Source organism: Streptomyces sp. NPDC028331, assembly GCF_055565775.1.
This window is the reverse complement of the sequence record NZ_JBVHTR010000002.1, coordinates 277,651-392,993: the sequence shown is the minus strand read 5'-3', so window position 1 is coordinate 392,993 and position 115,343 is coordinate 277,651. Positions and strand designations below refer to the sequence as shown.

General features: G+C 71.1%; 87 protein-coding genes, 2 tRNA genes and 1 riboswitch (1 of these 90 running past the window's edge). Of the genes, 38 read left to right on the top strand and 51 right to left on the bottom strand.

From position 1 onward, the window contains the following. The first annotated feature begins 269 nt into the window (after positions 1-269). A complete protein-coding gene (locus tag ACZ4SW_RS03830) occupies positions 270-1,766 on the top strand; it encodes an oligopeptide:H+ symporter (RefSeq protein WP_468237468.1) in 1,497 nt (498 codons plus the stop codon). Positions 1,767-1,904: 138 nt separating this feature from the next. Here the strand turns inward: ACZ4SW_RS03830 and ACZ4SW_RS03825 are convergent, their stop codons facing one another. The 5 genes from ACZ4SW_RS03825 to ACZ4SW_RS03805 form a co-directional block, all read right to left on the bottom strand. After that, entirely contained in the window at positions 1,905-3,191 is a 1,287-nt protein-coding gene (locus ACZ4SW_RS03825) for a hypothetical protein (RefSeq protein WP_468237606.1), read from the bottom strand. A gap of 116 nt (positions 3,192-3,307) precedes the next feature. Next, positions 3,308-4,366 (bottom strand): hypothetical protein, encoded by a 1,059-nt coding sequence (locus ACZ4SW_RS03820; RefSeq protein ID WP_468237466.1) that lies wholly within the window; start codon positions 4,364-4,366, stop codon positions 3,308-3,310. A gap of 197 nt (positions 4,367-4,563) precedes the next feature. Further along, positions 4,564-5,256 carry an LPXTG cell wall anchor domain-containing protein gene (locus ACZ4SW_RS03815; protein ID WP_468237464.1) on the bottom strand — a complete coding sequence of 231 codons (693 nt, stop codon included), beginning with the start codon at positions 5,254-5,256 and terminating at the stop codon, positions 4,564-4,566. A gap of 543 nt (positions 5,257-5,799) precedes the next feature. Next, positions 5,800-6,342 (bottom strand): ATP-binding protein, encoded by a 543-nt coding sequence (locus ACZ4SW_RS03810; RefSeq protein WP_468237461.1) that lies wholly within the window; start codon positions 6,340-6,342, stop codon positions 5,800-5,802. A 257-nt stretch (positions 6,343-6,599) separates the two neighbouring features. Beyond that, positions 6,600-6,968, bottom strand: coding sequence for an STAS domain-containing protein (locus ACZ4SW_RS03805; RefSeq protein ID WP_389002946.1), 369 nt, complete (start codon positions 6,966-6,968; stop codon positions 6,600-6,602). 251 nt (positions 6,969-7,219) lie between these two features. On the opposite strand from ACZ4SW_RS03805, the gene ACZ4SW_RS03800 reads away from it, so the two are divergent. Continuing rightward, the gene (locus tag ACZ4SW_RS03800; protein ID WP_468237458.1) at positions 7,220-8,146 is read left to right on the top strand and encodes an RNA polymerase sigma factor SigF; all 927 of its coding nucleotides are present in this window, start codon (positions 7,220-7,222) and stop codon (positions 8,144-8,146) included. A gap of 404 nt (positions 8,147-8,550) precedes the next feature. Beyond that, the gene (locus ACZ4SW_RS03795) at positions 8,551-10,116 is read left to right on the top strand and encodes a ricin-type beta-trefoil lectin domain protein (RefSeq protein WP_468237456.1); all 1,566 of its coding nucleotides are present in this window, start codon (positions 8,551-8,553) and stop codon (positions 10,114-10,116) included. A 32-nt stretch (positions 10,117-10,148) separates the two neighbouring features. Here ACZ4SW_RS03795 and hutI read toward each other — a convergent pair whose 3' ends face one another. From hutI to hutU, 4 genes are read right to left on the bottom strand one after another with little or no spacing between them, the layout of a single operon-like run. Beyond that, a complete protein-coding gene (gene hutI / locus ACZ4SW_RS03790) occupies positions 10,149-11,321 on the bottom strand; it encodes an imidazolonepropionase (protein ID WP_468237453.1) in 1,173 nt (390 codons plus the stop codon). 50 nt (positions 11,322-11,371) lie between these two features. Next, positions 11,372-12,712: a formimidoylglutamate deiminase gene (locus ACZ4SW_RS03785; RefSeq protein WP_468237451.1), complete on the bottom strand. Its 1,341-nt coding sequence runs from the start codon at positions 12,710-12,712 to the stop codon at positions 11,372-11,374. Next, positions 12,703-13,920 carry an allantoate amidohydrolase gene (locus ACZ4SW_RS03780; RefSeq protein ID WP_468237449.1) on the bottom strand — a complete coding sequence of 406 codons (1,218 nt, stop codon included), beginning with the start codon at positions 13,918-13,920 and terminating at the stop codon, positions 12,703-12,705. The genes ACZ4SW_RS03785 and ACZ4SW_RS03780 overlap by 10 nt, the downstream gene beginning before the upstream one ends. After that, the gene (gene hutU, locus ACZ4SW_RS03775; protein WP_468237446.1) at positions 13,917-15,581 is read right to left on the bottom strand and encodes a urocanate hydratase; all 1,665 of its coding nucleotides are present in this window, start codon (positions 15,579-15,581) and stop codon (positions 13,917-13,919) included. The genes ACZ4SW_RS03780 and hutU overlap by 4 nt, the downstream gene beginning before the upstream one ends. Positions 15,582-15,727: 146 nt before the next feature. Between hutU and ACZ4SW_RS03770 the strand changes: the two genes are divergently transcribed. The 5 genes from ACZ4SW_RS03770 (at position 15,728) to ACZ4SW_RS03750 (ending at position 19,654) form a co-directional block, all read left to right on the top strand. Beyond that, on the top strand, positions 15,728-17,152 hold the full coding sequence (locus ACZ4SW_RS03770) for a type III PLP-dependent enzyme domain-containing protein (protein WP_468237444.1): 1,425 nt from the start codon (positions 15,728-15,730) through the stop codon (positions 17,150-17,152). Between the two features lie 233 nt (positions 17,153-17,385). Beyond that, a complete protein-coding gene (locus tag ACZ4SW_RS03765) occupies positions 17,386-17,784 on the top strand; it encodes a hypothetical protein (protein ID WP_468237441.1) in 399 nt (132 codons plus the stop codon). Further along, positions 17,781-18,689 (top strand): transcriptional regulator, encoded by a 909-nt coding sequence (locus ACZ4SW_RS03760; protein ID WP_468237439.1) that lies wholly within the window; start codon positions 17,781-17,783, stop codon positions 18,687-18,689. The genes ACZ4SW_RS03765 and ACZ4SW_RS03760 overlap by 4 nt, the downstream gene beginning before the upstream one ends. A gap of 43 nt (positions 18,690-18,732) precedes the next feature. Continuing rightward, positions 18,733-19,263 carry a roadblock/LC7 domain-containing protein gene (locus ACZ4SW_RS03755; protein WP_468237437.1) on the top strand — a complete coding sequence of 177 codons (531 nt, stop codon included), beginning with the start codon at positions 18,733-18,735 and terminating at the stop codon, positions 19,261-19,263. Between the two features lie 16 nt (positions 19,264-19,279). Next, a complete protein-coding gene (locus ACZ4SW_RS03750; protein ID WP_468237435.1) occupies positions 19,280-19,654 on the top strand; it encodes a roadblock/LC7 domain-containing protein in 375 nt (124 codons plus the stop codon). Positions 19,655-19,673: 19 nt separating this feature from the next. Here the strand turns inward: ACZ4SW_RS03750 and ACZ4SW_RS03745 are convergent, their stop codons facing one another. Then, complete coding sequence (locus ACZ4SW_RS03745; protein ID WP_468237433.1) at positions 19,674-20,258, bottom strand: hypothetical protein; 585 nt, start codon at positions 20,256-20,258, stop codon at positions 19,674-19,676. A gap of 103 nt (positions 20,259-20,361) precedes the next feature. Further along, positions 20,362-21,204 carry a MurR/RpiR family transcriptional regulator gene (locus tag ACZ4SW_RS03740; protein WP_468237430.1) on the bottom strand — a complete coding sequence of 281 codons (843 nt, stop codon included), beginning with the start codon at positions 21,202-21,204 and terminating at the stop codon, positions 20,362-20,364. Positions 21,205-21,419: 215 nt separating this feature from the next. Between ACZ4SW_RS03740 and ACZ4SW_RS03735 the strand changes: the two genes are divergently transcribed. Further along, positions 21,420-21,851 (top strand): hypothetical protein, encoded by a 432-nt coding sequence (locus ACZ4SW_RS03735; protein ID WP_468237427.1) that lies wholly within the window; start codon positions 21,420-21,422, stop codon positions 21,849-21,851. 456 nt (positions 21,852-22,307) lie between these two features. Here the strand turns inward: ACZ4SW_RS03735 and ACZ4SW_RS03730 are convergent, their stop codons facing one another. Further along, entirely contained in the window at positions 22,308-23,696 is a 1,389-nt protein-coding gene (locus ACZ4SW_RS03730) for a cystathionine beta-synthase (protein WP_468237424.1), read from the bottom strand. A gap of 196 nt (positions 23,697-23,892) precedes the next feature. Here ACZ4SW_RS03730 and ACZ4SW_RS03725 point away from each other — a divergent pair, with 196 nt between their 5' ends. The 3 genes from ACZ4SW_RS03725 (at position 23,893) to ACZ4SW_RS03715 (ending at position 27,529) form a co-directional block, all read left to right on the top strand. Next, complete coding sequence (locus tag ACZ4SW_RS03725) at positions 23,893-24,927, top strand: SGNH/GDSL hydrolase family protein (RefSeq protein ID WP_468237421.1); 1,035 nt, start codon at positions 23,893-23,895, stop codon at positions 24,925-24,927. A 319-nt stretch (positions 24,928-25,246) separates the two neighbouring features. Next, on the top strand, positions 25,247-26,464 hold the full coding sequence (locus ACZ4SW_RS03720; RefSeq protein WP_468237419.1) for an acetyl-CoA C-acetyltransferase: 1,218 nt from the start codon (positions 25,247-25,249) through the stop codon (positions 26,462-26,464). Positions 26,465-26,731: 267 nt separating this feature from the next. Then, positions 26,732-27,529 (top strand): hypothetical protein, encoded by a 798-nt coding sequence (locus tag ACZ4SW_RS03715; RefSeq protein ID WP_468237416.1) that lies wholly within the window; start codon positions 26,732-26,734, stop codon positions 27,527-27,529. Positions 27,530-27,685: 156 nt separating this feature from the next. On the opposite strand, the gene ACZ4SW_RS03710 is transcribed toward ACZ4SW_RS03715, so the two are convergent. Then, positions 27,686-27,997: a hypothetical protein gene (locus ACZ4SW_RS03710; protein WP_468237414.1), complete on the bottom strand. Its 312-nt coding sequence runs from the start codon at positions 27,995-27,997 to the stop codon at positions 27,686-27,688. Positions 27,998-28,098: 101 nt separating this feature from the next. On the opposite strand from ACZ4SW_RS03710, the gene ACZ4SW_RS03705 reads away from it, so the two are divergent. Then, positions 28,099-28,326, top strand: coding sequence for a DUF4287 domain-containing protein (locus tag ACZ4SW_RS03705; protein WP_200420627.1), 228 nt, complete (start codon positions 28,099-28,101; stop codon positions 28,324-28,326). 73 nt (positions 28,327-28,399) lie between these two features. On the opposite strand, the gene ACZ4SW_RS03700 is transcribed toward ACZ4SW_RS03705, so the two are convergent. Then, positions 28,400-29,302, bottom strand: coding sequence for a Bax inhibitor-1/YccA family protein (locus tag ACZ4SW_RS03700; RefSeq protein WP_468237411.1), 903 nt, complete (start codon positions 29,300-29,302; stop codon positions 28,400-28,402). 322 nt (positions 29,303-29,624) lie between these two features. Further along, the gene (locus tag ACZ4SW_RS03695; RefSeq protein WP_468237409.1) at positions 29,625-30,800 is read right to left on the bottom strand and encodes a 4-hydroxybenzoate 3-monooxygenase; all 1,176 of its coding nucleotides are present in this window, start codon (positions 30,798-30,800) and stop codon (positions 29,625-29,627) included. Between the two features lie 293 nt (positions 30,801-31,093). Between ACZ4SW_RS03695 and ACZ4SW_RS03690 the strand changes: the two genes are divergently transcribed. After that, positions 31,094-31,576 carry a hypothetical protein gene (locus ACZ4SW_RS03690; protein ID WP_468237407.1) on the top strand — a complete coding sequence of 161 codons (483 nt, stop codon included), beginning with the start codon at positions 31,094-31,096 and terminating at the stop codon, positions 31,574-31,576. Positions 31,577-31,777: 201 nt separating this feature from the next. On the opposite strand, the gene ACZ4SW_RS03685 is transcribed toward ACZ4SW_RS03690, so the two are convergent. Beyond that, entirely contained in the window at positions 31,778-32,998 is a 1,221-nt protein-coding gene (locus ACZ4SW_RS03685; RefSeq protein ID WP_468237405.1) for an FG-GAP-like repeat-containing protein, read from the bottom strand. A 188-nt stretch (positions 32,999-33,186) separates the two neighbouring features. Further along, positions 33,187-33,273, bottom strand: a tRNA-Leu gene (locus ACZ4SW_RS03680). 417 nt (positions 33,274-33,690) lie between these two features. Here ACZ4SW_RS03680 and ACZ4SW_RS03675 point away from each other — a divergent pair. Together ACZ4SW_RS03675 and ACZ4SW_RS03670 are read left to right on the top strand one after the other, a co-directional pair. Further along, a complete protein-coding gene (locus ACZ4SW_RS03675; RefSeq protein ID WP_468237402.1) occupies positions 33,691-34,509 on the top strand; it encodes an ABC transporter ATP-binding protein in 819 nt (272 codons plus the stop codon). 111 nt (positions 34,510-34,620) lie between these two features. Then, positions 34,621-37,149, top strand: coding sequence for an ABC transporter permease (locus tag ACZ4SW_RS03670; protein WP_468237400.1), 2,529 nt, complete (start codon positions 34,621-34,623; stop codon positions 37,147-37,149). A 64-nt stretch (positions 37,150-37,213) separates the two neighbouring features. Here the strand turns inward: ACZ4SW_RS03670 and ACZ4SW_RS03665 are convergent, their stop codons facing one another. From ACZ4SW_RS03665 to ACZ4SW_RS03600, 14 genes are all read right to left on the bottom strand, one after another. Next, entirely contained in the window at positions 37,214-38,509 is a 1,296-nt protein-coding gene (locus ACZ4SW_RS03665; protein WP_468237397.1) for a class I SAM-dependent methyltransferase, read from the bottom strand. A 206-nt stretch (positions 38,510-38,715) separates the two neighbouring features. Beyond that, positions 38,716-40,098 (bottom strand): NAD(P)/FAD-dependent oxidoreductase, encoded by a 1,383-nt coding sequence (locus ACZ4SW_RS03660; RefSeq protein ID WP_468237394.1) that lies wholly within the window; start codon positions 40,096-40,098, stop codon positions 38,716-38,718. 504 nt (positions 40,099-40,602) lie between these two features. After that, positions 40,603-41,544, bottom strand: a complete 942-nt coding sequence (locus ACZ4SW_RS03655) for a Ppx/GppA phosphatase family protein (protein WP_468237392.1) — start codon at positions 41,542-41,544, stop codon at positions 40,603-40,605. Beyond that, a complete protein-coding gene (locus ACZ4SW_RS03650) occupies positions 41,541-42,077 on the bottom strand; it encodes a DUF501 domain-containing protein (protein ID WP_468237389.1) in 537 nt (178 codons plus the stop codon). Before ACZ4SW_RS03650 ends, ACZ4SW_RS03655 begins: the two co-directional genes overlap by 4 nt. A 107-nt stretch (positions 42,078-42,184) precedes the next feature. Then, a complete protein-coding gene (locus tag ACZ4SW_RS03645) occupies positions 42,185-42,715 on the bottom strand; it encodes an FtsB family cell division protein (protein ID WP_468237386.1) in 531 nt (176 codons plus the stop codon). A 101-nt stretch (positions 42,716-42,816) separates the two neighbouring features. After that, a complete protein-coding gene (eno, locus tag ACZ4SW_RS03640) occupies positions 42,817-44,103 on the bottom strand; it encodes a phosphopyruvate hydratase (protein ID WP_388574223.1) in 1,287 nt (428 codons plus the stop codon). Positions 44,104-44,493: 390 nt separating this feature from the next. Next, a complete protein-coding gene (locus ACZ4SW_RS03635) occupies positions 44,494-45,186 on the bottom strand; it encodes a transglycosylase family protein (protein WP_468237383.1) in 693 nt (230 codons plus the stop codon). A 4-nt stretch (positions 45,187-45,190) separates the two neighbouring features. Next, positions 45,191-45,357, bottom strand: a riboswitch (cyclic di-AMP (ydaO/yuaA leader). A 199-nt stretch (positions 45,358-45,556) separates the two neighbouring features. Further along, on the bottom strand, positions 45,557-46,582 hold the full coding sequence (locus ACZ4SW_RS03630; RefSeq protein WP_468237381.1) for a LysM peptidoglycan-binding domain-containing protein: 1,026 nt from the start codon (positions 46,580-46,582) through the stop codon (positions 45,557-45,559). Positions 46,583-46,764: 182 nt separating this feature from the next. After that, a complete protein-coding gene (locus ACZ4SW_RS03625; RefSeq protein ID WP_468237379.1) occupies positions 46,765-48,066 on the bottom strand; it encodes a cytochrome P450 family protein in 1,302 nt (433 codons plus the stop codon). Then, positions 48,063-49,070, bottom strand: coding sequence for a nucleoside triphosphate pyrophosphohydrolase (locus ACZ4SW_RS03620; protein ID WP_468237376.1), 1,008 nt, complete (start codon positions 49,068-49,070; stop codon positions 48,063-48,065). Before ACZ4SW_RS03620 ends, ACZ4SW_RS03625 begins: the two co-directional genes overlap by 4 nt. 215 nt (positions 49,071-49,285) lie before the next feature. Further along, positions 49,286-49,939 carry a SurA N-terminal domain-containing protein gene (locus ACZ4SW_RS03615; protein ID WP_468237374.1) on the bottom strand — a complete coding sequence of 218 codons (654 nt, stop codon included), beginning with the start codon at positions 49,937-49,939 and terminating at the stop codon, positions 49,286-49,288. Positions 49,940-50,089: 150 nt separating this feature from the next. Next, positions 50,090-50,725: a hypothetical protein gene (locus tag ACZ4SW_RS03610; RefSeq protein ID WP_468237371.1), complete on the bottom strand. Its 636-nt coding sequence runs from the start codon at positions 50,723-50,725 to the stop codon at positions 50,090-50,092. Between the two features lie 55 nt (positions 50,726-50,780). Further along, entirely contained in the window at positions 50,781-51,098 is a 318-nt protein-coding gene (locus ACZ4SW_RS03605; protein WP_468237368.1) for a hypothetical protein, read from the bottom strand. Between the two features lie 35 nt (positions 51,099-51,133). Next, entirely contained in the window at positions 51,134-51,961 is an 828-nt protein-coding gene (locus ACZ4SW_RS03600; RefSeq protein ID WP_468237366.1) for a glycoside hydrolase domain-containing protein, read from the bottom strand. Between the two features lie 427 nt (positions 51,962-52,388). On the opposite strand from ACZ4SW_RS03600, the gene ACZ4SW_RS03595 reads away from it, so the two are divergent. Further along, a complete protein-coding gene (locus tag ACZ4SW_RS03595) occupies positions 52,389-52,757 on the top strand; it encodes a hypothetical protein (protein ID WP_468237364.1) in 369 nt (122 codons plus the stop codon). Positions 52,758-52,817: 60 nt separating this feature from the next. Here the strand turns inward: ACZ4SW_RS03595 and ACZ4SW_RS03590 are convergent, their stop codons facing one another. Further along, the gene (locus ACZ4SW_RS03590) at positions 52,818-54,551 is read right to left on the bottom strand and encodes a peptidase M16 family protein (protein WP_468237362.1); all 1,734 of its coding nucleotides are present in this window, start codon (positions 54,549-54,551) and stop codon (positions 52,818-52,820) included. A 58-nt stretch (positions 54,552-54,609) separates the two neighbouring features. After that, positions 54,610-55,566, bottom strand: coding sequence for a hypothetical protein (locus ACZ4SW_RS03585; protein WP_468237360.1), 957 nt, complete (start codon positions 55,564-55,566; stop codon positions 54,610-54,612). A gap of 259 nt (positions 55,567-55,825) precedes the next feature. Between ACZ4SW_RS03585 and ACZ4SW_RS03580 the strand changes: the two genes are divergently transcribed. Beyond that, positions 55,826-56,269, top strand: coding sequence for a hypothetical protein (locus ACZ4SW_RS03580; RefSeq protein ID WP_468237357.1), 444 nt, complete (start codon positions 55,826-55,828; stop codon positions 56,267-56,269). A 96-nt stretch (positions 56,270-56,365) separates the two neighbouring features. Here ACZ4SW_RS03580 and ACZ4SW_RS03575 read toward each other — a convergent pair whose 3' ends face one another. From ACZ4SW_RS03575 to ACZ4SW_RS03560, 4 genes are all read right to left on the bottom strand, one after another. Further along, positions 56,366-57,106: a hypothetical protein gene (locus ACZ4SW_RS03575; RefSeq protein ID WP_468237354.1), complete on the bottom strand. Its 741-nt coding sequence runs from the start codon at positions 57,104-57,106 to the stop codon at positions 56,366-56,368. 361 nt (positions 57,107-57,467) lie between these two features. Then, on the bottom strand, positions 57,468-58,163 hold the full coding sequence (locus ACZ4SW_RS03570; RefSeq protein ID WP_468237352.1) for a hypothetical protein: 696 nt from the start codon (positions 58,161-58,163) through the stop codon (positions 57,468-57,470). Between the two features lie 389 nt (positions 58,164-58,552). Beyond that, on the bottom strand, positions 58,553-69,667 hold the full coding sequence (locus ACZ4SW_RS03565) for a LamG-like jellyroll fold domain-containing protein (protein WP_468237349.1): 11,115 nt from the start codon (positions 69,665-69,667) through the stop codon (positions 58,553-58,555). A 441-nt stretch (positions 69,668-70,108) separates the two neighbouring features. Further along, positions 70,109-70,879 (bottom strand): HNH endonuclease family protein, encoded by a 771-nt coding sequence (locus ACZ4SW_RS03560; protein WP_468237603.1) that lies wholly within the window; start codon positions 70,877-70,879, stop codon positions 70,109-70,111. A gap of 233 nt (positions 70,880-71,112) precedes the next feature. Between ACZ4SW_RS03560 and ACZ4SW_RS03555 the strand changes: the two genes are divergently transcribed. Further along, positions 71,113-72,621, top strand: coding sequence for an alpha/beta hydrolase (locus ACZ4SW_RS03555; protein ID WP_468237346.1), 1,509 nt, complete (start codon positions 71,113-71,115; stop codon positions 72,619-72,621). Between the two features lie 105 nt (positions 72,622-72,726). Here the strand turns inward: ACZ4SW_RS03555 and mfd are convergent, their stop codons facing one another. Next, entirely contained in the window at positions 72,727-76,263 is a 3,537-nt protein-coding gene (gene mfd, locus ACZ4SW_RS03550) for a transcription-repair coupling factor (protein WP_468237344.1), read from the bottom strand. Positions 76,264-76,460: 197 nt separating this feature from the next. On the opposite strand from mfd, the gene ACZ4SW_RS03545 reads away from it, so the two are divergent. Further along, a complete protein-coding gene (locus ACZ4SW_RS03545; protein ID WP_468237342.1) occupies positions 76,461-76,757 on the top strand; it encodes a type II toxin-antitoxin system Phd/YefM family antitoxin in 297 nt (98 codons plus the stop codon). Beyond that, positions 76,754-77,005, top strand: coding sequence for a type II toxin-antitoxin system RelE family toxin (locus ACZ4SW_RS03540; RefSeq protein ID WP_468237339.1), 252 nt, complete (start codon positions 76,754-76,756; stop codon positions 77,003-77,005). The genes ACZ4SW_RS03545 and ACZ4SW_RS03540 overlap by 4 nt, the downstream gene beginning before the upstream one ends. A gap of 71 nt (positions 77,006-77,076) precedes the next feature. On the opposite strand, the gene ACZ4SW_RS03535 is transcribed toward ACZ4SW_RS03540, so the two are convergent. Both ACZ4SW_RS03535 and ACZ4SW_RS03530 read right to left on the bottom strand, forming a co-directional pair. Then, on the bottom strand, positions 77,077-79,647 hold the full coding sequence (locus tag ACZ4SW_RS03535; protein WP_468237337.1) for an ABC transporter permease: 2,571 nt from the start codon (positions 79,645-79,647) through the stop codon (positions 77,077-77,079). Then, on the bottom strand, positions 79,644-80,432 hold the full coding sequence (locus ACZ4SW_RS03530; protein WP_468237334.1) for an ABC transporter ATP-binding protein: 789 nt from the start codon (positions 80,430-80,432) through the stop codon (positions 79,644-79,646). The genes ACZ4SW_RS03535 and ACZ4SW_RS03530 overlap by 4 nt, the downstream gene beginning before the upstream one ends. A gap of 568 nt (positions 80,433-81,000) precedes the next feature. Here ACZ4SW_RS03530 and ACZ4SW_RS03525 point away from each other — a divergent pair. Next, a complete protein-coding gene (locus ACZ4SW_RS03525; RefSeq protein ID WP_468237332.1) occupies positions 81,001-82,503 on the top strand; it encodes an MFS transporter in 1,503 nt (500 codons plus the stop codon). Positions 82,504-82,825: 322 nt separating this feature from the next. Continuing rightward, positions 82,826-84,805 (top strand): RICIN domain-containing protein, encoded by a 1,980-nt coding sequence (locus ACZ4SW_RS03520; RefSeq protein ID WP_468237330.1) that lies wholly within the window; start codon positions 82,826-82,828, stop codon positions 84,803-84,805. A gap of 422 nt (positions 84,806-85,227) precedes the next feature. Here ACZ4SW_RS03520 and ACZ4SW_RS03515 read toward each other — a convergent pair whose 3' ends face one another. Beyond that, positions 85,228-85,527, bottom strand: coding sequence for a YciI family protein (locus ACZ4SW_RS03515; protein WP_468237328.1), 300 nt, complete (start codon positions 85,525-85,527; stop codon positions 85,228-85,230). 228 nt (positions 85,528-85,755) lie between these two features. Here ACZ4SW_RS03515 and ACZ4SW_RS03510 point away from each other — a divergent pair, with 228 nt between their 5' ends. Together ACZ4SW_RS03510 and ACZ4SW_RS03505 are read left to right on the top strand one after the other, a co-directional pair. Further along, a complete protein-coding gene (locus ACZ4SW_RS03510; RefSeq protein WP_468237325.1) occupies positions 85,756-86,202 on the top strand; it encodes a DUF485 domain-containing protein in 447 nt (148 codons plus the stop codon). Then, complete coding sequence (locus ACZ4SW_RS03505; RefSeq protein WP_468237323.1) at positions 86,199-87,836, top strand: sodium/solute symporter; 1,638 nt, start codon at positions 86,199-86,201, stop codon at positions 87,834-87,836. The genes ACZ4SW_RS03510 and ACZ4SW_RS03505 overlap by 4 nt, the downstream gene beginning before the upstream one ends. Before the next feature lie 28 nt (positions 87,837-87,864). On the opposite strand, the gene ACZ4SW_RS03500 is transcribed toward ACZ4SW_RS03505, so the two are convergent. The 3 genes from ACZ4SW_RS03500 to ACZ4SW_RS03490 all read right to left on the bottom strand — a co-directional run bounded on the left by ACZ4SW_RS03500 (position 87,865) and on the right by ACZ4SW_RS03490 (position 92,687). Then, positions 87,865-88,749, bottom strand: a complete 885-nt coding sequence (locus ACZ4SW_RS03500) for a cellulose-binding protein (RefSeq protein WP_468237321.1) — start codon at positions 88,747-88,749, stop codon at positions 87,865-87,867. 192 nt (positions 88,750-88,941) lie between these two features. Continuing rightward, positions 88,942-91,632, bottom strand: coding sequence for an SUKH-4 family immunity protein (locus ACZ4SW_RS03495; protein WP_468237600.1), 2,691 nt, complete (start codon positions 91,630-91,632; stop codon positions 88,942-88,944). An 8-nt stretch (positions 91,633-91,640) separates the two neighbouring features. Further along, positions 91,641-92,687: an SMI1/KNR4 family protein gene (locus ACZ4SW_RS03490; protein WP_468237319.1), complete on the bottom strand. Its 1,047-nt coding sequence runs from the start codon at positions 92,685-92,687 to the stop codon at positions 91,641-91,643. A gap of 262 nt (positions 92,688-92,949) precedes the next feature. Between ACZ4SW_RS03490 and ACZ4SW_RS03485 the strand changes: the two genes are divergently transcribed. Both ACZ4SW_RS03485 and ACZ4SW_RS03480 read left to right on the top strand, forming a co-directional pair. Beyond that, on the top strand, positions 92,950-93,450 hold the full coding sequence (locus ACZ4SW_RS03485) for a YwqJ-related putative deaminase (RefSeq protein WP_468237317.1): 501 nt from the start codon (positions 92,950-92,952) through the stop codon (positions 93,448-93,450). A 24-nt stretch (positions 93,451-93,474) separates the two neighbouring features. Next, positions 93,475-93,969, top strand: coding sequence for an SUKH-3 domain-containing protein (locus ACZ4SW_RS03480; RefSeq protein WP_468237315.1), 495 nt, complete (start codon positions 93,475-93,477; stop codon positions 93,967-93,969). A 1-nt stretch (position 93,970) separates the two neighbouring features. Here ACZ4SW_RS03480 and ACZ4SW_RS03475 read toward each other — a convergent pair whose 3' ends face one another. After that, complete coding sequence (locus ACZ4SW_RS03475) at positions 93,971-95,290, bottom strand: sensor histidine kinase (protein ID WP_468237313.1); 1,320 nt, start codon at positions 95,288-95,290, stop codon at positions 93,971-93,973. 167 nt (positions 95,291-95,457) lie between these two features. Between ACZ4SW_RS03475 and ACZ4SW_RS03470 the strand changes: the two genes are divergently transcribed. The 6 genes from ACZ4SW_RS03470 (at position 95,458) to pth (ending at position 100,571) form a co-directional block, all read left to right on the top strand. Continuing rightward, the gene (locus ACZ4SW_RS03470; RefSeq protein ID WP_468237311.1) at positions 95,458-96,315 is read left to right on the top strand and encodes a helix-turn-helix domain-containing protein; all 858 of its coding nucleotides are present in this window, start codon (positions 95,458-95,460) and stop codon (positions 96,313-96,315) included. 29 nt (positions 96,316-96,344) lie between these two features. Then, positions 96,345-96,416, top strand: a tRNA-Gln gene (locus ACZ4SW_RS03465). Between the two features lie 113 nt (positions 96,417-96,529). Next, entirely contained in the window at positions 96,530-97,975 is a 1,446-nt protein-coding gene (glmU, locus tag ACZ4SW_RS03460; protein ID WP_468237597.1) for a bifunctional UDP-N-acetylglucosamine diphosphorylase/glucosamine-1-phosphate N-acetyltransferase GlmU, read from the top strand. Between the two features lie 136 nt (positions 97,976-98,111). After that, positions 98,112-99,092, top strand: a complete 981-nt coding sequence (locus ACZ4SW_RS03455) for a ribose-phosphate diphosphokinase (protein ID WP_468237309.1) — start codon at positions 98,112-98,114, stop codon at positions 99,090-99,092. A gap of 215 nt (positions 99,093-99,307) precedes the next feature. Further along, positions 99,308-99,898: a 50S ribosomal protein L25/general stress protein Ctc gene (locus tag ACZ4SW_RS03450; RefSeq protein WP_468237307.1), complete on the top strand. Its 591-nt coding sequence runs from the start codon at positions 99,308-99,310 to the stop codon at positions 99,896-99,898. A gap of 70 nt (positions 99,899-99,968) precedes the next feature. After that, positions 99,969-100,571 (top strand): aminoacyl-tRNA hydrolase, encoded by a 603-nt coding sequence (pth, locus tag ACZ4SW_RS03445; protein ID WP_468237304.1) that lies wholly within the window; start codon positions 99,969-99,971, stop codon positions 100,569-100,571. On the opposite strand, the gene ACZ4SW_RS03440 is transcribed toward pth, so the two are convergent. Further along, positions 100,528-104,982, bottom strand: coding sequence for a hypothetical protein (locus ACZ4SW_RS03440; protein WP_468237301.1), 4,455 nt, complete (start codon positions 104,980-104,982; stop codon positions 100,528-100,530). The two genes, pth and ACZ4SW_RS03440, sit on opposite strands and share 44 nt — an antisense overlap. Further along, positions 104,979-106,214, bottom strand: a complete 1,236-nt coding sequence (locus ACZ4SW_RS03435) for a lipase family protein (RefSeq protein ID WP_468237298.1) — start codon at positions 106,212-106,214, stop codon at positions 104,979-104,981. Before ACZ4SW_RS03435 ends, ACZ4SW_RS03440 begins: the two co-directional genes overlap by 4 nt. 132 nt (positions 106,215-106,346) lie before the next feature. Here ACZ4SW_RS03435 and ACZ4SW_RS03430 point away from each other — a divergent pair, with 132 nt between their 5' ends. Then, positions 106,347-106,850 (top strand): hypothetical protein, encoded by a 504-nt coding sequence (locus ACZ4SW_RS03430; RefSeq protein WP_468237295.1) that lies wholly within the window; start codon positions 106,347-106,349, stop codon positions 106,848-106,850. Between the two features lie 285 nt (positions 106,851-107,135). Further along, complete coding sequence (locus ACZ4SW_RS03425; protein WP_468237292.1) at positions 107,136-107,852, top strand: LPXTG cell wall anchor domain-containing protein; 717 nt, start codon at positions 107,136-107,138, stop codon at positions 107,850-107,852. 70 nt (positions 107,853-107,922) lie between these two features. Here ACZ4SW_RS03425 and ppc read toward each other — a convergent pair whose 3' ends face one another. Continuing rightward, positions 107,923-110,655, bottom strand: a complete 2,733-nt coding sequence (ppc, locus tag ACZ4SW_RS03420) for a phosphoenolpyruvate carboxylase (RefSeq protein WP_468237290.1) — start codon at positions 110,653-110,655, stop codon at positions 107,923-107,925. A gap of 306 nt (positions 110,656-110,961) precedes the next feature. On the opposite strand from ppc, the gene ACZ4SW_RS03415 reads away from it, so the two are divergent. Both ACZ4SW_RS03415 and ACZ4SW_RS03410 read left to right on the top strand, forming a co-directional pair. Beyond that, complete coding sequence (locus ACZ4SW_RS03415) at positions 110,962-111,972, top strand: acyl-CoA desaturase (protein WP_468237288.1); 1,011 nt, start codon at positions 110,962-110,964, stop codon at positions 111,970-111,972. A gap of 67 nt (positions 111,973-112,039) precedes the next feature. After that, positions 112,040-112,642 carry a TetR/AcrR family transcriptional regulator gene (locus tag ACZ4SW_RS03410; protein ID WP_236041747.1) on the top strand — a complete coding sequence of 201 codons (603 nt, stop codon included), beginning with the start codon at positions 112,040-112,042 and terminating at the stop codon, positions 112,640-112,642. 200 nt (positions 112,643-112,842) lie between these two features. Here ACZ4SW_RS03410 and ACZ4SW_RS03405 read toward each other — a convergent pair whose 3' ends face one another. Both ACZ4SW_RS03405 and ACZ4SW_RS03400 read right to left on the bottom strand, forming a co-directional pair. Next, positions 112,843-113,229, bottom strand: coding sequence for a VOC family protein (locus ACZ4SW_RS03405; RefSeq protein WP_468237285.1), 387 nt, complete (start codon positions 113,227-113,229; stop codon positions 112,843-112,845). Positions 113,230-113,233: 4 nt separating this feature from the next. Further along, positions 113,234-114,034: a trans-aconitate 2-methyltransferase gene (locus tag ACZ4SW_RS03400; RefSeq protein WP_468237282.1), complete on the bottom strand. Its 801-nt coding sequence runs from the start codon at positions 114,032-114,034 to the stop codon at positions 113,234-113,236. 89 nt (positions 114,035-114,123) lie between these two features. Between ACZ4SW_RS03400 and tamR the strand changes: the two genes are divergently transcribed. Next, positions 114,124-114,621 carry a MarR family transcriptional regulator TamR gene (gene tamR, locus ACZ4SW_RS03395; RefSeq protein WP_468237280.1) on the top strand — a complete coding sequence of 166 codons (498 nt, stop codon included), beginning with the start codon at positions 114,124-114,126 and terminating at the stop codon, positions 114,619-114,621. Here tamR and ACZ4SW_RS03390 read toward each other — a convergent pair. Next, on the bottom strand, positions 114,580-115,343 hold the 3' portion of the coding sequence (locus ACZ4SW_RS03390) for a LuxR C-terminal-related transcriptional regulator (protein ID WP_468237278.1). Its footprint extends 1 nt past the window's final position; only the last 764 of its 765 coding nucleotides appear in the window; only part of the start codon is in view: it crosses the right edge, with 2 bases visible at positions 115,342-115,343; its stop codon occupies positions 114,580-114,582. The two genes, tamR and ACZ4SW_RS03390, sit on opposite strands and share 42 nt — an antisense overlap.

Sequence of the window (115,343 nt, the reverse complement as noted above, 5' to 3'; positions counted from 1 at the left end):
CAGGGACCTTTGGCGGTAGCTCGACGCTGAAGGTCTCTTTTATGTGCGGGCTGGCCTCCTCCCAGCCTCGAAGGAATGACCTGTGGCCGGGCCTCGAGCGCTCAACGCGCGTAGAGGCGTGGATCCCGGTGGTCGCCGTCCACCGCTCCGTGATCCGGGGCGGACACCCCCGTGGGCGTGGGGGCGGACGTCCGATCCCGCCGGTGCCGGCCGTCCCCCCACGGGCGCGTGACGCTCGTGCAGCGCGTCCCGACCAGCAAGGAACGACCATGGCGTCCAGCCTGACGAAGGACTCGGTCCGCCCGGGCACCCCCGGGTCCGAGAAGACCTTCTTCGGCCACCCCCGCGGACTGGCCACACTCTTCATGACGGAGATGTGGGAGCGGTTCTCCTACTACGGCATGAGGGCCCTCCTCCCGCTCTACCTGGTGGCACCGGGCGGCCTGCACCTGAGCGCGGCCACCGCGACCGCGATCTACTCGGTGTACGTGTCGCTGGTGTACCTGCTCGCCCTGCCGGGCGGCTGGTTCGCCGACCGGGTCCTCGGTCCGCGCAAGACGGTCGCCGTGGCGGGCTTCGTCATCATGCTGGGCCACCTCACGCTGGCCCTGCCGACCGCCGGCACCTTCTTCGCCGGCCTCGGCCTCGTCGCGATCGGCTCGGGCCTGCTGAAGGCGAACATCTCGACGATGGTCGGCCACCTCTACGACGGCCCGGACGACCCGCGCCGCGACGGTGGCTTCACCCTCTTCTACATCGGCATCAACCTGGGCGCCTTCGCCGCGCCGCTGGTCATCGGCACGGTCGGCGAGAGCGTCAACTGGCACCTGGGCTTCGCGCTCGCCGCGCTCGGCATGGCGCTCGGCCTCGGCCAGTACCTGCTCGGCGGCCGTCACCTGAGCTCCCAGTCCGAGGTCGTCCCGACCCCGCTGTCCGCCGAGGAGAAGAAGGCCACCCTGACCAAGGCCGCCCTGTGGGCGGGCCTCGCGGTCGTCTTCTACGCGATCGTCGGGTTCTCCGGCGTCTACACGCTGAACTGGCTGCTGGTCCCGATCACCCTCGCCGGCCTGATCATCCCGGTCCTGGTCATCGCCCGCATCAAGCGGGACAAGGAACTGGACCGCACCGACCAGTCGAAGATGACGGCGTACATCTGGTTCTTCGTCGCCGCGGCCGTGTTCTGGATGATCTACGACCAGGGCGGCTCGACCGTGTCGCTGTTCGCCGACTCCTCGGCCAAGAACACGATCTTCGGGTGGAACTTCCCGGTCTCCTGGTACCAGTCGGTCAACCCGGTCATGATCATGGCGCTGGCCCCGGTCTTCGCCTGGGCGTGGCTGGCGCTGGCCCGGCGCGGCAAGGAGCCGAGCACCGCGGTGAAGTTCGCCATGGGCCTGGTCCTGATCGGCGCGTCCTTCTTCCTCTTCCTCGCCCCGATGGCGATCGCCGACGGCGGTCACAAGGCGGCCGCGCTGTGGCTGGTGGCGATCTACTTCGTGCAGACGGTCGGTGAGCTGACGCTGTCGCCGGTGGGCCTGTCGGTGACGACCAAGATGGCGCCCGCGAAGTACGCCTCCCAGATGATGGGCGTCTGGTTCCTGGCCGTCACCGCCGGTGACGCCACGACCGGTCTGCTGTCCATCGCGGGCGTCGACCTGAACAAGACGGGCATCGTGACGCTGGAGGCCGCGCTCGCCGCGCTCGCCGGTCTGGCGGTGTGGATGTACCGCGGCAAGGTCAAGGAACTCATGGGCGACGTCCACTGAGGCCTGGCCGGCCCGGCTGAACCATCGCAAGGGGCGCCGCACCACAGGGTGCGGCGCCCCTTCGGTTCACCGCCCTCGCGCCACGCCCGCCCGGTACCCGGGGGCGGCCCGCGCGGAAGGCGCCCCCGGGCTCCGCGCCTACCGCGGTGGCCGGCGCGGCAGGAACGTGAAGACCGCCCCGCCCAGCAGGATCGCCGTTCCCGCCACCAGGCCGAGGGCCTTGAGGGTGCCGTGGTCGTCCGAACCCGTCTGGGCCAGACCGCCGGCGGCCGCACCGCCCGCCGCCGCGCCACCCGACGACGCGCCACCCGACGACGCACCGCCCGCCGCCGCACCCCCCGACGACGTGCCTCCGGACGCCCCGCCCGGCTGCTGGGAGGTGTCCAGGGTCAGGGACACCTGTGTCTTCGTCGGTGTGCACGTCGTGGTGGTGCCGAGGGCACTGATGGTCAGCACGCCCGGCGACAAGGTGGAACGCCCGCTCGCGCCCGGCCTGTAGGTGCCCGTCAGGTCGGGGATCGTGATCGGGTCGCCGGCCTTGATGTCCCGCGCGTTCGCCGGCCCCTCGACGGGGACGGTGCCCTTGTCGGCGCCGCCCAGCACGACCTGCATCGACGGCTTCACCGAGCCCTTCGGGATGTTCGCCGGGCTGTCCATCACGGACTTCGCGAACCGCACGGTCAGGGCGAAGTCACCGCCGTTCCTCCGCGCGTCGATCCGCACGGGCGAGGTGGCGCTCTTGTCGCCGATGGGCGTCCTGCAGGCGTACGGGACCTGGACCTCCGTGCCCGTGAAATCCGTCTGCCCGCCCTCACCGCCGGTGCCGCCCGCGCTCGTGGCCGGGGACGTGGCGGATGCGGACGAGGTCGGTCCGCCCGGCGTCGGTGTCCCGCTCGTGCCACCGGCTCCCCCGCCCGCGTCGGTCACCTTGATGGTCGCGGCCGGCCCCACCGTCTCCTTCGGAGTGCACTTGGTGTCCGTGGAGATCGGCTTGCTGACGTTGATGGTGTACGCGTCCGGTGTCAGCGTCACCTCGCCCGGCGCCGTCAGCTTCAGGGTGCCCGTCATGTCGGACAGTCTCATGTCGCTGTTCTTGGGGATCGGCGGGTTCGACCGCGGCCCCTCCATGGCGATGGCGGCGGTCTGCGCGCCGCCCGCCTTCAGCGTGCCGGTCGGCTTGACCGTGTCCTTGTCCAGGTCGAGCACATCGGGGTTCTTGGACGCGGCCTGCACGAACTTCCAGGTGACCGTCACCTCGTCGCCGACCTTGGCCTGCGCCGGTGCCGTGATCTCCACCTTGGTGGTGCCCTCGACCGGGGGCAGCCCGGAGACCGAGGGCGGCACGCACTCGGTGGCGTACGACACGTCGGCCGCCCGGGCGGGCGCCGCGGCCATACCGAGCAGGATGCCCGCGCCGCCCAGCATCAGTGCCGCTCCGGCCGCGCTCGCCCTTCTGCCGCCGCTCCGAACCGCTCTCCTGCCGCCGCCGCTCCCGACCGCTCTCCTGCCGCCCGCCGCCTTGGACGCGCTCCGTTGCGTTCTCACGTGTTTCCCTTCGTCGGGGTCGCCGGACTGTCCTCGTGCGGTGCGGAGAGCCGGCCGCTCGCCGCGGTCCCCGGATCCGTGTCCGGGGTGAACCACGGCAGGGCCGGCGTCGTGCCGGTCTGCGCGGGAGCGGGCGGCTTCGGCAGGTGCAGGGCGAGGTCGGGCCGCCCCGGCCCCCGGCGGCGCACCACCACGCCGCGCGGCCGCACCCGGTCCACGACCGCCATGCCGACGCGGAACACGGCCGCCGGTACCACCAGGCAGACCAGGGCCCAGAAGACGGTCACGCCCCAGGGCCGGCCCACCCCCCACGGCTGCTCCGCGACGACCTTGCCGGCGTACTCCAGGGAGACCGTGTAGTCGCCGTGGGCGCCCGCCGTGAGCTCCACCGGCAGCCTGATCTCCGCCTTCCGGCCGGGCGCGACCGTGCCGTGCCACTGCTGCTCGTCCCACTGCGGTGCGAACACGCCGTGCGAGGTGCCGACGCGGAAGACGGGGTCCTTCACCGGCGAGGAGCCGGCGTTGCCGACGGTGAACACGAGCGTGCGCCGGGGCGGCGCCCCGAACCAGGTCAGCAGCCCGCTGGAGCCGTCGAGACGGGTGTCCGTCAGCACCGAGAGCCGCCCGGCGGCGGACTCGGCGGGCAGCGGCCGCACGGGGTGCCCCGCGACCTGGAAGACCGCGTCGGCGCTCGCCCCGGCCCCGGTGACGGTGGCGACGTGCACCACGCAGGGGCAGGGCACGGGCGGCTCGGTCACCGGCAGCTTCCTGGCGAAGTGCCCGCCCGCGTCGGTCGTGACGGCCCGTCCGTCCGCGTTGGCGCAGGAGTTGGTGCCGCCGATCACTCCCCGGGACGGCGTGGCCTGCCCGCAGACCAGGATCATCAGCAGCGCACCCGGCCGCCAGCGGCTGCCGGTCACGGTGATCGAACCGCCCGTCCCCGCCTGCGCGGCGGACAGCTTCACGGCCGGTTCGCCGGCACCCCAGGCGGGGACCGCCAGGGGTGCCAGGACCAGCGCGAGCACCGCCGCAAACGCCGAGATACTCCCCTTCACGTCGCCGCTCCCGTCAACTCGGCTCGCGCGTCCGGCCGTTCGCCCCGCCCGCCGCGGCCACCGTGACCAGGACGTCCACCGCTTGAAGCGCCGGGTGGGCCGGCGGACGCGGGCGCGGCGGCCTGCGGGCCCGCACAGGCGAGGGCGAGGTCGTGGCGGACGTACGGCATGGCGGCTCCTGTGGGCACGGGGTCGGCTCAGTGGCGTACCGCCTGGTTGCGGCGCGTCAGCCACAGCACCCCGGCCGCGCCCGCCAGCAGGACGGTGCCGCCGAGGGTGCCGAGGGCGACCACGGAGTCCTCGGGTCCGGTCTGCGGCAGTTGCCCGCCGGAGGACGTGCCGCCCGGGGCGGAGCCGGAGGTGCCGCCGGTGCCGCCGCCGGCCGCCGTGACGTCGAGGGTCAGGGACGGGCCCGGGTGGTTGGCGGGCGTGCACGTGGTCGTCGTACCGAGCGCCTTGATGGTGAGCACGCCCGCGGTGAAGGTGACCCTGCCGGTCTTCCCGGGCGTGTACGTGCCGCTCAGGTCGCTGATCTTGATGGGGGTGTCGGCGGGGATCGCCGCCTGGTTGGCCGGGCCCGTGACCGTCAGGGTGCCGCTGTCGGCGCCGCCCACCACGATCGTGGCGCTCGGGCTCATCGCGCCCTTGCCCAGTTCGACCGGGCTGGAGGAGACGCCCTTCTGCCAGGACATGGTGATCCGGTAGGCGCTGCCGCTCCGGACACCCCTGATGTCGATGGGCGAGACGGCGCTCTTGTCGCCGATCGGCGTCCTGCACTGGTAGTTGACGTCGACGACCTCGGCCCGGGCCGCGGGAGCGGCCATCAGGACCGCCGAGCCGGCCAGGGCGGCGGCGGACGCGAGCGCGGCGCTTCGTTTCCGGTACGACACGGTCCCCTCATTCCTGACGGCACATCAGATCGGCCGTCAAGGTACGCCCGGGGCCGTGGGGAGGGAAGACACAGGGGCGCGCGGGATCCGTGGGGATCCGGCGCGCGAGGCGTGTCGCACGAAGAAGGGTTCGAACCGCGGGTAACCGGAGGTCAGACGTCCGCGGGGTGACGGGGGGGGGAGTCCCGAGGCGGCGTGGGGCGGAAGTCCGCGAGGCGAACAAGGGCGGAAGTCCGCGAGGTTCGGCGGGGGCGGAAGTCCGCGACAGCGGCGGGAGGCCAGAAGTCCGCAGGCGGCCGGGGGGGGGCGGGCGCCGGCAAGGGGACCCTACGTCAGATGCCCGAGGGGGACCGAGGACGGAGGTCAGACGCCTGCAAGGCGACCGGAGGTCAGGCATCTGCAAGGCGACCGGAGGTCAGGCGCCTGCAAGGCGACCGAAGGTCGGACATCCGCAAGGCGACCGGAGGTCAGGCGCCTGCAAGGCGACCGAAGGTCGGAGACCCGCAAGGCGACCGAAGGCAGGACGCTAGGTGGCCGAGCCCGTCAGGCGGGCGCGCCGAGCTCCGCCCACACCGTCTTGCCGGCGACGCCGGGAGTCCTGACGACGCCCCAGTCCAGGCAGAGCCGCTGCACGATGAACATCCCGTGACCACCGGGGCGTCCCGCGCGGTGCGGGGTGCGCGGGGCGGGCTGGCCCGCGCCCCGGTCGGAGACCTCGATGCGCAGCACCTTGTTGTCGCAGGCGATCCACAGTTCTTCCGGGCCCTCGGCGTGCAGGCAGGCGTTGGTGACCAGTTCGGAGACGACGAGCAGCACGTCCTCGGCCGCGGCCCGCTGGTCGGCGGTGGCGGCGGGCAGCCAGCCCCACGCGTGCAGAGCCTGGCGGGTGAAGTCACGAGCGAGCGGCACGACCCCGCTCTCGCCCGCGAAGCTCAGCCTGCGGGCCTGCCGGGCAGCGGAGGGTGCCGCCTCCCCGGGGCCCCCGGAGGAGGCGCCCTCGCCCGGCATGCCCTGCGCGGACGTTCCGGAAGCGCCGCTGGGCTCGGGGCCGCGGTCGCCCGGCGAGTAGGGCCGGGTGGTGCTCATCAGCGCTTCACCTCACCGATTCACCAGTTCACATTCAACACTCGGTCAGTACGGGGGTCGGCGTCGTATCCGCCGGTTGGTGCTCGTGCCGTGCGTCCCAGGCGCTCTTCTTGCGGCCTTCGCCCTCGCTGCCGACATAGTCAGCATGTCTCCTGCCCGACCGGATCGCTGGAACACCCACGGATTCGGCCCGGGTCTGTGACGCGCGTAACGCGCCGATAACGCGGAGACATCCGGGACGCGAACCATCGGCCGTGTCATTCGGCCAGCGCCGCGTCCAGCGTGTCGTGGACGGTGAAGACGGCGTCCGCCCCGGTGATCTCGAAGACCCGGGCCACCACCGGCTGCATCCCCACGAGGTGGACCCCGCCCCCCGCGGACTCGGCCTTCAGCCGGGCGGAGAGCAGGACGTTCAGCCCGGTGGAGTCGCAGAACTCCAGCCCCGAGCAGTCGACGACCAGGCGCGAGAACCCCTTCTCGAGGCAGTCCTCGAGCGGTTCGCGCAGCAGATCGGCGGTGTGGTGGTCCAGCTCACCCGCCGGGGTCACGACGGCACTCGTGCCTTCTTGTCGCACCTCGACCAGAAGCCGGCCCGACTGTGCGCTGCCGACCGTCCCGCGGTCCATGCCGTCTCTCTCCCGACCGTCGTGGTTGATGATGGACGCCCTCGAACATTACGCCCTCTGCGCGCCTCTCGGCACCCGAACAACCCCACCAATTCGGACATTTCGGCACAGTACGCACTTGCGAACGGTCGGCGAAAGCGGGTAGGGCTAGTACAGACACCTATTCAACACGGCCGGCTTTGGAGGGCGCCGCACACCGCAGTGCACATATGGGCATCGGCGGCCATATGCCGACAACGATGGAGGACATCATGTCACCCCGGCTCGACGCATCGCAGACCCAGAAGGCGACGTCGACAATTCCCCTGGATCGACCGGACCACGACCACGGCGACGTCCTGGCCGACCACGAAGGCCTCACCGGGCCCGACGGCCTGGCCGACCTACCGGAGATCCCCCCGTACCACGAAGTGGGACCGGTCGACGCCCGGGCTCTGTCCAAGACGCTCTTCGAGAGGCTCGAGTCACTCGAAGAGGGCACGCACGAATACTCGTACGTGCGCAACACACTCGTCGAACTGAACCTGGCCCTGGTGAAGTTCGCCGCCTCCCGCTTCCGCTCGCGCAGCGAGCCGATGGAGGACATCATCCAGGTGGGCACGATCGGCCTGATCAAGGCCATCGACCGGTTCGAACTCAGCAGAGGCGTCGAGTTCCCCACCTTCGCGATGCCGACGATCGTCGGCGAGATCAAGCGTTTCTTCCGCGACACCTCGTGGTCGGTCCGCGTCCCGCGTCGGCTGCAGGAGCTACGACTCGACCTGGCGAAGGCCGGTGACGAACTGGCCCAGAAGCTCGACCGCGCACCCACCGTGGCCGAACTGGCCGAACGCCTCGGCATCTCCAACGAGGAGGTCGTCGAGGGCATGGCCGCGTCGAACGCCTACACGGCCAGCTCCCTGGACGCCCAGCCCGAGGAGGACGACTCCGAGGGCGCCCTCGCGGACCGCATCGGCTACGAGGACCACGGGCTCGAGGGCATCGAGTACGTCGAGTCGCTCAAGCCGCTGATCGCCGAACTTCCGCCGCGTGACCGGAAGATCCTCTCACTGCGCTTCGTGGCCAACATGACGCAGTCGGAGATAGGCGACGAGCTGGGCATCTCGCAGATGCACGTGTCACGGCTGCTGTCCCGCACCCTGGGACGCCTGCGCAAGGGGCTCACTGTCGAGGAGTGAGATCCGGCGCCGCTCCGCGGCGCGTGACATCCGCCACGGCTACGCGGTGACACGGAACCGCCGCGGGTACGCGGTGACACGGCATCCGCCGCGGGTACGCGGTGCGTGACACTCCGCGCGACACCCATCGAGCCTCGAGTGGCACCAGCCGAGTGGCACCAGCCGCCCGGTGTCCGGCCGAATCCCGGAATTCGGCCGGACACCGGGCGACTTGCGTTCGGACACACCACTCACAGGTTGTTCCCCGACCGTTCATCACCTGCTTACAACGTGTTCCCCGGTTACCCACGGGAACCCCTTTTCCCGCAGAGTGACTTCCCTCACTATGGTCAACCCATACCGGCCAGTACGTCTGGAACCCAGGCGTGCCCGTCGGCGGACACGGGCTGCGAGGAGGCAGCGGGATGACCCGGGCGGAACGGGACGACGACGATGACGACGACGCCGGGGCCGGCGGCGGCATGCACGGTACGGTGCCCGACGCCCGCCTCACCGATCTGCTGAGGAAGGACACCCCGACCGCGTATCCAGCGCTGCGCGAACTACGCATGCGCCACCGCCCCGCGGTCCACGCCTACGCGCGGCTGTGCGCGGTCGACGAGACGGCGGCCCGGCAGCTGACCGCTCAGGCATTCGCCCTCGCGGCCCGCGACACCGCCCGCGGCACCGACCCGCGCGGCCCCTGGCGGCATCGGCTCCTGCTCCTCGTGGGACGGGTGGCCGCCTCCTGGGCGACGGACGAACGCGCGGCCCGGCTCGATCCGGGGCTGCTCACGTATCTGCGGGCGGCCGGACCCGAGGGCGTGACTCCGGCGATGCTGGCGGCGTTCCAGGCGCTCCCGGTCCGGGTGCAGGGCCTGGTCTGGTACGGCGTCGTCGACCAGGAACCGCCGGAGCGCGCGGCCGTTCTGCTCGGCCTGTCCCCGCAGGATGTGACGTACGACATCGAACCGGCGTTCAAGGCGCTGCGCGAGTCCGTCCTGAAGACCCGGCTCGCCGGCTCCGGCAACCCGCGCTGCCAGGACTTCCGGCGGCTCATCGAGGAGTCGGTGCGCCCGGACAAGCCGCGCTACAGCGCCGATCTGCACGCCCACATGGCGTACTGCGTGCACTGCGCCACCGCGTACGAGGAGCTGTCGCACCTGCGGGACGCCCCGCGCGCGGCGCTGGCGGAGGGGCTGCTGCCGTGGGGCGGCACGGCGTACACACGGGGCGAAGCGGAGGAGCAGTGCGCGGCCGCCGCGGCGCGGCTCGCCGACTGGTGGCCGTCGCGGCGGTTCACGCTGGCGGCGACGGCCGCGGGTGTGGCGCTGGTTCCGCTGCTGGTCTATCTGGCGGCCTCGGGCGGTTCGGAGCCGGCGCGGGTCGCGAACGACATCCGCCGGCCGACGCCGCCGCCCGCGGTGACGGTGACGGCGACGGCGACGGTCTCGGTGACGCCGTCGTCCTCGCCCTCTCCTTCCCGGACTCCTGCGACGACGTCGCCGAGCCCCACACCGACGCCCTCACGAACGGCGACCGCACACCCGGCGCCCCCGAAGCCGAAACCTCCCGTCGCGCACCCGCCGAACGGCACGTTCGCCCAGGTGGTGAACATCGCCTCGGGTCTGTGCCTGGACATCCGCGACGGGGACATGGACCTGGGTACCGACGTCATCACGGCCCCGTGCACGTCGTCCCCGACCCAGCGCTGGCGCGTCGACGCCGCGCGCGGCGTCCTGCAGTCGGAGGCCGACCCCGGCTTCTGTCTGGACAGCCGCGGCTCCACCTACCGGGGCGTCGGAATCTGGGAGTGCTCCTCGGTCGACGGCCCCAACGGGGAGAACCTGCGCTTCACGGTCGACTCCCGCGGCGTGATCCGCCCGGCGATCGCTCCCGACCACGCGGTGACGCCCTACGACGACGGCACGGTGTTCCTGAGACGGGACCGGGGCGGGGACGACCAGCGCTGGAAGGCGGGGGCGTCCTGAGGGCCACCTGACGGCCAGTGCCGCGGCAGGCACTAGGCGACCCTCCGGCCCCGCCGCCACACCTCGTCGACCAGCGGTACGCCCGGACGGTAGGCCAGGTGGACGTGGCTGGGGGCGTCGAGGATCGCCAGGTCCGCGTAGGCGCCCGGGGAGAGGCGGCCGATGTCCGTGCGGCGCAGGGCGCGGGCGCCGCCCGCCGTGGCCGACCAGAGCGCCTCGTCCGGGGTCATCCGCATGTCCCGGACGGCGAGCGCGATGCAGAACGGCACGGAGGACGTGTAGGACGAGCCGGGGTTGCAGTCGGTGGACAGGGCGACCGTGACCCCTGCGTCGAGGAGGCGGCGGGCGTCGGGCCACTCGGCGCGGGTGGAGAACTCGGCGCCCGGCAGCAGGGTGGCGACCGTGTCGCCGTTCGCCAGGGCGTCCACGTCGGCGTCCGTCAGGTGCGTGCAGTGGTCGGCGCTGGCCGCGCCGAGCTCGACGGCGAGCTGCACGCCCGGGCCGTACGACAGTTGGTTGGCGTGGACCCGTGGGTGCAGGCCCTTCTCCCGGCCCGCGGTGAGGATCGCCCGGGCCTGGTCGCCGTCGAAGGCGCCCTTCTCGCAGAAGACGTCGATCCACCGGGCGTGCGGGGCGCAGGCGTCGAGCATCTCGCCGGTGACGAGGGCCACGTAGGCGGCCGGGTCGTCGGCGTAGTCGGGGGAGACGATGTGGGCGCCGAGGTAGGTGACCTCGTCCGTGTGCGCGGAGGCGATGCGCAGGGCGCGTTCCTCGTCGTGGACCGTGAGGCCATAGCCGGACTTGGTCTCCAGGGTGGTGGTGCCCTGGCGGAGGGCCTCGGTGAGGTGGCGGACGAGGTTGGCCTCCAGTTCCGCGTCCGTCGCGGCCCGGGTCGCCGCCACGGTGGTGCGGATGCCGCCCGCCGAGTAGCCGCGGCCCGACATGCGGGCGTTGAACTCCTCGGTGCGGTCGCCCGCGAAGACCAGGTGCGAGTGGGAGTCCACGAAGCCCGGGATCACCGCGCGGCCGCCGGCGTCGACCCGGTTGTCAGTGGCGGGTGCTTTGCTTGACTCACCGATCCAGGAGACGCGGTCGCCGTCGATGACGAGGGCCGCGTCCCGGATCAGTCCGAGGGAGGAGGCGTCACCGAGGGAGGGGTCGTTGGTGACCAGGCTGGCGATGTTGGTGATGACCGTGCTGCTCATGGTTTCCTCGTGGGTGGCCGGGCCGGGGGTGGCCGAACTGGCTGCGGGCGTCAGGCGCGCAGGGCTTCGACGGCGTCCGCCAGCGCCCGCGGCACGTCCGGTACGAGCGTGTGGGCGCCGTCGCGGACGACGTGCCGGCCGCCCACGACCGTATGGCGGACGTCCGCTGCCGTCGCCGCGAATACGGCCGTCTCGGCGCCCAGCCGCGGCAGGGGCCCCGCGGTCCTGACCGAGTCGAGCGCGATCGTCGTGAAGTCGGCGGGCGCGCCGGCCTCCAGGACGCCCGCGCCCTCCCAGCCGAGCGCCGCATGCCCGTCGGCGGAGGCGGCGCGCAGCAGGGCGGCCGCCGTCCAGTGGCCGCGGGTGCGGGTGCGCAGCCGCTCGTTCAGCTCCATGGCCCGGGCCTCCTCGAACAGGTCGATGACGGCGTGGCTGTCGGAGCCGAGACTGAGCGGCGAGCCGGCGGCCTGCAGGGCCGGGGCCGGGCCGATGCCGTCGGCGAGGTCCCGCTCGGTGGTCGGGCACATGCAGGTGCCGGTGGCGGTGGAGCCGATCAGCCGGATGTCCTCGTCCGTGAGGTGCGTGTTGTGCACCCCGGTGGTGCGCGGCCCGAGGACGCCGTGGTCGGCGAGGAGCCGGGTGGGGGTGCGGCCGTGCGCCTGCCGGCAGGCGTCGTTCTCGGCCGTCTGCTCGGACAGGTGCACATGCAGCGGGGCCCGCCGCTCCTGCGCCCAGCGCGCCACCGTCGCCAACTGGTCGGCGGGCACGGCCCGTACGGAGTGGATCGCCGCACCGATCCGTGCGTGCTCACGTTCCTTGAGAACTGAACAGCGTTCGGCCCATGCCTCGGCCGTGCCGTCGGAGAAGCGCCTCTGGTGGGTGTTGGGCGGCTGTCCGAAGCCGGAGGAGAGGTAGGCGGCGTCGAGGAGGGTGATCCGGATGCCGGCCTCGGCGGCGGCCGCGATGAGCGCCTCCCCCATCGCGTTGGGGTCGGCGTAGGGGGTGCCGCCGGGGGCGTGGTGCACGTAGTGGAACTCGCCGACGGCGGTGACCCCGGCCAGCGCCATCTCCGCGTACACGGCCCGGGCGAGGGCGTGGTAGGTGTCCGGGGTCAGTCGGTCCGCGAACGAGTACATGACCTCCCGCCAGGTCCAGAAGGTGCCGGAGCCGACCTGGACGGTGCCGCGCAGGGCGCGGTGGAAGGCGTGGCTGTGGGCGTTGGCGAGGCCGGGGAGGGTGAGCCCGCGCAGGACCTCGGCGCCGGGCTCGGGCGCGTCGACGCCGGTGCGGACCGCGGTGATACGACCGTCGGCCACCTCCAGGGCGACACCCGGCTCGACGACGGGGTCGAGCCAGGCGTGCTCCAGCCAGTAGGTCCGTGTCACCTGCACACCAGCCCTTCCAGTACGTCGGCGAGTGCGGCCACCCCGGCCAGGCAGTCGTCCTCGGCGGCGTACTCGGCCGGGGAGTGCGAGACGCCCGTGGGGTTGCGCACGAACAGCATGGCGGTCGGGATGCTCCCGGAGAGGATCCCGGCGTCGTGTCCCGCCCCGGTGCCCAGGACGGGCACCGTCAGGCCGGTGTCCCGGCCCAGGATGCGGACCAGTTCCTCCCGCAGGGCGTGGTCGAACTCGACGACGGGCGTGAACGACTCCCGCACCACGTCGAGATCGACACCGTGGGCGTCGGCGTACTCCCGGGCCGCCTTCTCGATGCCGCCGACCACGGTGTCCAGGCTCGCCCGGTCGGCGGCACGGGAGTCGAGCCAGCCACGGACGAGGGACGGGACGGCGTTGACCCCGTTGGGCTCGACGGCGATCTTCCCGAAGGTGGCGACGGCACCGGCGAGTTCGGCCTCGCGACGGGCGGCGAGCACGGTCTCGGCGTAGGACAGCATGGGGTCGCGCCGGTCGGCGAGCCGGGTGGTCCCGGCGTGGTTGGCCTCGCCCCGGAAGTCGAACCGCCACCGCCCGTGGGGCCAGATGGCACTGGCGACCCCCACGGCGTCCCCACTGAGGTCCAACGCCCGCCCCTGCTCGACATGCAGCTCGACGAACGCGCCGATACGGCCGAGCCGCTCGGGATCGGGTCCGATGGCGTCGGCGTCGTACCCGGCGGCCTCCATGGCCTGCCGCAGCGTGATCCCGTCACCGTCGGTCAGCCGGTGCGCCTGCTCGCGGGTGAGCTGCCCGGCGGTGAGCCGCGACCCGACGCAGGCGAGCCCGAACCGGGCGCCTTCCTCGTCGCCGAAGTTGACGACGGCGAAGGGCTTGGCGAACGGGACTTTCCTGCTCCGCAGCTCGTCCAGCGCGGCGAAGGCGGAGACCACTCCGAGGGGTCCGTCGAAGGCGCCGCCGTCGGGCACGGAGTCGAGGTGGGACCCGGTGACGACGGCGTCCCCGTCAGCGGGGTCGCCGAGCCAGGCCCACTGGTTGCCGTTCCGGTCGACCTCGTAGGCCAGCCCCCGGGCTTCGGCCTGCTCCTTGAACCAGGCCCGGCACTCGGCGTCGGCACCGGTCCAGGCGAAGCGGCGGTAGCCGCCGGAGGCGGAGCTGCGGCCGACCGGCAGCAGCTCCGCCCACATGCTGTGGAAGGTCACGCGCCGTCACCCTCGCGCATCGGCACCCGCACGCCCCGCTCCGAGGCGACGGACTCCGCGATGTCGTACCCGGCGTCGACGTGACGGATCACACCCATCCCGGGGTCGTTGGTGAGCACCCGGCGGATCTTCTCGCCGCCGAGCTTCGTACCGTCCGCCACCGTCACCTGCCCGGCGTGGATGGACCGTCCCATCCCCACGCCGCCCCCGTGGTGGATGGACACCCAGGACGCCCCGGACGCCACGTTCACCATGGCGTTCAGCAGCGGCCAGTCCGCGATCGCGTCCGACCCGTCGAGCATCGCCTCGGTCTCGCGGTACGGCGAGGCGACGGACCCGCAGTCGAGGTGGTCGCGGCCGATGACGATCGGCGCGCTCAGCTCCCCGCTCGCCACCATGTCGTTGAACCGCTCACCGGCCTTGTCCCGCTCCCCGTACCCGAGCCAGCAGATACGCGCCGGCAGCCCCTGGAAGTGCACCCGTTCACCGGCCATCTTGATCCAGCGCGCGAGGGACTCGTTCTCGGGGAAGAGCTCGAGGATGGCCTTGTCGGTCTTCGCGATGTCCGCCGGGTCGCCCGACAGCGCCGCCCACCGGAACGGGCCCTTCCCCTCGCAGAACAGCGGCCGGATGTAGGCGGGGACGAACCCGGGGAAGGCGAAGGCCCGTTCGTAGCCCGCGAGCTGCGCCTCGCCGCGGATCGAGTTGCCGTAGTCGAAGACCTCCGCGCCGGCGTCCATGAAGCCGACCATGGCCTCGACGTGCCGGGCCATCGACTCACGCGCGCGGGTGGTGAAGCCGGCCGGGTCCTTGGCGGCGTAGGCGGCCATGTCCTCGAAGGCGACGCCCACCGGGAGATACGACAGCGGGTCGTGGGCCGAGGTCTGGTCGGTGACGACGTCGATGGGGGCGCCCATGGCGAGGAGCTGCGGCACCAGCTCGGCGGCGTTGCCGAGGACGCCGATGGACAGCGGACGGCGGGCGTCGCGCGCCTCGACGGCCAGCCGCAGGGCGTGCTCCAGGGAGTCGGCCTTCACGTCCAGGTACCGGTGCTCGATGCGGCGCTCGATGGCACGGGGGTCGCAGTCGACGCAGATCGCGACGCCGTCGTTCATGGTGACGGCGAGCGGCTGGGCGCCGCCCATGCCGCCGAGGCCGGCGGTCAGGGTGATGGTTCCGGCCAGGGAGCCGCCGAACTTCTTGGCGGCGACGGCGGCGAAGGTCTCGTAGGTGCCCTGAAGGATGCCCTGGGTGCCGATGTAGATCCAGGAGCCGGCGGTCATCTGCCCGTACATCGTGAGGCCGAGGGCCTCCAGGCGGCGGAACTCCTCCCAGTTGGCCCAGTCGCCGACGAGGTTGGAGTTGGCGATCAGGACGCGCGGCGCCCACTCGTGGGTCTGCATGACGCCGACGGGGCGGCCGGACTGGACGAGCATCGTCTCGTCCTGCTTGAGGGTCTTCAGCGTGCGGACCATGGCGTCGAAGGAGCGCCAGTCACGCGCGGCCTTGCCTGTGCCGCCGTAGACGACGAGCTTGTCGGGGTGCTCGGCGACCTCGGGGTCGAGGTTGTTCTGCAGCATCCGCAGGGCGGCCTCCTGCTGCCATCCCTGGGCGCTCAGTGCCGTGCCGCGGGGCGCTCGGACGGGCCGGGGTCCTGACATGGTCTGCCTCCTGAGGGACGGCGCACGCGGCCGGGGGGCGCGCGGGACTGTGTTGCAGTGGTTATTCACATCCTGACCATCTGAATAGAACTAGTCAATACGTCCTTGCGCCAGCGGGGCGGGGACCGGAGTGTTTGGCTGGAGGCATGACCGCACACGGTGACACGGGGACGGGGGACGCGGTGGACACGAGGAGCATCGGGGCGGCGGGACACGGCACCGGGGACGGGCGCCCCGGTGACGCCGAGCGGGTGGCGCGGCGGGACGAGGCCGTACGGGCCGCCGTCGAGCGGGGGCTGCCGGGGCCGGACACGCCCCTCGTCGGCCTGCTGGACGTCGTGGGCATCCGGGACTCGGCAGCGGCGCTGCGGGCCGCCTTCGACGCGGTGGTGGCGCCGGGCACGCCGGTGCTGCACGCGTTCGCGGTGAAGGCGACACCGCTGGTGCCGGTGGTGCGGCTGCTGCGGGAGGCCGGCCTCGGCGCCGAGGTGGCGAGCCCCGGCGAGATGGCGCTGGCCCGGGCGGCCGGGGTGGCGCCGGAGCGGATCGTGCTGGACTCGCCCGCCAAGACGGCGGCCGAGCTGCGCCAGGCGCTGGAGCTGGGCGCCGCGGTGAACGTGGACAGCCCGCAGGAGCTGGCGCGGCTCGACGAACTGGTCCGCACGGTCAGGACGGACTCCCCGCTGGGGATCCGGGTCAATCCGCAGACCGGGGCCGGTTCGATCCAGGCGCTGTCGACGGCGACGGCCACCTCCAAGTTCGGGGTGGGACTGCGGGACGAGGGGGCGCGTGAGTGGGTGGTGCGCGCCTATGCCGAGCGCCCCTGGCTGACGCGGCTGCACGCGCACTCCGGTTCGCAGGGCGTGCCGCTGTCGCTGATGGCGCGGGGCATCGCGGAGACGTATGCGCTGGCCGAGGAGATCAACCGGCACGTCGGGCGCCGGCAGATCGACACGATCGACATCGGCGGCGGGCTGCACGTGAACTTCGGCTCCGATGCGACGACGCCGACGTACGCGCAGTACGCGCGGCTGCTGGCGGAGGCGGTGCCGGGGCTGTTCGACGGGCGGTACGGACTGGTCACGGAGTTCGGGCGGTCGCTGCTGGCCAAGCAGGGGACGCTGGTGGCGCGGGTGGAGTACACCAAGAGCGCGGGCGGCCGGGCCGTCGCGGTCACGCACGCGGGGGTGCAGGTCGCGGTGCGGACGGTGTACGCGCCGACGTCCTGGCCGCTGCGGATCGCCGCCTATGACGCGAAGGGACGCCCCAAGGAGGGCCCCGAGGTGGTGCAGGACGTGGCGGGACCGGCCTGCTTCGCGGGCGACCTGCTGGCCGAGGCGCGGGCGCTGCCCCTGCTGGAACCGGGCGACCACGTGGCGGTGCTCGACACCGGCGCGTACTACTTCGCGCACCACTACGCCTACAACTCCCTCGCCCGGCCAGGGGTGTACGGCTATGCGCCGGACGGGAACGGAGGGATCCGGTTCGCCGTCGTGCGGGAGCCGCAAACGGTCGAGGAGATCGTGGCGGAGTCGGGCGGGGGGCGCTCGGGAGCACTGACGGAGCTCTGAGAGAACCACGCGCCCTCCGGGGCGCCCCCTTCCGATGCACGCGACCCGCATCGTCGCACGTCAGCGAGGAGGAGCCGCACCCACGCCCAACACCGCTGAAATCGGGGTCAGTTGACCCACCTTAGTGGCCCCGCGCATGTTCCACTGGAAAATGCCAGATCCCTCACCCGTCGCGCATACGTTGCGTAGCGTCTGTGTCACTCAGCCGTACCCGAGGCGGGAGGGGAGCCGCTGTGCCCGGAATCGACGAGTGTCTGCTGGAAGCCATGCGCCTGCCCGGGGCCCGGGGTGCCGCGGTGGTCGACTGGACGAGCGGGCTCGCCCTGGGCACGGTCGGCGACGCGCCCGGCGGTGACCACGAGACGACCGCGGCGGAGGCGGCGGAAGTGGCCCGGCTGGCGGCCGAGCACCGTGCGTTCGCCCCGGAGGGGGAGGTCGACTGGTCCGAGGACGCCTGCCCGGTCGAGGACCTGATCATCGCCAACCGGGACAGCTACCACCTGCTCCGCTTCGTCCCGACGACCTTCGACAGCAGCGTGTTCCTGCATCTGTGGCTGGCGCGCGAGGACGGCAACCTCGCCCTCGCCCGCATCCGGCTCGGCGAGATGGCCGGACGGCTGGTGCTGGGATGACGGCCGTCAGAATCCCCTCGCCGCCACCGCTGCCGGTGCGGCAGGGGACACGGATCCCGGGCGGCGGCCTGTCCCCCATGCTCAGCCGGCTCGCCGCCGAGCGGGCCACCGGAGTGCTGATGCGCGAGGGCGGCATGCTCCACCTGCACGAGGGCCGGGTGGTGTACGCGGAGAGCCCCGCGACCCCGGGCCTCGACGCCCTTCTCATCGCGCACGGTGTGCTCGACGAGGCGGGCTGGCGGGAGGCGCTCGCACAGGCGGGCCCGCAGGGGCTGGTGGGCCGGTTCCTGGTCGACAGCGGCCGGATCGGCCAGGGAGCGCTGGAGCTGTGCCATCTGGGGGCGCTGTTCGACGCGGCGTACTTCGTGCTCGGCCCGAGCAGCGCCCCCGCCCGCTTCCGCTACGGCGAGGCCCACTGGCTGGGGCCGGTGCACCCGGTTCCGGTGACCGCGCTCGAACGCGAGACGCTGCGCCGCCGCGCACTGCTCCAGACCATCTGGCCCGACCCGGCCATCGACGAGGCCCCGCTGGTCCGCGCCGGCCGCCCGACGCTCCCTGCGGTCACGCCCCGCCAGGAAGCCGTCCTGGACCGCGTCGACGGCACACGAACGGCGTCGGACATCTCCCGGGCGCTGGGCCGCCCGGCCTTCCACACGCTCGTGGACATAAGGCGTCTGGCAGCGGCGGGCGTCGTATCGGCCACCGTCGCCGCACCCGTGCCCGGACCCGCGCGCACCTCCGCACCGGCACGGGCAGTGGCATCGGCACCCGCACCCGGACTCGCACCCGCACCCTCACCCGCCCCGGGGGACGCACCACCCCCCGCCACCGACCAACTGCTGTTCCACCAAGACCCCCACATCACCTTGCTGAAAAGGCTGAGAGATGCGCTGGAGGCCCTTTGACCGCCCCGCGCGGCAGCGACCTCGCGCCGAGAGGAGACAGCTGATGACAGCCGAGGCGGACGTCCTGGACGAACTCCGCCGACTGAGATCCCGCATCCCCCAGCTCACCGGCTCCCTCGCCGCCAGCGTCGACGGACTCGTGCTCGCCCAGGACGCCCCCGGCGTCGAACCGGAAGGCGTCGCCGCACTCACCGCGGCCGCGCTGGGCGTCGCGGTACGGCTGGCGCAGGCGACGGGACAGGGCGACTTCCGGGAGGTGCTCGTCCGCGGTGTCGACGGCTATGTGGCCACGTACGCCGCGGGCCGCAACGCCGTCCTGACGGTTCTCGCGCAGGACCGCGTCAACGTCGGCCGGCTGCACCTGGAGGGCCGCCGCGCGAGCGCCCGGATCGGCGAACTGGTCGACGAGGCCGCCGCACGCCCCGAGCCTCCGCCGCACCCGCCGCAACCGCCCGCCCCATGGACCCCCACCCAGCCCCCACCCACCAGGCCCGCACCCACGCGGACCCGTACCGCGCGCACCCCCGCGAGCCCACGTCCGGCCGCGAACGCGCGCACCGCCACCGAAAGTTGAAAGGACACACCCCGAAATGGCCAACACCGAAACCGCACTGAAAGAGGCGCTCGCCTCCATCGAGGGTGCGACCGGAGCCGCCCTGGTCGACTACACCAGCGGCATGGCGCTGGGCACGATGGGCGGCAGCAAGAGCTTCGACCTCACCGTCGCGGCCGCCGGCAACACCGACGTGGTACGGGCCAAGCTGCGCACCATGGAGCACCTCGGGCTCAAGGGCCAGATCGAGGACATCCTGATCACGCTGTCCGACCAGTACCACCTGATCCGGCTGCTCACCGGCCGCGGCGGCAACGGCCTGTTCCTCTACCTCGTGCTCGACGCCAAGCGGGCCAACCTGGCGATGGCCCGCCACCAGCTCAAGAAGATCGAGGAGGATCTGGAGGTCTGACCTCCGCCGGGCGGGGCCCCTAAACCAGCTCGGCGGTACGGCGGCGCGCCCCGCCCGGGGCCGCGTCGCCGGCCGCGATGCCGGTGCTGCGGTAGCCCTTGACCGGCTTGCCCGCGGGGCCGCCGCCCCGGCGGCCGAGCCAGTCGACGCGCACCCACAGCAGTACGTCGTCGGCCTTCTCCCGCCGCCCCAGCCAGGCGGCCTTCAGGCGCAGTCCGGCGCCGGCTCCGGCGAGCAGCATGCCCCCGGCGGCGGGCACCGCGAACGCGCTGCCGAGCGCGGCGGCGAAGGCGGCGAGCAGCCACCAGCGGTGCCCGCGCCGCCAGGTGCGGACGGTGACCGAGCGGTCCTGGAGGACGTCGTACTTCCCGGCGCGGGCGGCACCGCGGGCCAGGGCGGTGTACCGCCTGCGGCGGGACCAGGCGACGACGGCGGTCGCGACGATGAACAGCGCGGCCCCGGCCAGGACGCCGATCCGGCGCCCGGTCACACCCGGCGGCAGCACCCCGATGCCGGCCGCGAACACCCCGAGCCACCACAGCGGTGCGGCCCCCGCCCGCACGACGACGGCCACCCGAGCCAGTCCCTGTCCTCCGCGCGCCACGTCCAGCCTCCCGTCTCCTGTTGTGAAGCGCCTCAGTGCAGGAAGGCTAGCGAGGGAACCTGAGACGAGTCTGAAAAAACCGCGCCGCGGCGGGCGGGCCGGGCTACTCGACGAACAGCCCCCGGGCCGCCGCCCGCGCGTCGAACTCCTCCAGGCGTGCCTGGGCGTCCGGCAGGTCGTCGCACATCGCCTCGAGGAGGACCCGGCCGAGGAGCATCGGCGCGCAGGCGGTGTCGAAGGCGAGCCCGGTGCCGACGGCGGCCGGCAGCAGCAGGTCGGACACCTTGGCCACGGGCGCGAACGCCGAGTCGGCGACCGTGACCACCGTCAGGCCCGCTTCCCTGGCGTGCGCCAGCGCGTCCACGACCTCGCGCGGATGACGAGGCAGCGCGAAGCACAGCAACGCGCCGGCGCCCGCCCGTACGGCCGCGTCGATGCGGTCCTGGAGCATCGTGCCGCCCTCGTCGAGCAGCCGTACGTCCGGGTGCACCTTCGCCGCGAAGTACGCGAAGCCGTACGCCTGGGAGGCCGCGGCGCGCAGGCCGAGGACGGGCAGGGGGCGAGAGGCGGCGAGGATCCGGCCGGCCTTGTGCACCGGCTGCGGGTCGGCCAGCGCCTCCGCCAGATGCTTCAGGTTCTCGATCTCGGCCTCGACGGCCTGCTGGTACTCGTTGTACGCCCCGGCCTCCGCCGCCTGTTCCGGGGGCGCGACCTCGCGCAGGTGGCGGCGCAGCGCCGGGTAGCCGTCGAAGCCGAGGGCGACCGCGAAGCGGGTGACGGACGGCTGGCTGACGCCGGCGAGTTCGGCCAGCTCCACGCTCGACAGGAACGGCACGTCGGCGGCCCGTCGCACCATGCTGTGCGCGATGCGCCGCTGGGTCGGCGTGAGCCGGTGTCCCTCGAAGAGCGCCTGCAGCCGCGCCGCAGGGCTGTCGGCCACGCTCATGACGTGCTCCCCCTCCCAGGTCCGTGATCACCGCCCGACTATTCAAGCACCGAGAACCCTGCATGGCGATATGCAAGCCGGTCGTCCGCCGCCGCACCGCGCACGCTCCGGGGCAACCCCTGCGACGGGAACCGCGCCTGCTGCCGGCAGACCCCCGCCGGATCGGGGGGTTGTCCCCAGTGCGCCGGGGCTCCCGCCTCCCTACCGTTGTGCGCATGACCGGAATGGACGCGCGGGACGCCGACCTGAAGAAGGAACTCGACGCCACCTTGCAGGCGCGCAGGGAACTGGGCGAGGAGTACGAGTCGGCGCTGCTCGACTCGTTCCTGGAGAAGGTCGACCAGCGCATCGACGGCGCGATCGACCGCCGGGTGCGGCGGGAGCTGGCCGAGCAGCGGATGGTGGCGGCCCGCGGCGCCCGGTCCCCCCGCGCGACGGACTCCTGGGGCGAGCGCTTCGGCTTCGGCATCGTGTCGCTGGTGGTGGCGATCCCGCTCTCGGCGATCGGCGGCTCCTTCGGAGGCATGTCCGGCCTCCTGGCCGCCTGGCTCGGCATCGTGGGCGTCAACGTGGTCCAGGCCGCCCGCGTCAACCCCGACCTCTTCCGCCGCCGCACGTCGCGGCAGGACGGCGAGTGGGAGGCCTGACCCGCTCAGGCCCGGCGGTACCGCCGGCCTAAGGAGAGAAACAAGCGACGACCACCGCGACCATCGGTCGAGGAACCGCGACGGCGGGCGACCGGGTCGGCGAGAGCGACGCCGGTTCAGGCGCGAGAAGCTTGTGCGCGGGGACCGCCGCACCCCCGTTGCCGGGGGGCGGGACGACGGCGGTCCCCGCGGGGGACGCGGGCCGGGTCAGGGCCGGGCTTGCGCGTCCGTGGCGTCCATGGAGGTCCGGGAGCCGCTCCGGAGGTCCTTGGCGCCGTTCGCTGCCGGCCCGGGCGGGGAGCCGCTCCCGCCGCCTGCCGACATCCCCTAATGTGCCGGACCCGTGTTAAGCGGGTGCTGCGCGGACGTGACGTGCTCGTACCACTTACGAGAAGCCGCTCTGCCCGCGCGTCACCGCAAGTTCCCCGGCGACACGCCCGGTTCACCGGACGTTCGCTACTGCTTTCCCCCCTTGGCCAGGAACGCCAGCAGGTCCTGCCGGCTGACCACTCCGGTCGGCTTGCCCTCGACCAGGACGATCGCCGCGTCGGCCGCGCCCAGCACGGACATCAGGTCCGCGACCGGCTCACCGGAGCCGACCTGCGGCAGCGGCGGAGACATGTGCTTCTCCAGCGGGTCGTCGAGGGAGGCGTGCTTGGTGAACAGGGCGGCCAGCAGCTCACGCTCGACGACCGACCCCACGACCTCGGCGGCCATGACGTCCGGGTGGCCCGCACCCGGCTTGACGATCGGCATCTGCGAGACGCCGTACTCGCGGAGCACCTCGATGGCCTGGCCGACGGTTTCGTCGGGGTGCATGTGGACGAGGGAGGGGATGCCGCCCTCCTTGTCCCTGAGCACGTCGCCGACGCGCGCACTCGGGCCCGTGTCCTCGAGGAAGCCGTAGTCGGCCATCCACTCGTCGTTGAAGATCTTGCTGAGGTAGCCGCGCCCGCTGTCGGGCAGGAGCACCACCACGACGTCGTCCGGCCCGAGCCGCTCGGCGACCCGCAGGGCGGCGACGACGGCCATGCCGCAGGAGCCGCCCACCAACAGGCCCTCCTCCCGGGCCAGCCGCCGGGTCATCTGGAAGGAGTCCTTGTCGGAGACGGCGATGATCTCGTCGGCGACGGTGGGGTCGTACGCGGTCGGCCAGAAGTCCTCGCCGACACCCTCGACCAGGTACGGGCGCCCGGAACCGCCGGAGTAGACGGAACCCTCCGGGTCGGCGCCGACGACCTTGACCCGGCCGTCGCTGACGTCCTTCAGATAGCGGCCGGTGCCGGAGATGGTGCCGCCGGTGCCGACGCCGGCGACGAAGTGGGTGATCTTCCCCTCCGTCTGCTCCCACAGCTCGGGGCCCGTGGAGTGGTAGTGCGACAGGGGGTTGTTGGGGTTGGAGTACTGGTCGGGCTTCCAGGCGCCGGGGGTCTCACGCACCAGCCGGTCGGAGACGTTGTAGTACGAGTCGGGGTGCTCGGGGGCGACTGCGGTCGGGCACACGACCACTTCGGCGCCGTACGCGCGCAGCACGTTGATCTTGTCGGTGGAGACCTTGTCCGGGCAGACGAAGATGCACTTGTAGCCCTTCTGCTGGGCCACGATCGCGAGGCCCACGCCCGTGTTGCCGCTGGTCGGCTCGACGATCGTGCCCCCCGGCTTCAGCTCGCCGCTCTGCTCGGCCGCCTCGATCATGCGCAGGGCGATGCGGTCCTTGACGGAACCGCCGGGGTTGAAGTACTCGACCTTCGCGAGAACGGTCGCCTTGATGCCGGCGGTCACGCGGTTGAGCCTGACCAGCGGGGTGTTGCCGACCAGGCTGATCATCGAGTCGTGGAATTGCACCGTTGTCTCCGGTTGCTGCACAGAAGTGGTCGTGATGGTTCCGCCAGCGTAAGCGCTCGTGGCGCCGCGACGGGTGCTTAAGGGAACGAGCCCTCGGGCCGGGGCCGTCCCGGGCGTTCACATGCCGTTGAGATTGGGCGACGGGGCGTACGGGGCAAGCAGTGGATGTACGGCTACGAGGAGGTGGCGGCGACGCATGTCGAGCATGTCCAGAGCGAGGGTGGCCCGGCGCATCGCGGCGGGTGCGGCGTACGGCGGCGGCGGTATCGGCCTGGTAGGGGCGGCCGCCGTCGGGCTGCTGGTCGCCGAGGTGCAGCTGGCCAAGCGGCATGTGGGCAACGGCCACAGCCCGCATCCGCCGAGCGCGGACGGGCTGTACGGACGCGGTTACAGCGCTCTGGGCGAACCACCGCTGAGGCTGGTCATGCTCGGCGACTCCACCGCCGCGGGGCAGGGCGTGCACCGCTCCCGCCAGACGCCGGGGGCGCTGCTGGCGTCGGGGCTGGCCGCGGTGGCGGAGCGGCCGGTGGAACTGCGCGTCGTCGCCCTTCCGGGGGCGCAGTCGGACGACCTGGACCGTCAGGTGGCGCTGACGCTCGAGGACCAGGAGCGTATCCCGGACGTCTGCGTGATCATGATCGGCGCGAACGACGTGACGAACCGGATGCCGCCGACGCGGTCGGTGCGCTATCTGTCGGCGGCGGTGCGGCGCCTGCGCACGGCCGGCGCGGAGGTCGTCGTCGGCACCTGTCCCGACCTGGGCACGATCGAGCCGGTGCAGCAGCCGCTGCGGTGGCTGGCCCGCCGGGCGTCCCGGCAACTGGCCGCGGCGCAGACGATCGGCGTCGTCGAGCAGGGCGGGCGCACCGTGTCCCTGGGCGACCTGCTGGGCCCGGAGTTCGAGGCGAACCCGCGGGAGCTGTTCGGCCCCGACAACTACCACCCCTCGGCGGAGGGGTACGCCACGGCGGCGATGGCGGTCCTGCCGACGGTGTGCGCCGCGCTCGGCCTGTGGCCGGCGGAGGAGGAGCGCCCGGACGCCTCCCGCCGCGAGGGCTTCCTGCCGGTGGCCCGGGCCGCGGCGGAGGCCGCGGACGAGGCGGGCACGGAGGTCGCGGCCGCGATGCCGACGGGTCCGCGGGGACCGTGGGCCCTGCTCAAGCGCCGCCGTCGCCGCCGCCTGCCCACCCCGGAGGTCACGCCGTCCACGGCCCCGGAACCGTCCGTGTGACGCCGGGGTGCGCCCCGCGCCCCGGCGTCAGGGGGGCGGGGCCGTGTCGAGATGCGGCTCCGCCGCGTGGGCGGGACCGCCCGCGAACGGCCCGCGGCCGCCGACCCCGCCGACGCTTCCCGCCTGCCCGCGCATACGCCAGGGGCGGCACCGGCGCGGCACCCCCGCCCACCCGCGCCGTTCCGAGCGGAACCGCCGAGGAACCAAGCAAGCGCTTAGAAAATTGCGGCCGGAGTCACACGCCCATGCCCGTGACCTCCACCATACGTACGGGTAACTTCGCCCACAGCCCTGCTCACCCTCGCGCAATGGAGCCGTGATGCCCGAAGCCGTCATCGTCTCGACCGCCCGTTCCCCGATCGGCCGTGCCTTCAAGGGCTCCCTGAAGGATCTCCGCCCGGACGACCTCACCGCCACGATCATCCAGGCCGCCCTCGACAAGGTCCCCGCCCTGGACCCGAAGGACATCGACGACCTGATGCTCGGCTGCGGCCTCCCCGGCGGCGAGCAGGGCCACAACCTCGGCCGTGTCGTGGCCGTGCAGATGGGGATGGACCACCTCCCCGGCTGCACCATCACCCGGTACTGCTCCTCCTCCCTCCAGACCTCCCGCATGGCTCTGCACGCCATCAAGGCCGGCGAGGGCGACGTCTTCATCTCCGCGGGCGTCGAGATGGTCAGCCGCAGCGTCAACGGCACGTCCGACACCCCCGAGACCCACAACCCCCTCTTCGCCGAGGCCGAGGCCCGTACCGCGGCCGTCGCCGAGTCCGAGGGCGCCGACTGGCACGACCCGCGCGAGGACGGCCTGCTCCCCGACCCGTACATCGCGATGGGCCAGACCGCCGAGAACCTCGCCCGCCTGAAGGGCGTCACCCGCGAGGAGATGGACGAGTTCGGCGTCCGCTCGCAGAACCTCGCCGAGCAGGCCATCGCCAAGGGCTTCTGGGAGCGCGAGATCACCCCGGTGACCCTCCCGGACGGCACCGTCGTCAGCAAGGACGACGGGCCGCGTCCCGGGGTGACCCTGGAGGGCGTCGCCGGCCTCAAGCCCGTCTTCCGCCCCGACGGCCGTGTCACCGCGGGCAACTGCTGCCCCCTCAACGACGGCGCCGCGGCCCTGGTCATCATGAGCGACACCAAGGCCCGGGAGCTGGGGCTCACGCCGCTCGCCCGGATCGTCTCCACGGGCGTGTCCGGCCTGTCCCCCGAGATCATGGGCTACGGGCCCGTCGAGGCCAGCAAGCAGGCCCTGCAGCGCGCCGGTCTCACCATCGACGACATCGACCTCGTCGAGATCAACGAGGCCTTCGCCGCCCAGGTGATCCCGTCCTACCGCGACCTGGGCATCCCGCTGGAGAAGCTGAACGTCAACGGCGGCGCCATCGCCGTCGGCCACCCCTTCGGCATGACCGGCGCCCGCATCACCGGCACCCTGATCAACTCGCTCCAGTGGCACGACAAGCAGTTCGGCCTGGAGACGATGTGCGTGGGCGGCGGCCAGGGCATGGCCATGGTCATCGAGCGCCTGAGCTGACCTAGCCCGCGCCGCCCGGCGCAACGGCCCGGAACCCTGTCGTCCGCAAGATCCGTCAGGGTTTCGGGCCGATTTGTGATCGAATCTCCCCCAGGATGTGACCTATCTCCCTCGGAAAGGGATTTATGCAGGTCAGGGTGGCCGGGCCGGTAAACACCGGGGGCGGTTCCATGTCCGTTTCGTGACGTTACGCACTGACAGCAGGTTAGTCCGCCCTTCAAGCTGATGTAGGAAGTCGGGGGCCGACCTTGAACCAGGAGTACGTCAGTGAGCGCCATGCCGATTGCTCTGCTGCTCACCACCGCCGCGACCGCGGGCGTGGGCGTCGCCGTCCTGTGCAGCGTGCGGGCGCTGCGCCGGCAGGTCGCGGCGCTGCACACCGAGCTCGCCGAGAGCCGGGCCGCGCAGGCGCGCGGGCTGGTGCCCGCCGCCCGCACCCCCGCCGACGCGGAGGAGATACGCGCCGCTGTGGCCGAGGCGCTGGCGGAGGAGCGGGAGCGTGAGCTGGCCGAGGCGCGTGCCTTCTGGGCCGCCCAGGAGGCACGCGACATTGCGGACGCGCCCAGCCTGTTCGGTCTGCCCGACGGTGAGCTGTTCCTGCCCCGTCCCGCGGACTTCGCGGGCCTCGAGCACGACAGCCTGGAGCCGGTGACCGAGGCCGGCGCCGACGAGGCGGAGTTCCCCGGGGACTCCCCCGAGCTGGCCGCCGCCCGCCGCCGCCACCCCTCGCACCCCGACTTCGTCCCGGGCCCGTCCCCCGTCGCGGGCGACCACGAGCGCACGGTCGCCTGCCTGGAGAGGCTGGCCGACGCCGGCATCGAACTCGCCGACGTCCGCCCGGGCCCGCTGGGCACCCTGGACGTGTACGTCTTCGCGGACGGTACGACGCTGTGCATGACCCCGGGCCACCGGGAGACCGCGGAGCGCCTGGCCGCGGCCCTGACCGCGGGCCACGCGCCGGTCCTGCTCGGCGGCTCGGCCCTCTCGGGCGCGTACGCACTCACGTTCGCGTGCGGCGAGGAGACCGTCTACGTCCTCGCGGACCGCGTCATCGCGTCCCTGTAGCCGCGGCATCGCGTTCCTGTAGTCCCGGCATCGCGTCCCTGTAGTCGCGGCGTCACGCCAGCGCGGCGTCGCGACATCACGGCGTCACGGTGGCATCGCGCCCTCGCGCCCTCGCGCCCTCAGGACGGAATCGCCCGGGGCAGCGGGCATCGGCCCTCACACCCCGGCGCGTTTCTGTGCCTCCTCCACCAGCGCCACCGCCTCGGCGAGTTCCCTCTCGTCACGCAGGACCAGGGCGAGATCGTGTCCGGCGACCGTGATCTGGTCGGCGGCCGCGAACATGCCCGCGTCCGGCATCTCCCGCGGCTCCGCCGAGGGGTCCTCCAGAAGCTGGGCACGACGCGCCAACTCCCTGGCGAGCGCGAGCGCTTCGGCCGCCGCGCCCCGTTGCAGCCGGCTCTGTGGAGCGGCCCGCAACCGGTCGGCGAAGTGATCCACGGCCCGGGTCAAAGGCGTCGTATCAAGCACGCGGCGAGCGTACGCGTCGCGGCAGCACTGTTGCCAACAGGCGAACGCTCAGGCACGGTGACCTGAAGGACCGGCTTCATCGAGTGCGTCCGGAGGCGCCGATGTCCCAAGTCTTCTCCGAGGAGACCCATCGCAATCTGCTCGCCCGCATCCCCCACTGCACCGGTCGTGAAGTCTCCGACTGGTTGCGAACCGTCGACGAAGGCCCCGCCCTCTGCTTCGAGGAGAAGGTCAGCTGGCTTCGGCACGAGCACAATCTCGCGTACGGCCACGCCAAGGCGATCATCCACGAGTACGACCTGAGGAGGGCCGCGCGCAAACTCATGTGAGCCGCGCACAGTGAAAGGGCCCGTGAACATCCGTTCACGGGCCCTTCAAGGTGCCGGGAGCGCCCGGCGGCGACTAGTCGTTGCTACTGAAGATCGCGACGAGCCGCAGCATCTCCACGTAGATCCACACGAGGGTCATGGTCAGGCCGAACGCCGCCAGCCAGGCCTCCTCGCGCGGCGCCCCGTACGCGATCCCGTCCTCGATCTGCTTGAAGTCGAGGGTCAGGAAGAACGCGCCGAGCAGGATCGCGATGACGCCGACCAGCGCGCCCAGCGGGCCCATGCTGCGCAGACCGCCGTCCGGCGCGACGCCGAACGCGACCAGCAGCAGGTTGACCGCCATCGTCAGGACGAAGGCGATGGCGATGGCCATGCCGATCCGGGCGTACCGGGCGGTGACGCGGATCCAGCCCGCCCTGTAGACGAGCAGGGTGGCGCCGGAGACCGCCATCGTGCCGAGCACGGCCTGGAACGGTGCGCCGTGCCACTGCGCGTTGTACATCTCGCTGATGACGCCGAGGAAGACACCCTCGAAGGCGGCGTACCCCAGGATCAGCGCGGGCGACGGCGTGCGCTTGAAGGACTGCACCATCGCCAGGACGAACGCGACCAGCGCGGAACCGAACGCGAGGCCGAAGCTGGTGGATGAGACCGGCAGCAGCGCCCAGGCGAGGATCGCGCCGACGGCGACCGTGCCCAGCGTCATCGCCGAGCGCATGACGACGTCGTCCATCGTCATCCGGCCGGGGGTGGCCGGGGCCTGCGGCGGGGCACCGTACTGCGTCTGCTGTCCGTACGGGTTCTGGGCGTAAGGGTTCTGCGCGTAGGGGTTGCCGCCCGCGTAAGGGTTCTGCGCGTACGGGTTGCCCTGCGTGCCGACGGCGGCTCCCCCGGCCTGCGGCGCGGTGTTGAAGCCCGCGTAGCCGTTGTCGCGGCTGAACCCCCGTCGCGAGAAGACCGGGTTGCTGCTCCTCATTTCACTCCTCCATGACCACCCTGCGTGGCCTTGGCTCAAGAGTAATGGACTGGCAAAGAATTGGCCCTACTGCTTGAGGAGGATCTTTCCCTCCTCCTCGCGCGCAACACGCTACGCGCTGGTGTGATTCCCGGCGAGGAACCGTCTCATCCATGACCGAGCCGGTACAGAGTCGAGACCGGTCACTGACCACCCGGGCGGCCGCCGCGCCTTCTGCGCCCGGACGGGTGACGCCCCCGGACGCCGTCGCCGGATTTCGATTTCACCCCGGACTCCACCCCGGCCCTCACGCCGGTCCTCACGGCGGCCCTCACGCCGGCCCTCACCCCAGCGGAAAGCCCGTGTACCCGTCGGCGAGGTCGGTCTCGGCGGCGCGCGAGGTGGTGAGCCGTTCCAGCCGGGCCAGTTGGATGCGGTCGTCGAACGGCGTGGCGTCCGGGGCGCGGTGCAGCAGCGTGGTCATCTCGTACGAGAACCGCTCGGCCTGCCAGACGCGGCGCAGGCAGGTCTCGGAGTACGCGTCGAGCAGCTCGCCGGAGCCCGTCTCCTGCCGGTGCGTCAGGGCCCGCGCGAAGGTGACGACGTCCCCGACGGCGAGGTTGAGCCCCTTGGCGCCGGTGGGCGGCACGATGTGGGCGGCGTCCCCGGCGAGGAAGAGCCGGCCGTGGCGCATCGGCTCGTGGACGTAACTGCGCATCGGGGTCACCGACTTGGAGGTGATGGGACCCCGGGCGAGTGTCCAGGCGTCGGCGGTCTCGAAGCGGCGCTCCAGCTCGTCCCAGATCTCCTCGTCGGCCCAGTCCTCGGCGTCCGTGCCGGCCGGCACCTGGAGGTAGAGGCGGGAGACGGACGGGGAGCGCATGCTCAGCAGGGCGAAGCCGCGGTCGTGGCGGGCGTAGACGAGTTCGTCGTGCGAGGGCGCGACGTCGGCGAGGATGCCGAGCCAGCCGAACGGGTACGTACGTTCGAAAATACGGGACACCCCGGCGGGGATCGCCTTGCGGGAGACGCCCCAGAAGCCGTCGCACCCCACGACGTACTCGCACTCCAAGACGTCCTCGCGCCCTTCGCGCCGGAAGCGCACCCGCGGGCTGTCACCGTCGGCGCCCTCGACGGCGAGCGCCTCGGCCTCGAACAGCAGCGGCCCGCCCTCCTTGAGCTGGAGCGCGATGAGGTCCTTGCAGACCTCGGTCTGGGCGTACACCATCACGGAGCGGCCGCCGGTCAGGGCGGGGAAGTCGACGCGGTGGCGGCGGCGCGCGAACCGCAGCTCGATCCCGTCGTGCCGCAGCCCCTCGCGGTCCATGCGGTCGCCCGCCCCGGCGGCCCGCAGCACGTCGACGGACCCCTGCTCCAGGATCCCGGCGCGCTGCCGCCGCTCGACGTAGGCCCGGTCGCGGGCCTCCAGCACGACCGAGTCGATGCCCGCGTTGTGCAGCAGCCGCGCGAGCAGCAGCCCGGCGGGTCCCGCTCCGATGATGCCGACGGTGGTACGCATCCCGACGCCCCTTCGCGCTCGTACGATCCCCGGTCGCCGCCGAGTCCGGTCTCCGTGCGGCTGTTCGTGTAGTGAAACTTCCTTCACCACATGGTGGTGAGAGTTTCCGGCCGCGCGGCTCTCCTGTCAACGACACGATGGCCCGCGCCGGGCATCCGCCCCCTGCCGAGGGTGCCGCCTCCGAAGCGCGCCGGAGCCACCGTTCGGCTCATCAGCGGTGGTGGGCCGCGTCGGCCGTGACCAAGGTGGAGCTGGCGGGGCGTGGGCAGAAAGCGAAGGCCGGGAGGACGCGCGTGGTACTCGATGAGGTCCAGCTGCTCAAGGCTGGGGAGCAGCGGCTCGAGGACATCTTCCGGACGAGTCCGCCCGGCGAGATCCCGAGGGGTCCGCTGGAGGGCACGGCGATCCTGCCGTGGGCCGGATCGGCGGGAGCCCGGTTGCTCGCCGTGTTCGTGAGCCTCGGTGTGTGGCGGGGCAAGGTCTTCAGCCCGGACGGCCATCTGAGCAACCGGCTCACGCCGCTCGACGTGCTCGCCGTCGTCGCGAAGGTCGGAGTGGGGCCGAGCCTGCTGGACGCCGGGGACTGCATCGTCATCGACTACTCGCGGACGTCCCTGCTGGCCATGGGCGTACGGGACGAGGTGCGCCAGGTGGCCCCGAACCTGTACCTGGGCATCGTCTGGCTGTTCGGCCACAAGGTCGGCTGGTTCTCGCTGCGGTTGCCGGCAGCCGAGTCCCCGAAGCCCGAGACCCCCCTCGACGAAACGTATCTCTGACCACCGGCCCCTGACGCCGCCCGGGTATCGGGCGCAGGCGGACCGGCCGGTGTGCCGTGCTCGGTGGAGCCGTGGCGCGCGGCCGCGTCCGCCTCAGCGCCTCACCGCCGCAGCGGCCGTCGTCCCACTGCGCTCGTGCGCGAGAACCCGACGGTGCTGCGGCGGCTCCGGTCAGGCGTCAGCCGCCTGTCGTGGTGCGGTCTAGCAGAAGCCGTTGAGGCCCCACCACTCGCCGTCGGTCCGCTCGCTGCCCGACAGCAGGCCGTTGCCCAGTCCGCGGTAGGCGACCAGCCAGCCCGGGTTGCCCTGGTAGCCGTCGATCTTGTACTTCTCGTTGGTCACGGCGACGAGGTCGGGACGTCCGTCGCCGGAGAAGTCACCGTTCGCGATGAGGTTCGCCATGGCGTTCCAGCCGCCGTTGCCGACCAGGACGCGCCCGCCGAGGGCGGCGGAGCGGCCCGGGTAGAGCCACAGCCTGCCGGTGGACGCCTCGCGGGCGTAGAGGTCGGGGCGACCGTCGCCGTTCATGTCGCCCACGCCCACGAGGGCGTTCATGGCGTTCCAGCCACCCGCTCCGACGAGCTTGCGGGAGCCGAGCGTTCCGGTGGAGGTGCCGGGATACAGGTACAGCTTGCCCGTGCCCTTCTCGACGGCGATCAGGTCGGAGCGGCCGTCACCGGTCAGGTCGCCGAGGGCGGTGATGTTGCTCATGCCGTTCCAGCCGCCGTTGCCGATCAGCTTGCGCGTGCCGAGGGAACCGTCGCCGGTGCCCGGGTAGAGCCACAGCCTGCCGGTGGACGCCTCGCGGGCGATGACGTCCTCGCGGCCGTCACGGCTGAAGTCGCCGTGCCGGGTGAGGACGTTCATGCCGTTCCAGCCGCCGTTGCCGACGAGCCGGCCCGTGGCGTCGCCCGGAGTGAACCACAGCCGCCCGGCCTTGTCGCGGACGATCACGTCGGCCTTGCGGTCACCGTTCATGTCGCCGAACCCCAGGGCCTTGGCGGAGGTCTCGGAGACCCAGCGCGGGTAAGCGGGCTGGCTGCACTCGCGTTCGGTGCGGACGAACTTGATCGAACTGGTGGTCGCGACCGGCTCCCCGTTGAGCTCGCCGGGCGTGTTCGGCTCCTGGGGCCAGTAACCGCCCGACGGTACGTAGTTCTTGTCCTCGTAGACGCAGGCGATCGAGGTCGTGCGGTTGACGTACGAGCGGATCCTGTCGTCCCAGCTGCCCAGGTCCGCGACGTTCTTGTTGGTCTTGTACATCTGCCCGGTCGCGTTGTCGCCCGACCAGCCGCAGAAGTAGCCCGCCGGGCAGTCGTACGAGTCGGCGGCCGCCGGAGCGGCGTTCACGGCGGCCAGGCCACTACCGGCGAGCACGACCCCGGCAAACGTCGCCACGCCCCGGTTGAAGCGGTTCCCCATCTGTTGTTTTTCCCTCCCCTTGACCTTCGCCGGCAGCCTACCCACCGACTCCGACAAGGAGCTACCGGTGGTGGCGTCGACGAGGTCGGCCGGCAGAGGAGCGCAGGTGACCGTGGGCCCGCCGGCGTGTATGGGGGAGGGTTGCCGCGCGGCGGCGTTGGGGGGCGAGGAGGTCGCGGTGTACGCGGTGGTGCCCGGAGCCGGACTCGAACCGGCACGCCCGCGAAGGGGCAGCGAGGTTTAAGCTCGCCGTGTCTGCATTCCACCATCCGGGCAGGCCATGGGCCCCGCATCGAGCGCCCCGAGCCTATCGGGACGCATCGCCCGAACAGCGGGTGGGCGATGCGATGTTGTCTTATTTTATTGATGTCTGAGGGTGCATCAGCACTCGGTACAGGCCATCCGCACTTGCCAATAGCCTTTCGGGCAAGCGGGACCCGCGTATGCGAAATGACGGAATTTCACCGCCCTGAAGGACGGGTGTGGGAGCGATTCCGTACAGGGTGAACAACCGCTTTCCCTGTCCAGCGGCTCAGGGGCCGGTCATCCACCAGTGATCAGCGGTCCGTGCCGTCCCGGGTATCAGGGATCGGCGTCATCCCCAGGTATGACACCGGCGGCGGCGATCCGACCGAAGGCTGTCCCGGGAACGGGAACAGCGGGTGACTCCACGGCGGCGTCGGGCCGCGAGGATGAGACACGTCCTCTTCACCGTCGCCGTCCCGACAGGAGCACCTCCCGTGACCAGCACCTCCCTCGCCGACCGGACCACCGCCGTGGCCGCCCGCGCCACGGATCTGTCGAAGGTCTACGGACAGGGCGAGACCCAGGTGGTGGCCCTGGACCGGGTCACCGTCGACTTCCAGCAGGCCCAGTTCACGGCGATCATGGGGCCCTCGGGCTCCGGCAAGTCGACGCTGATGCACTGCGTCGCCGGGCTCGACTCCTTCTCCTCCGGTTCCGTCCGCATCGGGGACGTCGAGCTGGGGGCGCTGAAGGACAAGCAGCTCACCCGGTTGCGACGGGACAAGATCGGGTTCATCTTCCAGGCGTTCAACCTGCTGCCGACGCTGACCGCACTGGAGAACATCACCCTCCCGATGGACATCGCGGGCCGCAAGCCGGACAAGCAGTGGCTGGACACGGTGATCCAGATGGTCGGTCTGTCGGGGCGGCTGAGCCACCGGCCCGCGCAGCTCTCCGGTGGCCAGCAGCAGCGCGTGGCGGTGGCGCGGGCGCTCGCCTCCAAGCCGGACATCATCTTCGGCGACGAGCCCACCGGGAACCTGGACTCCCGGTCGGGCGCGGAGGTACTGGGCTTCCTGCGCAACTCGGTACGCGAGTTGGGGCAGACGGTGGTGATGGTCACCCACGACCCGGTGGCGGCGGCGTACGCGGACCGGGTGATCTTCCTGGCGGACGGGCGGATCGTGGACGAGCTGCACGGGCCGAGTGCGGAGGGGGTGCTGGACCGCATGAAGCGGTTCGACGCGAAGGGCCGCACCAGCTGACCCTGCCGCGCCCCCTCCGGGCCTCCGCCCCGGACCCCCCTACCGGCCCGCGGCCTCGTCCCCATCGCCGGACGGGCCGAAACCCAGCAACCATCAGCCCTGGACACACACATGTTCCGTACCGCCCTGCGCAACGTGCTCGCGCACAAGGCCAGGCTGCTCATGACCGTGCTCGCCGTGATGCTCGGCGTTGCGTTCGTGTCGGGCACCCTGGTGTTCACCAACACCCTCTCGGACGCCTACCAGAAGAGCTCGGCCAAGGGCTTCGACCACGTGGACGTGGCCATCCAGCCCGACGGCGGCGGCGGCGGGCACGATGTCTCCGGACAGGATCCCGAGCTGACGGCTGCCCTGCTCGGCAAGGTCGCACGGGTCCGCGGCGCCGACAGCGCGATCGGGGTCGTCAACGGGTTCACCGCCATCGCCGACAAGAACGGCAAGCTCATCGGCAACGGCTTCCAGTCCGAGGGCGCGAACTACTGGGGGACCGAGGACCCCCGGTACCCGATCGTCAGCGGGCACGCGCCGAAGGGGCAGGACCAGGTCCTCCTCGACTCCGAGACCGCGAGGCGCGCCGGGTACAAGATCGGCGACACCGTGCGCATGTCCGTCGACGGCCCCGTCCTGACGCCGAAGGTGACCGGCATCTTCACCACCGACGACGGCAACGTCGCCGCCGGCGGCAGCCTCGCCCTGTTCGACACGGCCACCGCCCAGCGCCTGTTCCACAAGGTGGGCTCCTACGACGAGATCGACGTCAAGGCCGCCCCCGGCACCAGCCAGACCGCCCTGCGCGCCGCCGTCGACGCGATCGTGCCGAAGGGCGTCGCCTCCACCACCACCGGCAAGCAGCTCGCCGACGACCAGGCCCGCCAGATCGCCGACGCGACCAGCAGCATGCGCACCGGCCTGCTGGTCTTCGCGGGCATCGCGCTGTTCGTCGGCACGTTCATCATCGCCAACACCTTCACCATGCTGGTCGCCCAGCGCACCAAGGAGCTGGCGCTGCTGCGTGCCGTCGGCGCGTCCCGCCGGCAGGTCACCCGGTCCGTGCTCATCGAGGCGTTCGTGGTCGGCGCGGTCGCGGCCGTCACCGGTCTGCTGGCCGGCATCGGCATCGGGGCGGGGCTGCGGTCCCTGGTGAGCTCCCTCGGCGGAAGCGTCCCGGACGGACCGCTCGTCATCACGCCGGGCACGGTCGTCGCCGCCCTCGCCGTCGGCATCCTGATCACGATGCTGGCCGCCTGGCTGCCGGGCCGCCGCGCCGCGAAGATCCCGCCCGTCGCCGCGATGAGCAGCGTCCACGCCAAGGCCACCACCAAGTCCCTGGTCGTACGGAACACGATCGGCGCCCTGCTCGCCGCGGCGGGCGTCACCACGGTCGTGTACGCCACCACGATGAGCGGCACGGACGGCCAGAAGCCGATGGGCGTCGGCGCCGTGCTCCTCGTCATCGGTGTCTTCGTGCTCACCCCGCTGCTGTCCCGCCCGCTGATCGCGGCCGCCGCGCCCGTCCTGCGCGGCTTCGGGGTCGCCGGGAAACTGGCCCGGCAGAACTCGGTGCGCAACCCGCGCCGTACGGCGGCCACCGCCTCCGCCCTGATGATCGGCCTGACCCTGATCACCGGCCTGACGGTGATGGCGAACAGCGTGCAGCACGGCATCGACAAGATGGCGGCCTCCTCCATCAGGGCGGACTACGTCGTGTCCATGGCGACCGGCAACCTGCTCTCGCCCGAGGTCGAGAAGACGCTGAAGTCCACCGAGGGCGTCACCGCGACCAGCCCCCTGCGCAGTGGGCGTGCCCACATCGACGGCCGGGACGAGTACCTGACCGGCGTCGACGGCGCGACGATCGGCGAACTGGCCGAGCCTACGGTCGACGCGGGCGCCTTCAAGGTGGGCGGCACGCAGGTCGCCGTCGACGACGACACCGCCAAGGCCTACCACTGGACGACCGGTTCACGCTTCACCGTCTCCTACGAGGACGGCGGGAAGCAGCAGTTGACGGTCTCCGGGATCTACCAGGGGACCCGGCTCCTGCGCGGCATCGTCGTGGACACCACGGTGCTCGCCCCGCACCAGCGCCACCCGTCCGACGTGCAGGTCATGGTCAAGACGTCCGGCGGCGCGACGGCCTCCACCAAGGACAGGCTTCAGAAGGCGCTCGGCGACAACCCGGCCATCAAGATCGAGGACCGGAAGGACATCTCCAACGGCATCTCGCAGGTCTTCACACTGCTGCTGAACATGCTCTACGGCCTGCTGGCCATGGCCGTGATCGTCGCCGTCCTCGGCGTCATCAACACCCTCGCCATGTCGGTCTTCGAGCGCTCGCAGGAGATCGGGATGCTCCGCGCCATCGGCCTGGACCGCCGGGGCATCAAGCGGATGGTCCGCCTGGAGTCCCTGGTCATCTCGCTGTTCGGCGGGGTGCTCGGGATCGGGCTCGGGGTGTTCTTCGGCTGGGCGGCCGGTGAGCTGATCGGCTCCTCGATGGCGACGTACCAACTGGTCCTGCCCTGGACCCGGATGGCCGTCTTCCTCCTGCTGGCGGCGGTGGTCGGCGTGCTGGCCGCCCTGTGGCCGGCCCGCCGTGCGGCCCGTCTGAACATGCTGACGGCGATCAAGTCGGAGTAGCGGTCCGCGCGCAAGGGGCCCCGTTCCGCACCGGAACGGGGCCCCTGCGTCGTACGGGTGATGCTCAGGCGCCCCAGGTACGCGCCCGCAGCGGGAGCCCGGACGCGCCCGACTCCGGCGTCCGCACCGCGAGGACCTGGTTGACGCCGATGCGGTTGTGTTCGAAGGCGAGGGCGGAGGCGGCCATGTAGAGGCGCCAGACGCGGGCCCGGCCCGGACCGGTGAGCGCTTGTGCCCGCACCCACTCGGCCTCCAGGTTGGCGACCCACCGGCGCAGGGTGAGGGCGTAGTGCTCGCGCAGGGACTCCACGTCGCGGACCTCGAACCCGGCGCGCTCCAACTGGGTCACCGTGGTGCCGATGGGGGCCAGTTCGCCGTCGGGGAAGACGTAGGCGTCGATGAACGCGTCGACGGAGTACGCGGACTCGTCCTGCTGGGGGCGCCGCGCGATCTGGTGGTTGAGCAGCCGCCCGCCGGGCTTGAGCAGGGCGTACAGGGTGCGGGCGTACTCGAGGTATCTCTCGGCGCCGACGTGCTCGGCCATGCCGATGGAGGAGATGGCGTCGTAGGGGCCGTCGACCACGTCACGGTAGTCCTGCACCCGGATCTCGACGCGGTCGGTGAGGCCCTCGTCGGCGACCCGCTTGCGGGCGTAGGCGGCCTGCTCGTGGGAGAGGGTGACGCCGACGACGCTCACTCCGTGCTCACGGGCGGCGTGGACGGCCATGGAGCCCCAGCCGCAGCCGACGTCGAGGAGGCGCTGACCGGGCTTCAGGCCGAGCTTGCGGCAGACGAGTTCCAGCTTGTCGCGCTGGGCGTCCTCGAGGGTGCCGTCCGGCGACTCCCAGTAGGCGCAGGAGTACACCATGGACGGGCCGAGGACGATCTCGTAGAAGTCGTTGCCGACGTCGTAGTGGTGGCTGATGGCGCGTTTGTCGGTGCGCCGGGTGTGCAGGTGGCCACGGACCCGGCGGACCTCCTCGCGGGGCGGCGGGGGCGGCGGGAAGGGCCCGGCCAGCTTCACGAGCCCGCGGACGGCGGCGCGGACCTCCGGGTCGCGGAGGGCCTGGGTGAGGGTGCGGGCGTCCTCCCCGCGCTCCCAGACCAGGCCGGCCATGAGGTCCAGGGCGGTGTACAGGTCGCCGTCGATGCCCAGTTCCCCGGCGACCCAGGCGCGGACGAGGCCCAGCTCGCCCGGTTTCCACAGCAGACGGCGCAGGGCGCGGCGGTTGCGCACGACGAGGGCGGGAGCTTCCGGAGGCCCTGCCTCGGAACCGTCCCAGGCGCGGATGCGCACCGGGAGCGGGGCTCCCAGGATCTGTTCGACGAGGCTCTTCAGCCGCGGCGCGGCGTCTGCCATGGTGCACACCTCCGTGACGGGGGATCCCGGAATGTCCGACACCACGTAAACATCTGCGGGGCCGGGCCGCAGTCCCCCGTTGGCGTTACGGCTGTGCAAAATGCCTGCGCACATCGCGAAAGGCGGGCGGGGCCCGGCTACGCCGAAGGGGCCGCCCGCACCACGGATGGCGGGCGGCCCCTTCGGGCGCTGTGGCTGACCGGGGGTCAGGAGGCCTTGGCCTTCTCCTCCGGCTTCGACGCGGCGGCGACCGGGGCCGGCTTGGCGGCCTCGTAGAACTCCTCGCGCGGGGACTCGATCGCGCCGAGCGAGACGACCTCGCGCTTGAGGAACATGCCCAGCGTCCAGTCCGCGAAGATACGGATCTTCCGGTTCCAGGTCGGCATGGCCAGACCGTGGTAGCCGCGGTGCATGTACCAGGCGAGACGCCCCTTGAGCTTGATCTTCATCTTGCCCATGACGATCATCGCGACGCCCTTGTGCAGGCCGAGGCCCGCGACCGCGCCCTTGTTGGCGTGGCTGTACTCCTTCTGCGGGAAGCCCCGCATCCCGGAGACCACGTTGTCGCCGAGGACCTTGGCCTGGCGCAGCGCGTGCTGGGCGTTCGGCGGGCACCAGGCGTTCTCCACGCCGGCCTTGCGGGCGGCGAGGTCGGGCACCTGGGCGTTGTCGCCGGCGGCCCAGATGTAGTCCGTGCCCTTGACCTGGAGCGTGGGCTCGCAGTCCACGTGACCGCGCGGGCCGAGCGGCAGGCCGTAGCGGGCGAGCGCCGGGTTCGGCTTGACGCCGGCGGTCCACACGATCGTGTTGGAGTCGACCTCGAGGCCGTTCTTGAGCACCACGTGGCCGTCGACGCAGGACTCCATGGAGGTGGAGAGGTAGACCTCGACGCCGCGGCTCTCGAGGTGCTCCTTGCCGTACTTGCCGAGCTTGGGGCCGACCTCGGGGAGGATCTTGTCGGCGGCGTCGACGAGGATGAAGCGCATGTCCTCACGGGACACGTTCTTGTAGTACTTGGCCGCGTCCCGGGCCATGTCCTCGACCTCGCCGATCGTCTCGGCACCGGCGAAGCCGCCGCCGATGAAGACGAAGGTGAGCGCCTTGCGGCGGATCTCCTCGTCGGTCGTGGAGTCGGCCTTGTCGAGCTGCTCGAGGACGTGGTTGCGCAGGCCGATGGACTCCTCGATGCCCTTCATGCCGATGCCCTGCTCTGCGAGGCCGGGGATCGGGAAGGTGCGGGAGACCGCGCCGAGCGCGATGACCAGGTAGTCGAAGGGCAGCTCGTACGCCTCGCCGACCAGCGGGGCGACGGTTGCGACCTTGCGGTCCTGGTCGATGGTGGTGACCCGGCCGGTGAGGACCTCCGCCTTCGGCAGCACGCGTCGCAGCGGGACGACGACGTGCCGGGGGGAGATGCTGCCGGCGGCGGCTTCGGGGAGGAAGGGCTGGTAGGTCATGTACGAGCGCGGGTCGACGACCGTGACGGTCGCCTCGCCGTAGCGCATCTTCTTCAGAATGCGACGAGCTGCGTACAGGCCTACGTACCCACCGCCTACTACGAGGATCCTGGGACGCTCCGTGGTGCTCATGCCATCGAGTATCCACCCGCCCCCAGGGGGTCGCTCGTGCGCCCCTTCACAAGCATGGGTGGGGTATCTGCTACACTCCGCCGCTCGCGTGACGGAGGTCATGGTGCCGGCCGGCACGGTCCAGGGGGAACTGTCCGTTGTCAAGGCCGCGTGAGCTGCCCTTCCGGGTGCCGGGGCGCGGCGCCGGGGTGCCGTACGGGGCCTGCGCGAGCCCCGCGGGACGCCCTCCGGCACGCTCGCGTGAGCGGCCTCGGGGACCCCATGAGCCACACGGACGGCCCAATGTCCGCGAAACGTCGCCCAGCAGGGGCGTTTCTCTTGTGAAGAACTTCACGAACTTTTCCGGCGGAGCGTCGGCCAGGGGTTCGGAAGGACCCCCGGGCCGCGCTCATACGTTACCCAACCTGCTCAGGAGAGGCTACTGGCGGGTAGAAAAATCTCGGAACCCGGACGCGTGAGGGTCCGTCAGGGCGGCGGTGAGGCGCAGGAGTCCGGCCCGTCCGGTTACGCGATCGACCAGGCGATGCCGTCCAGGATGTCGTGTTCGCTGACCACGACCTCCGGCGCGTCGATCCGTTCCATGATCGCCAGCAGAACGAGGGCACCCGCGCCGATGACGTCCACGCGCCCGGGGTGCATCGAGGGGATCGCCGCGCGCTCGGCATGCGTGGAGCGCAGCAACGCACCGGTGATCTCCGCCACCCGGTCGCGGGAGATCCGGGAGTGGTGGATCCGCGTCGAGTCGTACTCCGGGAGGTCCTGGGCGATCGCCGAGACCGTGGTGACCGAGCCCGCGAGACCCACCAGCGTGTGCGCCTCCCGCAGCGGCACCGTCTGCTCCGCCAGGTCCAGCGCCGCCTCGATGTCGGACCGTATGGCCGCGATCTGCTCCTCCGTCGGCGGGTCGGCCACCACCCCGTCCCGCACCAGGTGCCGCTCGGTCATGCGGACGCAGCCGATGTCCACGGACCGCGCGCCGCGCACATGGCCGTCGCCGACGACGAACTCCGTGGAGCCGCCGCCGATGTCCACCACCAGGAACGGCGTGGCCAGATCCGTGCGGCCCATCAGCTCCCTGGTCGCGCCGGTGAAGGAGAACTCCGCCTCCTGGTCGCCGGAGATGACCTCGGGTTCGACGCCGAGAATGTCCACCACCCCGCGGACGAACTCGTCCCGGTTCTCCGCGTCCCGGGAGGCGGACGTGGCGACGAAGCGGATCCGCTCCGCGCCGTGCTCCTTGATGACCTCGGCGTACTCCCGGCAGGCGGCGAACGTCCGTTCCAGCGCCTCGGGGGCGAGGCGCCCGGTGCGGTCCACGCCCTGCCCCAGGCGGACGATGGTCATCCGCCGGTCCAGGTCGACCAGTTCGCCCGTACCGGGGTCGGCGTCCGCGACCAGGAGCCGGATGGAGTTCGTACCGCAGTCGATGGCGGCGACCCGTGTCACTTGTTCTCCTCCTCGCGAACCTCGGCACTCACGCACGACCCCTTGCGCCACCACTCCGGCAGCATCGCGATCGCCTCGTCGCCGAGCGGGTTGACGCCCGGGCCGGCGGCCAGGGAGTGCGCCACCAGGACGTGCAGGCACTTCACCCGGTCCGGCATGCCGCCCGCGCTGGGGAAGCCCTCCAGGACCTCGATGGCGTCGCGGCGGGCGATGTAGTCCTCGTGCGCGGCGCGGTAGGCGGCGGCCAGTTCCGGGTCCGTGGCCAGGCGGTCGGTCATCTCCTTCATGACGCCGTCGGCCTCCAGCGTGCCGATCGCGGAGGCGGCCTTCGGGCACGTCAGGTAGTACGTCGTCGGGAACGGGGTGCCGTCGGGGAGCCGCGGCGCCGTCTCCACGACGTCCGGCTGCCCGCACGGGCACCGGTGCGCGATCGCGCGCAGCCCGCGCGGGGGGCGCCCGAGCTGCTGCCGGACGGCCTCGATGTCCGCGTCCGTCGGCTCGGTGCGCGGGGTGGGCGGCGGAGGGGTTTCCATGGCTCTCTTTCAGGCTGTCTTTCTCATGGACGGTGCGTCATGGGCGGTGCGTCGGGGGCGCCGCCCTGGGCGTGTCACGGTGCGTCATGGGTGCCGCTCCCGGTGCGTCACGGGCGCGTCAGCGGCGCGGAGCGATCAGCGGCCGGGCCGTCGGCCCGGTCCGCGCTGCCCGCCCTGTCGGCCTTGTCGACGGCGTCCCAGAGGTCGGCGTACCAGGGGCGTACGGCCGTCGTGCGGTCGGCGCGCGACTGCTTGACCGCGTCCGGGTCGATCACGATGTAGCCGGTCTCCCCCGGCATCACGTAGTGCAGCCGCTGCCGGATCTGCTGCTCGGCGTACGCGTCGTCCTGCCAGCGCGCCTTCAGGTCACGCAACTGTTCGACCCGCTTGCGGGCCTGCTCCTGCTGCCGCTGGAGGTCGGAGATCTCCGTCCGCTGGGAGACGTACTCCCGCATCGGATAGGCGAGCGCGACGATCAGCGAGCACAGCACCAGCGCGAGCAGTGCCGCCCGGCCGGTGAGCCGGGAGCGGCGGGCCTGCCGTCTGGTCTGGGAGCGGTAGACCCGGGCCGCGGTCTGCTCGCCGAGCAGCCGGAGCCTGGTCGCGGTGGAGAACCGGTCGCGGTCCTTGCCGGCCATGTCTCCCGCCTCCCCTTCATACGTGCGTACGTCCCCGCACACGGTACGGGACCGAGTACGGGGACGTACGTACGACCGGCTGAACGCCGGCCCTGTGCCACTCAGCCCTTGAAGCGCGGGAACGCCGAGCGGCCGGCGTACACGGCGGCGTCGTCGAGGATCTCCTCGATGCGCAGGAGCTGGTTGTACTTGGCGACGCGCTCGGAGCGGGCCGGGGCGCCGGTCTTGATCTGGCCGCAGTTGGTGGCGACGGCCAGGTCGGCGATGGTGACGTCCTCGGTCTCGCCGGAGCGGTGGGACATCATGCACTTGAACCCGTTGCGCTGGGCCAGCTCGACGGCGTCCAGGGTCTCGGTCAGCGAACCGATCTGGTTCACCTTGACCAGCAGGGCGTTGGCCGCGCCCTCCTCGATGCCGCGGGCCAGGCGCTCGGGGTTGGTGACGAACAGGTCGTCGCCGACGAGCTGGACCTTGTCGCCGAGCTTGTCGGTGATGACCTTCCAGCCGGCCCAGTCGTCCTCGAACAGCGGGTCCTCGATGGAGACGAGCGGGTAGGCCGCGACGAGCTCCTCGTAGTACTCCGTCATCTCGGCGGCGGAGCGCTCCTTGCCCTCGAAGAGGTACTTGCCGTCCTTGTAGAACTCGGAGGCGGCCACGTCGAGCGCGAGGGCGATCTGCTGGCCGGGGGCGTAACCGGCCTCCTTGATGGCCTCGAGGATGAGGTCGAGGGCCTCACGGTTCGAGCCGAGGTTCGGGGCGAAGCCGCCCTCGTCGCCGAGGCCGGTGGACAGGCCCTTGCTCTTCAGGACCTTCTTCAGCGTGTGGTAGACCTCGGTGCCCCAGCGCAGCGCCTCGGAGAAGGACTCCGCGCCGATCGGGGCGATCATGAACTCCTGGATGTCCACGTTGGAGTCGGCGTGCGAGCCGCCGTTCAGGATGTTCATCATCGGCACCGGCAGCAGGTGCGCGTTCGGGCCGCCCAGGTAGCGGAACAGAGGCAGGTCGCTGGCCTCGGAGGCGGCGTGGGCGACGGCGAGGGAGACGCCGAGGATCGCGTTGGCGCCGAGGGAGCCCTTGTTGTCGGTGGCGTCCAGGTCCATCATCGCCTGGTCGATCAGACGCTGCTCGGTGGCGTCGTAGCCGACCAGCTCCGGGCCGATCTGCTCGATCACGGCGAGGACGGCCTTCTCGACACCCTTGCCCTGGTAACGGTTGGGGTCACCGTCACGCAGCTCGATGGCCTCGAAGGCGCCGGTGGAGGCGCCGGACGGGACGGCGGCACGACCCGTGCTGCCGTCGTCGAGGCCGACCTCGACCTCGACCGTGGGGTTGCCTCGGGAGTCCAGGATTTCCCGGGCTACGACGACGTCGATGGACGGCACGAGCATCTCCTTCTTGGATGTGACGCTGGAAGTGCGGGGCTGTGTGCCTTACGGCTGTGCCTTGCGACTAGAGCCTAACCGCCCCGGGCTGCCGGTCGGCCTACCGACCGTCCCGTGGACAGGGTGACGGTACACATTGTTCCCCCGCGGAACAAAGGGCGGGGGAAAGCATCGGTGAAATCCACGCGGCCGGACGGCGAAGAGGACGGGCGGCAACGGGCGCGGGTGGCAACGGGGGGGCGGGGCGGCAGGCAACGGGCGGGCTGGACGGCGAAGGGGGCCGGACGGCGAAGGGGGGCCGGACAGCAAAAGCCCCGCTCCGGGTGCGTACGGGGGGAACACGCACCGGAGCGGGGAGCCCGTGGGGACGGGGGTGACCCGGCTACCGGGTGGCCGTCACTTCAGGTGGAGCTGCTGGCCGGGGTAGATCAGGTCGGCGTTCTGGACGATGTCCTTGTTCAGCTCGAACAGCTTCTTCCAGCCGCCCTGGACGTGGTGGCTCGTGGCGATCGAGCTGAGGGTGTCGCCCTTGACCACCTTGTACTCGCCGTCGCCCTTCTTGACCTTCTGGCCGGTCGGGGTGGTGACGGTCTTCTTCGGGGCCGTGCGGTGCGCGGAGCGGTTGGCCGCCTGCTGCTCGGTCGAGCGAGTGGTGGTGCTCTTCGGGGCGCTCTTGGCACCGCTCGACGAGCCGGTGGCCGCGGCGCCGTTGTACGTGGCGTTGGTCAGGCCCTTGCCGCACACCGGCCAGGCGCCCTTGCCCTGGCCCGCGAGGACCTTCTCCGCGACGGCTATCTGCTGGCCCTTGGTGGCCAGGTCGGCGCGGGAGGCGTAGGAGGTGCCGCCGTACGCGGCCCAGGTGGAGTTCGTGAACTGCAGACCACCGTAGAAGCCGTTGCCGGTGTTGATGTGCCAGTTGCCACCGGACTCGCACTGCGCGACCGCGTCCCACTGGGAGGCGGTGGCGGCGGAGGCGTTCCCGGCCGCGAGGAGCGGGCCGGCGATCGCGGCGCCGGCGACGCCGGCGAGCGCGACGGCACGGGTGGCCTTGGACGGGCGGCGGTGCTTGCCGTTGCCGGAACACAGCATGGTTCGTTCCCCTCACCGACGCCTGCGAGGTGAGCTGTCGGGTTCGGGCCGGTTGAGTTGCCCGGCCGCATCCCTTGCGGGACGCGGCTTCACCCCGAGCCGCTTCCGGTCAACTCCCGGACGCGGCGCCTACCTTGGGTCCCCCGCTCCTGCCTACGGCGCTTGACGCGACGACTGTTCCCGTACGGCCGCTGGCAGGATTCGGCGTTGCGACCGCAGGGGCTCGCTGTGGCGAGCGATCACGACCGTAAGCAGTCGATCCCCGGAATTTCAAAGACGATCAGGGCTTATGAGACCCATATCTCACTTTCACCAAACAGGACATTCCGGATCGAAGTGGGTCGCGAACTTCCGCCTCACAAGGGGCAGTTCAGGACGACCCGCCACTCGCGCCGGCGTCGAGAGCAAGGCTCTGACCGGGGAGAATGAGGTTCGGGTCGGCACCGACCGTCTGCTTGTTGGCCTCGTAGAGCATCGCCCATCCCCCGCCGATGGCAAGGGAGTCGGCGATGGACGACAGACTGTCGCCGGGGCGGACGAGGTACGAGCCGTCGACGGTGTCGCGCGCTCCGGCCGCGTCGCGTGAGGCATGCCGACCGGATGCGTCCCCGGTACGGCCGTCCGCGGCCCCCTCGTCGGCACTGTCGCCCCGATGACGGCCGGCGCCCGAAGCCTCGGTCGAACTCGCGCCGGACGGTGCGTCGTTCTGCTCCGACTTGTCCGACTCGCCGCTCTTCGTCGTGGCCGTCGGCGTACCGCCGGACCCCTGCGCACTCTGAGTGGGGTCGGCGCTCGACTTCCCGGACGAGGACGAGGGCGACGACGAGGCGGAGGAGGGCGAGGAGGGCGAAGCGGAGGAGGCGGACGAAGAGGCCGACGGAGTGGCCGCCGCCGATGACCCGGACGAGTCGGACAGCCCCAGGCCGGAGTCCAGCCCGGAATCCAGCCCGGAGCCGGAGGACGATCCGCTGCTGGACGACGGGTCACCGGCGACACCCGTGTCGACGTCGGCGGGACCGGAGTCCTTGCTCAGGCCGTTCAGCAGACCGCAGGTGCCCCAGACCGACACGCCCCGGGCCGCGAGGACCTTCTCGGCGACGGCGATCTGCTGCGAGCGGCTCGCCTGGTCGGGACTCGGCGCGTAGTCGAGACCGCCGTACTTGTCCCACTCGTCCTGCGTCAACTGCAGCCCGCCGTAGCGGCCGTTACCGGTGTCCGCGCTCCACGAGCCGCCGCTGACGCAGTCCGCGACCTGGTCCCAGGTGGTGCCGGTGGCCGCGCTCGCGCCGGTGGCGCCGAGCAGCGGGATCGCGATCGCTGATCCGGTCACCCCCGCCGCGACGAGGAGAGCCGGAGCCTGACGGGGGCGACGGTGACGACCGTTCCCGGAGAGCATGCGGTTGCCTTTCACACGACAGCATCGACCGACGCGGCGGCCGTGACGTGCGGACCGCCGCGTTGCTGCGTGAACGTATCGGCACCAGATCGCTTGTCACAAGTTAATGCAGCGTAGATCACGTGAAGATCACAGAGGTGAGATCCTGTCACCTTCTTGTGACCATCGGCGTGTTCGCCGTGTCATGTGCGGACGGCCGCGGGAGGTTCGTGACCTTTCTCCGGAACCGGTGTGAACGTCACGGGCAGCGTGCGCAGGCCCCGCATGATGAGTCCGCCGCGCCATCGCAGTTCGGCCGGGTCCACCGCGAGGCGCAGGTCCGGCAGGCGGGTCAGGAGCGTGGCGAGCGCCGTCTGTCCCTCCAGGCGGGCCAGGGGGGCGCCCAGGCAGTAGTGGATGCCGTGCCCGTACCCGAGGTGCTGGTTGTCGCGGCGGGCCAGGTCGAGGACGTCCGGGTCGGCGAACCGCGCCGGGTCCCGGTCCGCGGCGGCCAGGACGACGAGGACGGGGTCGCCGGGGGCGATGTGCTGCCCGCCGATGGTGAGCGGCCGCGTGGCGAACCGCCAGGTGGCCAGCTCCACAGGGCCGTCGTAGCGCAGCAGCTCCTCGACGCCGGTCTCCAGCAGGTCGCGTTCCCCGGTGGCGAGGGACCGCTGCAGACGGGCCCGCTGCCCGGGGTGCCCGAGGAGCGCGTACGTGCCGTTGCCGATGAGGTTGACGGTGGTCTCGAACCCGGCGAAGAGCAGGATGAAGGCCATCGCGGCGGCCTCGTTCTCGGTGAGGTGCTCGCCGTGGTCGGAGGCGCGGATGAGCCCGGATATGAGGTCCTCGCCGGGCCCGGGTTCGGCGGGCAGCGCCTCCCGCTTGCGGTGGATGAGGTCGGCGAGGTAGCCGCGCATCTTCTTCACCGACCGGGCGACGCCGCCCCGGGGCCCTCCCCCGTGCCGGATCATCATCCCGGCCCAGTCCCGGAAGTCGTCCTGGTCCTCGCGCGGGACGCCGAGCATGTCGCAGATGGCGTAGATGGGGAGCGGGAAGGCGAACTCGTGGATGAGGTCGGCCTCGCCCCGGGCCGCGAACCGGTCGATGAGGTGGTCGGTGAGTTCCTGGACCCGCGGCGCGAACTCGGCGACACGCCGCGGTGTGAAGGCCTTGGAGACGAGCCGGCGCAGCCGGGTGTGGTCCGGCGGGTCGATGTTGAGCAGATGCGTCATCAGCTCGGCCTTGCGCTCGCCGGGGATGCCGGTCTTGCCCTTGGCGTGCGCGGGCTCGTCGTGATGCGCCGGGTTCTTGCTCAGCCGGGGGTCGGCCAGCGCCTGCCTGGCGTCGGCGTACCGGGTGACCAGCCAGGCCTCCACCCCGCTCGGCAGCCTCGTCCGGTGCACGGGGGCGTGCTCGCGGAGCCAGGCGTAGGCGGGGTAGGGGTCGGCGGCGAACTCCCAGGTGAACAGCTCGGGTGCGGGGGATGCGGTCTGGCCGGTCACTGCTTCGGGCCCCCGCTCTCCACCTCCCGGATCGCGTCCCGGTACGCGCGTGCCGCCGCGCGCAGGGCCGCCTCCGGGTCCACTCCCTCCGCCTCCGCGCGTGCGGCCAGGGCCAGCAGTTCGTAGCCGATCCCCTCGCCCTGCGGGAGCGGGACGTCGAGGCCCGCCGTGCGGACGCGGGAGTGCAGCTTCGCGGCGAGGGCGAGGCCCGGCTGGCCCAGGGGGACGCCCTCCGTGACCGACGTGCGCCGCTTCTCGGCCGCCTTCGTCCGCAGCCAGTGCTCCTTGACCTCTTCCGGTGTCGTCGCGGTCTCGTCGCCGAAGACGTGCGGGTGGCGGTGGATCAGCTTGGCCACGATGCCGCCCGCCACGTCGTCGATGGAGAAGGGCGCCTCAGGGTGCTCCTCGGCTATCCGGGCGTGGAAGACGACCTGGAGCAGGACGTCGCCCAGCTCCTCCCGCAGCTCCTCGCGGTCGCCCGCCTCGATGGCCTCGACCAGTTCGTACGCCTCTTCGATGCCGTACTTGGCCAGGCCCAGGTGGGTCTGCCGGGACGACCAGGGGCACTCGGCGCGGATGCGGTCCATGACCTGCACCAGGTCCAGCAGGCGGGCGCCCGGGAGGTCGTACGAGGCGGGAAGCAGCTCCAGCTCCGGCATGCGGACGCGGCCCGATCCGGCCAGGCGTGCGAGGCCGTCGGTCAGGGCGGGCTCTCCCTCGCCCGTGGCGACGACGACCACCGTACGGCCGCCGGCGCAGGCGTCGACCAGGTCCTGCGCGCCCGGCGCGGCCTCCTCGACCGTTATGCCCGCCTCGCGCAGATAGGGAAGCTGCGGGTGCGCGCCGTCCGCGCACAGGACCCGGTCGGCGGCGTGCAGCGCCTGCCAGGCGGGCCAGGACAGGAGCCCTGGGGCGACCCGGTGGCTGGTGGTGAGTAGGACGATCCGGCCGGGCTCGCCGGTCGCCTCCGGTCCCGGGGCCGCTTCGAAGCTGGTTGCGTTCACCCTCCGAACGTAACGCACGCCACGGACGGCCCCCGGGGTTGTCCACAGGCCCGGAGGCACCGCCCCGGGAGTCGTCCACGGGCCCGGCGCACCGCCCCCGGAGTCGTCCACAGGCCCAGCGCACCACCCCCGGAGTCGTCCACAGGCCCGGAGCACCACCCCCGGAGTCGTCCACAGGCCCGGAGTACCGCCCGCCCCGGCCCCGGACCACCCGTCTACGCCGTCTGCTGTTCAGCCGACGCCGTGACCTCCTTGACCCACGGTGTCTTCGCGTCCACCCGGCTGCTCTTCTGCACGTCCCAGGTGCCGTAGCGGGGGTTCAGGTCGACGTGCAGTTCCTTGGACGCCTGCGACAGGGCCTTCCAGAACGCGTTCTTGCCCTGGGTCGTGCTCATGTCGGCGCCGAGCGCGGCGGCCAGCTTCTGCGCCTCGACCTCCGTGCGGAGGCTGTCGTCGAGGCGCCCGGGGGCCACCCCGTACTGCTGCAGCCACACGCTCTGCAGCTCCTTCGCGCCGCCCGCCTGCGCCTGGAGGTTCGCCCGCATCTGTTCGACGTCCCTGGCGCTGACGCTCACGCCCGCGTTCTCGGCGGCGCGGTCCAGGACCCGGTCCAGAACCATGGTGTGCAGCGTGTCCCGGGTGAGGGTGCTGGTCTGGGCGACCGCCTGCTCGTACTGGGCGTCGTCCGTGGCGGCGGCGCGCTGGGCCGCGCGCACCTCGTCCACCCGGCTCTCGAGCTGCGCGACCGTGATCCGCTCACCTCCGACGACGGCCGCGGCACCCGGGTGCGCGGTGCCGCCGCACGCGGTGAGGAGAGGTGCCGCGACCAGGGCGGCGGTGAGGGCGATCGCGGGGCGACGGCGGTGCAAAGTGACCTCCCGAGGGGGTTTGTGCGACGGTGCACAAGGTCTTGCGGTGATCGATGGTAAGGAGCGGACCGGCTCCGGCCAACCCATTCGACCAACGATTCACCGGCACTTCGGGCACCGCCCGGCCGTGGGCGGGAATCCCCGGGTGGCTCAGGCCCGCCCGCCCACCGCTCGCTCGACCGCCCCGGCGACGTCGGCGCGCAGCTTGTCGCCGGTGTCGAGCCTGGTCACATTGGCACCGGCCGTCTCGCCGCCCCCGGTGCCGACGAGCACGAAGCCGACCTTCCGGTACCGCGGTGCCGTCTGCGCGGCGGCCGAGATCTCCGGCCGGCCCACGGCGAGCACCACGTCGCAGGAGCGCTGCAGCAGACCGTTGAGGTACGGGCGGGCGTTGGCGGCGCTCTGCTCGCCGGTCACCGGCGCGTAGCTCACGCGCGCGTGCGTCTTGAGGGAGGCGTCCTGCATGCCCTGCCAGACCTCGGCGGCCGTGGTCCCCGCCGTGATGCCCTTGGCGTCGGTGAGCAGGCAGGCGTCGACGTCGTCGTAGTGCCTTGCCCTGGTGTCCGGGATCGGCGGCCGGTCGTCGTGCCGGAAGAGCAACGCGCCGGTCACGACCACCGCGGCGACGACGGCGAGCGAGCCCGCCGTCAGCGCGATGGTGCGTCCGCGGAGCGAGCGCAGCCAGGTGACGACGGCGCGCCCCACCGCGGTGAGCCGCCCCGCGGGGCCGCCCTGTCCCGCGTTCGCCGGGCGTGCCTGCGTCACCTGCCTGACCTGCTTGGCCACGACTTTCCCGCTCTCCTGTCGTACGTGTGTGTCTGTTCTCCGCCGGGTGTCCGTGTCAGCGGCCGCCGGCCCGTCGCGGCCAGACCTTCCAGGCGTGGAGCGAGGCCCCGCCCATCGAGAGCAGGATCAGCACGACGTCGAGTGCGAACAGCGCCCCGTGCGTCGTGTCCGGCGTCAGCTCCAGTTCGGCGACCCAGGCCACGAGGACGGCGCTGAACGCCGCGAAGGCCCACCAGTCGCTCGCCCTGCGCCGGCGCAGGGCGAGCACGAGGGACGGCACGGGACACAACAGCCCCAGGCTGACGACGGGCAGCGCGGCGAATCCCGCCCGTACGGCGAACAGCCGCACTGCCGGTACGGCGACGACCTTCATGTACCGCCCCCTCGGGTGGTGGCTGGGCCGGCGGTTCAGCCGGTGATGGCGACCGGCGCGTCCCAGGCGTCACGGTCCACGGTGATGGTGTAGCCGCCCCGCGTCTCCTTGCTGTTCACCATGTACTGGTGGGCGCGGCTGTGGTCGGTGTACTGCGTGGAGCCCCACGGCCAGTCCGTGGTCGTCGTGTACTGCTTGTCCCACAGCGCGTACCAGAGGTTGCCCGGCAGGTCGGTCTTGTTGGTCGCGGTGGCGACGGCCTTGGCGCTGGAGCTGCTGAAGCCGTAGTACCCGGCGCGGTAGATCTTGGTGCGCAGCTGCTTGTCGAAGGCCCGGACGTACGTCAGCACGGCGTTGTTGCACGACGTGTTCGTGATGTCGTACGGCTCCATGTCGAGGTAGATGGGGCTGCCGGCCTTCATGCCCAGTGCGGACGCCTTGGCGACCGCGTCGTTCGCGTCGCTCGTCCCCAGGGTGGCGGCGGTGGTGGCGGTGAGCTTCTCCGGGTTGGAGCCGGTCTGGCAGGGCGGCTGGGCGCCGACGTAGATCGGGATGAGCTTCCAGCCCATCGAGCTGACGGACTTCACCCAGGACGCGGTGAGGTTGGGCTGGCTGCACCCGCGGTTCTTGCCGCCGACGTAGACGGCGGCCGCCCCGTAGAAGCCGGTGTTCCAGGCCTTCATCGCGGCCGTCGAGGGCGCGGTGCAGGTGTCGAAGGCGTGTCCGGTGTACGTCTTCTGGGCGGGCCAGGTCGTGGCCGCCATCGACGTCTGCGCCGCGATCCCGGCACCGGCGACGACGGCGGCGCCGGCCACCGACCACGTGATGTACCTGAACTTCTTGGACTGCCGATGCCCGGCCATCCCCACCCCAATTCACGCCGGGCGGACGCGTGCGGCGTCCGCCGGAAAATCTGCTGAGCCCCTGAAGCGACGCGGTCCGGCACGGCGACGTCCGTACGGATCTGTCGTGAATCCGCAGGGAAACGTGCGCAGGCACACGGGACTTGAGCGTCCGAAGCGGATCGCACCGTAACCGACGGCGCCCTTGCGCTGGGGAAACGGGTCCCCTTGGGCGTCACAAGATTCTCTCACGTAACGGCAAAACCACCGGTCCCCGGGGAACGACGGACCGGACCGGCGCGTCAGGAGACGCACATACGCCGTCAAACGCCGTTCGTCCCCCGCGGTCCCGGCGCCGGGCCCACTGCTCTAGCCTTGCCCCCTGCGCTCTCCCCGTCCGCGGCGGCGGAGGGCCGGGGGGTTTCGGGCGTGGGGCTTGGGGGTTCACATGGAGAGACGGCTGGAGGCCGGCGGGTTCCAGCGGATGGCCTGGTCGGTCCTGGTGTGGGGATCGCTGGGCTTGCTGGTGTGGGTGCCGTTCCTGTACGTGGCGGTCCGCCGCAGGCGGCCGTCGGACTGGGGCGCCTTCGGGTCGTTCGCGTTCTACGAGTGCGTGACCCTGCCGTGGGCGGCGCACCAGGGCGATGGCGCGGGTGATCCCATCCTCGGCGTGGTCGTGATCGTGAGCCTGCTGACGGCGACGGGCCTGCTGCTGTTCGCCCTGTTCGACAGGCCGACGCCGAAGCCGGTGGCGATGTACGGAGCGATGCCGCAACCGCAACCGCAACCGATGCAGCGGAACCCGTACATGCGGTAGCCCGGCGCCGTACGCCCGTACGGGTACCGCGCCAGGTCCGCCCCTGTACGGCGATACGCCTCACACCCTCCGCGTCCCCCGCAGGATCCGTACGGCGGGCCAGGCCAGCAGGGCGGTGACGCCCCACATGAAGCCCGCGATGCCGAGCCACTCCCCGGTGCTGGTCTGCGGATCGCGGCCGAAGACCGTGACCGCGAGGGCCAGGAAGGCGAACAGGCTGGCCAGGAGGCCGAACACGACCACCGCCGCCGTCTGCCGCCCGGTGCGCCGGGCGGGGGCCGGCTGCTTCTCGCCCGGCGTTGCCCCGCTCCCCTGGGCCGCCGCGGCCGGTCGCGGCCTCGGCTGCTGCTGCCGGGCCGGCAGCCACACCACCGCGGACTGCGGCACGGCGGCATCGAGGGCCGCCATGGTGTGCGGGTCCACGCCGTACAGCCCCGGCTCCACCTCCAGGGCCAGACCGTCGGTCCCGATGAGCTGACGGCCGCCGTCGGGCCAGCTCAGCACCGCGGCGCAGGCGCGGTAGGCCACGGTCACCGCGTTCTCCGTCCCGTCCTTCGCACGCACGGTCATGCTGACGCCCTCGTCCCCGAACACCAGCGCGGAACCGTCACCGCCCACCGAGGCGAACCGCCGCCCGGTCACCGCGTACGACGAACGCGTGGGCGCCGCCGTGTAACCCGCCCAGTTCGCGCTGTGCCCCGCGGGCACCTGCATCAGCGCGGTCCCAGCCGCCTCCAGCGCCACCGCGTGCAGATGCTCCGGTGTCACACTCCACAGTTCGGAACGCAGTTCGTCGAGACTGCGCACCGGCCGCCCGGCGAGCAGGTCCTCCGCCGCCCCCGGCAGCCTCCGTGCGGCCGCGTCCTGCACGGTCAGCGCTCCGTCGGCCCGGGAGCGCACCGCCTCGAGGTCGCCCTGCGCGATCCGGCCCACCTGAAGCCCGGCGAGGACGTCGACGAAGCCGCCGAGCACCGCGTCCTGCTTGGCGGGCAGGGCGTCCGCGAAGGCGGTCACCAGGGCGTAGCCGTCGCGGCGCGAGGCGTAGTCGGCGGCCGCCGTGTAGGAATAGCCGCCCTCCTGCCGCAGGGCGCGGGAGAGTTCGCGCTCCAGGACACCCGCGTACACCCGGGCCGCGGTGGTGTCGGTGACGACGGCGTCCAGCAGGACGCCGCCCTTGCCGTCGGAGAAGTAGGCGGGAGCGGTGGGCAGCGCCGAGGTGACGGCGGGCAGGGGGCGACGCGGGCCGGCAGGCAGTTTCAGGGTGAGCCCGGCCGGCATCCGCTCACCGGCGATCCACAGCGCGGCGTTGCCCTGTGTGAACCAGGTGTCCACCCACTCCCGTACGTCGTCCGGGCGCATTCCCCGCACGCCCCACTCCGGATAGCTGACCAGGCCGTACCCCTGGGCGCCGTAGCGCCACAACGGGAGCTGGCCGACATCGCGCCGGGACTCCTCGGTGCGCAGGATCTCCTTCTCGGTCTCCAGGCGCTCCATGGGCAGGTCGGAGAGCGAGGCGCAGACCCCGTGGAGGTAGGCGACGACCTCGTGCTCGGCGCCCTCCACGTGGAAGTGGGTGAAGGCCGCCTTGGTCGCGCCGTTGAAGTGGTAGTCGGCCAGGCCCTGGCGGTGCAGGGCGAGGTGCTCGACCAGGTGCGTGACACCGGTGCGGGCGAGCGTCTCGTCGGCGACACCGACCCGGAAGACGAGTCCGGCGCGCATCGGCCCGGTGGCGTACGCGAAGAGGGCGGGTATGCCGTCGACCTCGGTGGGGTGGATGGCGGCCTGGGGGTTCATCTGGGGCCTCTGTTCGGCGTGTTCATAGGGGTCGTCCGGCTCGTGCGGCTCATCCGGGTCATCCTCTGGCGAGTGCGGCGTCGCGGTGCTTGACGTAGACCGCGGTGGCGTCGCGGCCCAGGTAGGCCCAGGGGGACTCCGAGGCCAGGTTGCCCAGGACGCGGAAGCAGGCGGCGGCCCGGGGCAGGTCACCCGCGAGGGAGAACAGGGCGGCGAAGTAGCCCGCGACGGTGACCCAGCCGTAGCCGCGGTGGAAGTGCGGGTGGAGCACGGACCGCTCGGCGGCCTCGACGAGTTCGGTGCGTACAGCGTCCTGGCGCAGGTAGTCCTCGCGCTCCTTGCCCTTCAGGTCGAGCCAGTGCTCCATGTGCACCTCGGCCACCATGCCGCCGTTCATGGCCCCGACGGGGGCGTTGACGAGGCATTCCCGCGCGAAGCCGTGGGCCGCCTCCCAGCTCCCGCTCCACTTGGGGCAGAGCTGCTGGAGCAGCCGGCCCTGTGCGGTGAGGTGGTGCGGGTGGTGTGCGGTCAGCCGGTCGTACCGGCGCCGCGCCTCGTTCTGCCCGAGCTCCAGCCCCCTGGCGGTGTTGAGGCGTGCGGCCCAGGCCGCGTCGAAGGCCGGGTCGAGCGCGGTGGCCCGGATCAGATGCTGCTCGGCCTGTCGCAGGTGCGCGTGCAGCCCGGCGAACTGCTCGCGGCTGACCTGCTTGGCGGGAGCGGCGGTGCGGATCTCCCAGCCGATGTGCACCTCGCGGTTGCCGAGGACGGTGAGCGCGAGCACGTCGTCGGGGGTTGCGGCGAGGATGTCGCGCATCCAGTCCTCGACCCCCTTCACATCGGACAGCACCCCCACGGCGAAGCTGCGGTCCGTGCCCTGCGGCAGCCCGTACACGTACTGCCGTATGGACGCCCAGTCCCACGCGGCGGCCGCCTGCCGCAGCCAGGCGGCCTCGGGGAAGGCGGAGGCCACCTCGAAGTCGGGGGGCGGCAGGGAGGGGGCGGAGGGGTGCGACATGTCGCGGATACTAAGCGAGAGCGGTGACAACGGGATTCGCCGGGGATGTCCGGCCCGGGCAGGCGGACGGATGACCACACCTTGATCGCTTCCCTGCCCTCCGGTCATCTCCCGTTCACCGGACCCCCGTATAATCCGCCCGTCTGATCATCCGCCGTGACCCGCGCGTCGCTCTCGCCACCCCCGGTCGCCCGGATCCCCCCCCGGACGCTCTCGTGCGCACACCTGCGCTTCCCGCTCTCCCCTTTCTGGAGCCCCCATGGCCCTCAACGCCCGCCGCACCAGGCAACTGCTGGAAACCACCGCACCCTTGCTCCTGGAGGGCGAGCAGGTGGAGATGACGACCCTGGCGGGCGTCGGCTCGGTGTCGGTCCGCAAGCAGGCGCTCACCGCGGCCGTGGTGGGCGTCCTGAGTGCGGGCACGGTGATGGCGACGGTCACGCCGCGCCCGATGTACATAGTCCTGACCGACCAGCGCCTGCTGTTCTTCGACGGCAACCGCGGCGGCAAGCCGGGCAAGCTGCTGCTGAACCTGCCGCGGCCGTACGTGTCGGCGGGCGGCTCGAAGAAGGCGTTCCTGGGTCTGCAGTACGTCACCCACCTGACGCTGGCCGGCCAGGACAAGGGCCTGAAGGTCACGTTCCCGGTGCAGCACAAGGCGGACGGGCCGCGGTTCGTGGCGGGGTTGCCGGTGACGCGCTGAGGACGCGGGGCAGGCCGACGCGGCTTGGTGGAGCTTCATCTCCGACCTCAGCGTCCTGCGTTGTGCGCTGCGCGCTGCGCGCTCGAGGGAGAAGGCTCACCCGGACGGCATCACGTTCGCGACCACTCGTTCCGCCACCGAGAACACCGTTTCACAGTCAGTACACGCCGCTTGCCCGAACAGATACGGCACCCTTTCGGCAAACTCCGACTGTCCATCAGCGACGGCTTGGTCATGGAGCCGCTTGGCCAAGCCCTCCAGTTCGGTCGGAGCAGTCGGCCGTAGTGGTGTCGTCCCGACATCCCCCAGCGCGTAGTCGTCGCTGCAGGAAAAGAAGCCGTCATCACCCATGACGATGAACAGGTTCACTCCGCAGTAAGGGCAGTCGACCTCGTATTCGCCTTGCGCCAGCTCGTCCAGGCGCTCGTCCCAGACCTCTACGCCCTCGAAGGCCAAGGCTGCCTGAACGAGTCCGACATAGTCCTCGATCTCGAGCGGCAGACGGAGGCACTCCTCAGTCAGCCGGGAAAGCTCCGCGATCTGCGATGAGTGGACCTCCCGCGCGGAAACACCCTCAGCCGACCGACGCGCACAGGTCACGATCGGGCCCGCCGCGAGCAGAACCCAGCGCCGCTCATCCGGCTCCTGGTCGGCTGCGATCCGGGCCAAGCGGGGAAGCGCCGCAAAGCTCGCCGAGAAGGCGGTGTCGAGCGTCGGACACAGCCGGTCCATGAACTCGGACCAGACCCCAGGCGGATCCGCCTCGAACCGGTCGAGAAGAGCCGGGACACCTTCCGCGGAGCCATGCGCCTCATGGAGCTTGGACCAATCCGTCATGCCCGGATCCAAGCAGACGGTCGGCGACCACAAGCGAGCGGGTCCTGACATGGCTGGGCTCCGGGCTGCCGATCGATGCCCTCATGGCGATACCCGCCCGGTGTCGTGCGGCATCCCATCCCGTAGCCGTGCGCGATCATCTGCGCCGGTCAGCGGCATGGGCCAACCGCCGCTCGATCACCGTGGCGAATCAGCACGTGAGGTGCGGGCCAGCCATCCCTGCGTCTTCATCGGAGTAGCTCAACCCGATCACGCGCGCGTACAGCTCGGCGAACTCCTCGCTACGTTCCAAGGCCATGCAAGGCCATCGCGCTCTCACTGGCACAAGCGCCTCGCCGCCCATCGGCCGGTAGGACCCCGACTATTGCTCGCTGATCCTGTGGGGGTGCGAGGCGTCCACGGTGCAGACGAAAACACGCAGGGCTCCAGCCCTTCCCACGACAATGCGCGTCGGGGTACTGAGGCCGTACGCGGAAAGCTCCGCGTCTTCAACAGGCCTCCAGCTCAGGCTCCCGTTGTCCCACTCCTTGCTGTCAATAGTTATCAGCAGTCGCATCGGTGCACCGCAGTCGCATACCATCATCTGAGGGCCTGTCAAATGCCATGAGGCAAAGCCACCTGCCTTCCAGCCCGGCGCGATCGACAGGTCGTATTGATAGTGCGGCGCTTCTTCGCTCTCCCAGTCCTCCCATTCCTCCAGAGATTCCTGGAGCGCTTCAGGAAGGAGCTCGAAGCTCTGGTGCTCGACAACCTGCTCAGGATGCAGAAGGCAGGCATCGGGAACGTAGCCGGCGCGCCCCACAACCTTTATCTCAGGTGCCTGCACCAGCGGAGCGGAGACCAGCGCCGCCTCTCGCCACACCAGTCGGATGTCAATCGCCCTGTCCTCTCCATGAGCATCGAACGGGCACCAGAGAACCTGCAGCAGGTCTTTTCCGTCCGGAAACTCCAGCACCGGAGCATCCCGCCGGAACAACTGGAGCACCGGCAGCATGGGAATGGGAGCATCATCCGACAGATCCGGAGCGTAGTTGCCGCGCTTGTTCAGAGCGTTCAACTGCTCACGCTCCTCATCAGTGGGGCCGGTCGGCTGACCGGTCGCACCCACCCGACTCCAAGCCAGGTCAAGGATGCGGCGTCGCTCTCTCACGTTACGCAGCAGCTCACCTCGCGACTTCCGGTGAGGGACAGTGCAGACCGGCCATGGCTCGTCATCCGGCCAGAGCAGCATTCCTCCCACGGAGCTGTCCATCGGACCGGGGCGCCCGGGACGCGGGTGGAGCCGCGTAGCGAGCGAGGTGTGTTCACGAAGCTCTGGAAAGACAGCTTCGATATCGAGAGGGCGCGCGGGCGTCGTCCGGGACATACAGACCTCCGTGATGACAAGCCCTGCCAGTGTACCGGTAAGCACTGAGGCTCACGGTCACCCCGTGAGCCTCAGTGCGGTCAGAAGCTGAATTTTCCGGAGATCACTCTAGCCGCCGGATTTTCCAAGAAACCGGAGAGACTGAATCCCTTATTACCCACCGCCGAAAACTCCAGCCGGATCGGAATTCTGTTCGCTCCTTCGTAAATCGGCTTCACGGAGTACTGCACGACCTCACCCGCGTCCACCGCGTCGTAGACCTGCTGCTCGATGAGGTCTCGCATCCACGGCGAGTTAACCGGATTCTGCGTCAGCGTGACCAGGTTGTAGCGTGCAAGCGGGCCCTTGCCTGCTCCTCCCAGACGATTGGCGAGAAGATGGCCCCTCGCCTCGTTGTAGTCAGTCCCGTTGCCGCGCCAGCCTGGCGGCCTCGTGCCTCCCGCCTCGGTGCCGCTGTCCAGCATCGACTTGTCAATCGACGCGTGTACGCCCTGCGGCCGTCCGAGTTCGTCCAAACCCTCGTACCGGACGCTCCCGCCGTGGCTGTAACGGTCGCAGTTGTGGACGAGGACCGGGGTGCTGCCTGCCTCCACATAGTACGTGTGGAGGGTGCCGATGGTGAGGTCGTACGTCGTGGTGTGCGCGTGGTAAAGGCGGACACCGGTGACCTTGGCCGTGCCGGTCGGGGTCTGGAGGACGTCGCCGGCCTTCAGGTCCTTGGCCTCGACGAACGCCGACTGGGTCTCGTCGTAGAACGGGTGGTGGAAGGTCGTCGTCAGGTGCGCGCCTTGGGCATCCTTCTCACCCGCGTCGGCCTTGGTGTGCTGGACCGTCGTGACCGGACTGACCGCTGCCACCGGCGCCGTCGCCGACTGGTCGGCGTGGCTGTGGCTCGCCGCCAGGGCGCCCAGTACCGCAGCGGAGGCCGCCAGGCCGAACGCCGCCTTGCGGGCCGCCTTCTTGGCCAGAGACTTCGCCCCGGCCTTCAGGCCGGACTTCGATCCGTCCTTCACCGCCTGCTTGGTGCCGGACTCGGCCGCCGCCTTGACGGTCAGGTCGACGAAGTCGTGGTCGGTGTGGGTGACGATCACCGCGGTGACCTTGTGGGCCTCCGTGCCCGCAACACCCGGCACCGAGTTGGCGATCGTGTCACCGACCTTGACCTGGTTGATGGCCTCGGTCGTGCCGTCCGCCATCAGGACCCTTGTGCCCGCGGTGAAGCTGTGACAGGCGGTAGGTCCTTCGCTCGACTCGTTCGAGTGCGACTGCGCCTTGGTCCCCGCCCCCTCCGACTCCGCCGCCGAAGCCGCCTGATCGGTGGCGTCCGACGCCGCTGAATCAGCCGCCTCCGTCGCCCCCTTGCCGAACAGGCCGCCCACGACGCTCATCGCCTTCGGGGCCACCTTGGCCAGCAGCTTGCCGCCCAGCTCGCCCATCGCGCCGCCCAGCGCACCCGTGGCCGCGCCCTCCAGGGCCGAACCCGCGAACGCGCCCACGCTGCAGTCGCCGCCGCCGTTCTGCGCGCACTTGAAGCCCTGCTCCACCAGGGAGCCGGCCGCACCCGCCAGCGCAGCACAGCCGATCGTGCCCACGCCCCACGTGGCCGCCTCGCAGCCCGCGAACACCGCCGTGGAGACCACGAAGGACGTGATCGCCGCCGCGTGGTGCTTGACGTACGTCGCCGCCGTCTTCGCCGCCGACACCGTCGCGTGGTACGCCGTCCGGGCCACCGAGGCGACCTTGTGCGCCGCCTTCTTCACCACGCTCACGGCTTCGTGCGCGTAGTGCTTCGTCGCACGCCAGGCCCGGTGCACCACACTCGAGACCCGGTGATAGGCCGAGTGCATGGCGTGCACCACATGGCGGTACCAGCGTCTGACATGCCGTGCCGCGTAGTGATAGATCCGCCGCGTGTAGCGCACCGTCGCCCGGTACACATCCCGCACGTGGCTCACGAAGCGGTGCGCCGCGTGCTTGACCGCGCTCACCGCGTGGTGCACCACCTGACGCGCCCGGTGGTAGAGGTGCGTCGCCTCCTTCTTCACCGCGTGCCAGGCGCTCTTGGCCTTGCTCACCGTGTGCTTGACGGCCTGCACCTCGCACGACCCGGTCCACCAGGAGCAGTGACCGGACGGGTCCGTGCCCTCCATCGGGTTGTCCGCGACGTACGCGAACGGGTTCGCCGCCGCCGAGTTCGGCACCGGGTTCGGCGAGAAGCTGTCCTTGTTCCGGAACTCGCCCGTACCCGGGTCGTACCAGCGCGAGGCCGTGCCCACGTCACCCGTGCCGGGTTCCGTCCAGCCCGACTCGAAGCCCAGATGGCCCGCGATCGTGTCCGTCGGCGAGACGACCTTGCCCAGCGGGTCGTACGACACCGAACCCGCCAGCCCCGTCGCACCCGACGTGAAGGTGCCCACCACGTCGTTGTGCTGGTCCGTCAGGGCCAGGACTCCGGTGCCGCCGGCCGGCTTGATGCCGATCAGGCCGCCCGCGGGGTCGTAGGTGTAGGTGTTGTCGCCGTCCGAGGCGATCGTGTTGTCCGCGCCCGAGTACTGGAAGGTGCGCGACGACCCCTGCGTCGTGTCGGTGTCGGTGATGTTCCGGCCGGTCGCGTCGAGCGTGTAGGACTGCGTGCCCGCCACGATCTGGTCGCCGAACGCGTCCGTCCTGAACGCCATCGTGCCGCTCGCCGACGACTGCTGCGTCATCGTGCCGCGCGCCGAGTAGTCGTAGGAGTTCACTCCGTCCGACGTCAGCTCGTCACGCTCGTCGTACGTGTACACGTTCGAGCCGTTGCGGATGCGGTTGCCCGACGCGTCGTACGCGTACTGCGTGGTCGTCGTGCCGTTGTTCCACGACGTCAGGCGGTCCGCCCAGTCGTAGGTGTAGGTGTTCGACGACGCACCCGAGACACCCGTCGTCGTCTTCGACGTCAGGTTGCCGTTCTTGTCGTAGCCGTAGGAGAAGCTCGCCAGCGTCGAGGCGCCCTGGACCAGGGTGTCGCCCGTCAGCTCGTGCGCGCTGTTGTAGCTGAACGTGCGGGTCTGGCCCGTCGATCCGTACTTGATCGACTTCAGCTCGTTCAGCACCCCGTACGTGTACGTCAGGTGCGTGCCCGTGGCCGCGTCGTCCAGCGAGGCCAGACGGCCCGCCGAGTCGTAGCCGTAGTTCGTGGTGCCCGCCGCGTCCGTGCGGGAGAGCATCTGCCCGTCGTCGTTGTACGAGAAGTTCGACGAGCCCGCCGAGCCGGAGGTCGTGAGCAGGTCGCCCCGGTCGTCGTAGGTGAACGCGTCGTGCGTCGCCGCCTGGTGGTCCGCCGCGCCGGTGTTGCCGGCTTCGGTGGTGTCCGCGGTCAGCACCCGGCCGTCCGCGTCGTAGGTGAAGCTGCGGGTCGCCGTCGCGGCGTCCGCACCCGTGCCGGACATCTGCTTGAGCTGGCCCAGCGAGTCGTACGTCATCGACGTCGTCACGCCGCCCGGCTGCGTCACGTTCGTGAGCTGCCCGTTCGCGTCGTACGCGTACGTCGTGGTCGAGTCCGCCGCCGAGGTGTACTTCGCCGTCGTCGGCTCGATCACCTTCTCCTGCTGGCCCCACGGTGTGTACGTGTAGCGCCAGGAGTTGCCGCGGCCGTCGGTGAACCGGGTCCGCTGACCCGCCGCGTCGTAGCCGAACGTCGTCGTGATCGACGTGGACGCGTCGACCGGCTGGATCTCCTGCGTGAGGGTGCCCGCCGCGTCGTACGTGAAGTGGCTGGTGTGGCCGTTCGCGTCGGTCGCCGAGACCACGTTGCCGTTGCCGTCGTAGGTCTGCGACGTCTGCGCCAGCACGTTGTTGTTCGCGTCGTACTGGGTGCTCTGCACCGGGGCGCCGGAGGCGTTGTAGTCCGTCTCCGAGGAGGTGCCGTCCGGCAGGATCGTCTTCTGCCGGTTGCCCTCGAAGTCGTACGTGTACCGGGTGGTGTTGCCCGCCCCGTCCGTCACCGAGGTGATGTCACCGGCCCGGTTGTAGCCGTACGACGTCGTCACCCCGCCGGGTGTGGTGGTCGAGGCCAGGTGCGCGCCGTAGGGGTTGCCGGACGTGACCGCGTAGGAGTTCGTGGTCGTCAGCGTCTTCGTCGACGGATAGCGCTCCAGCGTCGTCTGGGTGAGCTGGCGGCCCAGGAAGTCGTACGTCGCCTGGGTCTGCGCGCCGGTGCCGTCGGTCGCGGACAGCTCGTCGCCGTTGGTGTCGTAGGTGGCGTGGGTCTTGGTGCCGTCCGGTTCGGTGATCTGGGCGACGTTGCCCATCTGGTCGTACAGGTACGACGTGGTCCGGCCGCCCGGCGTCGTCACCGACGTCTGGTTGCCCTCGCTGTCGTACGTCCACACCGTGGTGCCCGCGTTCGGCGTCGAGGCGCCGGCGGGGGTGTACGGCGGCAGCGTCTCGGAGACCTTGTTGCCGACCGCGTCGTACGCCGTCGTCGTGGTCAGGCCGTTGGGGTCCTGCTCCTCGACGGCCTCACCGAAGGTGTTGAAACCGGAGGTGGTGACCGGGTGGACGGTCACCGGGCCGGTGCCGTCCGCCTCCGCCTGCACGGCCGGCGCGGTCGTCACCGCCAGGTTGCCGGACTCGTCGTACTGGTAGGTGGTGGTGTTCTGCTCGGCGTCCGTCATGGACGTCGGCAGGCCGCGCTTGTCGTACGTCCACTTCGTCGTCTGCTCGTCGGACGAGCCGACCGTGCCGCCGGTGCGGCCCTTGCCGTACAGCGAGGAGATCTCGGAGGCGGACAGGGCCCGCTGGTAGGTCTGCACGTCGGACACGGCACCGGGCAGCAGGTCGGTGGCGTTGCCCGCGTACTTGGCCTGGCCGATGGTCAGCGGGCCGGTGGCGCCCCACGGGGTGGTGTTGCTGCCGCTGCCGGCCAGGGCGCCGTTGACGTAGAGCTGGATGGTGCCGGTGGTGGAGTCGTAGACACCCACCAGGTGCGTCCAGTCACCGCTGGTCGCCGCGGCGGTGGAGTACGCCGCCGGGAACGTGGGGCCCGAGGCGTCCTTGCTCGTCTGCTCCATGCTCCACAGCGGGGCGCTGGTGTGCGCGTAGTTGTACTGGAGCATGAACGCGCTGTTGGTGGTGCCGGACTGCGCCACGACCGTCGCGTTGTGGGTCGGCAGCGAGCTCATCTTCACCCACGCCGAGACGGTGTACGACGTGGTGGTGTCGAGCACCGGACCGTTGGTGGCGATCTGCTGACCGGTGCTCCCCGCGAAGTTCGCGGCGTCGTCGCTCCAGGTGACGCCGGTGGCCTGCGCGGTGTTGCCGCTGCCGGAGGCGTCGGTGACGTTGGTGCCGGAGGTCTGGTTCAGCTTCCACCAGCCCGCGGGGTGACCGGAGGCGTCCCCGTACAGCGTCTCGCTGAGCAGGTTGCCCATGTCGTCGTAGGTGCTGGTGACGGTGCGGTCGTAGCCCGAGGAGTCGTGGTCGTTCTGGCTGGCGACCTGGTCGTCCGGCGTGTACGAGACCGTGGTGACGCGGTCCACGCCGGTCGGGTCGATGGTGGTGGAGGTGGTGCGGGAGGCCGCGTCGACGGTGTAGTCGGTGACGTTCTCGCCGTTGTCCGTCGTCTTGGAGATCAGGTTGCCGGCGGCGTCGTAGGTGTTCGACTCGAGGACGTAGCTGCTGGAGCCGTCGGCGCTCTTCTTGGTCGCCGTCGCGAGCAGCCCGTCGTCGGTGTAGGTGTACGACGTGGTGCTGCCCATCGCGTCGGTCACCGAGGCGAGGCGTCCGGAGGGGTCGTAGGCGCGCGAGGACTCGGTGAGGAGCGTCGGGGTCTGCGGGTTGACGGGGTCGCCCTTGTACATCAGCCCCTGGGTGAGCAGGTTGCCCTCGGCGTCGTACGTGTAGTCGATCTCGTTGCCGGCGCTCGAGACCTCCTTGGTCTTGTTGCCGGAGGTGTCGTACGAGTAGGTCGTGGTGTTGCCGTAGGACGCGCCCGCCGCGACGTTGGCGTCCGACTCGGTCGCCACGTGGTCGTAGTCGTCGTACGTCCAGGTCTTGGTGCGGGACTGGTCGCCGCCGCTGCCGTCGGAGACGGTCTGCGAGGTGACGTTGCCGTCATCGTCGAAGACGGTGGTGGTGACGGCGGAGTGGGTGGCGCCGGTGACGCGGTCGGTGAGCTGCGGGTCGTGCTCCTCGGTGACCTGGCCGGCCGCGTCGTACTTGTAGGTGGTGGTCAGGCCGTTCGGGTAGGTGTCGGAGACGACCTTCTGGCTGGTGACCTGGCCGAGCCCGTCATAGGTGTACTGGGTGACCAGGCCGATGGCGTCGGTGGTGGAGGCCACGTCGCCGTTCGCGAAGTAGGAGACCTGGTTGACCGCACCGCCGGGGCTGATCGTCTTCACCGGCAGGCCCTTGGGCACCACGCCGCCGTCGGCGGACGGGTAGGCGCTGGTGCCGTCGCTGTAGACGGTCGTCGTGGTGCGGCCGTTCGGGAAGCCCGGGACGGCGGGGCCGGTGATGGCGGTCTGGTTGCCCGCCGAGTCGTACGTGTACGACGTGAGGTAGGTGGTGTCGGTGGCGGACGAGGAGCGGCCGTCACGCGCGGTCAGCACCTGGTCGTTGCGCGGGTCCGCGGTGGTCAGCTGGGCCGTGGTGTCGTCGGGGTAGTACGTGTAGTACTCGGTGTTGCACTTGTTCGCGGCCTGGTCCTGGCAGGTCGTCGAGGAGACGATGTTGCCGCGCACGTCATGGCCGGTGACGGTCATGGCGCCGTTGGGATCGACGACCGTGTGCTCGAAGCCGGCGGTGTCGTAGCCGAAGCTGGTCCTGTTGCCGAGGGCGTCGGTCTCGGTCAGGGCGCGGTTGCCGTGGGTGACGTCGTAGGTGTAGGTGAGCGTGGCGTTGGTCGGCGTGGTGACCTTGACGGTCTCGACCGGCAACAGGCCGGTGGAGTTCTTCGCCGCGTGGAACTGCTCGTCCACGTCCCCCGCGGACAGCTCGGAGCGGTAGACGGCCACCTCGGCCACCGAGCCGTTGAAGTAGGTGACGTATCCGGTGTTGGACGTGGTGCTGGCGTGCGCCTCGTCGGGCCAGGAGCCGCCGATGTAGCCCGAGCCGACGGAGAGGTACGGCTGGTTGCTCATGGCGGCGGTGCCGCTCTGGGTGCCGACCAGCGCGTCGTCGAGGTACAGCGACTGGCTGGTGGCCGACGACGACAGCACCGCGTGGTGCCACTTGCCGTCGGTGACGGCGGCGGAGGAGGCGAGCGGCTTGCCGGCGCCGCTGGAGAACCAGAACTCGCCGTACAGCTTTCCGCTGCTGCCCACGTAGAGCACCGGCGTGTAGTTGCCGGGCGTCGTCCCCGAGCTCAGCGGGTCGCGGGAGGTGCCGAGCAGCACGCCGCCCGCGGTGGAGGTCTTGAACCACAGGCTGACCGACTCGGCGCCGGAGCCGGGCACGGCGCCGCTGGGCAGGCTCGCGTACGAGGTGCTGCCGTTGAAGGACGCCGTGGTGTGGTCGCTGAACGGTCCCGCCGCGCCGAGCGTCACCGCGTTGTAGGTGCCGGTGCCGCCGCGGACCTCGTTCAGCGCCTGCGAGGCGCCGGCGGCCTCACCGAAGCGGAAGTACTGGTTCGGGGCGCCGCCCAGCACCGCGCCGCGGTAGGTGTTGCTGGAGCCGGTGACCGTGGGCGCGCCCGGCTTCCACACGCCGCCGTTCTCGTCGGTGAGCTGGGTCAGGGTGGTGGTGGCGGGGTCGTACGTCATCGCCGCGAACGTCTTGCCGGACGGGCGCGTGATGGAGGTCAGGAGGCTGGTGCTGTGCGTGCCGTACTTGTACAGCTCGCTGACGTCGGCGGCCTGCAGCGGGCGGCTGTACCAGGCGGCGTCCGCGATGGAGCCGTTGAAGTAGGTGGGGTAGCCGTCGCCGGAGGAGGTGGAGTAGTGCGGCTCGTCGGGCCAGGACCCGCCGAGGAAGCCGGTGCCGAGGTAGTTGAACGACTGGTTCTTGCCGAAGGCGGTCGCGCTCTTGATGGAGACGGAACCGGTGCGCGAGCCGACCTTGGTGTTGTCCAGGTACAGGGCCTGGGAGTTGCCCGCCGCGGACAGCACCACGTGGTGCCACTTGCCGTCGGCGACCGAGGCGGAGGAGACGATCGGGTTGACGCCGCCGCTGTACCAGAACTCGGCGTTCAGCTTGCCGTCGGTGCCCACGTAGATGGACGGCGTGTAGAAGCCCGCGGCCTGGCCGGAGCCGATGGGCTGGGAGGCGTAGGAGTAGATGACGCCGGGACCCTGGGAGGTCTTGAACCACAGGGACAGCGCGCCGGAGTCGGTGTCGTTGCCCAGGTTCTTCGGCAGGGAGATGTCCGAGGAGGTGCCGTTGAAGCCGGCCGCTGTCGCCGAGGAGCCGGTCAGCGGACCGGGCTGCCCCAGGGTGACGTTCTCGTAGGTGGCGTTGGTGGTGCCCTCGTTGGCCAGGACGCTGTCCTTGGCGGTGGTGCCCGAGGATTCCGACAGTGGCCAGAAGGTGTGCGGGTCCAGGTCGAGGGCGGCGTTGCGGTAGCCGGATCCGCTGGTGTAGCCGTACGTGGTGCACTTGGTGGTGGACACCGGCGTACAGACCTTGGTGAGCTGGTCGCCGGTGTAACCGTAGGTCCACGTCTGGGCGGTGGAGGCGTCGCCGGGGGTGACCGGGTCGGTGACCACGGTCGCCACGTGGGCGGCCTGGGCGCCGGTGGGCGTGGACCAGGTCAGGTTGAGCGAGCGGCCCGAGACGGCGGACGTCATCTTGGTGATCTGGCCGCTGGTCCAGGTGAAGTTCACCGATCGCCCGTTGGCGTCCGTCACGGAGGTCAGGCCGTAGGCACCGGAACCCAGGGACTGGGTGAAGGTGTAGACGGTGTCGTCCTTGTCGGTCAGCGTGTAACCGCCGGTGACCGACTTGAACGTGGCGAAACGGCCGTTGCCGGGTGCGAAGGTGCCGTCGCTGTTCTTGCCGTAGCCGACCTCGGACCCGTCGGGGTAGGTGACGTAGACGCTGGTGACCGCGCCTGAGGCGTTGTACTGCTCGGTGGCCCGGGCGTCGAAGATGCTCGACCAGCCGGCGCCGAACGCGCCCGCCCAGCGCGGGTCGCGGGAGTTGTAGTCGCGCTCCACGTCCAGGGACGGGCCGACGGTGGAGATCGAGGCGTCGGTGTCGGACGTGGTGTAGTTGCCGATCGACGCGTCGAAGCCGTGGTCGCTGCTGTTCTGCGAAAGACCCGAGGTGATGACCCGCTGCGGCACCTCGATGGACATCGCGTACGGGGTGGCGGTGGAGTACAGGTTGGTGGCGGAGTCGTACGCCTGGACGGCCCAGGTGTAGGTCTTGCCCCAGGCCAGCTTGCCGGCGGGGACGGTCCAGTCACCGGTGGAGACCAGGCCCGAGTCGGCGACCTTGGCGCCGGTGGAGTCGAAGACCTGGAAGAGGTACTGGCCGGCGCTGCCGCTGGAGTTGGCGCCGCCCGCCCATGCGGTCAGCTCCGGCGTGGTGGTGTACTCGACCGCGTTGTCGTTCGGGAACTGCTCGTAGAGCTGGGGCGCCGTGTTGCCGGTGTAGGTGACCGTCAGGACCGGGCCCTTGCCGGGGTCGTTGAAGGAGCCGAACTGCTTCCAGTGCAGCGCGTCGGACGTCGACGCGTACACCGCCAGGCCGTTGTCCGCGGTGGTGCCGTTGAACCAGCCCTGGATGGCGGAGGTGGACAGCGAGACGGTCACGAAGTCGCCGACCGTGCGGTCGGCGGCGGTGTTGGCGCAGGCGTTGGGCACGCTCGGGGTGGCGTTGCCGATCGAGGAGCCCTTGGACGGGCCCGGGTAGCTGGTGACGGACTCGGGCGTCCAGGAGCTGGTGACGAGCGCGACGTCGAAACGTTCCGCCGTGCAGGTGGAGGCCCAGGTGTCGAACAGCTTCAGGCTGGCGGCGGTGACGGTGTTCTTGCTGCCGTCCCAGGCCGTGTCCCAGTGGTTGACGAAGCTGATCGCCGAGTGGGTGCCGGAGTCGTAGGAGCCGACCTTGATGGTCTGCTCGTAGGAGTGGTCGACGTTGTTGCCGGATCCGGACTCGGCGTAGGTGGTGGTCCAGCCGTCGGTGACGGTCGGGTCGACCGTGACCGGGAAGACGCGGTGCGCGTCGTGCAGCCAGTGGCTGTCCAGGGTGACCCGCAGCGCGTAGCCGTCCTTGTCGTGGACCAGCTCGGTGGTGACGTCGTGGGTGGTGGCCGGGTCGCCGGAGCGGCGGTCCACCTTCGAGTCGTACGCGTACGCCGGAGGGATGCGCTCGACGGTCTTGCCGGTGGAGTCCTCGAGGTCGATCCAGCCGTTGTCGCGCTGGACGGGGGTGAGGCCCTTCAGGGTGAGCGGGAAGGTCCAGGTGCCGGGGGCGTCCGCGGAGCGCAGGACGACCGACTCCTTCACGCCGGTTGCGGTGGGCGCGACCTGCAGGTCGGTGGCGTCGAGGACGTCCGGGTAGGTGACGGTGGAGCCGTGGGCGGTGCCCTTGACGGGGGCGGCGCCCTTAAGGGCGTAGGCGACGCGGTGCGCGGAGTCGACCGCGAGGGAGGCGAGGGCGGGATCGGTGGCCTTGGCGCCGAAGTCGACGGCGAGGGAGTTGGCCTTCTCGTGCCAGCGGCCGTCCGGACCGGCTCGGACGTCGACGTCGATAGGCGCCCATCTGCCCTTGCTCACCTGGTAATTGACCGGTGACAGGTGCATCTGACGGGTGGTGGAGCCGTCGGCGTTGTCGTAGACCGTCGCGGTGCGCGAGGACTTGGCCGCGTCGCGCTTGCTGGTCCGGGCGTTGAAGCTGCCGCCGCGGCTGCGGCCCTGCTTGATGGCCGGCTGGTGCGGGTGGTACGCGGCCAGTTCCCCGCGGCCCTTGCCGGGGGCGTGGCCCGCACCGCGTCCGGCCTCGGTGGCCTTCGCCGGCACGTGGTGGGCGTGGCCCGCGGCCGTTCCGGACTGCTGGTGGGGCAGGTCACCCCAGTGCGGGTCGGTGAACCAGCGCGCCATGGAGCTGAGGGTGAGCTCTGGCATCTGGACCGAGCCCAGCTCCATGCCCTCGGCCATGGCCTGATTCGTCGTCAACGACAGGGCGAGCGCCGTGAGAAGGAGCACGGCGATGCGGCGGCGCACTCGGTGGGCACGGCGAGCAGGGCGGACGCGGCGGAAGGGCCGAACGCGCACGGCAACGACTCCAACAGTTAAGAACGGCACAAGAAGCCCGCCGATCTTGCCCGTTGTGTAGTTGCCGTGAACAGGTCAGATAAGCGATCTTACCCTGGTCTTGACCAGCTCTGGATGAACCTGTCCGGCTCACGCTCGCTCGTCCGTTTGAGTCTTGATAACTCTTTTACAAGTCAGGGACGTTCTTGACCCGGGGATGTGACGGTTCGGCGGTCGGCCGGGGGGATTCAGCGGTCGGCCGGGGGTGGGGCCGGCCGACGCGCGGCCGGGCCATCCCCCACCGGGGTACTCCGGCTCCCGTTCGTCGCCTGTGCCTGCCCCGCCCGAGTCCATGAGCGCGGCCGGGCCGTCCGCCACCGACGTGTCCCGAACGCCGCACGCCCGGGCGGACTGTGTCCGGGCGACGGCGCGGCATTCGGAGGCGGCCGTCTCACGGCCGACTCAGCCGCCGCACTGCTTCAGCATCATCTGCTTGTCGGCGACCGTCACGGGAAGGTCGTACTTGAGCGACACCTGGGCGAAGCGCACCGCGTAGGAGCAGCGGATCTGCTTGTTCGGGGGCAGCCAGGTCGCCGGTCCCGAGTCGCTCTTGGCGCCGTTGGCGGGGCCGTCCACGGGAATCAGGTTGAGCGGGTCGTTGGCGATGTCCTCCCGCTTGCCCTTGGGCCAGTGGGAGGCGCCCATCTGCCAGTCGTAGGAGAGCGGCATCACGTGGTCTATCTGCACCGTCGTGGCGTGGGACTTGGACCACTCGATGGTCTTGCCGGTGTACGGGTCGTGCAGCGTCATGGAGGTGACGATGCAGTTCGAGCCGGCCCGGAAGCGGACCTTCTCACCATCGCGTTTCAGGAGATCGTTTCGCGAGTCGCAGCCGTTGTGGGAGAAGGGGATCCCACCCGGGGCCGAGTCCATCCAGGCATAGCCGAACTCGTCCCTGGCGTACCCCGTCTTGGGGCCTCGTCCCTTCGTCGTCACCTTCTCGATCAGCGACCGCGCCTTCGCCCTGTCCGTGGTCGAAGTGATGGCGGCCAGCCCCGGCTTCGTGCCGTCCGGATTGTCGAGCGGGCTCACGGCCCGGCCGTTGCCGACGGTCGAGCCGGAGGAGCCGGAGGGTCCACCGTCCACGGGCGCGGTGCCGCCCTTGCAGCCGGAGAGCATGAGTCCGGCGGCCAGCACCACGGCGACGGCGGCGCCCCCACCCCTCAGACGCATCACGTGACGCCCCTTCCTTGTCCGTGCCGCACACGTCGGGCACGTTCTGCCGGGTCTCACGGTAGCCGCGGATCAGTCATGTCCATACCACCGACAGGTGGGCAACTGGTGTACGCCGGGCGTGTCACCGGTGGTGAGACGCCTTCGGACGGAGTCGGCGAGGGGTCAACCCCCGTACGACTGGGGGGTGTTCCCGATGGCCCGGGGCCGCCCGGCCGACCAGCCTTGCCCGTATGACAAACCGCCTTCGCAACGGGCTCCTCACGGCCCTGTCGCTCACCGCTGTCACCACACTCGCCGGGGTCGCCCCGGCCGACGCCGTGGTTCCGCCGGCCTCCGCCCTCGCCTGGACGTCCTGCGCGCAGCCGGGCGGTCCGGCCGGGCAGGAGTGCGCGGACCTCTCCGTGCCCCTCGACTACCGCGACCCCGACGGCCCGCACGTCGCTCTCGCCGTGTCGAGGCTGCGCAGTGACCGGCCCGAGGCCCGGCGGGGCGTCCTGTTCGTCATCCCCGGGGGCCCGGGCAGCGGGGGCGTCGCACGGCTCACGGCCAAGGGCGAGGCGCTGCGGAAGGCGACGCAGGGGGCGTACGACCTGGTGGCGCTCGATCCCCGGGGACTGGGCGGGAGCACCACGACGGGATGCGGCCTGAGCGACGCCGACCGCGACCTCGTCAACCTCCGGCCGTGGCCCTCACCGGACGGCGGCATCTCGGAGAACGTCCGCAGGGCGCGCCGCGTCGCCGAGGCCTGCGCGCGCAACGGCGGCCCCCTGCTGCGCAGCATGTCCACGGCCAACGAGGTACGCGACCTCGACCGCTTCCGGCAGGCCCTGGGCGAGGAGAAGATCTCCGCCTGGGGCGTGTCGTACGGCTCCTACGTGGCGGCGCGGTACGCCCAGACGTACCCCGGGCACACCGACCGCTGGGTGCTCGACAGCACCGGCGACCCGGACCCGCGGCGGCTGGAACGCGGCTGGTCCGTCAACATGTCCCCCGCCCTTGAGGAACGGTTCCCCGACTTCGCGCGGTGGGCGGCCGACGGCGAGCGGGAGAAGGAGGGCCCCGAGGGCGGCACCGGGCTGCGCCTCGCCCGGCGGCCCGAGGACGTACGGCCGCTGGTGCTCGCGCTCGCCGCACGGCTGGACCGGCAGCCGAAGCCGACCACCGAGGACGGTGTTCCGCTGACCGGCAACCGGCTGCGCCAGGCGGTGCAGATGGCGCTGTACGGCGACGGTTCCTTCCCGCAACTGGCCCGGCTCGTCAAGGCGGCCGAGGACCCGCGGCAGACCCCGGTGCTGCCGCCCGCCCTCGCCGCACCGCTCCCGGAGTCCGACGCGGCCGTCACGATCGCCACCATCTGCAACGACGTCCGCTTCCCGCGCTCCCTGCCGGCCTACGCCCGCGACGTCGCCGCGGACCGCGCCCGGTACCCGCTGACCGCCGGGATGCCGGCGGGCGTCTTCCCGTGCGCCTTCTGGAAGGACGCCCCCACCGAGAAACCCCTCCCCATCACCTCGGACGGCCCCGCGAACGTCCTGATGGTCCAGAACCTCCGCGATCCGGCGACCCCGTACTTCGGCGCGCTCAGGATGCGCGAGGCGCTGGGCCGGCGGGCCCGCCTGGTGACGGTCGACCACGGCGGACACGGCGCCTATCTGGCCAACGGGAACACCTGCGGCGACGCGACCGTCAGCGCGTACCTCGTCACCGGACGCCTCCCGGACGGGGACGTGTCCTGCTAGTGCCGCGACAGGCGACGTTCGCCTCGTCGCAACGCCCGGTGCGTGACGGGCAAACGTTGCCTGCGGCGGCACTAGGCGGTCGTCCGGCGCAGGACCCCCCGGGCCCTACGATCCCAGGATCGTCGTCAGGAACTCCCCGACCCAGCCCAGCAGCTCCCGGCCGACCAGCGGCTTGCCGCCCACCTTGGCGGTCTTCGGGCGGGGGACCAGGACCTGGTGGACGGCCGGCTTGACGATGCTGCCCGGGTACAGGCGCTTGAGCCGCAGTTCCTGGGACTCCCTCAGCTCCACCGGGGCGAAGCGGATGTTGGTGCCCTGCAGGACGATCTCACCGACACCGCAGGCGCGGGCGAGCATGCGCAGGCCCGCCACCAGCAGGAGGTTCTCGACCGGCTCGGGCAGCTTGCCGTAGCGGTCGACGAGTTCCTCGCGGACGGACTTGATGTCCTCCTCCGAGTTCACGGAGGCGATCGCGCGATAGGCCTGCAGGCGCAGCCGCTCGCCGGGCGCGTAGTCGTGCGGGACGTGGGCGTCGACGGGCAGTTCGATCTTGACCTCGAGCGGTGCCTCCTCCTCGACCTCGCCGGTCTCCAACTGGCGCCGGTAGTCCGCGACCGCCTCGCCGACCATCCGGACGTACAGGTCGAAGCCGACACCCGCGATGTGGCCGGACTGCTCGCCGCCCAGGAGGTTTCCGGCTCCCCGGATCTCCAGGTCCTTCATCGCCACGTACATGCCCGCGCCCATCTCCGTGTGCTGGGCGATGGTCGCCAGCCGCTCGTGGGCGGTCTCCGTCAGCGGCTTCTCCGGCGGGTAGAGGAAGTAGGCGTAGCCGCGCTCGCGGCCACGGCCGACCCGGCCGCGCAACTGGTGGAGCTGGGAGAGGCCGAAGGTGTCGCCGCGCTCCACGATCAGCGTGTTCGCGTTGGAGATGTCGATGCCCGACTCGACGATCGTCGTGGAGACCAGCACGTCGAACTTCTTCTCCCAGAAGTCGACGACGACCTGCTCCAGCGCCTGCTCCGACATCTGGCCGTGCGCGGTGGCGATGCGCGCCTCCGGGACGATCTCGCGCAGCCGCGCCGCCGCCCGGTCGATGGACTCCACCCGGTTGTGGATGTAGAAGACCTGGCCCTCGCGCAGCAGCTCACGGCGGATCGCGGCGCCGATCTGCTTCTCCTCGTACGGCCCGACGAAGGTCAGCACCGGGTGCCGCTCCTCCGGCGGGGTGGTGATCGTGGACATCTCGCGGATGCCCGTCACCGCCATCTCCAGGGTCCGGGGGATCGGCGTCGCGGACATCGTCAGCACGTCGACGTTGGCGCGCAGCTTCTTCAGCTGCTCCTTGTGCTCGACGCCGAAGCGCTGCTCCTCGTCGACGATGACCAGACCCAGGTCCTTGAACTTCGTCTCCGAGGAGAACAGGCGGTGGGTGCCGATGACGACGTCCACCGAGCCCTCGCGCAGGCCCTCCAGGACCGCCTTGGCCTCCGTGTCCGTCTGGAAGCGGGACAGCGCCTTCACGCTCACCGGGAACTGTGCGTAGCGCTCGGAGAACGTTCCGAAGTGCTGCTGCACCAGCAGGGTCGTCGGTACGAGGACGGCGACCTGCTTGCCGTCCTGCACCGCCTTGAACGCGGCCCGCACCGCGATCTCCGTCTTGCCGTAGCCCACGTCGCCGCAGATCAGGCGGTCCATCGGGACCGACTTCTCCATGTCGTCCTTGACCTCGGCGATCGTGGTGAGCTGGTCCGGGGTCTCCGCGTAGGGGAACGCGTCCTCCAGCTCCCGCTGCCAGGGGGTGTCCGCGCCGAAGGCGTGGCCGGGGGCCGCCATGCGGGCGGAGTACAGCTTGATGAGGTCGGCGGCGATCTCCTTGACCGCCTTCTTCGCGCGGGCCTTCGTCTTCGTCCAGTCGGCGCCGCCCAGGCGGTGCAGGGTGGGGGCCTCGCCGCCGACGTACTTGGTGATCTGCTCGAGCTGGTCGGTCGGGATGTACAGGCGGTCGCCGGGCTGGCCGCGCTTGGCCGGGGCGTACTCCACCACCAGGTACTCGCGGGTGGCTCCCTGCACCGTGCGCTGCACCATCTCGATGTAGCGGCCCACGCCGTGCTGCTCGTGGACGATGTAGTCGCCGGACTCCAGCGTGAGCGGGTCGATGGTCTTGCGGCGGCGGGCCGGCATCCGGGCGCCGTCGCGGCCGGCGGCCCGCTGGCCGGTCAGGTCGGTCTCCGTGAGCACGGCGAGCTTGAGGGCCGGGGCCACGAAGCCGTACTCGATCGAGCCGCACGCCACCTGCACGACCGACGGGGACAGCGCCCCCAGGTCGACGTCGAGGCGGGCCGGGACGCCCTCGTTGCCCAGCACCTCGACCGTGCGGGACGCCGGACCGTGGCCCTCCGTGACGAACACGGTGCGCCAGCCGTCGGCGAGCCAGCCCTTGGTGTCGGCGAGCGCCTTCGCGGTGTCGCCGCGGTAGGTCTCGGGCGCGTGCATGCCGAGCGTGAGGGTGTCCCCCGCCGCGTCCTCGGCGTCCGCGGCGAACGGGGACACCGACCACCACATCATGCCCAGCTCGCGGGCCCGGTCGCGGACGTCCGCGAGGGACCACAGGGAGGCGGCGCCGACGTCGATGGGCGCCTCGCCGCCTCCGGCGGTCGCGGCCCAGGACGCCTGGAGGAACTCCTGGCTGGTCGCCACCAGGTCCGCGGAGCGGGTGCGCACCCGCTCCGGGTCGCACACGACGGCCATGGCGCCGGCGGGCAGCACGTCGAGCAGCAGCTCCATGTCGTCGACGAGGACGGGCGCGAGGGACTCCATGCCCTCCACGGCGATGCCCTCGGCGATCTTGCCGAGCAGTTCGCCGAGCTCGGGGTGCTCCTCGGCGAGGGCGGCGGCGCGCCGGCGTACGTCGTCGGTGAGCAGCAGCTCGCGGCAGGGCGGCGCCCACAGGCCGTGCTCGGCGACCTCCAGGGAGCGCTGGTCGGCGACCTTGAAGTAGCGGATCTCCTCGACGTCGTCGCCCCAGAACTCGATGCGCAGGGGGTGTTCCTCCGTGGGCGGGAAGACGTCGAGGATGCCGCCGCGCACGGCGAACTCGCCGCGCTTCTCCACCAGCTCCACGCGGGAGTACGCGGCGGCGGCGAGGGCGTCCACGACGTCGTTCAGGTCGGCGCTCTGCCCGGTCTTCAGGGACACCGGCTCAAGATCCCCGAGGCCCTTGACCTGCGGCTGGAGGACGGAGCGCACGGGCGCGACGACGACGGAGACCGGGCCGGTCTCGGGGTCGTCGGGGCTCGGGTGGGCGAGGCGTCTGAGGACGGCGAGGCGGCGGCCGACGGTGTCGCTGCGGGGGCTGAGGCGCTCGTGCGGGAGGGTCTCCCAGGACGGGTACTCCACGACGGCGTCGGGCGGCAGCAGGGAGCGGAGCGCGGCGGCGAGGTCCTCGGCCTCGCGGCCGGTCGCGGTCACGGCGAGGACGGGCCTGCCCGCGTCGCGGGCCAGCGCGGCCACGGTGAAGGGGCGTGCCGCCGGGGGGCCGACGAGGTCGATGTGCGGACGGTTGCCGTCGGTCGCGGCCTTGACCGCTTCCGCGAGTGCGGCGTCCTTGACTACGGCGTCGAGCAGACCGTGCAGGCTCATGGAGGGGCATCCGTCCCTGGGTGGGCAACACGAACACCCGGCCGCGAGGATTTCTGGGGCCGGGCTGTCCAGCGTACGACGCCGGGCTCGTGGTCGTGGGGGCTGTGGACAACGCCCGCCGCTGAGAGGCAAGCGGCTCTGGACTCACCCTCCTGAGCGATCGACCGGGAGCCTCCCCTCTCCGTACAGTTCTGTACATGAGTGCCACTTTCCCGACCACCGGTGCCCGCTTCCCCATCACCGAGGCCCGAGCCCAGTTCGGATCACTGGTGCGCCGGACTGCGCACGATCGCGAGCGGATCACCATCACAGATCATGGCCAGCCGGCAGCCGTCTTCATAAACCCCAGGGAGCTTGCCGAGCTCGAGGAGCGGGTGCTGGAACTGGAGGAACAGCTGGCTCTGGCCCGCTACCGTGCGGAGAAGGCCAACGGCACGTTCGTCGGCGTTCCTCACGAAGAGGTCCGCAGGTTGCTCGGCCTGGAGGACGAGTGACCTACCAGATCATCTGGCACGAGCAGGCGACGAGCAACGCCGTCCGCTACCTCAAGGACGACCCGGACGGGCTGCTTCGGGTCTACGCGGCCGCCGATCTGCTTGCCGACAACCCGCGCCCTGCGGGGTCCACCGCCCTCGGCTCACCCGACCTTCGCCGTATGCACGTCGGCTTATACCGGCTCATGTATGAGATCGACGAGGACTCCATCACCATCGTCGTGCTGCACATCGGCCGCGTTTCCTGACCCGGAGAAGCAGGGGGCCGGGTTCGATGGCGCGCCCACCGAATCCGGCCCCCGTACCCCCCGTCTCCCGGCTACTCCGTCGCGATCGCGTTCAGTACGTTCATCCGGCCCGCCCGGAACGCCGGGATCAGCGCGGCGAACAGGCCCACGAAGGCCGAGCCGACGAAGACGCCGGTGATCGTTCCCCAGGGGATCTGGAGGACGTTCAGGCCCTCCAGGGCGAGGAGCTTCTGGGCGGTGGCGCCCCAGCCCATGCCCAGGCCGAGCCCCAGCAGGGCGCCGAAGAGGGCGATCACCACGGACTCCATGCGGATCATGCGGCGAAGCTGGCGGCGGGAGAGGCCGATGGCCCTCAGCAGGCCGATCTCCCGCGTCCGCTCCACCACCGACAGGGCCAGCGTGTTCACCACGCCCAGGACCGCGACGATGATCGCCAGGGCGAGCAGGCCGTAGACCATGTTCAGCAGCTGGCCGACCTGGTCCTTCAGCTCCTTCTTGTAGTCGGTCTGGTCGCGCACCTGGTACTGCGGGTACGGCTCCATCGCCTTCTTCAGGGCCGCGTACGCCTGCGCTTCCTGGCCGGCCTCGGCCTTGGCGAACATGATCTGGTTCGGCGGGACCTTGTCCTTGGGGACGTACTTCTCCATGGTCGCCAGGCTCATGTAGCGCGCGCCCTGGTCGATGGCGGTGTCGTCGCTGGTGATGGCGGCGACCTTGAGCTTCGCCGTCCGCCCGCCCTTGAACGCGACGGTGATGGTGTCGCCGACGTGGACGCCGTGCTTCTTGGCGTAGTCGGAGCCGACCGACATGGCGTCGTCGCCGTAGGCGGCGGACAGGGTGCCCTCCGTGGTCGTACGGCGCAGGTCGTCGGCGTACGACGGGTCCGCGGCCGTGATCCCGCTGTCGTCGGCCTTGCCGTCCGGCGAGGTCAGGGTCGCGTCGAGCACCTTGTAGCGGGTGACGTGGTCCAGGCCCGGTGCGTGCTCCATGGCCTGCTCGGCCTGCGGCACGATCCGCTGGTTGCCCTGGACGATGAAGTCCGCGCCGACCGACTTGTCCAGCTCGCTGGTCGCCGAGGCCACCATCGAGGAGCCGACCACCGACAGGCAGGCGACCAGTGCGAGGCCGATCATCAGGGCCGCGCCGGTGGCGCCGGTGCGCCGCGGGTTGCGCAGGGCGTTGCGCTCGGCCATGCGGCCCACCGGACCGAAGGCCCGCAGCAGCACCGCGCTGATCACCCGGACCACCCCGCCCGCCAGCAGCGGGCCGATCACGACGAAGCCGATCAGGGTCAGCACCACGCCGAGGCCGAGGACCGACGAGCCGTCGCTCGCCTTCTTCGCGGTCGCCGCCGCGTACAGGCAGGCGGTACCGGCGCCGGTGAGGACGAGGCCGATCAGGCCGCGCACCCGGCCCGCCCTGCCGTCGGCCGGCGTACCGGCGTCGCGCAGCGCCGCCATCGGGGAGACCTTTCCGGCGCGGCGGGCCGGCAGGTAGGCGGCCAGCACGGTGACGACGACACCGAGCACCAGGCCGGCGATCGGGGTGGTCGCCTTGATCGTCAGGTCCTGGGTGGACAGGTCCATGCCCAGGGAGCCCATGAGCTTCATCAGCACGACGGCGATGCCGACCCCGGCCCCGACGCCCAGGACCGAGCCGACGAGGCCGAGCAGCAGCGCCTCGACCAGCACGGACCGGTTGACCTGCCGGCGCGAGGAGCCGATGGCCCGCATCAGGCCGATCTCGCGGGTGCGCTGGGCGACCAGCATGCTGAAGGTGTTGATGATCAGGAAGATGCCCACCAGGAACGCGATCCCGGCGAAGCCGAGCATGGCGTACTTGATGACGTTCATGAACGACCCGACGCTCTTGCGGTTCTCGTCGGCGTTCTCCTTCGCCGTCTGGATCTTGTACGACCCGGCCCCGGCGAGCGTCCGCGCCACGTTCTGCTTGAGCTGCTCGTCCGAGACGCCGGACGCGGCGGTGATGTTCAGGTGCGTGAACCTGCCGGTGGCGCCGAGCAGTTCGCGCTGGGCGGTGGCGGTGTCGAACCAGACGATCGCAGCACCGGGGTTGGTCACCTTGAAGGTGGCGATGCCGACGATCCGCGCCTTGAAGTCACCGGTCTGCGCGATGGTGCGCAGCTCGTCGCCGATCTTGAGGTGGTGCTTGTCCGCGGTGTCGGCGTCGACGAGCATCTCGGCCGGCCCGCGCGGGGCGTGACCGGAGGTGAGGTCCATCGACTTCAGGTCGTTGCGCGTCCAGTTGGCGGCGATCGTCGGGGCGCCGGTCGAGGAGCCCATGTTCTCGTTGTCGTCGCCCACGACGGTCACGTTCGACGAACTGACGCCGCCCTCGGCCGACTTGACGCCCTGCGCCGTGCGGGCCCGGTCCAGCACGGAGGCCGGCAGCGACTCGGGCACGCCGTTCTGCGGGGTCTCGTCGTTCTTGGCGGCCTTCGGCGAGACGGTCACGTCGGACGCCGTCACCGCGAACAGCTTGTCGAACGTCGTGTTCATGGTGTCCGTGAACACGAGCGTGCCGCACACGAACGCCACCGACAGCAGGACCGCGACGGCCGACAGCGCCATGCGCCCCTTGTGCGCGAAGAAGTTGCGCAGGGAGGTCTTCAGGACGGTCATGACGTGCGCCCCCGGGCGTCGAAGTCCTTCATGCGGTCCAGGACGGTGTCCGCGGTCGGCTTGAGCATCTCGTCGACGATCCGGCCGTCGGCCAGGTACAGCACACGGTCCGCGTACGAGGCGGCGACCGGGTCGTGGGTGACCATCACGATGGTCTGGCCCAGCTCGTCCACGGAGCGGCGCAGGAAGCCCAGCACCTCGGCGCCCGCGCGGGAGTCGAGGTTTCCGGTCGGCTCGTCACCGAAGATGATCTCGGGGCGGGCGGCCAGGGCCCGGGCCACGGCGACGCGCTGCTGCTGGCCGCCGGAGAGCTGGCTGGGCCGGTGCTTGAGCCGCCCGGCGAGCCCCACGGTCTCCACGACCCGGTCCAGCCACGCCTTGTCCGGCTTGCGGCCGGCGATGTCCATGGGCAGCGTGATGTTCTCGAGCGCGTTCAGTGTGGGCAGCAGGTTGAACGCCTGGAAGATGAATCCGATGCGGTCCCGGCGAAGCCGGGTGAGCTTCTTGTCCTTCAGGCCGGTGATCTCGGTCTCGTCCAGGTAGATCTGACCGCTGGTCACGGTGTCCAGCCCCGCCAGGCAGTGCATCAGCGTGGACTTGCCGGACCCCGAGGGGCCCATGATGGCGGTGAACTGGCCGCGGGCGATGTCCACGTCGACGTGGTCGAGGGCGACGACCCGGGTCTCCCCGGCCCCGTACGCCTTCACGACCTGCCGAGCCCGCGCGGCAACGGCCGTACGCCCTCCAGTACCCCCGTGCCTGGGAATGGTCACGGCCGATGTCATGGTGAATCCCCTTTTGCGTGTGAATGAATGACGTGCGCCTTGATGCGCTGATCGGGTACCGACCGGCGTGGACCGGTGACGACCGGCGTGGACCGGTGTCGGTCGACGTGGACCGGTGTCCGTCGGTGTCGACCGGCGCAGGTCGTGTCGACCGGCGTAGGTCGGTGGTGTGATGAGTACGCCGGTCAGTCTGGTGCCGGCGCGCGGCCCGGCGCGCTGGTGCCCGGCCCCGTCTTCCGCTGGGGAAAACCCCACCCCCTCCGGTGCGGCCGGCGCGACCCCCGTGCGCCCCGGCCGCTCCCCAGCGGCGTAAAGCCAGGCTAAGGAACGGGCCCGGCCTCTCTCGTCCTCCGGTGGGACGAGCCCTCCCCGAGCCCTGGTGCGGAGGAACCCCTAGGGGTCGTCCACCTGGAGGTGGAGCGACCTCGGGGTCCGGCTCCACCCGTCGGCCCACCCACCATCCACCCTGACGTCGCGTGAGGGTCAACTCTCCCCAGGGACGGGGCGCGAGTGAGAGGGTGTCGTACGGCAGATACGTGCACAGGGAAACGATCAGGGAAGGATTCCTGTGGACCAGGGGGACACGGAGATACGCACCGCGGCGGCGGGCCGCACCCAGGACGCGGCGCGGCGCCGCGGAGCCGTCGTCGCCGCGCTGATGCTCGCGATGGCGCTGGCCGCGCTGGACTCGACGATCGTGTCGACGGCCGTACCGCAGATCGTCGGCGACCTCGGCGGCTTCTCGGTCTTCTCGTGGCTGTTCTCCGGCTATCTGCTGGCGGTCACGGTGACGCTGCCCGTCTACGGCAAGCTGTCGGACACCTTCGGCCGCAAGCCGGTGCTCGTCGCGGGCGCGTCGGTCTTCCTGCTGGGCTCGCTGTCGTGCGCGCTGGCCTGGAACATGGCGGCGCTGATCGCGTTCCGCATCGTGCAGGGCCTGGGCGGCGGCGCGCTCCAGGGCACGGTGCAGACGCTCGCCGCCGATCTGTATCCGCTCAAGGAGCGCCCCAAGATCCAGGCGAAGCTCTCCACGGTGTGGGCGGTGTCCGCGATCGCGGGCCCGGCGCTCGGCGGGGTCCTCGCCGCGTACGCGGACTGGCGGTGGATCTTCCTGGTCAACCTGCCGATCGGGGCGGTCGCGCTGTGGCTGATCGTCCGCCATCTGCACGAGCCGCGCCGGCAGACGGGCCCGCGCCCCCGTGTCGACTGGGCGGGCGCCCTCGCGGTGTTCGCGTGCGGGGGTGTGCTGCTGACGGCGCTGGTGCAGGGCGGGGTGGCCTGGCCGTGGCTGTCGGCGCCCTCGCTGGCGCTGTTCGGGACGGGGCTCGCGCTGGTCGCGGTGGTGGTGGCGGTGGAGCGCCGGGCGGCGGAGCCGATCATCCCGGGGTGGGTGTGGCGGCGCCGTACGATCGCCGCGGTCAATCTGGCGCTGGGTGCGCTGGGGCTGCTGATGGTGGCCCCGACGGTGTTCCTGCCGACGTACGCGCAGTCGGTCCTCGGGCTGGCGCCCGTCGCCGCCGGGTTCGTGCTCTCCGTCTGGACGGTGAGCTGGCCGGTGTCGGCGGCGCTCAGCCAGCACGTGTACCGGCGCATCGGCTTCCGCGACACGGCGGTGCTCGGCATCGGCCTGGCGGCGCTGCTCCTGCTGGCGTTCCCGTTCCTGCCGTATCCGGGCGCCGCCTGGCAGCCGGCCCTGCTGATGCTGCTGCTCGGCGGCGCACTGGGCCTCTTCCAGCTCCCCCTCATCGTCGGAGTGCAGTCGACGGTCGGCTGGGCGGAGCGCGGCACGACGACGGCGTCCGTCCTGTTCTGCCGCCAGACGGGCCAGACGATCGGGGCGTCGGTGTTCGGTGCGGTCGCCAACGGGGTGCTGGCGTCGCGGCTGGGCGGCGCGGGCGATCTGGACACGGTGACGCGGGGCCTGAGCACGGGCACCACATCCGAGGCGACGCGCCGGGCGATCGCGGACGCGGTGCACGCGGTGTACCTGGGCGCGTCGTGCGCGGCGGCGCTGGCGTTCCTGGTGCTGCTGTGCGTGGCACCGCGCAGATTCCCCGTGCTCACCGAGTGAGCCGCCCCATCCCGTCGGCCCGTGGTGGAGCCGGAGCGGCCGCGGGCCGACCACGCTGACGTCCTGCGGCCGACCACATTGACGTCCTGCGGCCGACCACGCGGATGCCCTGCGGCCGACCACGCTGACACCCTGCCGGCCTTCGAGCGGGAGAACCGCGCCTGCCTCGCGCGCACCATGCCGGGCCGGGCCGCGGGGACGCGTACCAACACCCGCTCGTGTCACACCCGTTGACTTCCCCCTCCCCCGGCTCTACGTTCGGCGCGCCATCATGTTCGGTTCGCCGATCCTTGTTCGATATACCGACACAACAAGGAGCCGCATGCTTCCCCCACCACGGCACCTCCCCCACCGCCCCAGATCCCTCGCCGTACGCCTCCTCACCCTCGCCCTGACCGCGACCGCCGCACTCCTGTTCGCCCAGCCCACCTCCGCGACGGCGGCCGCCACGGCCACGACGCTCCGCCAGGTCTCCGTGCCCACCGCCCCCATGGGCTGGGCCTCCTGGAACAGCTTCGCCGCGAAGATCGACTACAGCGTCATCAAGCAGCAGGTCGACGCGTTCGTCGCGGCGGGCCTGCCCGCGGCCGGGTACAAGTACGTCAACATCGACGAGGGCTGGTGGCAGGGCACCCGCGACAGCGCCGGGAACATCACGGTCGACGAGACCGAGTGGCCCGGCGGCATGAGCGCCATCGCCGACTACATCCACAGCAAGGGCCTGAAAGCCGGCATCTACACCGACGCCGGCAAGGACGGCTGTGGCTACTACTACCCGACCGGCCGCCCCGCAGCGCCCGGCTCCGGCAGCGAGGGCCACTACGACCAGGACATGCTGCAGTTCTCGAAGTGGGGCTTCGACTTCGTGAAGGTCGACTGGTGCGGCGGTGACGCGGAAGGCCTGAACGCCGCCACCACGTACAAGGCGATTAGTGACGCCGTCGCCAAGGCGTCCGCCACCACCGGCCGCCCGCTGACCCTCTCCGTCTGCAACTGGGGCAAGCAGAACCCGTGGAACTGGGCGCCGGGCCTCGCGCCCATGTGGCGGACCAGCACCGACATCATCTACTACGGCAACCAGCCGTCGATGACGAACCTGCTGTCCAACTTCGACCAGACCCTGCACCCCTCGGCCCAGCACACCGGCTACTACAACGACCCGGACATGCTGATGGTCGGCATGCCCGGCTTCACCGCCGCGCAGAACCGCACCCACATGGCCCTGTGGGCGATCTCCGGAGCCCCGCTGCTCGCCGGCAACGACCTGACGACGATGACGTCCGAGACCGCCTCCATCCTCACCGACCCCGAGGTCGTCGCCGTCGACCAGGATCCGCGCGGCCTCCAGGGCGTCAAGGTCGCCGAGGACACCACCGGTCTCCAGGTGTACGCCAAGGTGCTGTCCGGCACCGGCGACCGCGCGGTCGTGCTGCTCAACCGCACCTCCTCCGCGCAGAACATCACCGTCCGCTGGTCCGACCTGGGCCTGACGAACGCCTCGGCCACCGTCCGTGACCTGTGGGCCCGCAAGGACCTGGGCACCTACGGCACGAGCTACACCGCGAGCGTCCCGGCGGGCGGGACGGCGATGCTCAAGGTCAGCGGCGGCACGGAGGCGGCGGGCGGCACGTACGGCGCCACCACCACCGGGCGCTACACCGGCGTGGGCGCGGCGAGCACCGGTGTGAACGTCGTCGACATCGCCTACACCAACACCTCCTCCACCGCCCGCACGGCGACCCTGCAGGTCAACGGGCAGACGCCGACGACGGTCTCGTTCCCGCCGACCGGCTCCGCGCAGGGCACGGTCTCCGTGGAGGCCGGTCTCGCCAAGGGATCGTCCAACTCGCTGACCCTGTCGGGTGGGTCACTGCCGGCACTGGGCACGATCACCGTCCACCCGATACCGGGCGCGAGCGGGGCGCTGATCACCGGCAAACAGTCCGGCCGCTGCGCCGACGTCTTCGACAACACGATCACCAACGGCACCCAGGCGGAGCTCTGGGACTGCAACGCCGGCCAGAACCAGTCCTGGACCTACACCTCCCGCAAGGAACTGGTGGTGTACGGCAACAAGTGCCTGGACGCCTACAACCGCGGCACCACCGACGGCACCAAGGTCGTCATCTGGGACTGCAACGGCCAGACCAACCAGAAGTGGAACGTCAACTCCGACGGCACGATCACCAACGTCGACGCGGGCCTGTGCCTGGACGCCTACAACGCGGCCACGTCCAACGGCACGAACCTCGTCCTGTGGTCCTGCAACGGCGGCGACGACCAGAAGTGGACGCTGACGTAAGCGACCTGACGGCCGTGCCGGAACGACGAAGCCCCACCCCGCGCACCGCGGGGTGGGGCTTCGAGCCAGAGCGCCGGGCAGGCCTTGCACCTGCATCTCCCCGCAGGAAGCGGGGCGTCTTTCCTTGGACCACCAACGCACCACTGGACACCGGGTTTCCGGCGACCAGCAACATGATCAATCGTAGCGCACTCACAGCGTCTCGGGCGATGTCGAACAGGACCTCACCGGCCTCGGCCGTGGCGGCCGGGAAGGACGCGTACACCGCTCGCCGGTCGTCCCTCCCGCGCTGCTCGGTCTCCCGCCGCCGGCGCTGCCGGTCCGCGACGGACGACGCGCCCAGGGCGATCAGCAACGCCCAGGGCCGTGTTCACGAGCCCGCCTCACTCCACTCCCACGCCCCCCTGGTACGACCGCCCGTGTCAGGACGGCACCTGCTGCCGGTACGCGTCGAGTGCGGGCGCCGTCTTCGTCGCCAGGAACTCGGTGAACCGGTAGGCGCACACGCCCGCCGCCACGAACGGGTCGCTCGCCGTGAGCCGCTCGATCTGCTCGCGGTCCTCACCGGCGGCGAGGATGATGCCGCCGTCGCGCGGGACCTTGCGGCCGGAGGCGAGGAAGACACCTGCCGCGTACTGCTCGTCCAGCCAGGCCACATGCGCCGGAAGGACTGCGTCGACGGCTTCGAGCGGGGCGGTGTAGGTCAGTTCCAGTATGAACACGCGCGCCAGCCTATCCGCCTCCAGTCCGTCGGGCCGGGCGGCCCTTCACCGCGAAGCCACCTCAAGTAACCGCGGGTAACATCACAGGTCGGTGTAGTAAGCGCATACCGACCGGCCAGTTTGCCGAAAAGCCCACACGGCCCGGAACCCCACGAGTAGCGTGCGTCGCTCACCCCCCGCTCCCTGCGGTCCGCCGCACCGGACCCGAGCCACGCAAGGAGAACCGGGATGTCCGACGCGTTCATACCGCGGCACTCGTCCCCCGAGTACTCATCACCGCACCACTCACCACCGCCGTACCCGACCTACCCCTGGCAGCAGCCGCCCGCCCCGCCGGCCCGGCCGCGGATGCCGGCGGCCCACCCACCGCTCGGACACCACAGCGACCTGCGCCTCCTGCGCACCGCCTACCGATGGCAGCGGCGCGTGGCCACCCTGACCGCCCTCGGCTACTTCGTGCTGTTCCTCCTGCTGTCCGCGTTCGCGCCCTCCTTCATGACGGCCACCGTCTCCGGCGGCCTCACCATGGGCCTGCTGCTCGGACTGCTCCAGCTCCCCGTCACCTGCGTCGCGATCGCCGTGTACGAGTACACGGCACGCCACGGCGTCGACCCGATCGCCGACCGCATCCGCAGGCAGGCCGAACCGGACACCGGGCGGGGGGCGGCACGATGATCACGACGAGCGCGCCGGGAGCCCTCACCGGGTTCAGCAGCTCCGCACAGGCCATGTCCCTCGTGGCGTTCACCACGGTCGCCACGATCACGCTCCTGCTGTGCGTGATGACCGGACCGGACCGCGACGACCTCGTCGAGTTCTACACCGGCTACAACTCCCTGTCCCCGATGCGCAACGGCCTGGCCATCGCAGGCGACTACATCTCCGCCGCCACCGTGCTCAGCACGGGCGGGATCATCGCCCTCACCGGATACGACGGTGTCGTCCTCGCACTGAGCACGGCACTGTCGCTGATGCTGCTGATGTTCCTGCTGGCCGAACCCCTGCGCAACGCCGGCCGGTTCACCATGGGCGACGTGCTGGCACGGCGGATGCCCGGGCGGGCGGTGCGCGGGACGGCATGCGCCGTCACCATCGCCGCACTGCTGCCGCTGATGCTCGTCCAGCTCGCCGGAACCGGCGACCTGCTGGCCTTCATCCTCGGCTTCTCCAGCGACGCCTTGAAGACGGGCTGCATCATCGGACTCGGCGCACTGATGATCAGTTACGCGGCGATCGGCGGCATGAAAGGCACGGCCCTCATCCAGATCCTGAAGATCGTGATGCTGCTCGGCTCCGGCCTGGCCGTCGCCGCGCTGATCCTGCACCGCTTCGACTGGGACCCGGGCGCGCTGTTCGCGGCCGCCGCGAAGAACAGCGGCGTCGGCCCCGCCTTCCTCCACTCCGGCCTGGAGTTCGCGGGCGGCCCGGCCCCCCGCCTCGACATGATCAGCTCCGAGCTGACGGTGGTGCTCGGCGGCGCCTGTCTACCGCACATCACCATGCGCATGTACACGGCGAACAGCGCCCCGCAGGTGCGCCGCTCGATGTCCTGGGCGGTGCCGTCGGTGGCCCTGTTCGTGCCCGTCATCACGGTCGTCGGCTTCGGCGCGACCGCCCTGATCGGGCGCGAGACCATCGCGGCGGCCGACCCCCAGGGCCGTTCGGCCTACCTGCTGGGCTCCCGGGCCGCGCTCGGGACGGACGTGTCGACCGGCGCGACACTGCTGTTCACCGCAGTCACAGCGGCGATCTTCCTGACCCTCCTCGCCTCCGTGGCCGGAATGATCCTGTCCTGCGCCAACTCCCTCGCACACGACGTCTTCGCGGCCCGGAAGCACGAGATGCCCCCGCGACGCGAGATGACCACGGCACGCCTGTCGGCGATGGCGGTGGGCGCCGTGGCGATCCTGCTCGCCACCCTCGTCCAGCACCGCAGCCTGCAGCCGCTGGCCACGCTCTCCTTCTGCATCGGCGCGTCCTCGATCGCACCGGCCCTGGTGTACAGCCTCTTCTGGCGCCGCTACACCCGCACCGGCCTGCTGTGCACGCTGATCGGGGGCACGGTGACGGTGGTGGTCCTGATGACCGGCACCAACCTGGTCTCGGGCTCACCCGCCGCGGCCTTCCCCGAAGCCGACTTCAACTGGTTCCCCTTCACCACCACCGGCCTCGTCTCCATCCCGCTGGGCTTCGTCTACGGCTGGCTGGGCACGCTCGCCTCCGGCCGCGACAAGGCCGCCGAGCAGCGCAGGCAGTACGAGGCGGTGGAAGGCTGGATCCTGGCGGGGGCCGGCCGCAGGGGCGACTGACGAACGGCCGGGCCCGCGCGGAGGCCGCCTACTCCGCGGGCGCCCGGCCCGTCAGCATCGCCAGGCTGTTGCGCACATGATCCATCTGGGCCTGCACACAGTCCCAGATCTCGCCGTGCTCCCGCAGCACCCGCTCCGTCTCCCGCGCGATCCGGTCCTCCCGCACCCTCGCCTCCGCGACCAGCTCGGCGGCGCGCGCATGGGCATCCCGCTGCACCTGCCGGGCCGACTCCTCGGCCCCGGCCAGCTCCCGCTCCGCCTCCGCCAGCGCGGCCTCGGCACGCGCCACCCGCTCCGCCTCCCACGCCTCCACCTCGGCGACCCGTTCAGCCGCCACGCGCTCCTCCTCCGCCCGGCGCTCGCCGTGCTCCCGCTCCTGCTCGGCCAGGAGCGCCTCGGTGCGCTGCCGCACCTCACGCAGCGCGGCCAGCGCCTCCCCGCGCTCCTCCTTCACCTCACGCCGCGCCGCGATCCGCACCTCGTCGGCCTCGGCGCGGGCCGCCAGCAGCCGCGTGCGGACCCGCTCCTCCGCCTCACCGCGCACCTCGTCGGCGTACGCCTGCGCCTCGTCCCGCACCCGCCGCGCCTCCTCCTGCGCCTGCGCGAGCACACGCCCGGCCTCCTGCCGCGCCTCCTCCCGCAGGGCCTCGGCCTCCTCCCGCGCCAGGTCGAACAGCCGGCCGGCCCCTGCACCCAGCCCCTCGTACGTCTGCGCGGGAAGCTGCGCCACCGTCTCGCGCAGCCGCAGCAGATCGGCCTCCATCTCCTTGGCCAGCACCGTCAGCCGGGCGGCCCGCTCCCAGGCGGCGTCGCGGTCCCGCGAGAGGGCCGAGGTGTAGGCGTCGACCTGGTCGGGACGGTAGCCGCGCCGCACGGACGCGAAGTCGTGCGGCGGCTGCGATGCGCTGCTCAACGAGGAACCCCTCTCCACCTGACCCACACGAGCCGATGACTGTGCGCACATCTTGATGGATCAGTCGGAAACGTTCATAACGCGACACTCCACATGCAAGCAACGGATACCGCCGGAGATCACTCGAAAAAGGGTCTGGGCCCGGTCGTCCGTACGACCGGGCCCAGACCCTGACGAGACGTCAGCGACGCCTCACAACAAACCGTCCCACATCTGCTCCAGCAGCACCGACCACCAACTCTCCGGCGAACTCAGCGCCGCCGGGTCGAGGGACGCGAGCTGGGCCTGGAAGTCGACCGTCCAACGGCCCGCCTGCTCCTGGCTGAGCCCGTACCGCAGCCGCCACATCCGGCCCAGCAGAGCCAGGGCGCGCACGAACTCGGGCAGGCCCGTGTTCACGAACTGCGGCGGCACGGAAGCACCGCCCGGCCCCGCCTCCACGGGCACCGCGACGATGTTCGCCGTCCCGTACTGCACACAGATCGCCTTGCCGAAGTCGCTGCCCACGACCAGGTACGAACCCGCGTCCGGGGCCGGCTGCATCCCGCGCTCCTGCGCCAGCTCCGCCAGCGTCGGCACCGGACGGCCCGGCTGCGCCTGCGCCCAGAAGAACGGGCCCATGTCGAACGGCAGTCCCGCCACCACGAGGGTGTGCGCCACGATCGGCGGCACGCCCTGCCGGGACACCGCCGCCTGCTCGAACCGGAAGATCCCCGGACCGAAGGAACCGGCCAGCTCCTGCGCGATGCCCTCCGGCGGGACCGGCGGCGCGGGCTGCACCGGGGGCAACGGCGCACGCACCGGCCCCGGACGCGCCGGACCGTCCGCCACCTGGTGCAACTCACCCTGGTGCGCGAGCAGTTGCCGCATGCCCTGCTGGCGGGAAGCGTGGTCGGTGCCGTACGGGGCGATGCTGGTGATCCGCGCCTGCGGCCAGTTCTCCCGGATCATCCGCGCACAGTACGCACCCGGCAGCTCGCACGACTCCAGCTCCGTGTGCAGCTCCAGCACCTGGTCCGGCGGCACGTTCATGGCACGCAGCTCATGGAAGATCTGCCACTCCGGGTGCGGCGTGCCCGGCGCCGAACGCCGGATCAACTGCTGCTCCGAACCGTCCTGCGCGCGGTAGCGCAGCACGGCCTGGTAGCCCGGTCCGACCGTCGGCGGGCCCTGCGGCGGATAACCGTACGACGGCTGGGCGCCGGGCACGGGCTGCCCGGGCACCGGCTGCCCCGGGACGGGCGGTCCGGGGACGGGCGGTCCGGGGACGGGCGGTCCCGGCGGCTGCGGGGCGCCCGGAGGCACTCCGGGGACGCCCGGAGGGGGCGGCGGGGGTGCACCGGGACCTGCGGCCGGCGGCCCGGCCAGCATGGTCTCGGCGTGGTGTACGGCACCGGGGGCGCCCTGCGGCTGCGCGGAACCCTGCGGGTTCGGCACGGCAGGAGCACCGGGCTGCCCGGGAGCACCGGGCTGCCCGGGAGCCGCGGGCAGGGACGCAGAGCCCGGCGGGGCCGGGGGGTTGGGGGCGCCCGGAGCGCCCGGGCCGGGCCGGTTGGGGTCCGCGAGCACGGTGGCCGCATGGTGGACGCCGCCCCCGGGCACACCACCCGGAGGGTTCGGCGCGCCGGGAGCACTCGGCGCACCCGGAGCCTGCGGCGCACCTGGAGGCGTCGGCGCACCCGGCGGCCGGGGGCCGCCCGGCGGCGGTGCCTCCGGCTGCGGAGGCGTGTGGGCACCCGCGGCACCCGCGGGCCCGTCGGGGCCGAGCTGCGAGACGAGCTGGGTCGGCACGTACCCGCCCCCCGGAGCGCCCGGTGCGGGCGGCGGCGGAGGAGGCGGAGGCGGCAGCGCACCCGGCCGCGCCCCCGGAACCCCGGGCGCACCCGGCGGATGGGGCGGACCACCGGCACGCGCACCCCGCGGAGGCGCCGCCTTGCTGGTCGCGGCGTCCGCGATGTCCGCGGCGTTCGGCGCGGGAGCCTGCGGCACGCCGGGCGCGGGCGCAGGCATGCCGGGCGCAGACGCACCGGGCGCAGGCATGCCGGGCGCAGGCGCACCCGGAACCTGTGGATAGCCGTACGACGGAGTCCCAGGCGCCCCCGGACCACCCGGCACCCCCGGGGTCTGCGCAGGACCCGGCGGAGGCGGAGTACCCGGCACACCACCCGAAGGCTGCGGGTAGCCGTACGCCGGCGCCCCAGGGGCCCGAAGGTCACCCGGAGCACCCGCAGCACCCGGCGCGCCCGACGCCGCGGCACTCGGGGCCGCACCCTCGGCCGCGTCGCTCAGCGGCGGCGCGAACACCGTCCGAGGCAGCGGCACCGAACCGTCCTCGCCCGCCTCCGCGCTCGTGTCGGTCCCCGCCCACGGCGTATCCCCCGCGGACGTCTCCGGCACCTCCTCGCCACCCCCGGCCGCAGGCCACGCCGTACCCGACCCACCCGGAGAAGCCGCCGCGGCCGGACGCGCACCCGCACCCTCCGCCACACCGTCACCGGAGGTCCCGCGATCCGCAGTCCCCCTCCTGTCCGCCGCCTCCTGGAGCCACTCCGGCGGCGTCAACAGGAACGACGTCTGGTTCAGATCCACCCGGGCCGCAGGCGCAGGCGCCGCTTCCGCGTCCCGCGTCCCGTACCGCTCCTCGTACCGGCGGATCACCTCACCCACCGGAAGCCCCGGCCACAGCGTCGCCTCACCACTGTCCCGGGCGATCACCAGCCGCTGCGCACCCCCGTCCGACCGCGGCCCCCCTTCCCGGTCCTCCGCCCACACCACGAACCCGAGGTCGAACTCCCGCACCCGCACCTCACGGTGCAGATACGCCGGCACATCCCCGTTGATCCACTCTTCCGCGCGCTCCTGCGCCTGCGCGAACGTCACCACAGCCGAACTCACTCCCCCACCGAAGACGCCGCAGACTCCGAAGACGCCGACCCCACTGGCACCGCACGCGCGAACCCGCCGTCCACCATCAGATTCGCCACCGTCTCCAACTCCGGCGGATCACCCGCAAGCCGCCCGAGGAACTCGTCGAAGTCGTCACCGCACGGCAGCAACAACCGCTCCACCCGCTCCGCCGGCGTCCACGACGCATCCACATCCCGCGCATCGTCATACGCGCAGAACCACACCGAACCGATCCGGTCACCCTTCACCTTCACGGCCAGCAACCCGCCCTGCACGAACCCGACGCCCAGATAGTCCTTCGTCAGATGGTCACGCAGACACTTGTTCACATACACCAGGTCATTGACCGCCGCCTCGTCCCGCACCGTGAAGAACGGCTGGTCCACCAGCAGACCCAACTCCGCGTCCAGCGCCGCACCCACCGGCGCACAACCACCCGCCGCCTTCAGGAACGACCGGTACGCACCCGGCAGCCGATACCCCAGATCCTCCTCGACCCCCTGCACCTGCGACTCCGTCACCGCCACCGACGACTTCGGCAACCCGAAATGCACCGGCCGCGTCTCCTGCAACGGCCGCGTCCCCCGCTTCCCCTGGTCCACCTTCGCCGTCGCGATCCCCCCGTGATGCCGCAACAACGCCTTCACCTCGACCGGAACCAACTCCAGCCGCCGCGCCCCCCGCACGTGATGCCACGTCCAGCCGTGCGGCGTCGCCACCGACGCGACCGTGTCCCACAACTCGTGCCCCGACGCCGCCAACGCCGCGTTCGCCGACACGTAGTCCGTCAACCGCAACTCATCCACACCGAAACCCTCCGGCGGCTCCGCGATCTCCGCCGCCGCACGGGCATACGGCGAGAAATCCGGATACCCGTACTCGTCGACCCGCACCCCCCGCGGATGACGAGCCGCCCTCACCGGGTCCGGAAAATGCACGACCTGCCCGGCGTACGCCGCGTTCGGCGGCGCGACCTGTCCCCCAGCCTGGCGGCTGGACGGTGCCCCCAGCCCGAGCCGACCTGTCGTCACGGTTGCCCCCTGCGGCTTTCTGTCTGGCCTGAACGGCGATCACGGATCACGGACGCCGACAGCCTATGCGGTACGACGACACCGGTCACCGGCCCACCACTCCCCCACCCACCAGCCCGCCACCCCACATGACCAGCCGTCACCCCACCGTCACCGAACGACCCGACACGGGCGTGTCGCACCGCCCCAGCTTCCGCACCCGCCACGGCATTTGGCAGTCTGTGTCCCCACCGGGGGGATGCAAGGGAGGGGAAAGACAACCATGAACACCGCACCAACAGACACCACCGGCGACCCGCGCATCGGCTGGAGCACCACCGACACACCCCCCGCCCCCACCCTCCGCCACCGCCGCGACGGCATACTCCCCACCATCGCCGCCGCCCTCTCCGTCCGCGGCACCACCCTCACCGGCACCGCCGCCCGCGGCGACCAACCCCCCGCCCTGCACCCCCTCGTCCAGGACTTCCTCGACACCCTCACCAGCAGCCAACGCGACCGCTACACCGGACGCTGCGCCGAAACCATCCTCATCTCCCGCCACATCACCGCCGCCGACGCCACCCGCAGCAAACGCGCCGCCCGCAAACCCATGACCAACGGCGAAGCCCGCAAAGCCCTCAAACACGCCAAACTCACCACCCGCCGCATCCGCGAAGACGGCGACCCCCTCCACGGCAGCTTCGCCCCACCCTGCCGCGCCTGCACCGCACTCAGCGCCCACTTCGGCGTCCGCATCATCGACCCCACACCGCAGGACTGACACCCCACCGACGAACGAAGACAGATGCACGCCGACCGCACCTCGACCACCCGCTTCCCCGCCCCCGTCGACGCCGCCCTGCGCACCGCAGGCTGGCAACCCGGCCGCTGGGACATAAAACAAGCGGAAATCTGGGCCGACACCCTCCGCGGCCACACCTCACCCGCAGGCCACCGGCACGCCGTCTTCCCCGCCGCCGTCGAAGCCTGGGCCGAATTCGGCGGCCTGACCATCACCCCCCAGGGCCCCGGCCGCCAACTCGCCCCCGCCACCCTCCACCTCGACCCGCTGCACGGCCTCCACATGGCCCGCACCCTCGGCGACCTCGGCCGCGCCCTCGACACCGAAGTCAGCCCCCTCGGCGCGGAGACCGACCACCACACCCTCCTCGCCATCGACACCGAAGGCCGCGTCTACGCCCTCGACCACACCGGCGACTGGTACCTCGGCCCCGACATCGACCACGGACTCACCACCCTGCTCACAGGAATCGAACCCGCACGACTCACCGCAGGCTGACTCAGGCCACCCGCGCCGGAATCACCGCCGACACCCGGAACCCACCCGCCTCCGTCGGCCCCGACACGAACACCCCACCCAACGCACCGACCCGCTCCTTCATCCCCAGCAGGCCATTGCCCCCACTCGGCAACCCCGCCGCCCGAGCCGACCCCGGCTCCGGCGGCGGCTCGTTCTCCACCTGCATCGCGATCTCCGCACTGCGATGCGCCAACCTCACATGCGTCTTCGCCCCCGCCGCATGCTTGTGGACGTTCGTCAACGCCTCCTGCACCACCCGGTACGCCGTCTGCTCCACCTCCGGCGCATACGACCGCACCTCCCCCTCCACCGACAGATCCACCACCATCCCCGCCGCGGCGGACTGCCCGACCAACTCCTCCAACTCCGCAAGACAAGGCCCCTCGGACCCATCCGGCCCCACAGCCCGCGACGCGGCAGCCGCAGCCGCCACCCCCACCGCCGCAAGAGGCACAGCCGGCCGAGCCGACCGCACCACACCCCCCTCCCCGCTCCTCAACACACCCAGCATCTCCCGCAACTCGGTCAGCGCCTGCCGCCCCATGTCCCCCACCAGCGCGGCATTCCTCACCGCCTTCTCGGGATCCTTCCGCGCCACAGCCTGAAGCGCCGCGGCATGCACCACCATCAGACTCACCCGATGCGCGACGACGTCATGCATCTCCCGCGCGATCCGCGTCCGCTCCTCGCTCCGCGCCCACTCCGCACGCTCCTCCGCACGCTCCGCAAGCAGCATCAGCTCCCGCTCCAGCGAATCCGCCCGCTCCCGCAAGCTCTCCATCAACCGCCGCCGGGCCCCCACGTACAACCCCAGCAACACCGGAGGAGCGGTCATCCCCAAAGCGGTCGTCACCGACAGAAACGGAATGAACCCACCGGCGATCGACAGATCCCCCCGCACCATCCCCTGATGCGCCCGCACATACGTGACGACGAACATCCCCACGAACGACATCCCGGCCAGCGCACCGATGATCCGCCGAGGCAACTCCGACGCAGCCAGCGTGTACAACCCGACAAGGCCCATCAGGAACCCCATCTGGGCCGGCGTGATCGCGATGCTCACCAGCACGACCGCAATCGGCCACCGCCGCCGCAACAGCAACGTCAGCCCCGCGAACAGCCCGAACACCATCCCCACCGGAACCGGCAGACCGGCATCCCGCGAGAACTGAAGCCCCTCCACCGAACACTCCACGGCCGACACCGCCGCGAGCCCGATGTCCAGCACGGCACTACGCCACCGCACCCACCACCACGGCCCCCCGGCCGCGGCGTGCACTTCCCCCGACGTGGTCATGACCCCAGCCTACGGTCGCCGGGCGCGGCTTTTCCGGCGAGTTTCCACGACTGCGCCACACCACACTCCGTAACCGAACAGAAGCGAAACGCCCCGGAATCCCTCGAACTGCTGAATCGCACACCGTTCGACCCCGGAAGGACGGATTCCGCCCAGAGGTTATGCCCATGGCACACGCACACGGCAAGTACGCGGACTTCGAGGGACTACGGGAGCGGGCGGTGGCGCTACGGCGCGCGGGCCTCAGCCGCCGGCAGATCCGTGACCGGCTGCACGTCGACAACAACGACATCCTCAACCGGCTTCTGGAGGGAGAGCCGCCACCGGAATGGACGAAGCGCCCGAACGCGAAGGACGACCTACGGGCGCGAGCCCGGGAGCTACGACTCCAGGGCTGGACGTACGACCAGATCCAGGTGGAGCTCGGGTGCTCCCGGGGCTCGGTGTCGCTTTGGGTGCGGGACCTGCCGAAACCAGAGCGCCGCGATCGTACCGAGCAGGCGAAGCTGGCAGCCAGGAAGCGCTGGGAGCATGAACTGGCGGTCCGGGACGAGCAGCGACAGCAGACTAAGGCGGCCGCCGCCCTGGAAATCGGCGAACTCTCCGATCGGGAACTGTTCATCGCGGGCGTGGCCTTGTACTGGGCCGAGGGCACCAAAGACAAGCCCCACGCGCGTCGCGAGCGGGTCACGTTCGTCAACAGCGACCCTGACATGATCCGGCTGTTCCTGGCCTGGCTGGACCTTCTGGGAATCGAGCGGGAGCGCCTCAGCTATCGCCTGATGATTCACGAGACAGCCGACGTGGAAGCAGCCGAGCGGTACTGGGCGGACCTCGTCGAGGGAGACCGGAGCGCCTTCGGCAAGACCACCTTGAAACGTCACAACCCCAAGACGGTGCGCAAGAACACCGGCGATTCCTACCGCGGCTGTCTCGTAATCACCGTGCGACAGAGCGCCGAGCTGTACCGTCGCGTCGAAGGCTGGTGGTGCGGCATAGTAGGTGCCGCGACCTCAACGGACTAGCAGAATGTCCGTTTAGGACGCCTATGCACTCCCCTGTGGTGTAATTGGCAACACGGGTCACTTTGGATGATTTGTTCCAGGTTCGAGTCCTGGCAGGGGAGCCCAATACACCCGGGCCCTGACAGCACCGTCAGGGCCCGCTCGCATGTCCCCCGGGAAACACCCCGGTATCCTGCGGATGTCCACCCCACCCACGAAGCCGAAGGGCATCCCCGTGAGCGCCAACCGCCCGGCCGCCGTCGTTGTTCTCGCAGCGGGTGAGGGCACCCGTATGAAGTCGGCCACACCCAAGGTTCTGCACGAGCTCTGTGGCCGTTCCCTCGTCGGGCATGTGCTCGCCTCCGCGCGCGAGTTGAAGCCCGAGAATCTCGTCGTCGTCGTGGGCCACGCCCGGGAGCAGGTCACCGCGCACCTGGCCGAGATCGACCCGGGTGTCCGTACGGCCGTGCAGGCCGAGCAGAACGGTACGGGGCATGCCGTGCGGATGGCTCTGGAGGAGCTCGGCGGGTTCGTCGAGGGGACGGTCGTGGTGGTGTGCGGTGACACTCCGCTGCTGACCGGTGAGACGCTGCAGCGGCTCTCCGCCGCGCACGCCGCCGACGGCAACGCGGTCACGGTGCTGACCGCGGAGGTTCCGGACGCCACCGGTTACGGCCGGATCGTGCGGGACGACTCGGGTGCCGTCACGGCGATCGTCGAGCACAAGGACGCGGACGACGCCCAGCGGGCGATTCGTGAGATCAACTCGGGTGTGTTCGCTTTCGACGGCCGGCTGCTGGCGCAGGCGCTGAAGCAGGTCCGGACGGACAACAGTCAGGGTGAGGAGTACCTGACGGATGTGCTGGGGATTCTGCGGGAGGCCGGGCACCGGGTGGGGGCGTCGGTTGCCGTGGATCATCGGGAGATCGCCGGCATCAACAACCGGGTGCAGCTCGCTCAGGCGCGTCGGATTCTGAACGACCGGCTGCTGACGTCCGCCATGCTGGCCGGTGTGACGGTCGTGGATCCGGCGACGACGTGGGTCGATGTGACCGTGACCTTCGGGCAGGACGCGGTGGTTCATCCCGGTACCCAGTTGCTGGGGTCGACGCATGTGGGTGAGGGTGCCGAGGTGGGTCCGAACTCGCGGTTGAAGGACACCGAGGTGGGTGCCGGGGCGCGGGTGGACAACACGGTGTCGGATGGTGCCGTGGTGGGGCCGCAGGCTTCGGTGGGTCCTTACGCGTATCTGCGTCCGGGTACCCGGCTGGGGCTGAAGTCCAAGATCGGTACGTATGTGGAGACGAAGAACGCGTCGATCGGTGAGGGTACGAAGGTGCCGCATCTGTCGTATGTCGGTGATGCGACGATCGGCGAGTACACGAACATCGGTGCCGCGAGTGTCTTCGTGAACTACGACGGGGAGAACAAGCACCACACGACCGTCGGGTCTCACTGCAAGACGGGGTCGGACAACATGTTTGTGGCGCCTGTCACGGTGGGGGACGGTGCGTACACCGCTGCCGGGTCGGTGATCACGAAGGACGTGCCGCCCGGTTCGCTGGCCGTGGCCCGCGGTCAGCAGCGGAATATCGAGGGTTGGGTGGCTCGTAAGCGTCCCGGGAGCGCGGCGGCGAAGGCGGCCGAGGCGGCGTCCCGGGAGGTGGAGGGCGAGTCCTGACCGGAATCGGGTGCGTCTGGGACGGCGTACCGTGATAAGTGCACACCCGCACCCCATCAGCTTGAGGCGGTTCCTCGTCCGTGGTGGCGAGGTCGTCTCGACATTCAGCTGCGAACACCTCTGAGGAGACAGTGCTGTGACCGGGATCAAGACGACCGGCCAGAAGAAGTTGATGTTCTTCTCCGGCCGCGCCCACCCCGAGCTTGCCGAGGAGGTCGCCCACGAGCTGGGTGTCGGGGTCGTCCCGACGAAGGCCTTCGATTTCGCGAACGGTGAGATCTATGTTCGTTATCAGGAGTCGGCGCGGGGTGCCGACTGCTTCCTGATCCAGAGCCATACGGCTCCGATCAACAAGTGGATCATGGAGCAGTTGATCATGATCGACGCGCTGAAGCGTGCGTCGGCGCGTTCGATCACTGTGATCGTGCCGTTCTACGGTTACGCGCGGCAGGACAAGAAGCACCGTGGGCGTGAACCGATTTCGGCGCGTCTGATCGCTGATCTGATGAAGACGGCGGGTGCGGACCGGATTCTGACGGTGGACCTGCACACGGATCAGATTCAGGGTTTCTTCGACGGTCCGGTGGATCATCTGTTCGCGCTGCCGCTGCTGGCGGACTATGTGGGCACGAAGGTGGACCGGGACAAGCTGACGGTGGTGTCGCCGGACGCGGGTCGGGTGCGGGTCGCGGACCGTTGGTGTGACCGGTTGGGTGCGCCGCTGGCGATCGTGCACAAGCGGCGTGACAAGGACGTCGCGAACCAGGTGACGGTGCACGAGGTCGTGGGTGAGGTCGAGGGCCGGGTGTGTGTGCTGGTCGACGACATGATCGACACGGGTGGCACGATCTGTGCGGCGGCGGACGCGTTGTTCGCGCACGGTGCGGAGGACGTGATCGTGACGGCGACGCACGGTGTGCTGTCGGGTCCGGCGGCGGACCGGCTGAAGAATTCGCGGGTGAGTGAGTTCGTGTTCACGGACACGCTGCCGACGCCGGGTGAGCTGGGCCGGGATCTGGACAAGATCACGGTGTTGTCGATCGCGCCGACGATCGCGAGTGCGGTGCGTGAGGTGTTCGAAGACGGTTCGGTGACGAGTCTGTTCGACGAGCAGTGAGTCCGGTTCCGTAGGGCCCCGGGTCTCGGGGCCGGCGGAGATCGTTTTGGGTGCGGCCTTCTTGTGCGGGTAAACTGCTGCAGTTGCTCGGCGAGGGAGGCCGCACTCGTTTTTCGGGATGCGGCGGTCCGTTATCGACGCGCTCTTCGTAGCAGGCCGTTCGTGGCCGGGTGACCCCGACCGTTTGTCCTACGTACTACTACGAGGAGTGAGAGATGTCCGAGGTGAAGATCGCCGCCGAGACGCGCACCGAGTTCGGCAAGGGTGCCGCGCGTCGTATCCGCCGCGACAACAAGGTTCCGGGCGTGCTGTACGGGCACGGCTCGGAGCCGCTGCACCTGACGTTCCCGGGTCACGACCTGCTGCTGGCGCTGCGTACGCCGAACGTCCTGATCGCGCTGGACATCGACGGCAAGTCCAACGAGCTGGCGATCCCGAAGTCCGTGCAGCGTGACCCGATCAAGGGGTTCCTGGAGCACGTGGACCTGCTGCTGGTGAAGCGCGGCGAGAAGGTCACGGTCGAGATCCCGGTGCACGCCGAGGGTGAGCTGGCCCCGGGCGGCAACCTGCTGGAGCACGTCCTGAACGCGCTGCCGGTGGAGGCCGAGGCCACGCACATCCCCGAGGCGCTGACGGTCTCGGTCGAGGGTCTGGAGGCCGGCGCGTCCGTGCTCGCCAAGGACGTCGCTCTGCCGAGCGGTGTGACGCTGGCTGTGGACGAGGACGCGGTGGTTCTGCAGGTGCTGGCCGCGCAGGCCGAGGAGGCCGTCGAGGGCGAGGGCGAAGAGGCCGCTGCGGAGGCCTGATCCCTCATCGACACCGTTTCGTCAGCCGCTGCTCCCTGGGGAGTGGCGGCTGGCGCGTATTCGAGGAGACGTGGACGTGACGACCGACGCAGGGGCGCCCTGGCTCATCGTGGGGCTGGGTAATCCGGGGTCCGAGTACGCGATGAACCGGCACAATGTGGGGTTCATGGTGGCTGATCTGCTGGTGGGGCGGATCGGGGGGAAGTTCAAGCGGGCGGGCAAGGCGCAGGCGCAGGTCGTGGAGGGGCGGATCGGGCCGCCGGGTCCGGGGAGCCGTCGGGTGGTCGTGGCGAAGCCGATGTCGTTCATGAATCTGTCGGGTGGCCCGGTGAACGCTCTGCGGGATTTCTACAAGGTGCCGGTGGGGAACGTCGTCGCGGTGCACGATGAGCTGGACATCGATTACGGAACGTTGCGGCTGAAGCTGGGTGGTGGCGACAACGGTCACAACGGGCTGAAGTCGATCTCGAAGGCGATGGGGCGGGAGTATCACCGGGTGCGGTTCGGGATCGGGCGTCCGCCGGGCCGTATGCAGGTGGCGGACTTCGTGTTGAAGGACTTCTCCTCGGTGGAGCGCAAGGAGCTGGACTACTTCGTGGAGCGGGCGGCGGACGCGGTGGAGTGTCTGGTCACAGAGGGTCTGGAGCGGGCGCAGAGCGCGTACAACTCGTGACCGGTGTCGCGAAGCAGCGTTCCAGGTGGTGGAGGTGCTCGGTGGTGGCGTCCGGGTGGGCGGCGATCCAGGCCTGTGCGTAGTCCTGTAGGGCGGCGCGGTGGGGGGCGGATCCGGTGTACTCGGCGAGGCGGCTGAGGACGCGCCAGGCGTGTTCGCTGTCCCGGTGGGCGACGAGCCAGTCGAGGGCCTGCTGGACTGTTCCGGGGTCGGGCAGTCCGGCTTGCTGCATTCTCAGCAGGGTGGGGGCCAGCACGTAGGACGCGGCCTCCAGGAGTCTGTGCCGTTCGAGCCATGCGGCCGCGTGGTGGAGGGCGCGTTCTTCCGTCTCCGGGGGGAGTGCCTGGATTTTGAGGAGCTGGCGCAGGACGAAGCTGGCTTCTTCGGTGGTGCCGAAGCGGTCGAGCCAGGCGAGTCCCGCGCGCAGGGCGGGGGCGTCGGGGATCTCGGCTTCTTCGAGCCGGTGCAGCAGTGGGCTGAGGACGAAGGAGTCGTCGAAGGTCAGGTCCTCGGGCCGGTGGCCGAGCCATTTCTTCGCGCGGCGGATGACGCTCTTTTCCGTGTCGGGGGGCAGGGGTGGGAGTTTCAGGAGCTGTTCCAGCAGGGGGTTGGTGTCGGTCGTCCTGTTGTTGCGGTGCTGGTCGCGGAGTCGGGCGAGTGTCTCTCGTACGGCGCGTTCGGTCTGGTCGGGGGTGAGTTCGGGACTGCGTGCGAGGAGGTGTTGCAGGAGGGACTGCGCCTGTTCCTGGGTCTCGGGTTCCTGTGGGGTGCCGTGTTCCTCGAGCCAGGCGAGGGTGTGTTCGAAGGCCTGGTCCGCGACGGTGGCGGCGTCGAGGTGGTCGGTGGCGACGTCCTTGCACGTCAGCAGTGCCCGTAGGACATGGCCGGCTCTCTCGTCGGTGCGGAATTGATCGAGCCAGTTCAGGGTGCGGTCGACGGCGAAGGAGAGGACGTCCTGCGCTTCGCGGTGGCGTGCCCGGTGCAGGAGCGGGGCGAGCACGAAGGAGGCGTCGAGGATGTCGTTGTGGACGTCGAGCCAGGTCATGGCGGCTGTGAAGACGGGTTCCTGGTGCTGTGGGGGGAGTTCCCGGATCCTGAGGAGTTCGCGCAGCGGGTGGCTGTCCTTGGGCTGGGGGGCGGGGGGTGGTTTCAGTCGGTGCAGTGCGACGGTCACGGCGCGGGTCTTCTGTTCGGGGGTCAGTTCGGTGCCGCGGGCGAGCAGGTAGCTGAGTGTCTGGGTGTCGTCGGATGCCGGGCCGTGCTTCTCCAGCCAGGTGAGTGCGTGGTCGAAGGACTGGTGGGCGACGGCGGTGGCGTCGTGGGTGTCGGTGGCGGCGTCGGGGAGCCTGAGCAGGAGTCTGAGGATGTAGTCGGCGGCCGTGGTGTCGGCGTGTGCGTCGAGCCAGGTGAGGGCGCGGGCGACGGTCGTGGCGGAGTCGCCGTGGGAGGGCCGGCTCCGGTGGCTCTGGAGCAGTTGGGCGAGGACGAAGGAGGCGCGGACCTCGGTGCCGTGGATGGCGACCCACGCGTGGCCGTGGTCGTTCACCTGCCGGAGGATCCTGTCGGGCAGGCCGGGCCGGTCGATGAGGTCGGTCAGGAGGAATCCGGCTCCCACGTCGCGGCCGTGGATGGCGAGCCACTTGAGGGCCAGTTTGGCGAAGTGTTCGGCCTTGGAGTCGGGCAGTGCGCGTCGGCGGAGTGCGGCGGTGAAGACGAATTCGGCGCGTTCGCGGGTGGCGTGCTGCTTCAGCCATTCGTGGGCGGCTTCGAGCAGGGTGGGCCAGTCGTCCGATTCGGTGTCGGTGGAGCGGAGCAGGTCGGTGAGCAGTCTGTCGCTGCCGAGTTCGGTGCGGAGGTGGTGGGCCAGTGCGATGGCGTGGCGGCGGGCGGCCGCCACGACGGCCGGGCTGTGGCCGGCGTGGTGCAGCAGGCTCTGGAGCCGGGGGCCGGCGCCGGGGTCGGTGCCGTGCTTGTCCAGCCAGCTCAGGGTGAGGCTTTCGAGGTGGTCGCGGTAGGGGTCGGGCAGGTCGGCCGCCTGGAGCAGGGTGTTGATCAGGGCGATCGCGTCGGGGTCGGTGTCGGTGTGGTGGTCCAGCCAGGTCCGTGTGCGTTCCAGGAGGATGTCGGGGACGGGCTGGGCGCAGTTGCGGACGGCGTCGGCGAGGAAGGTCCGCACGAGGGACGGCTCTTCGATGCGTTCCGTCCAGGGGGTGACGATGCTGTCCCAGGCGTCGGTGATGGCCTGACGCCATGGGGTGGTGGAGATCATCGCGACGAGGGTGCGCATGCCGTCGCGGGGCTGCCCGAGGAGCATGTCGACGACGGCTGTCGAGTTGTTCTTGATCCAGTTGCGGAACGTTCGTTCCAGTTCTGTCTGCTGCCGGGCGGACAGTTCGAGGGACCAGCGGCCGATGTGTCCGATGGCCCGCTGGAAGGACGGGGGGTCGCCGAGGAAGGCGTCGAGGAGCTGCTTGAGGGAGGCCGGGTGGACGGCTTCCCCTTCCTGCAGGCAGGTCTGCTGGAGGAAGGCGTCGGCGACGATGTCGTGGATCGCTTCCACGGTGTCCGGGCCGTCGGTGGTGGGCAGCAGGAGCCAGCCGAGCGCCACGAGCCGGTTGACGATGCCCTCGCCGTCCTCGGTGCCGGGGCCGTCGGCGAGGCAGCGGTCGACGGCCCGTTCGACGGCGTCGCGCGGCTGGGGGCAGGCGAGGGCGGCGGCGGTCGCGGCGAGCAGGAGGGCGCGGTCCGGTGCGGCGCCGGGGGGTGCGCCGTGCGGGGCGAGTCCTTCGGGGGTGCGCAGGTTGAGCCAGCGCAGGAGCGTCTTGGAACGGGCCACGGGCCATTGGAGCTGGCGGGCCGCCGGGATCGGCTGTCCGGTGTCGAGCAGCCCTCGGAGGTGTCGTTCGACGGCGAGGGCGTGCAGCAGGGCGAGTACGGGGCGGGTGCCGCATATCTTCGCCATGTCGGTGAAGTCCCAGGCGTCGAAGGCGGTGGGGGCCACTCTTTCGAAGATCTGGGCGGCGACGGCGCGTTCGTAGGTTTCGTCGTCGAGGAGCTCGACTTCCTCGAAGAGTTCCTCGGAGCCGCGCTTGCGCAGCAGGCGGAGGGCGCCGGGGCGGGCGGAGGCCAGGCAGGCGATCCGGCTGCCGTCGGGGTCCTCGGTGGTCAGGCTGGCGGCGAGGCCGTGCAGGTCGAGGGATTCCTGGGTGTCGAGGTAGTCGAACACGAGGAGGATCCGCCGGTCCGGCTGGGCCCTGAGGTCCTCCCGGATCTCTTCCAGGAGGTCGTTCGCGGTCAGCCGGGCGTCCTTGGCCGCGTGCAGGACCTGCCAACCCTTGTCTTGGGCGCGTTTGGCCACTTCCAGGCAGGTACGGGTCTTGCCGACGCCGCCGGGCGCGGTGAGGAGGACCCCTCGGAGGGGTTCGCCGAACTCGTCGGCCGGCGGGTCGGCCAGGCGGGCCAGCAGGTTGTCGGGGGTGGCGGGGTGCTGCGGGTCCTGGGGGGCGACGTAGGGCAGATGGTCGTCGCTGAGGTAGGTGCCCTTGCGTTGCAGCAGGTGCAGGGCGTCGCGGTGGGTGAGCAGCCCGGCGTTGCGCGGGGTCAGGCGTCCCCAGTTGTCGAGGTCGCCGCTCCAGTAGCGGGCGTCGAGGTACGGGATCTGTCGGCTGTTGTCGGCGGCCATCCGGGTGCGGACGGCGTCGATGAGGCTCTGGGGGTCGGCGGGCCAGACGGGCGCGGCGGTCAGTTCCGCGATCAGTGCCTCGGTGAACGCGCCGCCCCGGCCTTCCCTGCCGTCGGACGCGGTGGCGCCGTCCTGGGTGGCGTACAGGCTCATCAGGCGGGAGGAGGCGCTGCGCGGGGGCGGGCTGGGGAAGCGCATGCCTCCGGCGCCCTCGATCGCCGGCTGGTACTGCCGGCAGGCGTCGACGAGGAGGACCTTGCGGGCGATGCCGGCGTAGCGGGGGCTGTGCAGGAGGGTTTCCTGGAAGTTCTCCGTGGAGAGGGTCAGCTCGCGGTGGCGTGCGGCGTCGGCGTAGAAGAGTTTCTGCTGCCTGGCGCCCGGGGCCAGGGCGCCGTGACCGCTCCAGGCGAACCACAGCAGGTGTCCCCGCCAGGTGGGCAGTTCCTCGTCGAGGACCTTCCAGATCTCGTTCTGGGTGGCGCCGAGGAGGGGTACTCCGAGGTCTTCGGCGGCCCTGGTGACGCGTTCGCGGTTGGCGGCCGTGACGGACACGCACAGCCGGATGTTCTCGGCGGGTACGCCGTTGGCGCGCAGCCAGGCCGCGTGGCTGAGGGCGTCGACGGCGGCCCCCGGGAGCGGAAAGAGGTAGCTGTCGTCTCCGTAGGTCTCCACGCCGACGAGTACCGCGAACGTGTACCGCGGGTCGACGTCCTCCAGGGCCGCGGTCATGCTCCGGTCGTCAGGACGCGTGCGAGCAACCGGTGGACCTCCGGGTTGGGGAAGTAGCCGCTGTGTGCGGCGGGGAAGGGCTGGCCGCTGCTGAGTTCGACGTCCCGTACCCGGCCGGGGAAGACGGGCTCCGCGGGGAAGCCGAGGAGATCGCGGGCGTCGTAGACGTTGGTCCAGGCCGGGAAGTGCTCGGGCAGCGGCTTGCCGGGGGCGAGACCGGGCAGCCCGCCGATCTCGTGCAGGTGGGCGGCCTGTGAGCCGACGGTGACCAGGTGCCGCACGCCGGGCAGCTCTTCCTGGGCGAGCAGGTCCACGGCGGCGATGCCGCCCAGGCTGTGGGCGAACAGCACGACGGGGCCGTGGTCGCGGGTGACGGCGGCGACGCGCTCCTTGATGAACAGGCGCAGCCCGGCGCCGCGGGCCAGGTATTTCAGGACGTCACCGGCCTGGGGGTGGATCCGTGTCATCAGCCAGGCGCGTCTCTTCTCGACGGCGCGCATCACACCGAGCTTGTGGGCGGCCCATCCGTGCAGCAGGAACACGCCCAGGCCGATGCCGCGGGGCCGGCCGCCCAGTTCACCGGTGATGATCCGTACGGCCTCGTCGCGTTCGTCGGTGGTCCACAGGACGGGCGTGCCCCGCCGGACCGCGCCGCCCAGGAGGTGCGCCACGGCGGCGGTGGCGACGGCCGCGGGCAGCTCGCCGGGGCCGAGGCCGTGAGTGAGGGCGTCGCGCCCGGTGTCGCTGTCGAGGACCGCGGTCAGGGAGGCGCGGAAGTCCTCGAGGGCTCCGGCGGTCGCGAGGAGCTGCTCCAGCCGGGCGGGTGGGTCCGCGGCGAGGGCGCGGGCGCGTGCCTCGGTTTGCGGGCCGGAGCGGTCGCCGAACATCGGCCCGTCGGCGTCCCCGAAACCGCCCGCGTCGGTTCCGGGCCGGCGCAGTGCGGCGAGTGGGTCCTCGTAGAGGGCGCCCCAGACGACGGCGTCCCGGTCGTCGGGGTCCAGGTCCTCGGGGTCCAGGTCTTCGTCCGCCGCGGGTTCCGGCTCGGGGACCGGGGCTCCGGGCAGGGCGGCCGCCCCGACGTCTGCCGGGACCCCGAAGGCCTCGCCCCAGTAGCAGTCGTGCACGCGGGAGTGCGGTGCGATGTCCCCGAGCCTGGCGCGCAGCAGTTCCAGCGTCTCGGCGTACGCCGGTTGCCTGACGCCGGTGCCGTGGATGAAGAGCAACGCACCCATCGATCCCCCCAGATGTCCCTAGTGCCGCGCGCATCCATCTGTCGTTCATCTTAGGGAAGTTGCGGCCGGGAGCGTCCGTTCCGGACGATGCGGGCCGCCGGCTCGGGTTGACCGCACACGCAGCGATGGCCAATGATCCCCGCCATGCCTGCTGCCGCCGCCCGCTCCCGCCGGGCCTGGTCCGTCACGCTCCGCTGGGGCCGGGGTGCGCTGATGGGCGTGGTCGTCCTGTTGATTCTCGTCGGTGGTGTGTGGGGTTCCTGGGGTACCGCGCAGCACCTGATGCTGACCAAGGGGCGCGAGCGCGGCACGGTCGAGGTGACGGGGTGCGGGGCGGGGGCGTGCAGTGGTCCGTTCACGCCGTCGTCGGCCGGGGCGAGCGCCCGTGCACGGGTGGTGATCAAGCAGCCGGTGGCGGTGCAGCGGGGGCGCACGTACACCGTGGTGGTGAAGCCGGGCACGGACGAGGTCGTCCGTTCGGGTCCGGCGGGGATCCTGTACGCGTGGCTTCCGCTGGCCGGCGCCCTGCTGATGGCGTCGGTGGTGGTGGCGGGCGGGCTGCGGCTGAGGCGTGCGGCGTGGGTGCTGGCGGGTGCGGGGGTCGCGTTGGTGACGGCGGCGTTCGTGGCGCTGTGAGCCGGGGGCCGGGGATCTTCTCCGCACGCTCTTCTCGCCGCTCTTCTCCGCTCGTTCTTACGCTCGTCCTTCCGTTCGCCTTTCCGTTCGTTCTTCCGTTCGCCTTTCCGTTCGTTCTTCCGTAGAAAACCTTTGCGTTCTCTGATCGTGACTGAGACGTTCGAGGCGTACGGTCACAGATGGGACGCGACGGGATTCCTGTGGCTTGACCGGGTTCTCGCGTGGCAGGAAGCTTGGCCGGCCCCCTCCACATCTTCCGTTCCGTTTCCCGAAGATGGACTGCCCATGCCTACCCTCATGCGCGCCGGCGCCCTTGTCGCCGTCGCCTCAGCAGCGCTGCTGACCGCTCCGTCCGCCCACGCCTCGGCTCGCGGCGACAACGGCGATGTGAAGATCCACAAGTCCGCGACGGACGAGCACGACCAGCGCAACGAGCCGCACGTGTGCTCGTTCTACCTGGACGCCTTCCACTTCGACGGCCGGCAGCGGGTGGACTGGCACATCGAGGCCTGGGCCCCGACCGGCAAGCCCAAGGGCACGACGGTGAAGACCGGTGACATCACCCTGGACGCCGACGGCCATGGCCGTACCGCCGACATGACGCTGCCCGACGGGCACTACAAGCTGTTCTGGAACTTCGACGGCGAGAAGGGCGCGGCCAAGCACAAGGTGTTCTGGACGAAGTGCGAGGGCTCCGGCGGGGGCGGTTCGGCGCCGTCGGGCTCGCCGTCGGCGTCGGTGTCGGCCTCCGTCCCGGCCTCCGCGTCCGCCTCGCCGTCGGGGACGGCGGGGGCGAGCGCCTCGCCGAGTGCGTCGTCGTCCGGTGCGGGCGCGGTGCCGTCGGCGTCGGTGTCCGCGTCGCCGTCGGCGCAGGGTGGTGGCGGTGACCTGGCCCAGACCGGCAGCAGCGCTCCGGTGGGGCTGCTGTCCGGCGGGGCGGCCGTGCTGGTGGCCGGCGGCGCCGGTCTGGTGCTGTGGCGTCGCAGGGCCTCCAGGGGCTGACGTCCGCCGGATGTGACGGTGCCCCCGAGCCTCGTACGGGCTCGGGGGCACTTGTCGTGTCGGGCCGGGGTCAGCCGGTGTTGCGGAGGCCGGCCGCGACGCCGTTGACGGTGAGCAGCAGTGCTCGTGCCAGCAGCGGGTCGGGCTCTTCGTCGGCGGCGGCCGCGTCGCGCTGGCGCTTGAGGAGGGCGACCTGGAGGTAGGAGATGGGGTCCAGGTAGGCGTCGCGGATGGCGAAGGTCTGCTTGAGGACCGGCTGGGCGTCGAGCAGTTCCTGTTCGCCGGTGACGCGGAGTACCTCGCGGACGGTGAGTTCGTGTTCGGCCCGGATGGTGTCGAAGATGTGCTTGAGGTTGCCGGGGACGAGTGTGTCGACGTAGTGCTGGGCGATCCGCAGGTCCGTCTTGGCGAGGGTCATCTCGACGTTGGAGATGAAGTTGCGGAAGAAGTGCCACTGTTCGTGCATCTCGGTGAGCACGGTGTCGAGGCCGGCTTCGCGCAGGGCCTTGAGGCCGGAGCCGACGCCGAACCAGCCGGGGACGATCTGCCGGGACTGGGTCCAGCCGAACACCCAGGGAATGGCGCGCAGGCCGTCCAGGCCGGCGCCGGAGTCGGGCCGCCTTGAGGGGCGGGAGCCGAGGTGGAGGTCGGCGAGCTGGTCGACGGGGGTGGAGGCGAAGAAGTACGCGGGGAGGTCGGGGTCCTCGACGAGCCTGCGGTAGGCGGCGTGGGCGGCGTCGGAGACGACGTCCATGGCGGCGTCCCAGCGGGCGAGGGCTTCGACGGACTGGCGGGGCGCGGTGTGCAGGGCGGAGGCCTGCAGGGTGGCGGCGACCGTCAGTTCGAGGTTTTCCCTGGCCAGCGACGGGATGAGGTACTTGTCGGAGATGACCTCGCCCTGTTCGGTGACCTTGATCTCGCCTTCGAGGGTGCCCCAGGGCTGGGCGAGGATGGCGTCGTGGGTGGGGCCGCCGCCGCGGCCGACGGTGCCGCCGCGGCCGTGGAAGAGGCGCAGGCGCACGCCGTAGCGGTGGGCGACGTCGCGCAGGCGGCGCTGGGCGCGGTGGATCTCCCACTGGCTGGTGGTGATGCCGCCGAACTTGGAGGAGTCGCTGTAGCCGAGCATGACCTCCTGGACGTCCCCGCGCAGCGCGACCAGGCGCCGGTAGGAGGGGTCGGAGAGCATGTCCTCGAGGATGGTGTCGGCGGCCTTGAGCTCGTCGGTGGTCTCCAGGAGGGGGACGATGCCGATCTTGGCCCAGCCCGCGTGGAGGTCGATGAGGCCGGCTTCGCGGGCGAGGACGGCGGCGGCGAAGACGTCGTCGGCGCCCTGGCACATGGAGATGATGTAGGACTCGATGACCTCGGGGCCGAAGACCTTCAGGGCGCGCTTGACGGTTTCGAAGGTGCCGAGGGTCTTGGCGCCGGCCGCGTCGAGGGGTGCCGGGGTGGGGGCGAGGGGGCGGCGGGAGCGGAGTTCCTTGGCGAGCAGCTTGTGGCGGTACTCGCGGGGCATGTCGTCGTAGCGCCAGGATTCCTCGCCGAGCCGGTCGAAGAGCTGGCCGAGGGCGTGGTGGTGGGCGTCGGCGTGTTCGCGGACGTCCATGGTGGCGAGCTGGAGGCCGAAGGCGGCCAGGGTGCGGATGGTGCGGGCGAGGCGGCCGTCGGCGAAGAGGCCGCCGCGGTGGGCGCGCAGGGAGGTCTGGATGAGTCTCAGGTCCTGCAGGAGCTGGCTGGTGCCGAGGTAGTCGCGGCCGGGCTGGTGGGCGGTGCCCTTGGCGAGGCGCTCCTTGGTGTTGACGAGCTTCTGGCGGATGCAGGTGGCCTTGAGCCGGTAGGGCTCCTCGGCGTTGAGGCGCTTGTAGCGGGGACTGATCTCGGGCAGGACTTCGAGGTCGGTCTTGAGGGAGTCGAGGAGTTCCTCGGTGGCGCCGGTGTAGCGGATGGAGTTGGACAGGAAGCCGCGCAGCTCGTCGATCATCTCCAGGGCGTCGTTGATGCCGTGCTCGTGCTGGAGGATGAGGACTTCCCAGGTCACGTCGGGGGTGACGTTGGGGTTGCCGTCGCGGTCGCCGCCGATCCAGGTGCCGAAGGTGACGGGGCGGGTCTCGTCGGGGAGCTTGACGCCGACGCGTTCCAGTTCCGCGGTGAGGTCCTCCAGGACGTCGCCGACGGCGCCGGCGTGGAGTTCGTCGAGGTAGTAGATGGCGTTGCGGGCCTCGTCGGCGGGCTCGGGGCGCACGACGCGCAGCTCGTCGGTCTGCCAGACGAGGTCGATGTTCTCCGCGAGCCGGGTGTCGAGGCGTCGGCGGTCGGACTCGATGACGGGGGTTTCCAGGAGTGCGGCGATGCGCCGGAGCTTGTTGAGGACCGACCGGCGCGCGGCCTCGGTGGGGTGCGCCGTGAAGACGGGGCGCACGTTGAGGTTGCGGACCGATTCGCGCAGGTGGTCGGGGTCGGCGTCCTTGAGGCGGTCGGCGGTGCGGGAGAGCAGGCCGCCTTCGGCGGCGCGCTTGGCGCGCAGCTCTCGGCCGCGGTGCACCTGTTCGGTGACGTTCGCCAGGTGGAAGTAGGTGGAGAAGGCGCGCACCAGCTTGGCGGCGGTCTCCAGTTCGGTTCCGCGCAGCAGCTCCGCGGCGGCCTCGCCGTCCTCGCGGGTCAACCTGCGGACCCGTTCGACCAGCTCCAGGAGCTCGGGACCCTCCTGGCGCACAAGGGTCTCGCCGAGCAGGTCGCCCAGTCGGCGGATGTCGGCGCGCAGTTCGCTGCTGGTCGTCGTCGTCTGGTCGTCGGCACTGCTCACAGGTGCGGCTCCTTGCAGTGTTGAAGCTCGTCTGGGAGGGGACCCGGATGGGTGCCGTGCGCGGCGGGTGCCGCATACGGGCCGGGCATCCGGGAAGAAATCAGAGCGGACCGCGCTGTCCGACCGACTCCAAGGATAGGTGGCGATGCGGACGCGCAGGCTCACGGGCTCTTGCTGCCGGGCGACGCACTGCCATACTTACGACGCCGTAGGTTACGGAACCGTAGGTCTCCCGTCAGCCAGGGAGCACGCTGGGTGCCGTATCCGGGCACTTGCCTCGACCCTCGACCCCACAGGGGACGCCCCATGACGACAAGCTCCGATGTGATCGAAGACGCCGCGAAGGCGAACGACGACTCTGCGATGCCCTCCGCGACGCTGGGTGGCGAGCAGAAGCGTTCGATCGAGCAGATCACGCTGCTGCTGTTCATCACGGTCCCGTTCCTGGCGCTTCTCGCGGCGGTGCCGCTGGCCTGGGGATGGGGGGTGAGCTGGCTCGACATGGGCCTGCTGGTCTTCTTCTACTTCCTGGGCTGCCACGGCATCACGATCGGTTTCCACCGTCACTTCACGCACGGCTCGTTCAAGGCGAAGCGGCCCTTGAAGATCGCGCTCGCGATCGCGGGGTCGATGGCCGTGGAGGGGCCGCTGGTGCGCTGGGTGGCCGATCACCGCAAGCACCACAAGTTCTCGGACGCGGAGGGCGATCCGCACTCCCCCTGGCGGTTCGGGGAGACGGTCCCCGCGCTGATGAAGGGGCTGTGGTGGGCGCACATCGGCTGGATGTTCGACGAGGAGCAGACGCCGCAGGACAAGTACGCGCCCGACCTGATCAAGGACCGGACGCTGCGCACCATCTCCCGCCAGTTCGTGCTCTGGACGGTGGTGTCGCTGGGACTGCCGCCGCTGATCGGCGGGCTGGTGACGATGTCGTGGTGGGGCGCGTTCACCGCGTTCTTCTGGGGGTCGCTCGTTCGGGTGGCGTTGCTGCACCACGTGACGTGGTCGATCAACTCGATCTGCCATGCGGTGGGCAAGCGGCCGTTCAAGTCGCGTGACCGTTCGGGCAACGTGTGGTGGCTGGCGATCCTGTCGTGCGGTGAGTCGTGGCACAACCTGCACCACGCGGACCCGACGTCGGCGCGGCACGGGGTGGAGCGCGGCCAGTTGGACTCCTCGGCGCGGCTCATCCGCTGGTTCGAGCGGCTGGGGTGGGCGTACGACGTGCGCTGGCCGTCACGCTCGCGTATCGATTCGCGTCGCAGCGGTGACGGGAGTGGCTCCCGGCGCGGGAAGGTGACCGCCGGCACGGCATGATGGCGGAGTGGCGACCGACTCCAGCACCCCCAGCAGCGACAAGCAGCGGCGCCCGCGCCGTACTCGGATGACCGGTGCGGAGCGCCGCCAGCAGTTGCTGGAGATCGGTCGCACGCTGTTCGCCGCGAAGGGGTTCGAGGGCACGTCGGTGGAGGAGATCGCGGCGAAGGCCGGGGTCTCCAAGCCGGTGGTGTACGAGCACTTCGGCGGCAAGGAGGGGCTGTACGCGGTGGTGGTGGACCGTGAGATGCGGCGCCTGCTGGACATGGTGACGAGTTCGCTGACGGCCGGGCACCCGCGTGAGCTGTGCGAGCAGGCCGCCTTCGCCCTCCTGGACTACATCGAGGAGTACACGGACGGTTTCCGGATCCTGGTGCGGGACTCCCCGATCCCGCAGTCGACGGGTTCCTTCGCGTCGCTGATCTCGGACATCGCCACGCAGGTGGAGGACATCCTGGGCCGCGAGTTCAAGAGCCGCGGCTTCGACCCGAAGCTGGCGCCGCTGTACGCGCAGGCGCTGGTCGGGATGGTCGCGCTGACGGGCCAGTGGTGGCTGGACGTGCGCCGGCCGAAGAAGGCCGAGGTGGCGGCGCACCTGGTGAACCTGGCGTGGCACGGGCTGGACGGGCTGGAGCCGAAGCCTCGGCTCATAGGTCACCGGAAGAGCTAGCAACGGGTTGGCCGACCCTGTGTGTTGATCACCCGATGTGATGACCTTTGTCGGTTCCGACGGCTAGCGTGGGTACCCAGGCCGTTGAATCCCGCTCATGGGAGGAATCACCATGACTGCCGAGCCGAGCGCCGCCCACGACTCCGAGCCCGGCATCCACTACGACAAGCTGGAACTCGCCGAGCCGTTCGAGATCGACATCACCTCTGCCGCACTCGACGAGCTGTGACCGTCGGCTCCAGGAACTCCAGCCGATTCCCCACCGGATCCTCCGAGTAGAAGCGCCGGTGCCCCGGCAGGTCGTCGTTCCAGGTGACCGGCGCCCCGCGCGCGGCGAGCCGCGCCGCGTACGCCTCGATCCCCGTGACGCGCAGCCCGGGGTGCGCCTTCCGCGCCGGCCGGAAGTCCTCCTCGATCCCCAGATGCAGTTGCACGGCCCCCGCCTGGAACCAGCAGCCGCCGCGGGCAGCGAGCACCGGCGGCTTGGGGATCTCCGTCATGCCGACGACGCCGGCGTAGTACGCGCGCAGCCGGTCCTCGGAGCCGGGCGGGGCGGCGAGCTGGACGTGGTCGACGGCGGTCAGCATCGGGTCAGGCTCCCTTCCGGGCGACGGCGAAGATGCGGCGGAACGGGAACACCGTGCCGTGCTCCGTCGCCGGATAGGCCTCGCGCAGCGCCGTCCGGTACTCGGCGACGAACTCCTCCGCCTCCTCCCCCAGCTCGGTCAGGACGGGCCGCAGCCCGGTGCCCTTCACCCAGTCGAGGACCGGGTCCTCGCCGTGCAGCAGGTGCAGGTACGTGGTCTCCCAGACGTCCGCCTCGCAGCCGAGCGCGGTCAGACGCTCCAGGTAGGCCTCGGGGGTGAGCACGGCGTCGTCGTGGCGCAGGGTTTCGGCGAGGCGGTCCTTCCAGCGCGCGGAGTGGGCGAGCTCCCGCATCAGCCGGTGGCTGGGGGAGGCGAAGTTGCCGGGGATTTGGAAGGCGAAGGTGCCGCCCGGCTTCAGGGCCGTCACCCAGTCGGCGAAACGTCCGGCGTGTCCGGGGACCCACTGCAGGGTGGCGTTGCTGATGATCAGGTCGTACGGCTCTTCCGGCGCCCAGGTGCGGGCGTCGGCGTGCGCGAAGTCCAGGCGGCCGCCGCCGGGCGTGGGGCCCGCGTAGGCGTCGGCCCTCGCGAGCATCTCCGGCGAGTTGTCGTATCCGGTGATGTGGGCGGTGGGCCAGCGCTCGGCGAGCAGGACGGTGACGTTGCCCGGGCCGCAGCCGAGGTCGGCGATGCGGGGCCGGTCCCCGGGCAGGCCGGGCACGCGGGAGAGCAGGTCGGCGAAGGGGCGGGCGCGGTGGTCGGCGTGGCGGAGGTACTGGGCGGGGTCCCAGGTCGGCTCGGTCATGGGACTCACTCTCCCCGAGCATCTATCTCGATGTCAAGATGTTTGATGTCAAGAGACTTCACATCGACACAACCACTACACTTGATCGCATGGAGGACGAGGTCGATCGGCTGGTCGCGGCGTGGCGCAGGGAACGTCCGGACCTCGACGTGGAACCGCTCGAGGTGCTCAGCCGGGTCAGCAGACTGGCCCGGCATCTGGACCGCGCGCGCCGACTGGCGTTCGCGGAGCACGGCCTGGAGCCCTGGGAGTTCGACGTCCTCACCGCGCTGCGCCGGGCCGGCAGCCCCTATCAGCTCTCCCCCGGCCAGTTGCTCACCCAGACGCTGGTCACCTCCGGCACGATGACCAACCGCATCGACCGCCTGGCGAAGAAGGGCCTGGTCGAGCGGCTCCCGGACCCGAGCGACCGCCGGGGCGTGCTGGTGCGGCTCACGGACGAGGGCCGGGACCGGGCCGACCAGGCCCTCGCCGGGCTCCTCGACCAGGAGCGCGCGATCCTCTCCGAGCTGAGCTCGGCGCAGCGCGGTGAGCTGGCCGCGCTGCTACGCCAGCTGACCGCCCCGTTCGACAACATCCCCGGCTAGGTCCACCGGACCGACCCCGGCGCGGCGGGCGAGGGCGACTGCGGCGAGGGTGGAGTGGACGCCCAGCTTCCCCAGCACGTTCTGCATGTGCGTGCGGACGGTGTGCGGGGACAGGAACAGCCGCTCGGCCACGGCCTTGCGACCGAGCCCGGCGACCATGCACCGCAGCACCTCCCGCTCCCGGGGCGTCAGGGACTCCACCAGACGCTCGCTCTCGGTGCGGTGTTTGCGGGCCGCGGTCAGCTCCCTCAGCACCCCGGTGAGCAGGGCGGGCGGCAGGTGCGTCTCGTCGCGCAGGACCCCCCGGATGACCGTGAGCAGCCGCTGCAGCGAGCAGTCCTTGGCGACCCAGCCGGAGGCGCCCGCCTGCAGGGCCAGTGCGGCACGGCGCGGATCGTCCTTCTCGGCCAGGACCACGGTCCGCACGTTCGGCTGGCCGGAGCGGACGCCGGCGACCAGGGAGATGCCGTCGACTCCGTCCTCGTTGGCCTCCTGGACGGGGACCGCCGGGCGCGAGCCCGGGACGTTGCCCCCGAGGTCCGCGTCGACGAGCATCACGTCGAATCTGCGGCCCTCCGCCACCGCCCGCTCCAGGCAGCGCAGCGCGGCCGGACCGCTGCCGGCCGCGGACACGTCGACGTCCGGTTCGGCCGCCAGGGCGGCGGCGAGCGACTCGGCGAAGATGCGGTGATCGTCGACGACCAGAACTCGGATGCGAACCA

Bases quoted from the DNA above. Each gene is read 5' to 3' on its own strand.
- ACZ4SW_RS03830 (WP_468237468.1), top strand. From the start codon at position 270: ATGGCGTCCAGCCTGACGAAGGACTCGGTCCGCCCGGGCACCCCCGGG.
- ACZ4SW_RS03825 (WP_468237606.1), bottom strand. From the start codon at position 3,191: ATGCTGGGCGGCGCGGGCATCCTGCTCGGTATGGCCGCGGCGCCCGCC.
- ACZ4SW_RS03810 (WP_468237461.1), bottom strand. From the start codon at position 6,342: ATGAGCACCACCCGGCCCTACTCGCCGGGCGACCGCGGCCCCGAGCCC.
- ACZ4SW_RS03805 (WP_389002946.1), bottom strand. From the start codon at position 6,968: ATGGACCGCGGGACGGTCGGCAGCGCACAGTCGGGCCGGCTTCTGGTC.
- ACZ4SW_RS03800 (WP_468237458.1), top strand. From the start codon at position 7,220: ATGTCACCCCGGCTCGACGCATCGCAGACCCAGAAGGCGACGTCGACA.
- ACZ4SW_RS03795 (WP_468237456.1), top strand. From the start codon at position 8,551: ATGACCCGGGCGGAACGGGACGACGACGATGACGACGACGCCGGGGCC.
- hutI (WP_468237453.1), bottom strand. From the start codon at position 11,321: ATGAGCAGCACGGTCATCACCAACATCGCCAGCCTGGTCACCAACGAC.
- hutU (WP_468237446.1), bottom strand. From the start codon at position 15,581: ATGTCAGGACCCCGGCCCGTCCGAGCGCCCCGCGGCACGGCACTGAGC.
- ACZ4SW_RS03770 (WP_468237444.1), top strand. From the start codon at position 15,728: ATGACCGCACACGGTGACACGGGGACGGGGGACGCGGTGGACACGAGG.
- ACZ4SW_RS03760 (WP_468237439.1), top strand. From the start codon at position 17,781: ATGACGGCCGTCAGAATCCCCTCGCCGCCACCGCTGCCGGTGCGGCAG.
- ACZ4SW_RS03755 (WP_468237437.1), top strand. From the start codon at position 18,733: ATGACAGCCGAGGCGGACGTCCTGGACGAACTCCGCCGACTGAGATCC.
- ACZ4SW_RS03750 (WP_468237435.1), top strand. From the start codon at position 19,280: ATGGCCAACACCGAAACCGCACTGAAAGAGGCGCTCGCCTCCATCGAG.
- ACZ4SW_RS03740 (WP_468237430.1), bottom strand. From the start codon at position 21,204: ATGAGCGTGGCCGACAGCCCTGCGGCGCGGCTGCAGGCGCTCTTCGAG.
- ACZ4SW_RS03735 (WP_468237427.1), top strand. From the start codon at position 21,420: ATGACCGGAATGGACGCGCGGGACGCCGACCTGAAGAAGGAACTCGAC.
- ACZ4SW_RS03725 (WP_468237421.1), top strand. From the start codon at position 23,893: ATGTCGAGCATGTCCAGAGCGAGGGTGGCCCGGCGCATCGCGGCGGGT.
- ACZ4SW_RS03720 (WP_468237419.1), top strand. From the start codon at position 25,247: ATGCCCGAAGCCGTCATCGTCTCGACCGCCCGTTCCCCGATCGGCCGT.
- ACZ4SW_RS03705 (WP_200420627.1), top strand. From the start codon at position 28,099: ATGTCCCAAGTCTTCTCCGAGGAGACCCATCGCAATCTGCTCGCCCGC.
- ACZ4SW_RS03700 (WP_468237411.1), bottom strand. From the start codon at position 29,302: ATGAGGAGCAGCAACCCGGTCTTCTCGCGACGGGGGTTCAGCCGCGAC.
- ACZ4SW_RS03695 (WP_468237409.1), bottom strand. From the start codon at position 30,800: ATGCGTACCACCGTCGGCATCATCGGAGCGGGACCCGCCGGGCTGCTG.
- ACZ4SW_RS03685 (WP_468237405.1), bottom strand. From the start codon at position 32,998: ATGGGGAACCGCTTCAACCGGGGCGTGGCGACGTTTGCCGGGGTCGTG.
- ACZ4SW_RS03675 (WP_468237402.1), top strand. From the start codon at position 33,691: ATGAGACACGTCCTCTTCACCGTCGCCGTCCCGACAGGAGCACCTCCC.
- ACZ4SW_RS03670 (WP_468237400.1), top strand. From the start codon at position 34,621: ATGTTCCGTACCGCCCTGCGCAACGTGCTCGCGCACAAGGCCAGGCTG.
- ACZ4SW_RS03665 (WP_468237397.1), bottom strand. From the start codon at position 38,509: ATGGCAGACGCCGCGCCGCGGCTGAAGAGCCTCGTCGAACAGATCCTG.
- ACZ4SW_RS03660 (WP_468237394.1), bottom strand. From the start codon at position 40,098: ATGAGCACCACGGAGCGTCCCAGGATCCTCGTAGTAGGCGGTGGGTAC.
- ACZ4SW_RS03650 (WP_468237389.1), bottom strand. From the start codon at position 42,077: ATGGAAACCCCTCCGCCGCCCACCCCGCGCACCGAGCCGACGGACGCG.
- ACZ4SW_RS03645 (WP_468237386.1), bottom strand. From the start codon at position 42,715: ATGGCCGGCAAGGACCGCGACCGGTTCTCCACCGCGACCAGGCTCCGG.
- eno (WP_388574223.1), bottom strand. From the start codon at position 44,103: ATGCTCGTGCCGTCCATCGACGTCGTCGTAGCCCGGGAAATCCTGGAC.
- ACZ4SW_RS03635 (WP_468237383.1), bottom strand. From the start codon at position 45,186: ATGCTGTGTTCCGGCAACGGCAAGCACCGCCGCCCGTCCAAGGCCACC.
- ACZ4SW_RS03630 (WP_468237381.1), bottom strand. From the start codon at position 46,582: ATGCTCTCCGGGAACGGTCGTCACCGTCGCCCCCGTCAGGCTCCGGCT.
- ACZ4SW_RS03605 (WP_468237368.1), bottom strand. From the start codon at position 51,098: ATGAAGGTCGTCGCCGTACCGGCAGTGCGGCTGTTCGCCGTACGGGCG.
- ACZ4SW_RS03600 (WP_468237366.1), bottom strand. From the start codon at position 51,961: ATGGCCGGGCATCGGCAGTCCAAGAAGTTCAGGTACATCACGTGGTCG.
- ACZ4SW_RS03595 (WP_468237364.1), top strand. From the start codon at position 52,389: ATGGAGAGACGGCTGGAGGCCGGCGGGTTCCAGCGGATGGCCTGGTCG.
- ACZ4SW_RS03590 (WP_468237362.1), bottom strand. From the start codon at position 54,551: ATGAACCCCCAGGCCGCCATCCACCCCACCGAGGTCGACGGCATACCC.
- ACZ4SW_RS03585 (WP_468237360.1), bottom strand. From the start codon at position 55,566: ATGTCGCACCCCTCCGCCCCCTCCCTGCCGCCCCCCGACTTCGAGGTG.
- ACZ4SW_RS03580 (WP_468237357.1), top strand. From the start codon at position 55,826: ATGGCCCTCAACGCCCGCCGCACCAGGCAACTGCTGGAAACCACCGCA.
- ACZ4SW_RS03575 (WP_468237354.1), bottom strand. From the start codon at position 57,106: ATGACGGATTGGTCCAAGCTCCATGAGGCGCATGGCTCCGCGGAAGGT.
- ACZ4SW_RS03560 (WP_468237603.1), bottom strand. From the start codon at position 70,879: ATGCGTCTGAGGGGTGGGGGCGCCGCCGTCGCCGTGGTGCTGGCCGCC.
- ACZ4SW_RS03555 (WP_468237346.1), top strand. From the start codon at position 71,113: ATGACAAACCGCCTTCGCAACGGGCTCCTCACGGCCCTGTCGCTCACC.
- mfd (WP_468237344.1), bottom strand. From the start codon at position 76,263: ATGAGCCTGCACGGTCTGCTCGACGCCGTAGTCAAGGACGCCGCACTC.
- ACZ4SW_RS03545 (WP_468237342.1), top strand. From the start codon at position 76,461: ATGAGTGCCACTTTCCCGACCACCGGTGCCCGCTTCCCCATCACCGAG.
- ACZ4SW_RS03535 (WP_468237337.1), bottom strand. From the start codon at position 79,647: ATGACCGTCCTGAAGACCTCCCTGCGCAACTTCTTCGCGCACAAGGGG.
- ACZ4SW_RS03530 (WP_468237334.1), bottom strand. From the start codon at position 80,432: ATGACATCGGCCGTGACCATTCCCAGGCACGGGGGTACTGGAGGGCGT.
- ACZ4SW_RS03520 (WP_468237330.1), top strand. From the start codon at position 82,826: ATGCTTCCCCCACCACGGCACCTCCCCCACCGCCCCAGATCCCTCGCC.
- ACZ4SW_RS03510 (WP_468237325.1), top strand. From the start codon at position 85,756: ATGTCCGACGCGTTCATACCGCGGCACTCGTCCCCCGAGTACTCATCA.
- ACZ4SW_RS03505 (WP_468237323.1), top strand. From the start codon at position 86,199: ATGATCACGACGAGCGCGCCGGGAGCCCTCACCGGGTTCAGCAGCTCC.
- ACZ4SW_RS03485 (WP_468237317.1), top strand. From the start codon at position 92,950: ATGAACACCGCACCAACAGACACCACCGGCGACCCGCGCATCGGCTGG.
- ACZ4SW_RS03480 (WP_468237315.1), top strand. From the start codon at position 93,475: ATGCACGCCGACCGCACCTCGACCACCCGCTTCCCCGCCCCCGTCGAC.
- ACZ4SW_RS03475 (WP_468237313.1), bottom strand. From the start codon at position 95,290: ATGACCACGTCGGGGGAAGTGCACGCCGCGGCCGGGGGGCCGTGGTGG.
- ACZ4SW_RS03470 (WP_468237311.1), top strand. From the start codon at position 95,458: ATGGCACACGCACACGGCAAGTACGCGGACTTCGAGGGACTACGGGAG.
- ACZ4SW_RS03450 (WP_468237307.1), top strand. From the start codon at position 99,308: ATGTCCGAGGTGAAGATCGCCGCCGAGACGCGCACCGAGTTCGGCAAG.
- ACZ4SW_RS03440 (WP_468237301.1), bottom strand. From the start codon at position 104,982: ATGACCGCGGCCCTGGAGGACGTCGACCCGCGGTACACGTTCGCGGTA.
- ACZ4SW_RS03435 (WP_468237298.1), bottom strand. From the start codon at position 106,214: ATGGGTGCGTTGCTCTTCATCCACGGCACCGGCGTCAGGCAACCGGCG.
- ACZ4SW_RS03430 (WP_468237295.1), top strand. From the start codon at position 106,347: ATGATCCCCGCCATGCCTGCTGCCGCCGCCCGCTCCCGCCGGGCCTGG.
- ACZ4SW_RS03425 (WP_468237292.1), top strand. From the start codon at position 107,136: ATGCCTACCCTCATGCGCGCCGGCGCCCTTGTCGCCGTCGCCTCAGCA.
- ACZ4SW_RS03415 (WP_468237288.1), top strand. From the start codon at position 110,962: ATGACGACAAGCTCCGATGTGATCGAAGACGCCGCGAAGGCGAACGAC.
- ACZ4SW_RS03410 (WP_236041747.1), top strand. From the start codon at position 112,040: ATGACCGGTGCGGAGCGCCGCCAGCAGTTGCTGGAGATCGGTCGCACG.
- ACZ4SW_RS03405 (WP_468237285.1), bottom strand. From the start codon at position 113,229: ATGCTGACCGCCGTCGACCACGTCCAGCTCGCCGCCCCGCCCGGCTCC.
- ACZ4SW_RS03400 (WP_468237282.1), bottom strand. From the start codon at position 114,034: ATGACCGAGCCGACCTGGGACCCCGCCCAGTACCTCCGCCACGCCGAC.
- tamR (WP_468237280.1), top strand. From the start codon at position 114,124: ATGGAGGACGAGGTCGATCGGCTGGTCGCGGCGTGGCGCAGGGAACGT.